The organism is Dyella halodurans, from assembly GCF_026283925.1.
GTDB classification, from domain to species: domain Bacteria; phylum Pseudomonadota; class Gammaproteobacteria; order Xanthomonadales; family Rhodanobacteraceae; genus Dyella; species Dyella halodurans.
The window spans coordinates 56,870-172,212 of record NZ_JAPDPF010000001.1 but is presented as its reverse complement, the minus strand read 5'-3'; the positions used below and the strand labels follow the sequence as shown (position 1 = coordinate 172,212).

Below are 115,343 nucleotides of genomic sequence, written 5' to 3'. Positions count from 1 at the left end.
TGACCCGTGGCCACGGCACCGACCTTGTCCTTCATGCCGAGCAGGTCTGCGGCGTTCACCGTGGCGGCCTGGATCGACTGCATCGGCGTCATGCCCCACTTGGTCATGGTGGCGAACTGCTTGCCATTCCAGCCGTGCGGGTAGACGCCGGCATCGGTGCCGAAGGCAAGCTTTTCGCCCGCGCCCACCGCGCGCTGGAAGTTCTCGCGCTGGGTGCGACCAACCAGGCGCTCCTTGTCGATGGTGCTCGCCGGGAAGCCCTTCTTGGTGTATTCGCTCAGGATGTAGTCGTCGTTGTAGACGTCGAAATCGAGATAGGTGCCGTGCTGCTTGGCCAGCTTGAGGCCTTCGTCGTCGATCATGCTGCTGTGCTCGACCGAGTCCACGCCCGCGCGGATGGCCATCTTGATCGCTTCCGCACCATGGGCATGCGCCGCCACCTTCTTGCCCCAGCGATGCGCCTCGTCGACGATCGCGTTCATTTCTTCCTGCGAATACTGCGGTGCACCGACCGATGTCTCGGCGCTGAGCACGCCCGCGCTGGCCATGAACTTGATCACGTCGGCGCCGTTCTTGACGTTCTCGCGGATGCGATGACGGATGGCGTCCACCCCGTCGGCGACGCCGTCGACACTGTGGAATTCGATCCACGGCGAGAAGCCGGTGGTGTCGTCGGCATGGCCGCCCGTCGCGCCCAGCGGCGGGCCGGACACCAGCATGCGCGGGCCGGGGATATCGCCACGATTGATCGCGTTGCGCAGGGCGACATCGACATAGTCGCTGGCGCCGAGATTGCGCACCGTGGTGAAGCCGGCGTCCAGGGTACGCTTGGCATAGATCGGCGAGAGGATGGCGGAGTCGATCGCGCTGCGCTTGAGGATGGCCTCGTAATAGTCGCCCTTGATCTCGCCCGGATCACCGGTCAGGTGCACATGGCAATCGATCAGGCCAGGCAACAGCGTGGCGCTGCCCAGGTCGATCACCTTGGCCCCGGCCGGCACCTGGCCGTCGTAGCGCACCTCGGTGATCTGCTCGCCGTCGATGACCACCAGCGGATTGTCGCGCACCGTGCCGCTTTGCACGTCCACCAAGTGGGCGGCGCGGACGACCACGCGGGCGGGGGCCGCCGGCGCGTCATCGGCCCGGGCCACGCCGGTGGCTGCAAGGATCAGGCTGATGGCGGCGAAAAGAGGTAGCAGGCGCATGAGACAACATCTCCGTGGGCAAGAGGCAAGGTCGCTGTACGGGCGGACAGCCAGACGATGCGCGTTGCGCCACGATCATGCGATATCCCCCGCCGCCACCTTACCGTGGATCGGGTGCCCGTGCCCCCCGTCGTTGGTCATGCATGGGTCCGCCCCCGCCAGGCCGCTCCCCAGGCGCTGGCGCGCCTGGATCGCCCGCCCCTCTTGCCCAGCCCTCAATGAAAACGGCCGCTCGATGGATTGAGCGGCCGTGTCCGAGGCGAGTCCGGTCAGGCTGGCTGGAAATCAGCGGCCATCGCGGACATCGTGAATGGCGTGCTCCACGGCGTGAGCTGCCTCATCCACGTGCATGAGGGCACGATGCTTCATCTCGCGGCTCTCCGGATCGTCTTCCTCGCGGTCGATGTCGCTGTGGACCTTGGCGAGCAGTTCGCCAGCCTTGTGCAAACGTCCCGGGCCATCCATCGGCATGTCGACCGCCGGGTGATCGCGCAGATCCTTGCCGTCGTCGTACGAAGCGCGCTTGATTTCGCCGATGGCGTGGTCGATCTCGTCGATCGCCACATCCTCCTGGCCACTGACCGCGGCGTCGCCCGGGCGGTGCTCGAGCATCCAGCGAGCCGCGCGGAGATCGGACAACGCGTGCAGATAAGCGGGGTGACGCCCCGGCATATCGGCATACGCCGACAAGGGCAACAACATGCCCAAACCAGCAGTCAGAATCATGCGCTTGAACAGCAATTTCATGCGACCCTCCCAGTGTGTGAATGCGCCGGCATTATTAGAGTCGCCACTGAGAAAAGACCATAGCCCCGAGCAGGGCCGCAGCTCGGGATGGATAGCTGATATTCAGCGTGGATGGGTGCCTGGCTTCGTCGAGACGAGCGTCCCGAACGGGAGCACGGATTCACTGCCGCCTGGCGTTGTTTTTCATGAGGAAGAACGTCAGCGCCGCCACGACAAAGGCAAGCGCGATACCCAGGGTGGCGATATCGCCGCTGCCATCCCAGGCCACGACTTCGCGCAGAAACAGCACCGCCAACACGGCGATGACCACGCTGACCAGGTTGCCCTTCAAGTCCTCGAGGTTGTTGACCTCCAGCCATTTCGGCAACGGCAGCTTGTCGTCGACGAACAGCGAGTAGAGGCCGATGCTGATGATGTAGATGGCGATGGCAATCAGAAAGACATCCACCGCCTCGACGATGCTCACCGCAAAGAGCTTCACCGACTTGGCCGAGAGGGTGCCATTGCGGGCGGCATCGACGACGCCCACCGACAAGACCATCGCCTCATAGAAAATCAGTGCCACGAAGCCAACAAAGGTCCCGATGATGGGAACGAGCATGATGTAGCGGCTTGAAGCCAGGATACGGCGCAGCATGGGTGCAACCTCACTCAGGCAAACTCAACGGGGCAAGCTGAAGACAAAACACCTCGGTTTCGTCCGGACCGCTCGACGTCGGTTCCCGGCGCCAGGCGAATGACCTCGCTTGAGCCGTGAAGCGCCTGTGAAGGCCAATGAACTTGCCGACGCCGCTTGGCGTCCGGCGCGTTCGCTTCGGCTGCGGAACTGGACATCGACGAGGGCACAAGCCGTACCATGGCCTCGCTCGCCGGCTGACCATGACTCCTCGGCGACTGCCCAGCCACAACGCAGCCATGCATCAAGTGGATGGTGGCAAGTAGACTCATCGGGTGCAGACGTTTCACCAGTCACCAGCACGACAATCGACTCCCGGAGGTCCGTTCATGTCCACTGCTCACGATGATCAAGGCATCGTTCGCCTTCGATCCGAACACGATGTGCCGCAAACCATGGAGAAGTTGGAGCAGCTGCTCCAGGCACATGGTGTGATGATATTTGCGCGCATCGATTTCAGTGGGGACGCGGTACGCGCCGGGCTTGAGCTGCGCCCAGAGCAGATGCTGATCTTCGGCAATCCAAAGGCCGGAACGCCATTGATGCAAGCCGAACCCGTCGTCGGGCTGGACCTTCCCCTGAAGGCACTCGTGTGGGAGGACGAGCACGGCACCACCTGGATCGGATACAACACGCCCAACTACATCACGCAGCGCCATGGACTGCCGGCCGCCATCGGCGGAAATCTCGCAGGCGCCATCGGCCTGCTGGAACAGGCTGCCCATTGACCCGTTGCAGAGGACCGGCCTTGCGCAACTAGGGGGTTTGCTGCTCCGCGTTGATGCGTGCCATGTAAGCGGTGAGCACGTTGACGTCGTCATCGGTGATCGGCGCGCCATAGGCGCTGCGCATCTTGTTGATGACGCCTTTCCACGCCGCTTCCGACATCAGCGGCTGCTTCAGGACCATGTCGGCGGAGTGGCAAATCAGACACTTCCCGGCAACATCGACGCCTGGACCTGGCGGAAATTCGGCTAATCCAGCCGGCAATTGCACGGATACCGAATGGATTGCCATAGGTGCCGTGCGCTCCTGCGCGCTGGCCATATCCATACCCAGTGCCAGCAGGACCAGCGCGAGACAAAGCATGCGGACGTGATTCATGGCCATGTCCTCACCCCACCGTCAGCTTGATCGACTCGACGACGTTGCGCATGAAGCCGCCTGCATTCCAGTTCGGCGTCATGGGCTGCTCAACCCCGTTGCTATTGATCGCCTTGACCATCAGCACGTCCTCGCCCTTCGTGCGCGGCGTGTACTGCGCGTTCCAGCGGCGGAAGCTGTACTTGCCGAAGTCCTGCTCCAACTTCGCCTCTTGCCAGTGTGCGCCGCCATCGCCAGACCACAGGACCTTGGCGACGCCGGTGTCGCCGCCAAACGCGATGCCGCGCAGCGAAACCGCATGGCCAGCAAGAACGCGAGACCCGTCGCGGAGGTTGGTGAAGAAGGATCGCGGCAGCATGCGATTGATCGGCACACTCTTGAACCCGCTCTGGCCAGGTGCGACATCCGCATGTGGCGTGTCGGGAATCAGATAGGCCTTGGCCATCCAATAGTTGTCATCGGTCTTGTCGAGCACCTCGATGTCATTGAGCATCTTGACCCAGTAAGTGGCATACCAACCCGGCACGACCAGCCGCGTCGGAAAGCCATTCAACAAGGGCAGCTGTTCGCCATCCATGCCATAGGCGATGAGCACCTCGCCATCGCGCGCATGCTCGATATCCAGCGACTTCATGAAGTCCGGCGTCGCGGGGATCAAGCCGCTATCCAGGCCGTTGAAGCGCACTTGTACGGCGCCAGCATTGACACCCGCTCGATCCAGCACATCCTTGAGCCGTACACCGGTCCATCGCGCGCAGCCCATCGCACCGTTGTCCCACTGGCCGCCCGGCACGCGCGGATTGAAATGCCCTCGCGAATTGCCGGAGCACTGATTCACCGCCGCCAGCTCGACCGGCTCGAACTCGGTCATGAGCTGATGCAGGCTCAGCGACAGGTTCTTGCCGACCTGCCCATGGACGTTCAAACGAAACGCCGCCGCATCCACATCCGTAGGGATGGAGGCCAGGTGCCAACGTACATAAAAGCGATTGTTCGGCGTGAAGACGCCGTGGTCGAACACGTCGAACGGCGTCTCCAATAACGGAGGCCGTCCGCGCAGCAGGATCATCTGGCCCTTCTGCGGGAACTCGTTGGTGAGGTCACGATCGCCGTTGGCAAACGGCAAGCGGATGGACGTGGCCGAACCGGCCAACGCCGTGCCCGTGCCAAGTAGCCCCACGGATCCGAACAGCCCCGCCGTCTGCAGGAAGCGGCGACGCGATGACGACATGGGACCCAGCTCGTTGCTCATGTCGGTGCCCTCGTAGTGCCATCCGTATGCTGCGCGCAACGCAGTGCCGCAGGGTGCTCAGCCAACCGATGCTTCGATTGTAGCGCCGGGATCACCAGACCGGGAAACCATTCCCTTCCTTGGGCGGCACCGACGCGGCTGGGTCATTCGCGGCCGCGGTGTGCGGGTCTTCGCATTGGTGCTGGCGATGCCCCCCCGAGAACCTTCGGACACCCGTGCGCTCAGGGCTTAGGCGATCTCGCGCGCTCGGCAACCTGCTTGCAGCTCGCGTAATAGGCCTTGAGCTCATTCCTTACCGGATCAAGTTCGAAGGTGAAGCCATAACGGACGGCGCCATTCCGGTCACTGATCCAGGCCCCCATGGAAGTCGCCGTCAACAGACGCGCCAGCCCTCCCATGGGGAACGGGCGATCGATCACCAGCGATTGGTTGCCGTCATCCACGCTGGCACGTTGTTCCGGCAACATCTCCAGGTCGTCGACCTGAAAGTAGGCTCCGGCGCCCCGCGCTGCGAGTTGCCTGGCGCGATCCAGACCTACTTTGAAGGAGGAGCTAAGCGTGAGTCCATCGGGTCGGCACTGGAAGGTGATCTTATGCTCGCCGTCGCGAGCGATTTGGCTGAGCTCGAGATACGAGCCTCCTGCGGACGGGAGATATTTCGAGGTCGGCGGCAGGCGCCCGTTATTGGCAAGTCCCGAGGCAAGCATGTGCTCCGGAGCGAACCACATGATTCTATCGTTCGACGTCATTGGCGCCTGCATCAACGCGTCCTGGTCGATGCCCATCTCCTTCAAATACGAAGCCACTTCGCCCGGTACCTGCGGTGGCGTTCCCGCCTCGCCACTTTTCGTACTTGCCGTGTTGAACGTGTTCAGCCCGATGCGGTCGTTACCTGTCACCGCCCATCGATAGAGCCCGCCAAAGTACGCATAGGTGCAAGCGCCGACGCACAAGGAGTCCCTGGGCCCCGCGCCGGAGCGCAACTTCTTTCTCGGCGCCCCAAGATGCGTCACCATCGAGCCGGATCGAAACAACCGTCCCAGGGCCAGCCCGGCATTCAAATCACCACCCGGCGAATTCAGATAGATATCGGAGCCTGGGGGGATCTTGCGCGACTTCATCATGCCTTCAAAACGGCGCGGCGCGTCAGCGTCGATGCTGCCGTAGAGATACACCTGAGGAACGCGGGTAAGCGCGAGCGTCATCCGATCATCGTTGACTTGGATGGACAGCGGCTCGGTGCCCTGTCCTGATGCGACATCCGCAGGTGAACGAGCAGCGACGCCCTGGCCCTGGGCCGCAAAGATCGGACCGATGCAGGCGACCAGCAGCAAGAGACACGAGCCATGCCTACCTGCAAGACGAAATGAACTTTTGTGACTGAAACGGTGCTGCACTGCTATTCCCGTAGTTAAGCCCTTCAAGTGTGCGTTGTTTCGGGAGAACAGCAAGTGAACTCTTCGTCATGCTTGATGAGACTGGTCCAAGCGCGGTCGCAAGCAGGTCTGCGATGCCCGTCGCGAGTAAGCCCCCTGGTCGGCAGCGTGTCGGCTGGCGCGCGCAGAGTGCGCGCGCCAGCTTCGACGCGGGCTTAGCGGTCGCGTACCACTTCCGCTGGGGCCGCATCTCCCGACTTCTGCGCCAACGGCAAGGCATCGTTGACCAGATGCACCAGAAAGCGGCCGGATTGTTCCTGCATCATCATATGGGCCGAGTCGGCGAACGAGACCAATCGCTTCGACGGCGCCTGGATATGCTCGAACCATTGCTCGGCCAGTTCGTGTGCCGTGGTGTAGTCGTGCTGCCCCACGTACACGATCACCGGGCACTCGAAATGCGTCGTGTGATCGAAGTCGACGGCGAGCAGCGATGGCAGCAGGTGGTCCAGCGAAAACAGGCTGCCCTTGCCGATGGCGTCGAGGTCTTGCTGGCTGTAGTCGGGCGAGAGCTTCTCCACATCGTCTTCGAACTGATAGTCCTTGCGGCCATAGGCGAGGCCACCGTAGTACATCTCCCATTTGCTGCGCATGCCGACGCGGTCCAGCGTCAACTTGGTGCCGGGATAGGGTGCGAGCGCCTGCAGTTCGCGCACGGCCTCCTCGTTGCCCTGCGCTTTCGCCTGCTGCAGGGCGAAGGCGTAACCCACTTCTTCATTGCGGCGCCCGTTCACCACCTGCCCTACCGAGATATAGGCGTAGAACCAGTCCGGGTGCTGCTGCGCCAGATGCACGCCCAGCACCGAACCCCAGGAATGTCCGAGCAGGAAGATCTTTTCCTTGCCATAGTGCTGACGCAGATACTGGACCAGCTCTGCCGCATCATTGACCTGGCCCTCCACAGTCATGCCGGGCGCCATCGCCTCTTCGCTATTGGCGCGGTAGGTCTTGCCGGCGCCGCGCTGGTCCCACTGCACCACGGTGAAGTAATCCTCCCAGGGCGTCTGGAAGGTATATGCCTCCGGCATGGCCGTAGAGGCCGGGCCTCCATGCAGGAACAACAGGATCGGGTTGCGCCGGTCCTTGCCGCGAATCGTCACCCATTGATCGATGCCACCGATGTGCAGCTTGATCCTTTCGTCGATGCCTTGCGGCGAGACGATCTTGCGATTGCTGTCGAGAATCCGGGTGACCTCGTCACGCGACATCATCAACGTCTTGGCCTGGACCGGCGCTGCCGCATCATGGGCAACTTCGGCAGCGATCGCCTCGGACGATGCGTCGACCGCCGCGGTGCCGGCAACCAAGGTCAGTGCGAAAAAAACGGCATTGCGAAACTTTGCCAAGGTAACTCTCCCCATTTGAATTTGTCTCGAGCCACTGAAGTCATCAAGCGCGACGACCGCAGGGCGTGGCCGGCGCCTGTGTCCACTCCGGAATTCGGCGCCCTTACCCCACGTCACAGCAAGCCGCGTGCCAGCGCATCAGCCTCGGCGGAATCGCGTCATTTCAACCGCTTACCGGTGCCCGACCGTTCGGCATCGGCGTCCGCGGACAATGCCACGGACGTCCGGGCATGGGCGCCAGCGAGCACGGTTCAGTGCTGGAACGCCGCGGCGATGCGTCGGCCCAGTTCGGCAAACAACGCATCACGTTCGGCGTCGGTGGCGCGCGACCCGCTGAGCAAGGCGGCGACGATCACGGTGTGGCCGTTGGGCCAGGTCATTATGCCCATATCGTTATAGGCCCCGACTTCGCCATCCAGCGTTCCGGACGTGCCGGTCTTGTCCGCGAAACGAACATCCTTGGGCAAGCCCGCCCGGAGACGGTTGGGAATGGTCTGGGCATACATCAGGCGCAACAAGTGTTGCGTCGAGGCCGGCGACAACAACTCGTTGCGCCAAAGCTTGCGCAGGAAGGTGACGGCGGCGTCAGGCGTGCTGCGGTTGCGGGGATCGGCCATGAAAGCCTGGAATCCACGCTGGTGCCGCGCGTGCTCGGCTTGTGCCGACTCGTTGGTGGGCACCGTCTCTCCCGGCGCAAGGGCGCGGAACATACGGCCCACTCCGGCCTCGTCCAGGTCCACGCGCATGCCGTCGACGCCATGCGCATGCAGGAACGCAGTGACAACCTGCGGGCCGCCAACCACCCGGATCAAGGCGTCCACGGCCGTGTTGTCGCTTTCGCTGACCGCTGCGGTGAGCAGCTGGTCGACCGTAAACGTCATTTCCTCGCCCTGGAACTTCGCGCCGATCGAAGGCACGGCGGAACCGGGCAAGACGTCGGCGCGCTTGATGGTGACTTGCTGCCCCAGCGACAGCTCGCCGCGCTCGATGCGGGACAGCACCGCGGCGGCGACCGGGGCTTTGAACATGCTCATCATCGGAAACGCATGGTCTGCGTTGACCCGCCATGCGTTGCCACTCTGCAGATCCAGCACGGCAATCCCGAGCAGTCCGGGACGGGCCCGTTCCGCCAACGATTCCAGTGTGTGCTGGAGGTCGGCTTGGGCCGCGGCCGGTGAAGCCGTCTCAGCAGCTGCGGCAGATGGCGGCGAGCAGGCAAGCGCAAGATTGAACAGCAGTGCGGCGACGGCCGGTGTACGAACTCTCGTCATTTTCATCGAATACGTCCTTGCAGTCCTGGATGATCAGCAGAGCAGTTTGCACATCGAAATGGCAAGCTTATGGCTCGTATCTGGCTGTAAGGGTGGCGCGGGCGTCCACCAACAGCAACACTGATATAGCTACCAGGCCAATACCGGCAGCAGCCAGACACCGGTACGATGTGCTTACCACCTTTGGCTGGCGCCCCCATGCTCATCGTCCACCACTTGAACAACTCCCGCTCCCAGCGCGTACTATGGCTGCTGGAGGAACTCGGGGTGCCGTACGAGATCCGACGCTACCAGCGCGACAAGAAGACCATGCTTGCGCCGCCCGAACTGCGCGCGATCCATCCACTCGGCAAGTCGCCGGTCGTCGAGGATGACGGCCTGGTCATCGCCGAATCCGGCGCGATCATCGAGTATCTGATCGAGCGCTACGGTGACGGCCATCTCGCTCCCGCAACCGGCACACCCGAACGGCTGCGCTACAGCTACTGGCTGCATTACGCGGAAGGGTCGGCGATGCCGCCGCTATTGCTGAAGCTGGTGGCGTCACGCATCGCTCGCGCGCCCATGCCCTTCTTCGCCAAGCCGATTGCGCGCAAGATCGCCAGCTCACTGCAAGCCGGCTTCGTCGATCCACAGTTGAAACTGCATCTTTCGTATATCAATGAATCGCTAGCCAGAACGGGCTGGTTCGTGGGCGATGCATTCAGCGCGGCCGACATCCAGATGAGTTTTCCACTGGAAGCGGCCAGCGCACGCGATCGCGACCAGGCAAGCTATCCGCATATCGCAGCCTTTCTCGAACGCATTCATCAGCGGCCCGCCTATCAGCGCGCGCTCGAACGCGGCGGCCCCTATGCCTTGCTGAGCTGAAAGCCCATCGCCGTCCACCGGCCCGCCAACGCCATCGGCCATGGGGCCTTCGGGGCAAGAGCAATGCGACATCCCCACTGCTTCCAGCATGGCCGTGCGCCATCTTCGCGTCGATCAATGGCGGATCGAATCCGCCAGGTAGAGCGCAAGCCATGGCATCAGGACGAACAGGAGTATTCCTATTTTATAAACGGCGAGGCCTGCGTAATGAATAGCGTCAAAGGTCTCGTCAGAAAGCTTGAACCAACGGCCATGCATCCTGTACATCCAGCCCCGGGCAAAGACGAACGTGCCTGCCCAGAGCAGCAGAACTGCGTAATTCAGGCCTATTGACCAGAGCAGCATGTCCTTGATCAACGTTGTGCTCATTGCGCCTCTCCAACACGTCCAGCCACCCGATCGAAGGATACCTGCCAGGGGCCCAGTCGGCGCCGACATCCAGGCCATGCTAGATATATCCCGTCGTCGGCTCAATCGTGCTTAGCTTGTCGTTGACGCATGCAACGCCGGGGACATTTTCGACGAGTACACGCAGCGCATCGTGCATGACCTCATTTGTGACGACGCCGTTGAGATCAACCACGCCCTGTTGCACCGTGATCTGAATGGCAGAACGGGTGATCCATGGATGCCTGAGCATCTCCTGATCGATCTGTTGCCGGATATCGGCATCCGGCACATCGGTTACGGCCTGATCCCTGGGAAGCGTACTCAGGAAGGCGCGCATCAGGTCTGCACGGCTAAGCATGCCGATCAGCCGTCCCTGGCGCATCACGGGCAGACGCTTGAGATGGTGCTTCTCCACCAGAGCCACGGCATCGGCCAGCGGCGCCGACTCTTCGGTGGTCAGGACCCTGGTCGTCATCAGATCCCCGACCCGTCGGCTGTGCGTCTCCACATATTCCCGCGCCAGACGTCGAGGGCCTAGAATGATTTCCAGCCACCGCGGCCGCCGCCGCTCAGTGCCAAGCTCCGCCCGGCGCAGCAGGTCGCCCTCGGTCACGATGCCCACCAGGGCCCCCTGGCCATCAACGACTGGAAGCCCGCTCACCCTGGCCCCCAGCATGATGCGCATGGCTAATGACACTGGGTCCGTGACAAGGGCGGTCCGCACTTCGTAGGTCATCGCATCGCTCACTTTCATGACACCCGCCTCCGTTGGTCGGTTCGGGGATGGCCGCCCGCTTAGCGTGGCTTGCATGCCCTCGGTGGACGAGCGATGCATGCTTTGGCCGCCGCGGATTCCGCTGCTCACTTGACCATATTCAATCGTCGGCCTGAGGGCAGCCATCACAGCTCGAGGGTATGGATGACCTGCGCGGCATCCCTTGGATCGCGCTTTCGGTCGAACCCCAGGTAGCTGGCCAGATCGCGCATGGCTTCGTTGCATGCGGCATCCATCGAGAACATCTGATGGAAGCCGTTGCGGCGTGCCACATCGATCAGGTGACGCATCAACAGGACGCCCAGGCCACGGTGCCGCCAGTCGTCAGCGACTGTCACGGCGCATTCGCAGTGCTGGTTGTCACCCGACGCGCTGTAACGACTCACCCCCACTTCACGCAGCACGCCGTTGTCGTGCACCAGCGCCACAAATGCCATGTCCGTCCGATAATCCACGTTGACCCATTGATCGAGCAGCGCGGGACTGACGTCGCGCATTTCGCCCAAAAAGCGGAAGCGTTTGGATTCCGCCGACAGGCGTTCGATAAATTCGCTCTCGAGGGCTCGGTCTTCCGGTCGAATCGGCCTGATCAGGACGTGACTACCATCGTTCAGCGTTTCGATCCAATGCTCGCCTGCCAGTCGCGGGACATCCGCTCCTTCGGCGGGGTGCCTGGTGAAGGGCGTACTCATGAGGTGACCTCCGGTAGTCACGCTTTAGCGTGCGTTGGGCAGGGGCCAGCGAAGGCGTTCGCCTTCCTTGTACGCCGTGCCCAGCGGCCCGACTTGACCGGGGTCAATAAATAACGAGGTTGGGCCTCAAGCCACTTCGGTGCCGTGAGGCAGGCGGCCAAGCCCTTGACCACAGAGGTCGGCCAGCAGGTCCGGCCGCAGGATGCGGATCGTTTTGCGGTTCACGGCCAGGATGCCTGCGTCCTCCATCCGGCCGAACAGGCGGCTGACCGTTTCCACCACCAGGCCGAGATAGTTGGCGATGTCATAACGTGACATTGGCAAGGTCAAGGTGCTCGTATCACGCGACAATCGACCATAGCGATCGGCGAGACTGTGAAGAAAGATGGCCAGCCGCTCCTGGGCTTGCTGCTTGCCCATCATGATCAGGTGGCGCTGTTCGGCAACCACTTCGCGACTGATCACCCGCATCAGCTGTCGATACAACGATGGCACCTCCTGCACCACTTGCTGGAGCTGCACGTAGGGCAATTCACAGATACTGGTTTGCTCCAACGCTTCAGCGCCACAGAGATGGTGATCGTTGGTGAGGGCATCGACGCCCACGATCTCTCCTGGCAGATGAAATCCCAGTACCTGCACGTCGCCAGCGGGACTTTCCACGAAGGTCTTGAGCGATCCGGAACGCACCACGTAAAGCGCATGGAAGGCGTCTCCCTGGCGGAACAAGGCACCGCCACGAGCAAGCTTGCGCTTGTCACGCACGGCCGCATCCAGCCGTTCCAGGTCAGCGCTGTCGATACCGGCGGGCAGACACAGTTCATGCAGGGCGCATGAGCCGCAACTGCGTCGCAACTGATTCAGATCGAGAACGACAGCACCGCATTCCATCAGGGTCACCGTACTGCGCCGTGGGTGGTAGCCCATCTGCTGGTGGGCTGCGCAAACAATAGCACCATGCCACGCGCCGCCCGACATCGCCAGGCAGGTCTCGCCGCCTACCAGGCCACTCCGTGCGCGAGACCCCATGATGATCCGTTTGGACGGCTGCCGGCTGGCCGCATCAGCTGCCGTTTTGATTCTGTTTGACCACGGTCAATTGTGCCGTCCGGTCAAAAACGCAAGATAAAACTGCCTTGCAGATCGAGAACGCGGCCGTGCTGGATATCATTCTCAACGTCGATGGCGCCAACGACGATTCCTCCCTGTTGCGGGGCGCCCTGGAACTGGCCAGGCGCGAGCATGCCTTTCTGACGGGCTTGCAGATCGTGGCAGTCAACCCGTCCCTCATCGGCGTGGCCGACGCCAGCATGCTGCTCGACGCTGAAGAGCAGGACGCGCTCGGGCGCCGCACATGGTGGCTCGACCTGTGCTCGAAAGCGGGCACGGTCGGTGACTGGGAGGTCATTTGCGGACCCTATATTGCCTCCCTGGCCAAACGTGCTCAATTGGCCGATTTTGTCATCGGCCGATGGTCCACCCGTGCCCACACCGTCATTGGCGGGGCTGGGGAACTGGCGCGCGTATTGTTCGCCGACCGGGCCCCCATGCTGTTGGTGCCGGACACCTGGCAGGAGACACTGCAAGCACAGCGCGTGATGATTGCGTGGAACGGCAGCGGGGAAGCGGCTCGCGCCATCAAGGCCGCGCTGCCCTTGTTGATGCATGCGGCCGAAGTACATGTGCTCGACGGTGCGCTGGACGGGCTTCCGGGCATTAGTCCGCCATGCCCACCTCTTCGTGCGTGGTTGGCGCGTCATGGCGTACACGCGCACTGGCATGCGTTCAAGGGCCGGCACGACGCCGGCCGAAACCTGCAAGCCGAAGCGACGGCGCGGCAGGCCGATCTTCTGGTGATGGGCGCGTGGGGTCGATCACGGATGAGCGAGCTGTTGCTGGGAGGCGCTACTCGCTGGCTTCTGGAGCATACGCGCCAGCCACTATTCCTGGCGCATTGAATGCAGGGGGCAATGGGCCACCTGCCGGTGGCATGCACCGAGCCAGGCATGGGTTTCCCTGGGCCGGTGCAGAGGATCGCTATAGCGACTGCAGATATGCCGCGACCTCATTCATTTCTTCCGGCGTGAGATCTTTGATGATGCCGTGCATGACGGGGGAGTTGCGCAGATTGCCCTGGATCACCTTGAGCTGGCGCACGATGTACGGTGCATGCTGCCCTGCCAGGCGCGGAAAGATGCCGTTACCCTGCGCCCGGTCGCCGTGACAGTTGGCGCAAGGCACGACGCGATCGGCGACGCCTTGAGTGAACAATTTCCGCCCCGCCGCCATCAGTGCGGGATCCGTGCTGACCCCAGGCGGAGGAGGCTGCCTGGCAAAGTAGCGCGCCAACGCTGCCGCGGTGGCGTCGTCGATCAAGGTGGTCATGCCAAGCATGTAGTCGTGTGCCTCCTGTTCGCCACGTCCACCGCTCTTGAAGGCCTGGATCTGTGCGACGAGGTAGGCCTGCTGCTGACCGGCCAGCTTGGGGAAAGTGGGCGAAATACTGTTACCGCCGGGGCCATGGCAACTCGAACAAACCTGGCTCGCCAACTTGATGGCCACATCATCGCTGGCGATGGTCGATTGCGCGCCAGCCGCTGTGGCAACCACGCATAGCAGCAAGGCGCTTATCCACCTGCAACGGCTTTTGACGCGGGTCATGAGGTGTCCTCGGCTGCGCTTCGCGGTTGATGTGCCATGCATGTCAGTACACCAGCCACACATTCACGAACAACGTATTGTTGTCGCCTGCCGGGCGACCCGAACCATCGTAGTTGCTGCGTGCCCCGTTGAACTTGGTGTAGCCGTAGTACTGCAGCATCAGGCGCAGGTTCTGCAACGGCAGGTAGTCCAATTCGACGATATAGCCGTCAGTATCTGGACTGCCGTTGGCGCTCCCTCCCACCGAGCCCGGCCCATACAAGCCCGGGTCGGTCGTGCCATGTGTTCGAAACAGGGCCAGCGTTGCGCCGTACTTTCGCTCGAAGTAGTAGGTGGCCTTGAATTTGTCGGTGGTCAGCGTGTCGTCGGCGTTCGCCGGCGTGGGGCCGACACCTATGGGCGATCCGGCCAGGGTGGCGGGGTAGCTGGCGCGATAGTCCTGCTTCTCGCGGATCCGCGTGAACTGGAACGTATAGGTGTGCGGGTCGCTGATGTGCTGGAACTGTGCGTCGACAGCGATATCGGTGTAGCTGTCGGTCGGGGTGAACGGCATCGTGTTGTCGGGATACAGCCGGAACTTTGCGCCATAAGTGCCAACCATCAACGAGTTGGATCCCCATTCGCGGTTATAGGCCACGCGCCAGTACGGATTCACGCCACTTAGGCGATGCACGCCACCCGCAGTGTGGATGTCCTGTCCCGCGCGTAGTGGGGAGAAGAAGCCGTCAGCGGTCTGGTAACCGGTCAGCTCCACGTACACGCTGCGATTCCAGTAGACATAACCACCGGTACCGGCAACCTGCTGAGCCAGCGCACCATCAAGCAGGGTGGCTGCCGCTGCGGCAATGCCATTGGGCGGAACGGTAAAGGGAAACCCAAACGCTGGCGTGCTGTTCCACACATCCTGCACGGTGGGATTGTTGTGGATGGTGAAGCCGTAGAGCCAGCGCATATCGGTCTGGTCCGTATTCTCCGAGCGGCCGACGACACGCAGATCCGTGTTGTCGATACCGCTATGGCCTACCGTGCCACCCGCGCTGTCAGTGGCGAGGTTGTTGTACGTCCATTGGATCCAGCCACCGATGTTGTCGGTGATCTTGCCCGCCGCGAATACGCTGGCGGCGGAGAGCACCGGCTGATTGGTCTTGGGTACGATCTTCTGGCCTTGGTCGTCCCTGTTGTTTTTCACGCTGGTGACGCCGAACTGCGCCATCGTGGCCAAGGGGAGATCCTGCCGCTTGCCGATCGTGTAGCCGCTGAGCTTGAACATGCGGCCATAGGGCGTCAGCTCGGGAAAGCTCACGTGGCAGGCAACGCACGCCTGCCCGGTCTGCCTTGCATAAGCGGGCAAGGCGTGTGCGGCGCCGATGAAGCCGAGCCAGGCCAACAAGCCGAGACCAGCGATCCATCCGCCGCGAGACACCGAAGCCAAGCCATGACGCATTTAGATGCTTCCCCATCTACCCCTATTGGCAGACAGGTTGTGCCCACGAGCACCACTGAATCTTGACCGAGATCAACTTGAGGTTAAGTAGGAAAAATCCGATGGCAGGGCAAGCCCAGAGAAGGAGGGCATGAGGCGCAGGCTCTCGAATGACTGGACTGGCGTCGCACTCCAAGTCTCGCGGCAGTCTTCAGTCCGTGCCTCGCATAGCCAACGACGGTCACCTGGTCTACTTCATATCTTCCGGCGTCCCAACCGCGCCCCTTCTCAAGCATTAAAAAAGGCCATGAAAATCATGGCCTTTTTGACAAACGCGACAATGTGCCTAGGTGGCAAGCATTAAAACGGAATATCGTCGTCGTCGAAGCTGTTGTTCTGCACCGGCGGCGCGGACTGCTGGCGCTGCTGCTGGCCGCCGTAGTTGTCGCCACCACCGCGCGACTGGCCACCACCGTAGCCGCCACCGCCACCAGCAGCCTGGCGCTGCTGGCCACCGCCGCCGCCCTGCGGGCGCTCGCGATAACCGCCGCCACCGCCACCACCCGCGCCGGCACCTTCGGAGCCGCCGCCGAGCATCTGCATTTCCGCGGCGATGATGTCGGTGCTGAAGCGCTCAACGCCGTCCTTGTCGGTGTACTTGTCGGTGCGCAGCGAACCCTCGATATACACCTGGCGACCCTTCTTCAGGTACTCGCCGGCGATCTCCGCCAGGCGGCCGAACAGCTTGACGCGGTGCCACTCGGTGCGCTCCTGCTTTTCGCCGCTCTGCTTGTCGGTCCAGTTCTCGGAAGTAGCGATGCGGATGCTGGTAATCGCCGTGCCGTTGCCGGTGTAGCGGGTTTCCGGGTCGGCGCCGAGATTGCCGACGATGATGACCTTGTTGATGCCACGTGCCATGGGTTTCGTTTCCTCTTGAAGCCGGCGCTGCGTTCTGGGGCAGTCAGCACCGGGATGGTTGAACTGGTGGCTATCATAACCGTGCCACCCGCCGAGTACAGGGATTGACCTGGGCCCCGTGCTCGTGAGTCTGTCGGTTCAGTGCCCTACCCTATTGTCCGGGCCGGACGAAAAACGTCGCGGAATCAGACCACTGGCGACTCTCAAGGATTGCGACTGACGGATCAGCGGATGGCCGCTCAGACCCCGCTGATAAAGCGGTAGCCCACGCCGGGTTCGGTCTTCAGCCAGCGCGGGGTGGCCGGATCGTCGCCCAGCTTCTGGCGCAGCTTGCCGACCACGATGCGCAGGTAGTGGCTGTCGTGGGTATGGGTGGCGCCCCAGATATCGCGCAACAGTTGCTGCTGGGTCACCACGCGGCCGGCATGGCGCACCAGGGTGGTGAGTACGGCGTACTCCTTGCGGGTAAGCGCGAGCAAGGTCCCATCCAGCATGACTTCACGGCGCGCCAGATCGATCACCAGCTGACCATCGTCATAGCGCTGCGGCGCCTCCGGCTCGCCCGGACGGGCGCGCAACAGGGCGCGCAGCCGCGCCATCAGTTCCTGGATGCCGAACGGCTTGGTGACGTAGTCGTTGGCGCCCGCGTCGAGCGCCTTCACCTTTTCGTTTTCCGTATCGCGCACCGACAACATCAGGACCGGCACGTGACTCCATTGCCGCAGCTCGGCAAGCACATCGTGCCCTTCGCGATCCGGCAAGCCGATATCCAGGATGACCAGGTCGGGAGAGCGTGTTGCCGCAAGCGCCAGGCCTTCAGCGCCATTGGCCGCCAACAGCACCTCGTAGCCTTCGGCACGCAGGCCGATATCGAGGAACTTGCGGATCTGCGCCTCGTCATCGATCACCAGCACGCAGGGAATGGCAGCAGTCATGGGGGCTGGGATTATCCGGGTTGTTCGGGCGGCGGCGGCAAGGGCAAGGTGATGCGAATGGTGGTGCCTGTGCCCTCGCCGGGCAAGGCCTCTACGCTGCCGCCATGGGCGCCGATCATGCCGCGGCAGATGGCGAGGCCAAGTCCCGTGCCCTGTTTCGCCCGATCGCCACGCGACACCGAATAGAACATGTCGAAGATGAGCGCCCGTTCGTCCTCGGGAATACCTGGCCCGCGGTCGATGACATCAATTTGCAACTGCTCGCCTTTCGAGCGCGCCACCACCCGCACCGGCTCACCCGGCGGCGAAAAGCGTGCCGCGTTTTCCAGGATATTGAACAGGGCCTGCTCGATCAGCGCCGGGTGCACATAGAGCAAGAGCGTGCCCGGTGGCAGTTCGGTCACCAGCTTCAGGTCCGGGAACAGCTTGCGCAGCCGCGTGGTGGACGCAGCCACGATTTCGGCCACATCAGTCCAGTCGCGATTGAGCTTGAGCGTGCCGTGGCCCAGCTTGGTCATGTCGAGCAGATTCTGGATATAGCGGTCCAGCCGCTGCCCTTCGCCGAGGATGGCCTCGAGCAGCTCGTGGCGTTCGCCCGGCGGCAGCTGGTCTCCGTAACTGGCGAGTGTGCCGGCGGAGCCGATCATCGACGCGAGCGGTGAGCGCAGGTCGTGCGATACCGAAGACAGCAGCGCATTGCGCAAGCGCTCGGTCTCGCCTTGTACGCGCGCCCCTTCCAGCTCCTCGGCAAGCCGCGCGCGCTGCAGCGCCTGGCCGATGTCCTGCACCATCGCCAGCGCGAGGCTGCGCTGATCAGGCGAGGGCTCACCCAGCTCAGGCGGGAAGCGCAAGGCGGCCACGCCCAGCCGGTTGTCCTCGTTGCCAAGCGGCAACACCCAGCAAGGCGCCGCATTGAGCGTGTCGGTATAGCGACCCGCCTGCTCGGCGTGTTGCTCGCTCCAGCCGGACGCGGCCAGATCCTGTGTAAGCAGCGGGAAGTCGCGCGGCGACGATGCCACCACGCGAAGCACCTGGCCGGCATCGCGCGCCAGGATGGCGGTGTCGCAACGAAGGGCATGCGCCAGGGCGGCCGCCCCCACGGCGCGGATGCCCGCAGCATCGGTACTGGTGGACAGCCGCTGGCCCAACGCCAGCAGGGCACGCGCATGCGCATGCGCCGCGCGCATCGACTCCACCTGGCTGGCCAGCTGCGTTGCCAGCCGGCTGCAAACCAGCGCCGCCACCAGGAACAAGCAGACCGCCAGCACATCGTCGAAGTTGGCAATGGCCAGGGTGTAGCGCGGCGGCGCAAAGAAGAAGTTGTAACCAAGGAAACATAAGATTGCCGTGTATACGGCCACCGCCATGCGCGTGCGCACCGCCACCACCAGCACGGCGGTGAGGAAGATCAGCGAGAGGTTGGCAACGGAAAGATATCGGTCCGCAACGAACGACAACGCAAACGCAACCAGGGTGGCCAGCGTGGCGTAAATGTACTCATCCCGACGCCCGCGTCCGCCCGGCATGCGCAAGCGCAGGCGCGATTTCGCGCGCTCAGTCGGCGTGGCGATGATGGTGAGCTCGAGATGCGCGCCGCGACGCAATAGCAGCTGGGTCAGTGATCGCCCAAGCATGCGCGCCAGCAACCGCTCGCGCGTGCGGCCGAGAATGATCTGGCCAATGCCCTCGCGATCGGCATGGGCAATCAATTCGTCGGCGATCGCGTGACCGCGCAGGACCACGGTGTCGCCACCGAGACGGCGGGCCAGGCGCATGGCAGCATCCAGCCGCTCCCGTCGCGCCTTGTCGAGCGTGGCGCCGGTGTCGACAAAAGCGACGCTCCACGGCGCACCGCGCCGCTCGGCAATCCGCCGCGCGATCCGCACCAGGTACTCGCTTTGCGAATGGCCGTCGATGGCGGCGAGCACGCGGCGACGTACCGGCATGGCACCACCCCGCGCCAGCATGTGCTCGCGCAGATCGCTGTCGACATGGCCGGCCACCGTGTCCACCGCCAGCTCGCGCAGCGCGACCAGGTTGGTCGGCGAGAAGAACGCATCGAGCGCCGCGGCCGCTGTTTCCGGCACATAGACCTTGCCCTGCTTGAGCCGCTGGATCAGCTCGCGCGGAGGCAGGTCGACCAGCACGATATCGCGTGCCTGATCGAGGAAGGCATCCGGCACCGTTTCGCGCACGGTGACATTGGTAATGCGCCGCACCTGGTCGTTGAGGCTTTCCAGATGCTGCACATTCAGCGCGGTGTAGACCTCGATACCGGCATCCAGCAGCTCGGCGATGTCCTGCCAGCGACGCTCATGACGCCCGCCGGGCAAGTTGCTATGCGCCAGCTCGTCGACCAGGATCACTTCGGGGCGCCGCTGCAAGGCGGCGTCGAGGTCGAACTCGGTGAAGTCGCGCCCGCGATACGTCACCGGCCGCCGTGGCAGCTGCTCCAGTCCTTCGAGCAGTGCCGAGGTTTCCGGACGGCCGTGGGTTTCGACCAAACCGATCACCACATCCACGCCTTGCCGCTTCAGCTCGCGTGCGGCCGAGAGCATGGCAAACGTCTTGCCGACGCCCGGGGCCGCGCCCAGGAAGATCTTCAGGCGACGGCTGCGCTCTTCCTGGACGGAATCAAGCAAGGCGTCGGCGCGTGCTTCGCGGGAAGGTTCGGACATGCTGTCCCAGTATCTCAGTGATCGGCGGCTACGTTATGACTCAATGGCCATCCAGGGCCAGATTGAGCTTCAACACATTCACCCGAGGCTCGCCGAGCATACCGAACTGGCGGCCGCTGGTGGCCATGGTCACCAGCGCCTGCACCTGCGCATCGCTCAACCCGCGCGCCCTGGCCACCCGCGCCACCTGATAGGCCGCGGCCGCTGGCGAGATCTCCGGATCGAGACCGCTGCCCGAGGCGGTGACCAGGTCCACTGGCACCGGCGCGGTGTTGCCCGGATCGGCGGCGCGCAGCGCATCGATCCGTTGTTTCACCGCATCGGTAAGCGCGGGGTTGGTCGGGCCCAAGTTGGAACCGTTGGACGCCGTGCCGTTGTTGGCCTGTGGCGTGGTTGCCGACGGGCGCCCCCAGAAGTACTTCGGTTCGGTGAAGGACTGGCCGATCAGCGTGGAGCCGATCGGCCTGCCGTCTTTCACGATCAGGCTGCCGTTCGCCTGCGACGGGAACAGCACCTGGGCCAGTCCGGTAACCACCAGCGGATAGGCGATGCCGGTGATCACCGTCATCAGCAGCAACATCCCCACCGCATTGCGCAAGAGCCTGCTCATATCATGACCTCAGTAGTGAAGGATCGCGTCGATCAAGCCGACGACCTGGTAATTCTTCTTGCCCGCGTCGTAGGCATTCACGTCGTACGAGTGCTCGTAGCGCAATTCCGGGCGGATCTCCAGATCCTGGGAGACCCAATGCGTGAGGCCCAACGTATGACTGCTGTAGCGCGTCGCGAAGCCCGTGCGCTGCCCCTTCTCGTCGTCGTAGTACTCGTTGCGGAACGACATCATGTTGCTCGAGTTCAACTCGAAGTTGAGGTAGTTGACGATGCCGAATGCGCCAGCCGTACCTGCCAGCGGGGAAGACCCTGCCACACCCGGCGTGCCGTACGGTCCAAAGCCCGGAATATTGCGGCCGTACATGCGATAGGCCTCGGTCTGCATATGCACGCTGTTGTTGAAGCGGTGACCCCAGGTCATCACGTACATTTGCACGTTGTTGTAGTTGTAGTCCGACTTGTTCCAATTGTTCACGCAGGGGTAAAGCATGTCGTTGTTGTCCGCCGACACCCAGCGCACACAGGTCTGCAGCGAGGGACGTGCCGAACCGTTCCACGGCGCCGTGTCGTTGGAAGCGTTGATGCCGATCTGAAACGTCCACTGGCTGTTGAGCTTGGTCGTGGTCATTACGCCGGTCTGGGTATACGGATCGACCGTGTACAGGATCGAATGCGTGACCAGGTAGTTCTGGGGTGCGAACTGTGCCTCGATATCCGGCAGCGACAACCAGCGACCGATGCGAACGACCATACCCTCGGCCACCCAGGGGATGTAGATGTCACCATAGAACAGCATCGGATCGACGCCGTAGGTATTGCCCTGCAGCGCGCTGTTCGCCCTGGGATTGTTCAGAAGCTGGTTGCTGAACACGCCCTTCGTGATGGTGTAGTGGTAGTCGTAGCCGTACAGCGTGGAAATGTTGAAGCCCCAGTCGACGTGGTCGGTCTGGACCGTGTCTTCCACGCGAGTGATGTTGAGCACCAGCTGGTCGAACTCCACGCGATTCGGACGCGTCGCGTACGAGAGCGGAAAGTTAGTGAAGCTGGACGAGCTCACGTTGGCGGATGGATTGATCCAACCGTTGATTTCGATCTTGTTGCGTTCCATCCAGTTGCCCAGCTTGGTGCAGGAGAGCGCCTTCTGCAGCGGATACTGACCGTATGCGTTGGGCACGCCGATCGGCGCAGCCACGCCACCGAGCTGCCATTCCGAGCTGGGAAACGGCGGCGAATTGAGCGGTGCGTCCATGGCGCGACGCGCGGGCGCGGGCGCATTGGGGTCGGCCGGCTGGGCGTCCTCGCGGTAAGCCGACGCCAGGCGCGAGAAGAAACCGCTTGAACAATCGGCGCTACCCGCTACCGGCGCCGAGGGCGCCACATGGTCGACGTCGGCAATGGCAGCAGCGGGTGAAACGTCAGTCGTGGACGCAAGCACTTGGCCAGCGGGCGCAAGCGCAAGCAGAACCGCAAACGAAAGCGTTGTCTTCGACAGCATTTTCTTCGAAACCATAGGTGTTCCTGACATTCGGCCCGGGGAAGGACCGTCCTTTTCTTGTGGGGTTGTGTGGTGCCGTGGAGCGTCGATGCCTTCCGGCATCGACTTCAAATGCCGGCGTAGCCGCCGAGCACGTAATCGTCCTGAGCGCTGCTGGGCGCCTGGTCATCATTCTTCCGCTCTACCTTGACCGTCCGCGCCGAAGTCGACGGCAACGCGATCACCACATCACAGGTGGAATCATCGGTGGACAGGCGCAGCTCCATGTCCGGGTGCGTGTCGTCGGGCAGCGAAACAGAAAGCTTAAGTGTCTGCATGATCTAAACCTCTCGCTTCAGGCCAGTCCGCACAGGACCAGCAGCATGTCGATCAGCTTGATGCCGATGAACGGCACCGCGATACCGCCGAGACCGTAGACGAGCAGGTTGCGGCGGAGCAAAGCGCCCGCACCCAGTGCCCGGTACTTTACGCCCTTCAGCGCCAGCGGAATCAGGAAGATGATGATCAGCGCGTTGAAGATCACGGCCGACAGAATCGCACTCTGCGGCGTGGCCAGCTTCATCACATTGAGCGCATTCAATGCCGGATAAGTGGTGGCAAACGCCGCCGGAATGATGGCGAAGTATTTGGCGATGTCGTTGGAGATGGAGAAGGTGGTGAGCGAGCCGCGCGTGATCAGCATCTGCTTGCCGATCTCCACGACTTCGATCAACTTGGTCGGGTTGGAATCCAGGTCGACCATGTTGCCGGCTTCCTTGGCCGCCTGCGTGCCGGTATTCATGGCCACGGCAACGTCGGCCTGGGCCAGCGCTGGCGCGTCATTGGTGCCGTCACCGCACATCGCTACCAGTCGATTCTCGGCCTGAATCTTGCGGATCAGCTTGAGCTTCGCCTCCGGCGTGGCTTCGGCAAGGAAATCGTCAACACCAGCTTCGGCAGCAATCGCAGCAGCGGTGAGCGGGTTGTCGCCGGTAATCATCACCGTCTTGATACCCATCCGGCGCATCTCGGCAAAACGCTCGCGGATGCCGCCCTTCACGATGTCCTTCAGCTCGATCACACCCAGCGCCGTGGAGCCTTCGGTCACGATCAGCGGCGTGGCGCCACGACGAGCGATATCTTCGGCCATATGCTTGACCAGCGGCGGCAGATGGCTGCCGTTCGCTTCCAGGTAGCGCTCCACGGCGTCGAGCGCACCCTTGCGGATAACGCGCTCGCCGATGTTCACGCCACTCATGCGCGTCTGTGCGGTGAACGGCACGAACTCCGCATGACCCTCTTCCAGCTGGCGTTCGCGCAAACCGAAACGCTCCTTGGCGAGCACCACGATGCTGCGGCCTTCCGGCGTTTCGTCGGCCAGTGACGCGAGTTGGGCAGCATCGGCGAGGATGCTCTCCTCCACGCCCGGGGCGGGCAGGAAGGCGACCGCCTGGCGATTGCCCAGGGTGATGGTGCCGGTCTTGTCGAGCAGCAGCACATCGACGTCGCCCGCTGCTTCGACCGCACGACCGGAGGTGGCAATGACGTTGGCGCGAATCATGCGATCCATGCCGGCAATGCCGATCGCCGACAGCAGCGCACCGATGGTGGTGGGAATCAAACAGACCAGCAGCGCCACCAGCACGGTGATGGTGATCGGCCTACCCGAACCCGCCGCCTGCGCGCTGTAGATCGAATACGGCAGCAGCGTGGCGCAGGCCAGCAGGAAGATCAGGGTGAACTTCGCCAGCAGGATGGTCAGCGCGATTTCATTCGGCGTCTTGCGCCGCGAGGCGCCTTCCACCATGGCGATCATGCGATCGAGGAAGCTTTCGCCCGGGTTCGCCGTGATGCGCACCACCAGCCAGTCCGAAAGCACGCGCGTGCCGCCGGTGACCGCACTGCGGTCGCCACCCGATTCGCGGATGACCGGCGCGGATTCACCGGTGATCGCACTCTCGTCCACGCTCGCCGCACCGACCACCACCTCGCCATCACCCGGCATTTGTTCGCCGGCTTCCACCAGCACAAGATGACCGATGCGCAGCTCGGATGACGGCGTGAACGTCACCGATGCTTCACGATGGGGGCTACTCAAGCGCTTCGCTATGACGTCCTTGCGCGAACTGCGCAGCGCCGCCGCCTGTGCCTTGCCACGACCTTCGGCGAGGGCTTCGGCGAAGTTTGCGAACAGCAGGGTGAACCACAACCAGATGGTGACCCAGAAGATGAAGCTGGTGGGCGCCTCGCCGTGTCCGGTCAGCGCCTGCACCCACAACAAGGTGGTCAGCACGCTGCACACGAACACCACGAACATCACCGGATTGCGGAACTGCAACCGCGGCGACAGTTTGCGGAACGAGTCCGCCACGGCCTTGAGGATCAGTGCGCGATCGAACGTCCGCACTGTGTGAACGTGAGTATGTGTCGTCGTCATGGATCAGTGTCCCGTGGTCTTCAGCGGACCGACATCAGGAATTCGGCAATCGGTCCCAGCGCGAGCGCCGGTAGGAAAGTCAGCGCGCCAACTACGATCACCACGCAGGCAAGCAAGGTGACGAACAGCGGCGTATGGGTGGGCAAGGTGCCGGCCGAGGCTGGCACGTGGCGCTTGGCCGCCAGCGAACCGGCCATGGCCAACATCGCGATCGCCAACAGGAAGCGCGACAGATACATGCACACGCTCAACAGCACGTTCCAGAACGGCGTGTTGGCCGAGAGACCGCCAAACGCACTGCCGTTGTTGTTGGAGGCCGAGGAGACGGCGTAAAGCATCTGGCTGAAGCCGTGCGCACCAGGATTGGACACCCCAGCCACGCCCGCCGGCGTCATCACCGCGATGGCTGTGCAGATCACCACCAGCGCACACGGCACCAGTACGGCGAGGCTGGCCATCTTCATCTCGTGCGCCTCGATCTTCTTGCCGAGGTATTCCGGCGTGCGGCCCACCATCAGTCCGGCAATGAACACCGCCACGACCGCAAAGGCGAGCATGCCGTAGAGACCTGAGCCGACGCCACCGAACACGACTTCGCCGAGCTGGATCAGCCACATCGGCACCAGGCCACCGAGCGGCGTCATCGAGTCGTGCATGGCGTTCACCGCGCCGCACGAAGCCGCCGTGGTGATGGTGGCGAACAGGCCGCTGGCGGCGATGCCAAAGCGCGTTTCCTTGCCTTCCATGTTGCCTCCGGCTTGCAGCGCAGAGGCGTGCTGATCCACCGCCAGGCCATGCAAGGCCGGGTTGCCCGCCTGTTCTGCGCCAATGGCACAGTAGGCCAACGGTATGAAGATCAGCAGCATGGTGGCGAGGATCGCCCAGCCCTGCCGCCGGTCGCCCACCATGCTGCCGAAGGTGTAACAGAGACCGCCGGGGATCAGGAAGATCGCCAGCATCTCCAGGAAATTGCTGAACGGCGTCGGGTTCTCGTACGGATGTGCCGAATTCGTGTTGAAGAAGCCGCCGCCATTGGTGCCCAGCTGCTTGATCGCGATCTGCGAAGCGGCCGGGCCCATCGGCAAGGTCTGCGTCGTCACTTTCGATTCGTGGGTGACGTCGTGGCCGGCCGCATCCTTCAACGGATTGCCAGCGGCATCCTTGACGGTCTCGGTCATGCTGGTGACCTGTGCCACCGGCACGTCGACGTAGGCCGAAAAGTTCTGCACCACGCCCTGCGATACCAGCAGCAAGGACATCAGCAGCGAAAACGGCACCAGCACGTAGAGCGTGCTGCGCGTCATGTCCACCCAGAAGTTGCCGACGCTGTCGGCGCTCCGGCGGGTGAAACCGCGCACGACCGCCAGCAGCACGGCGATACCGGTCGCTGCGGAAAGAAAGTTCTGCACCGCCAGGCCGAGCATCTGGGTCAGGTAGCTCATGGTGTTTTCGCCACCGTAGCCCTGCCAGTTGGTGTTCGTGATGAAGCTGATGGCCGTATTGATTGCCGAATCGGGCGTCACCGCCGCGAAGTGCTGCGGGTTCAGCGGCAGCCATTGTTGCGCACGCTGCAACGCGTACACGGCCAGCATGCCGACCATATTGAACAGCAACATGGCGATCGCATAACGCCGCCAGCCCATCTGCTCGTCGGCGCGCACGCCGGCAATCCGGTAGAGCAGTCGCTCCACCCCACCGCCGAATCGCGTGACACGATTGGGCGTCTCGGCAAACGCCAGCGCCATATAGCTGCCTACCGGCTTGATCAGCACCAACAGCACGGCCAGGTAGAGCACGACCTGGAAGAAATCGAAGGTAGTCATTCAAACCACTCCGGCTTGAGCAGGGCTACGCACAAATAGCCCGTCAGGGCCACCGCGATGACGGCGGCCACGATATAGATGACGTTCATGGGAGATCTCCCGCAGAGGAAGCGTGAGCCAGGGAAACCGTCGCCGCGCTGGCGACGGGCGGCAATCAGGGGCGTCGACCCAAGCGGTCGCAGATCAGCAGAAAGCCGAGTGCTGCCGCAAACAGCACGAACGAAAACAGCAGATAGATGGCGTCCATGGGTACCGACTCACCGTATTAATCAACGGTGCGAATTGTCGGAACTGGCGCATAAGAAAGGGGTAGCGAATGACCCCGGGGGCGTATAGAACGCGTAAAAATTTGCCGCTCAGGCCGTGGTGGTCATCACCGTATCGTCGACCACGACCAGGTGCTGGATCGGGAGCCCGGCGTGGTCCCAGGCATCCAGGCCACCCAGCAAGGGGCGCACGCGGGTGTAGCCGTGCGCCATCAGCGCCTTCGCCACCATCGCGGCGGAAGCCTCGTTCGGGCAGCTGCAATAAATCACCAGTTCGCTATCGACGGGCACGGCCTGGACAATGCGGTCGACGCTGTTGACGTCGGCCAGCAACGCGCCCGGAATCACCCGCGTATCCACCAGCCGCGCAGCGGTTGAGCGCACATCGACCACCGCCGGTGTCAGGCCTGCCGTAATCGCGTCATTGAGTTCTTCCACCGTGATGCGCGCCATGCGCAATGTCCGCAACAAGCGGTGGCGCTGCCACCATTTGACGGTGATGTAGAGCGCCAACAGGCAGCCCAGCAACATCAAGGCGATGCTGCCGGCATTGGCCATGGCTTGAAGCACGTCGTCGATCTGGCTGGCGAATACATAGCCCAGGCTGACCGCCACGCCGACCCAAAGCAGCGAGCCCAGTCCATCGAACAGCGTAAACGCCGCCGGCCGCAGGCCCATCGCCCCCACCAGCGGCGGCGCCACCGTGGAAAGACCGGGCACGAACTTGGCGAGCAGCAACATGCCGCCACGCCAGCGCTGGAAGCGCAGCTCCGACTGCTTCACACAGGAATCGGGCGACAAGGAGATGCGGCACAGCGTACGCATCACGCCGCCACCGTAATAACGGCCCGCCGCATACCAGGCAAAGTCAGCCAGCAGACAGGCCAGCACGGCCACACCCAAGACCCCGGCCAACGGCAGCTTGTCGGCGGCAGCCAGGGCACCGGCGACGATCATGGTCGGCACGGCAGGCAGTGGCGCGCCTGCCTGCTCGATGAGCACGTTGATGAAAACCAGCAACAAGCCGTATTGCGCGATCAGCTCGACAATGTGATGAGCCATGGGCGGGAAACCTCGCCCGGCCAAAGACCCGGCCGGTATGGGCGCTGCAGTTTCCCGATCATTGGGGCGACCGGGTCCAAACGCAATCCATTTTGCGCTCACACCCGAGGCGACGTCAGGCCCCCGCCGACGCCTGCAGCGCCCCTGCCACGCGGGCGTCCACCTTGGCCATGCGACGTCCGCCGATCAGCACCAGCGGCAGCCATATCAGGGTCATCGTGGCCGCGCAGATGAACACCCCACCGGCACCGACTTGCCCAAGCGCCACCCCGCCGACCGCGCCGCCGACAAAGGCACCCAGGAACTGACTGGTGGAATAGGCGCCCATGGCCGCCCCGCGCAAATGGGCGGGTGCCAGTTGGGAGACCAGGCTCGGCAGGGCCGCCTCCAACAGGTTGAAGGCCGAGAAGAACACGGCTGCCGCCACGCCCAGCGCGAAGAGATGGTCCCCGGACCAGGCAAACCCCAGCAAGCCCAGGCCAATGGCCACCACGCATACCGCCACGATGCGCAGGCTCTGCGCCACGTCGCGCATACGGTGCAGGCAGGCGCCCATCACCAGGGCGGCGATCACCATCACCGGCAGGTAAAGCTCCCAATGACGGCTCACCGGCAGGTGCAGGCGGTCCGCCAACAGCAGGGGCAAGCCGACGAAGCTGGCCGTGAGCAGCATGTGCAGGAAAAACACCGATCCGTTGAGGACCAGCATGCGGCCATCACGCAACATTGACAGCACGCTGCCAAATGCCGCGGCGGCCGGCGCCTGCTGCCGCTCCGGCGTCGGGACGATCAACCACAGCAGGACCAGGGCGGCCAGCGCCAGCATGGACGTGGCGGCAAACAGCCCGGCAAGGCCAGCAACCGCCTCCAGTGGCGGCCCCAGGATCAATGCCAGCAGGAAGGCCACGCCGATCGAGACGCCGATGATGCCCATCACCTTGCTGCGGTTCTCCTGACGCGTCAGGTCCGCGGCCAGCGCCGTACCCGCCCCGGCCACCGCCCCCATGCCCTGCAAGGCCCGCCCGATGACGATACCGACCAGGCTATGTGAAGACGCCGCCAACAGACCTCCCGCCGTGAACACCAGCAATCCGATGGTAATCGCGGGCTTGCGCCCGATCCGATCGGACAGCAGGCCCAGCGGGATCTGCAGCAGCACCTGGCCCAGGCCGTAAACCCCCAGGGCCAGTCCGATCAGCCACGGGGTGGCGTCCGGCATCTGTTTCGCATAAAGCGAAAACACCGGCATGATCAGGAACAGGCCAAACAAGCGCAGGCTGATCACGCAGGCGAGGGTCAGCGCGCTGCGCCGCTCAAGAGGGGAGAGTTTGCTCACCGAAGGGGATCTTGTAAGGACGGGCCATCCCGTCATTATACGTTTCGACCCATCCGTCAAACTGTGGTCGCGTGTCGCGGCGCATTCTTGCGCCGCCATATCCTTATAATCGGCGGATACAAGCCTTGACCTACTCATGACAACGACTTCCACCGACACCCGCCGCTCCGCCGATTATGCCGCCGTACGAGCGCTCGCTGCCGGTGATATGCAGCGCGTCGACACCTTGATCCGGGCCCGCCTGTCCTCTGGCGTGGTGCTGATCAACCAGATCGCGGATCACATTATTGCGAGTGGCGGCAAGCGCTTGCGACCGATGCTGCACGTCCTGGCGGCTGGCGCGGCCGGCTACCACGGCGATCAGCACATCAAGCTGGCGGCGGTGATCGAGTTCATCCACACCTCCACCCTGCTGCACGACGACGTGGTGGACGAGTCGGACCTGCGCCGTGGCCGCAAGACCGCCAATGCGCTGTGGGGTAACGCGGCCAGCGTGCTGGTCGGCGACTTCCTGTACTCGCGCTCGTTCCAGCTGATGGTCGAGCTGGACAATATGCGCATCATGCGCATCCTGGCCGACACCACCAACACCATCGCCGAGGGCGAGGTGCTGCAGCTGCTCAACATCGGCAATGCCGACGTCGATGAGGCCTCCTACCTGGCCGTGATCGAACGCAAGACGGCCGTGCTGTTCGCCGCCGCCACCGAACTCGGCGGCTTGCTGGGCGGCCTGCCCGAGCGTCAGATCAGTGCGCTCCGGCGCTATGGCATGGAGCTGGGCTATGCCTTCCAGATTGCCGACGACCTGCTCGACTACGTTTCGGATGCCGGCACCATGGGCAAGAACGTCGGCGACGACCTGGCCGAGGGCAAGCCCACCCTGCCGCTGATCTACGCCTTGCAGAGCGCCGATGCCGAGCAGACGCTGTCGCTGCGCCATGCCATCGAGCACGGCGGCCTCGATTCGCTCGATCGGATCATTGGCGCCATTCGCGATTCCGGCGCCCTGGAGCGCACGCACGAGCGCGCCGTGGCACATGCCAACGCGGCCCGACATGCGCTGAGCGAGCTGCCCGAATCGCCCTGGCGCGACGCGTTGGCTGCACTGGCCGACTACTCGGTACAGCGCGACTACTGATCCCGTCGACGCCGTCGCGTGCACCTCGAGCGAGGTGCACGCGAGCGGTCAAGGCTCACGGCGTACCGGTAAACGCACCGTGCAGCCAGTCCTGCATCATGCGATAGCTGCGTTGAGCCGCCCGTTCGTCGTAGGCACAGCCGGGCTTGTGCTGATCGGTTTCCGTAAAGCAATGCACCGCGTTGCCCAGCACCACGAACTGCCAGTCGGCCTTGCTGCCGCGCATCTCGTCCATGAACTTGTCCGCATCGGGCATGGTGCCCTTGTCGTCGGCGCCGTTCATCACCAGCACGCGCGCCTTGATCTGCTTCGCCAGGGCCGGGTCATCGGTTTGCAAGCCACCGTGGAACGACACCACCGCAGCAATATCGGCGCCGCTGCGCGCCAGGTCGAGCACGGCCGAGCCACCGAAACAGAAGCCGATCGCCGCCAGCTTCGAAAGATCGATGGGCGCGTCCTTGGCCTGCGTCTTCAGCTGGTCCAGCGCGAGGTTGACGCGCTTGCGCATCAAGGCGCGATCGCCGTACAGCACCTTCACTGCCGCCATCGCCTGATCGTCGTTGGTCGGTCGGACCTGCTCGCCGTACATGTCGGTCACCAGGATCACGTAGTCCTTGCCGGCGATGCCCTCGGCCTTCTTCACCGCCAGATCGTTCACGCCATACCAGTTAGGCACCATTACCAGGCCCGGACGCTTGGCGGACACGGCGTCGTCGTAGACGAGCACGCTATGAAAATGCGTACCGTCCTGCGTCCATTCCACCGGCTTGTGCACCATCTTGGCCTGGGCGGCGAAGGCAAAGCCGGACAACAACAGCGCACAACAAAGTCGGGCAATACGCATGACGATCACTCCTCGTTGCAGGGTTCAAGAATGCTCTGATTCAAAGGCCAGCCGCGTGTTCCGCCAACCGACGTTTGATGGGGGACAGCCGATCGAGCAGGCGCACACCCAGGCCGCGCGCAGCCACCAGGGGCGGCGACTGCCAACTGTAGATACGCGCCAGCGCGTCGAAGCCCAGCGCATCGAGGGTGTCGGCGCTGCACCTACGCCGCGCATAACCGCGCAGTACATGGCTGGCGGCGAAGTCACGGCCATCGTCGCGCGCAGCCAACAGGGTGTCGCGCAATTCGGCCACATCGCGCAGCCCCAGATTCACCCCCTGCCCGGCCAGCGGGTGCACCGCATGCGCCGCATCGCCCAACAGAACGAAGCGTTCGGCCTGGTAACTCTTCGCCAACTGCAACTTGAGCGGGAATGCGGCGCGTGGCGTGCTGCCCATCACGCGCCCCAGACGGAAGTCGCTGGCGACGCCGAGTTCATCAAGAAAGGCCTGATCGTCCAGCGCCATCACGCGCTGCGCCTCGGCCTCAGGCAGCGACCACACGATGGAGCTGCGCCCATCCGCCAACGGCAGTAGCGCCAGCGGACCTGTGACCAGGAAACGCTGCCACGCGGTGCCTTCGTGAGCGCGCTCGGTGGTGACGTGGGCCACCACGCCGCGCTGGGCATAGTCGCGCCCCTGCGTCTCGATGCCGGCCAGTGTGCGCAGCGGCGAACCGGCGCCGTCAGCGGCGACCAGCAAGCGCGCGGACAAGGCCTCGCCAGAGCCGAGTTCCAATTGAACGCGGTCCTCCAGCACGTCGAAGCGATCCACCTGCGCAGGGCACAGCCGGCGCACGCCGGCATGCTCCAGCGCCTGCCACAACTGCCACTGCACCAGGCTGTTCTCGACGATGTAGCCGAGCAGATCGCGCCCTTCAGCGGCCGCGTCGAAATGGATCGCGGCGCCTGTCGCCGCATCCCATACATGCATATGCGCATAGGGGCTCGCGCGCGCGTCGCGGATGGACGGCCATACGTCGAGTTCGTCGAGCAGCGCCACCGACGAAGGCGCCAGGCCAACCACGCGCAAATCCACTTCGCCCTGGACCGACCATGGCGAAGGGGCGCGGGCTTCGAGCAAGGCCGTAGCAAAGCCGGCACGCGCCAGTGCCAGCGCGGCAGCAGCACCCACCATGCCGCCGCCCACGACCGCCACATCCAAGGCGGGTCCACGCCGGCGTGCAGACTCACCTCGCGTCAGGCTGGGGCCGCTCATGGCAGTCGCTCCAGTACCGCACGGGGCGGATCGCTGCGAAACCCCATGCCGCGCCGGGCCAGCAATCGCTGCACCGGCGGCAGGCGATCGAACGCCAGCATGGCCATGGAGCGCAACGGCCCCAACCAAGGTTGCGGCAGACAAGCCAGTTGCACCAGGCCATGGCTCATCGCCATGGTGCCTTCGCGATCAGCCGCGCGGCGGGCAGCATAGCGCTCCAACAGGTCCTGAGTCCCGGGATCGGCAACGCCGGCCACCATTTCCGCCAGGGTCAGCGCATCGCGCAGGCCCAGATTGAAGCCTTGCGCGCCAATCGGATGAATGGTCTGGGCTGCATTGCCTACCAGCACCGCCCTTGGCGCGACCAGGGCGCTGGCTGCCACGCGCTGGATGGGATAAGCATGTCGTTTGCCCGGCCGACTCAGGCGGCCCAGCCGCCAGCCAAAGCGCTGCTGGGCCAGGGCGACAAAGCCCTCATCGTCAAGCGCGGCAACGGCATCAGCCTCGGTCCGTGGAACGGTAAGCACCAGGCCGCAACGGCGTTCCGTCAGCGGCAGCAGTGCGATCGGGCCGTGGTCCGCGAAACGCTCGTACGCGCGGTTGGCGTGGTCGCGCTCCGGCGTGATCGTGCAGACGAACAGCGTCTGCTGGTAGTCGTGTCGTTCCGCGCCGATGCCGACCTGATCGCGCACGAACGAGGTCGTGCCGTCCGCGCCGACCAGCAGCGGTGTATCGATGTCCAGCAAGCCTTCGGCCGTGCGGATACGCGCCCGCCACCCCTGGGCCAGCGGCTCCAACGCCTCCAGCCGGGCCGGCGCCAGCCGCCGCAGGCGTCGGCACTCGTCCAGACGCCGCAGCAAGGCCGCGCCGAGTTCGCGTGCGGGCAAGGTCCAGCCCAAGGCGTCGACCGCATGTTTCGCGGCATCCAGCTGGACACTGCCGAATTCGCCGGCGCGCGTGACGTGGATGTGATGAATCGGGGTCGCCTGGGCCGTTGCATGCGGCCATACGCCGATCGCGGCGAGGCCGTTGACGGTCGCCCGGGCCAATGCAAGATTGCGTTCGTCGTAGCTGGGCTGTTCGCCGACGCGTGGCGCGGCGGCCTCGACCATGACGGCGTCGATACCGGCTGCATCGAGCGCAATGGCCAGGCTGGCGCCGACCAGGCCCCCACCAATGATAAGGACCGGCTGCTGAGCGGAAGTCACAGGGGCGACGTGATCAGTTGAGGTAATCATGGCGGGGGATGATACGCGCTGAGGCGCCCGGACCCCATGACAGCCCCCATCCAGGAGGCGTCCGGCTATCCCTAATTGCGATAGACTTGCCGTCTGCATTTGGCGCATCAGACGGAGCAATTCATGGCTATGACGCAAACCCAGCGGCTAGGCATCTTCCTGGCACTCGCCCTGGTGATGACCGCCACCCGCGTTCACCTTTCGCTGTTCAACCATGATGTGCGCGATGCTTCGTGGGCGGTGTTCTTCCTGGCCGGGTTCTGGCTGCGCGGCTCGTTTCGTTGGGCCTTTCCGCTGCTCATGGCCGGGGCTGTCCTCATCGATTACCTGGTGATCAACGGGCAAGGCATCGACTTCTGGAGCCACTACTGCGTATCGGTGGCCTACTGGTTCCTGATTCCGGCCTACCTGTCCTTGTGGATGGGCGGCAGCTGGCTGGCGCGCCACCAGCGCGGCCTGAGCCTGTCGACCCTGGGTCTGGCCGCGGTGGCGCTGCTGGTCAGCCAGCTGGTCTGCTACGTGCTCTCCAACGGCAGCTTCTACTGGCTCAGCAACAGCGTGCCGCAGCCGCGCAGCTTCAGCGCCTGGTTCGCGAACCTGGGCGACTGGTACCTGCCGTTCCTCGGCACCACCGCGTTTTACGTAGGCATCGGCGCCCTGCTGCACGTGCTGGTCACCCAGCTTGCCCGCACGCTCGGTCATACCGCGGCGTCGCGTGACCTGCACCACTGACGAGGCAGTGTCCATTCGTGGGTAATCGCCTCTCAAAGATCTACACCCGCACGGGTGACGATGGCAGCACCGGCCTGGGCGATGGTTCCCGCGTCGCCAAGGACTCGCTGCGCGTATCCGCCTATGGCACGGTCGACGAACTCAACAGCACCATCGGCATGGTGCTGGCTTCCGCCGGCGTGGACGAGGCCATCCGCGAAGCGCTGACCCAGGTCCAGCATGAGTTGTTCGACCTCGGCGGCGAGCTGTGCATTCCCGGCATGGCGATGATCGAGGACAAGGACATCGAGCGGCTGGAGCAGGTGCTGGACGGTTTCAATGACCCGCTGCCGCCGCTCAAGGACTTCATCCTGCCCGGCGGCGGCATGGCCGCCTCCTGCTGCCATCTGGCACGCACCGTGTGCCGCCGTGCCGAGCGTGAGGTGATTGCGCTGGCCCGTGCCGAAGACGTGCGACCGCAAGCCCAGCGCTACCTCAACCGCCTGTCCGACCTGCTGTTCGTGATCTCCCGTGTACTGGCCCGAGCCAGCGGCCACGGCGAGGTGCTATGGCAGCACGAGCGTCGTCGCAAGGCATAGGGCCGATGCTCCGGCTCTATACGCACGCAAGCTGCCTGCAGCACGACCCCGGCCCGGATCACGCTGAATCGCCTGCGCGCCTGCGCGCCGTACTGCAAGCGCTCGACCATGATCGGTTCGCTGCCCTCGACCGCATCGAGGCACCGCGCGCCACGCGCGAACAGCTGCTGCGCGTGCATACCGCCGAGCACATCGATCGCATCCTGGGCATCGTGCCCGCAAGCGGCACCGTCCGGCTCGACGAAGACACCCTGATGTCCCACGGTTCAGCCGAAGCCGCGCTGCGGGCGGCCGGCGCCGCGGTGGCGGCGGTAGACGCCGTGCTCAGCGGCGGTGGGCAGGCCTTCTGCGCAGTAAGGCCGCCAGGCCATCACGCGCCGCCGGACCGTGCCATGGGCTTCTGCCTGTTCAACAATATCGCCGTGGCGGCGAGCCACGCCATGGCGGCTCATGGCCTCAAGCGGGTCGCCATCGCCGACTTTGACGTCCATCACGGCAATGGCACGCAAGATATTTTCGCCACGGAATCGCGGGTGCTGTTCATTTCCAGCCACCAGATGCCCTTGTACCCCGACAGCGGGCGCGAGGATGAACGCGGCGTCGGCAATATCGTCAATGCGCCGTTGTCGCCAGGCGATGGTTCCTACGAGTTCCGCGAGCTGTGGGAAGGCGCCCTGATCCCCCGGCTGCACGCATTCAAGCCACAGCTGGTGCTGGTATCGGCAGGCTTCGACGCCCATCGCAACGACCCCTTGGCCGATCTGCGCCTTGGCAGCGAAGACTATGCCTGGATCACCAGCCGGCTAGTCGACGTGGCGCACGCCCATGCCGAAGGACGATTGGTGTCCAGCCTGGAAGGTGGTTACAACCTGTTGGCCCTCGCCGCGAGCGTTGCTGCACACGTCGGCGAGTTGCTGGACGCCTAGCGCAGCTTATGTAGTCAAGCAGTGCCAGCGGCTGGACGGCTGGCAACGGTGCGGGATAGCACTGACCGTGCAAGGACAGGCGATGGACGGTTCCAGGGTCGTATCGGCTCGCCCGAAGGCGTCAGCCTTGCTCGGTTTGGCCGGCTGTTACCTGACCCTTCGCATCACGGGCTGCCAATGCAACTGCCGTCCAAGGGGTCTTTCTGATAGTTTTACGAGCCTCCCAGCCGACAGACTGCCATCGTGACGCCCAAGCTGACTTCGCGCCACCTGCCCCCGCGCCGCCTGTTGGCGGTCGCTGCTGCCATTGCCCTGTTCGGTGGCCCGGTTGAAGCTCAGTCCCAACCCCAGTCCGAGTCGCCTGCGCAGGCCGCACCGGCGGCGCCGCCGCTCAACATGACCCCTCGCGGCGTTGCCAACTGCCCGCTGGGCGCCTTCCACTGTTCGCCGCGCCCCATCAGTTACGTCTTGTGTCGCCCTAACGCGATGCTCGATTTCTACGACCCGACGCTGAGCAAGGACAGCTCGGTGCGCGCGACATCCAATACCTATGTGTACGCCGAACGCGTGGACAGCTCCAACCAATCCATCTACCACCTGGAAGGACGGGTGAAGATGGATCGCGCCGATCAGCAGATTCAGGCGGACGTGGCGGACTACAACCAGGACACCAGCGACTACGATGCGCGCGGCAACGTGCGCTACCAGGAAGCCGGCCAACTGATGTCGTCCGACCACATGCGCGGCAACCAGGACGCCAGCACCGGCATCGCCGACAACGTGACCTATCAGATGCTGATCAATCGCGGTCACGGTGTCGCCGAACAGGGCCAGATGCTGGACGACCAGCGCACGCGCTACTTCCAGGCGACCTATAGCACCTGCGATGTCGGCAGCCACGTGTGGGAACTGCGCGCCAAAGACATCCGCATGGACAAGGAGACCGGCGAGGGCATTGCCCGCAGCGCGACCATGTATGTCGGCAACGTGCCGATCTTTTACATGCCTTACTTCAGTTTCCCGATCAACGACGAGCGCAAGACCGGCTTCCTCGATCCCAGCATCGGCAACTCCAGCCGCTCGGGCTTCATGATCAGTGCGCCGTACTACCTGAATCTGGCGCCGAACTACGACGCGACTTTGGATCCGCGTATCTACACCGATCGCGGCGTGTTGCTGGGTGGTGAGTTCCGCTACTACGTCCCTGGCAGCACCGGCCAGATGAATATCGAGTTCCTGCCCAATGACCAGGGCACCACGGATCCCGATAGCATCATCAACACCAAGAACACCGATCGCTACCTATTCAAGCTCAACGACTATACGCATCTGTTTGGACCGTGGTCGTTCAGTACCAGCATCAATCGAGCCTCCGACCGCAATTATCTGCGCGACTTCGGCAACGACCTGTTCACCGCTTCCATCGGCACGCTAACGTCCAGCGCCTACCTAAGCGGCGCGGGAAGCTGGGGTGGCGGTATTTCGTGGTTCGCCCAGATCGGCGCGGACGACTACCAGAACATCGACCCCTCGCTGCCCGACAGCTCGGTGCAGTACAAGCGCTGGCCACGCGCGGCCTTCAATCTGAGCGTGCCGATCGAACGCTGGCTTGAGTTCGGCGCCCAGACCGAAGCGGTCGCGTTTCGCAAGGATCAGGCGGTGGAAGGCAATCGTCTCGATCTATACCCCTATCTCGCGGCGGACTTCCGCGGCGCCGCCTGGTTCGTGCGCCCCAAGATTGCCTATCGCTACACCGATTACGACCTCATCGGCAATTACAACGAGTTCGGCTATACCGGATACAGCGCCCCCGGGCCGCTCCCGGTAGGTACGCCGTCGCCGTTCACACAAAGCTCGCCCAGCCGTTCACTGCCAATCATCAGCCTGGACAGCGGCCTGATCTTTGACCGCAGCACGTCGCTGTTTGGCACCAGCTATACCCAGACGCTGGAACCGCGCATTTATTACCTGTACGTGCCGTATCGCAACCAGGACAACCTGCCGCTGTTCGATACGAACCTGATGTCGTTCGACACCTGGCAGCTGTTCTCACCTAACCAGTATTCCGGCGCGGACCGCCAGATGAACGCCAATAACCTGACCGGCGCCATCACCTCGCGTTTGCTCGACGACAATGGTATCGAGCGGCTGTCGGCCAGCTTCGGCCAGATCCGCTATTTCACCTCGCAGCGAGTGCAGCTGCCAAACAGCCCGAACACCACCACCCCGCCCACCAACTGGTCAGGCTCCGACTACGTCGCCGAGGTGGACACCCAGCTCGACGACCAATGGCGAGTCACCTCGTCGTACCAGTGGAACCCGAACACCCGTCTCACCGATCTCGGTGCGATCGGGGTCCAGCGACGCCTGTTCACCGACGGCATCATCAATTTCTCCTACCGCTATCGCCGTACCCCCGGTAGCGTCCAACCGCTGCTGGAACAATACGACGCATCCATTGTCTATCCCGTCTCCGATCGCTGGCGCCTGCTCGGCCACTGGACGTATTCGGTGCTGGACAAGGCCACGGTGGAGGCGCTCGCGGGTGTGGAATATGACAGCTGCTGCGTTGCCCTGCGCCTGATCGCGCGACATTACGTGAATTCCTACAACTACCTGACGCCGGCGGCAGGCGCCTCCACCAACACCTCGATCATGTTCGAAGTCGAATTCAAGGGCATGGGGAGCTCCATGGGCAAGTCGGAAAACCTGCTGCGCAGTGGTATTCTTGGATATCAATAACTTCCCTGTCGCCTCGGGCGATTGAAGGCTCCGGACTAATGAAGCAACCTTTCGCGTTGTTCCTGCTCGCGATCGCTACGGCGACCGCCTTGCCCACCCATGCCCAGTTGCTGCCCCAGGCGGCCACCGGCAAGCAGCCGCTCGACCGTATCGTGGCGGTGGTGGATGAAGGCGTCATCCTGCAGAGCGAGCTGAACGAGGCCGTGCACTCCGTGCAGCAGCAGTACGCCAGCAATCCCGGCCAGCTGCCGCCCATGGACGTGCTCCAGCGACAGGTACTCGATCGCCTGATCCTGATGAAGCTGCAGGTGCAGCGTGCCGATGACCAGGGCATCCGTGTCTCCGATGCCGATGTGGATCAGGCCGTCAATGCGGTTGCCCAGCAGAACCGGATGACGGCGGAACAGCTGCGCGCCGCAGTTGAGCAGGACGGCTCCAGCTTCGCCGCGTTCCGTCATCAGCTGTCCGACCAGTTGGTGGCCCAGCGCCTGCACGACAGCGTCGTGCGCGACCAGGTGACCGTCACCGATAGCGAAATCAACAACATGCTGGCCAGCCCGTCCTACAAGGCCGGTGAAATCCATCTGGCGCATATCCAGGTCAGCCTGCCCGCGGGGGCCAGCGCCGCCGACATCAAGGCTGCCCAGGAGAAATCCGAGCAGGCCATCAATGCGATCAAGGGCGGCATGGACTTCCATGCGGCGGCGATCCGCTATTCCGATGCCCAGGATGCGCTTGAGGGCGGCGATCTCGGCTGGCGCCGTATGGATGAGGTTCCGCCGGCCTTCGCCGACGCCGTGGCCAACATGAAGGCCGGCGATGTCACGCCCGCCCTGCGCGGCCCCACCGGTTTCCACATCCTCAAGCTGATCGAGCAGCGCGCTCCGAGCCGGCAGATGGTGGATGAGTTCCACGCCCGCCAGATCCTGATCAAGCCCAGCGAGCTGCTGACGCCGGAGCAGGCCCATCAGAAGGCGATGGACCTGTACAACCAGATCGTCAACAAGCATGAGGACTTCGCCAAGCTGGCGAAGGAAAACTCCAAGGACGACACCACCGCTAATAATGGTGGCGATATGGGTTGGTTCGCGCAGGGGGACTGGGGCTCGATCATTGCCCAGCACCTGGGCGAGATGAAGGACAACCAGGTTGCGCAGCCGTTCCAGAGTGAGGCCGGCTGGCACATCCTGCAGCGCCTGGGCACCCGCCAGGCCGACCGCACGGATGAGATCTCGCGCAACCAGGCCCGCCAGGCCATCGGCAACCGCAAGGCCGAACAGGTCTATGAGGACTACCTGCGCGAGATGCGTTCCAACGCCTACGTGAACATCCTGGTGCCCGAGCTGCGCGAGCCTGGCGAGCAGCAGGGTGCGGCCAAGTCCCCTTGAGACGGCGTTGAGCAACGCGACCCTACCCCGGCTTGCCATCACTGCGGGTGAGCCGGCGGGGATCGGCCCAGAGCTGTTGATCCGATTGGCCGCCACTCCGCTGGCGGCCAATTTCGTTGCGATTGCCGATCGCCATCTGTTGCAGCGCGCCGCTGACCGCTGCGGCCTGCCGGTCGAGCTGATCGACGACGACTCAAAGCCGGTCCGCACGCGGCGTCCCGGCGAACTGCGCATCCATCATTTACCGCTGGATGCGCAGGAAGTGCCGGGTCAGCCGGATCCATGCAATGCCCGGCATGTGCTGGCCACGCTCGCCGAGGCCGCGGACGGCTGCATGGAAGGACGCTATGCGGCCGTGGTCACCGCCCCGCTGCAAAAATCGTCCATCAACGAAGCGGGCATTCGCTTCAGCGGGCATACCGAATTTTTTGCCGAGCGTGCCCACGCCGAGGTGGTCATGATGCTGGCCAGTCCGGAGCTGCGAGTCGCGCTGGCCACGACCCACCTGCCCTTGTCGGCGGTACCGGCTGCGGTGACACGCGCGACGCTGGAACGCGTCCTGCGCATCGTGCATCGTGAATTGCAGGCTAAGTTTGGTTTTGCCGAACCACGCATTGGCGTGCTCGGCCTCAACCCCCATGCCGGTGAAGGTGGTCATCTCGGGCGGGAGGAGATCGATACCATCGTCCCCCTGCTGGACACGCTGCGCGCCGAAGGCATGCAACTCGTCGGGCCACTACCCGCCGATACCGCCTTCGTGCCTGCCCAGCGTGAGCGCTACGATGCGGTGTTGGCGATGTACCACGACCAGGCCCTGCCGGTGCTCAAGAGCGAGGCCTTTGACCGCACGGTCAATCTCACCCTGGGCCTGCCCTTCATCCGCACCTCGGTGGACCATGGCACCGCACTCGATCTCGCCGGGACGGGTCGAGGCGATCCGTCCAGCCTGATTGCCGCGGCGCGGATGGCGCTGGATCTCATACAACGCGCTCGAGGGGCGAGAGGCGACCAGTGAGGGCGCGGTAACCCAGCGCCACTGACTTTGCTCCCTCACTACTCGCCCCAGCCCCTGCTCCTACCAGGTCACATCATGAACGCCCGCCCCAAGAAAAGTTTTGGCCAGCACTTCCTCCACGAGAAGCGCTATATCGAGCGCATCGTCAGCGCCATCTCGCCGCGCGCGGAGGACTTTGTGGTGGAGATCGGCCCGGGCGAAGGCGCACTGACGCTGCCGCTGCTGGCCGCCGCGGGCAAGCTCACCGCCATCGAGCTGGACACGGACCTGATCCCCGACCTCAAGGCACGCGCAGCCAGCGTCGGCGAGTTGAACATCATTCATTCCGACGTGCTCAAGGTGGACTTCACCGCCCTCGCCCATCGGCGAGGTGTGGAGCGCCTGCGCGTGGCGGGCAACCTGCCGTATTACATCTCCAGTCCGATCCTGTTCCACTGCGTCGAGCACGCCCGTGCCATCCAGGACATGCACTTCATGCTGCAGAAGGAAGTGGTCGACCGCATGGCGGCCGAGCCTGGCAGCAAGGTGTATGGGCGGCTCTCCGTGATGTTGCAGCTGGCTTGCCGGGTGGAACCGCTGTTCACGGTACCGCCGGGTGCATTTCGCCCGCCGCCGAAAGTCGATTCAGCCGTCGTGCGACTGGTGCCGCTCGCGCCCGAACAGTTGCCGGATGCCGATCCCGAGCGGCTCTATACCATCGTCAAGGCAGCCTTCGCCCAGCGCCGCAAGACGCTCAGCAACGCGCTCAAGCACGTCATGGACAGCAGCGCCATCATCGCCGCGGATGTGGACCCCAAGGCGCGCGCCGAAACCCTCTCACCGCTTGACTACGTGCGTCTGGCCAAGGTTGCGATCGGTTGAGGTTGGGGTTTGCGAAAGCGCGACAACCAAACATAAGGCCCCAGCTGTCACGGCAACGCGAAGCCAAAACCTGCCACCTGGCCCATCGCCGCGGCCGGCGGCGATTCAGCCCAGCGCAGGCAAGCTTTCCCCATCCGTGGCGACAACCCGTACAATCTCGGCATGAACGAAAGATCTTCCTACACGATCGACGTGCAGGTCGAACCCCGCTTTGTCCCCGATCAATCCCGTCCCGGCGACAACCGCTACGTCTTCGCCTACACGATCACTCTCCACAACGCTGGCGATGTCCCCGCACGTCTGCTGACGCGCCACTGGGTCATCACGGATGCCAATGGCAAGGTCGAAGAGGTTACCGGCGAAGGTGTGGTCGGCGAGCAACCGTGGATTCGACCCGGCGACGAATATGAATACACCTCGGGTGCCGTGCTGGAAACAGCGGTCGGGGTGATGCAGGGCAGCTATGAAATGCTGGCTGACGACGGTACGCGCTTCGAGACGCCGATTCCGCCGTTCACCCTGTCGATTCCGCGAACGCTGCACTGATGGCTACGTACGCCATTGGGGACGTGCAGGGCTGCCACCCCGAACTTCAACGCCTGCTCGACAAGATCCGCTTCGACCCCGCGAGTGATCGCCTGTGGTTCTGCGGCGACCTGGTCAATCGTGGCGGGCAGTCGCTGGAAACCCTGCGCCTGATCCACGGCCTGCGCGAGCAGTCGATCGTCACCCTGGGCAATCACGACCTGAGCCTGTTGGCGATCGCCCAGCGGCGCCCCGAGGCGCAGTCCAAGGTCAACCCGGAGCTGCGCGAAGTCCTGTTCGCCGAAGACGCGCCAGTACTGCTGGAGTGGCTGCGCTCGCAGAAACTGCTGCACCATGACGAACAGCTCAACTGGACCATGGTGCACGCGGGACTGGCGCCGTCGTGGACGCTGCGCCAGGCGCAACGATCCGCGCAGGAGATCGAACGCGAACTGGGAAGTCCCCGCCATCCGCGACTCCTCAAGAACCTGTTCGGCAATCGTCCGGCCGCGTGGAATAGCCGACTGCAGGGCATCGAGCGCATGCGCGCCTCGATCAATACGCTGACCCGCATGCGCTATTGCGACGTGCAGGGGCGCATCGATTTCGAAAGCAAGGGCATTCCCGGTACGCAGAAGCCGGGCATGTATCCCTGGTTCGAGGTGCCGGGCATGCGTCGGCGGGAGACGCGCTTCGTATGCGGCCATTGGTCGGCCCTGGGTCGCTTCGCTGGCCTGGGCGTCTATGCGATCGATACCGGTTGCGTCTGGGGTGGCCAGCTCACCGCGCTGCGCCTGGACGAAGAAGAACCGCGCTACATCGCCGTCGATGCAGAGCCGTACCGCAAGCGGCCACCCGGCGGTGGCGACTGATAGCCGCTCGGGCGCTGCCTACCAGCGCCTGATCCAGCCCAGTGACGTCCACAAAAAGAAACCCCGCCGAGGCGGGGTTTCTTTATTGCTCAGGTCAGTTGACCGTGGCAATGCTTGTATTTCTTGCCCGAACCGCACGGACAGGGATCGTTGCGGCCGATCTTGGGACCGTCGTGCGGCGCGGCCGCCGCGGGCTGCGCCACCATGCTGCCGGCCGCCAATGCTTCCGGATCGGCGCCCAGCGCGCCCACCGGCGCACCACCGCCACTGGCCAGCATGTGGCGCTGCAGGCGTTCGGCCATGCGCTGCTGCTCGGCTTCCATCGCGGCGACTTCTTCTTCGCTGCGCACGCGCACGCGCGCCAGCATCTGCACGACTTCCGTCTTGATGCGATCGAGCATGCTGGAGAACAGTTCGAACGATTCGCGCTTGAACTCCTGCTTCGGCTGCTTCTGCGCATAGCCGCGCAGGTAGATGCCCTGGCGCAGATAGTCCATGCTCGCCAGGTGTTCCTTCCAGGCGTTGTCCACCACGCTGAGCATGATGTGCTTTTCGAGCTGGCGCATCGTTTCGGGGCCGATCTGCTGTTCCTTGTTCTTGAACAGCTGCTCGATCGCCTCGCGCACGTGCTCGAGGATCATCTTGTCGTCGACCTCGTGCTGCTGGTCGATCCAATGCTTCAGGTCGGCCGAAAGCCCGAACTCGCTCTCCAGCTCGCGATCGAGGCCGGCGATATCCCACTGCTCGTCGATGCTGTCGGCCGGGATATGGCGGCGAACCATCTCGATCGCCACGTCGTCGCGGATGTCGGCGATGGTCTCGGAGACATCATCGACTTCCAGCAGCTCATCGCGCTGGCGATAGATCACCTTGCGCTGGTCGTTGGCAACGTCATCGAACTCAAGCAGATGTTTGCGGATGTCGAAGTTGTGCTGCTCGACCTTGCGCTGCGCCTTTTCGATCTGGCGACTGACCATGCGGTCTTCCAGCGCATCGTCTTCCTTCATGCCGAACATGCGCATCCAGCGACCGACCCAGTCGCCCGCAAAGATCCGCAGCAGGTTGTCCTGCAGCGACAGATAGAAACGCGACGAGCCCGGATCGCCCTGGCGGCCCGAACGGCCACGCAGCTGGTTGTCGATACGACGCGACTCGTGGCGCTCGGTGCCTACGATGTGCAGGCCACCGGCAGCCAGCACCTGTTCGTGGCGCTTCTTCCAGTCGGCCTTGACCTGGTCGCGCTGCGCCTGGCTGGCATCTTCGGGCAGCGCTGACAGCGCCGCTTCCAGGCTGCCGCCCAGCACGATGTCGGTACCGCGACCTGCCATGTTGGTGGCAATCGTGACCGAGCCCGGCGCACCGGCCTGGGCCACGATATGCGCCTCGCGCTCATGCTGCTTGGCGTTGAGCACTTCGTGCGGAATCTTGGCCTGGCGCAGCAGCTCGGACAGCAGCTCGGACACTTCGATCGAGGTGGTGCCCACCAGCACGGGCTGGCCGCGCTTGTGGCAATCCTTGATGTCCTCGATCACCGCCTTGTACTTGACCTCCTGGCCCAGGAAGACCATGTCGGCGTTGTCCTGGCGGATCATCGGCTTGTGGGTGGGGATGACCACCACTTCCAGGCCGTAGATCTGCTGGAATTCGTACGCTTCCGTATCGGCCGTACCGGTCATGCCGGACAGCTTCTTGTACATGCGGAACAGGTTCTGGAACGTCACCGTGGCCAGCGTCTGGTTCTCGCGCTGGATCGGCACGCCTTCCTTCGCCTCCACCGCCTGGTGCAGGCCATCCGACCAGCGGCGGCCCGGCAAGGTGCGGCCAGTGAACTCGTCGACGATCACCACTTCACCGTCACGCACGATGTAATCCACATCGCGGTGATAGATCGCGTTGGCGCGCAGCGCCGCGTTGAGGTGGTGCACGACCGCCAGGTTCTTGGAGTCGTACAGGCCACTTTCCGGATCAATCACGCCCGCTTCGCGCAGCAGCTCGTCCGCATGCGACATGCCCTCTTCGGACAAGTGCACCTGCTTCTGCTTTTCGTCGACGAAATAATCGCCGTCGGTGTCTTCCTTTTCCTGGCGGATCATCTTGGGGACGATCTTGTTCACCGCGATATACAGCTGCGGCGAATCCTCGGCCGGGCCGGAAATGATCAGCGGCGTACGCGCCTCGTCGATCAGGATGGAGTCGACCTCGTCGACGATGGCGTAATGCAGGCCGCGCTGGTAGCGCTGGTCCTTGCTCAAGGCCATGTTGTCGCGCAGATAGTCGAAACCGAATTCGTTGTTGGTGCCGTAGGTAATGTCGGAGCTATACGCCTGGTGCTTGTCGGCGTGATCCATGCCCGGCCACACCACGCCCGTGGTAAGGCCGAGGAAGCTGTACAGCTTGCCCATCTGCGCCGAGTCGCGGCGAGCCAGGTAGTCGTTGACGGTCACCACGTGGACGCCCTTGCCTTCCAGGGCATTGAGGTACACCGGCAAGGTCGCCACGAGGGTCTTGCCCTCGCCCGTGCGCATTTCGGCGATGCGACCCGAATGCAGCACCATGCCGCCGATCAGCTGCACGTCGTAGTGGCGCATGCCGAGCACGCGCTTGGCACCCTCGCGCACGACGGCAAACGCCTCGGGCAGCAGCTTGTCCAGCGCTTCGCCGCCGGCAATACGCTGCTTGAACTCCTCGGTCTTGGCGCGCAGAGCGTCGTCGCTCAGCTTCTCGAACTCGGGTTCCAACGCATTGATGCGGGCTACATTCTTGGAGAGCTGGCGCAGCACGCGTTCATTGCGGCTACCGAAAAGGCTCGTCAGGGCACGATTGAACATCGATCTTCCGGATCAGGATTCATAAGCCGCCCGCCCGGCAAATCCGGGCAGGACGAAAGGAATGATGATACTAGGGTCGGCTGGGTATCCCAAACGCTGAGCTCCGCCTGCTGCCGGAGCCTTGGAACAACCCGCCCGGCGTGGCCATCGGCCGCGCCGAACCCCCCCGTTCATCGTCCCCGTCAAGGAGTGGCGGCGCGCAAGGGGGCTTTCAAGGGCGGCCGCAGGCCACCCGGATCATCACTCAGCGATGGTTCTTCACGAAGGCCAGCGGATTGACCACGCGGCCCTTGTACCAGACCTCGAAATGCACGTGCGAGCCGGTGGAACGACCGGTGGAGCCGGCCTCGGAGACCACGTCGCCCACGTGCACACGCTGGCCAGGACTCACGTCCAGCTTGCTGTTGTGGGCATAGCGCGTCATGTAGCCGTTGCCGTGATCGATCTCGATCACGTCGCCATAGCCGGTACGCTCGCCCGCAAAGGTCACCATGCCCTCGGCTACGGCATGCACCGGGGTCCCCTTGGGCGCGGAGATGTCGAGACCCGTGTGGTAGGCCGCGTGTCCGCTGAACGGATCGGGGCGGCCACCGAAATAGGAAGAGATATAGCCCTCAACCGGCATGCCGGTAGGCTTCAGATTGGATTCGATCTTGGCGTCGAGCAGCAGGCTTTGCAGCGCTGATAGCTGCGCCTGCTGGCTGTCGAACTGGCCGGCCAGTTGGTCGATGCTGGCATTCAGTGTCGGCGGCAAGGCATATGCGCTGTCCGCCGAGTCTTCCACACCACCCACGGCGGGCTGCTCGTCGAAGTTGAACTCGCCATCGTCGAGCTTGCCGACCTGGGTCAGGCGCTCGCCGAGCGCGTTGAGCCGGGTGGACTGGGCCTGCAACTGGCCCAATTTTACCGCCAGCGCGTCGATATCTCGCTGGGCATCCTTGCGCACGCCGGTCAGCTGAAGATTCTGCTGCTGCACCTGCTGGCGCAGCTGGCGAATCTCGGCCAGCGCCCGGTCGTGCGGACTGGCGACGGCCATGGCCACGGCACCACCCAGTCCAGCGCAACCGAGCACGGCTGCGGCGGCGAGCCCAAACAGGCGAAAACGCAGCCGCTTGTCAGCAAGATTCCAGGTTTTCGGCACCTTTTTGGTGCGTGACACAAGTATGATTTGCATGTCTCTACTACTTTGAAGATGTCGGCATCCATGCAGCGCGACGTCCCAACTCCATCCCGCCGCACCGGCTCTGGCCTGAAACCCGTCATCGAGTTTGGCCCCGTTGCCTCACTGGCCCGCAAAGCCCGTGAGTTGGATGCGTTGGATCGCGCACTGCGCCAGACGTTACCGTCACCACTCCGCGACCAGGTTCGTTTTGCCAACCTGCACGACGGCCGTCTCGTTTTTCTGGCTCCTACCCCGGCCCTGGCCGCGAGGCTGCGCCTGCTCCAGACGCAAATCCTCTCGACCGCACGCGCCATCGGCACGTACGCCAGTGCAGTCACCGTGAAAGTGGCCCCCCAACCACCGACAGAAATCGTGCCGGATCGGTCCAAACCGCTTTCGCCCGCCGCCGCCTCTCACCTGAGAGCCGCCGCGGCCTCAACCACAGACCCGGAATTACGGGATCTGTTCCTCGAGTTGGCGTCCATCGCCGAAGTTTCTGATTCCCGATCCGACGGAACCGCTTGATCGCACAGCGTGTGCCGGGTTCCGCCCTACAGCATTTCCGTACTTCCCTGACGCCGATCCGGAAACCGGCGCTACAGGGTTTATAACACGCCCCCACGGACCTGACCGACTGGAATGTCATCAGAACGTGAACAGCAGCATATGGAAGGCGAAGGGTATATCACAAAACGAACGGCCGCGTCCTCAGGACGCGGCCGTTCAGTTTGTTCAGCTTGGGCGAAAAGCGGGCGGCAAAGAGCCTGTTCACGCTCTCCGCGTAGCCCGCGTTGAGCGCGTGCGCTCGCCAGGGATCGGTGCGTGACGAAGCGCCTGCACGCGGGGAGGCGCCATGGATGGCGCCGGCCCTGAGGAGCGAGGACTGGTGGTCAGGTCGAGCCGCGTGCCGGTTCCTGGCGGGCGCACGCGCTCAACCCTCCGGGCCAGGTCTGTTTGTGCGCAGCCCGGCCTCATCACCCAGTCGTGCACGGACGTACACTCCTTCGCTCTTGCTTGGTCTGCGCGCAAACAGCTCCCGGCGCAGGCCACGTGGAGAGCGTGAACAGGCTCTTAAATCGCCTGGGCGGGGTGCGCGTAGGAGATCGGCGAGGTGGCCGGATCGTCAGCGAAGCTGACTTCTTCCCATGCCGTGGCGTCGGCCATCAGCGTACGCAGCAGCTTGTTGTTGAGCTCGTGGCCCGACTTGTGCGCGTAGTAGGCGCCGATCAGGCTGTGGCCGAGCAGGTACAGGTCGCCAATGGCGTCGAGGATCTTGTGCTTGACGAATTCGTCCTCGTAGCGGAGGCCGTCTTCATTGAGCACGCGGTAATCGTCGAGCACGACCGCGTTGTCCATCGAACCGCCCAGCGCGAGGTTGTGCTCGCGCAGCATTTCGATGTCACGCATGAAACCGAAGGTACGCGCGCGGCTCACTTCCTTCACGAAGGAGGTGGTGGAGAAATCGATCTCTGCCTTGGACGTGCGCTTGCTGATGATCGGGTGGTTGAATTCGATCGAGAAACCGACCTTGAAGCCTTCGAACGGCTCAAAGCTGGCCCACTTGTCGCCTTCCTGTACCTTGATCGGCTTCTTGATGCGGATGAAGCGCTTAGCCACGTTCTGTTCTTCGATGCCGGCAGACTGCAGCAGGAACACGAACGGACCCGCGCTGCCATCCATGATCGGCACTTCGGGCGCGGAAAGATCGACATACGCGTTGTCGATACCCAGACCGGCCATGGCCGAGAGCAGATGCTCCACGGTGGAAACGCGCACGTCGCCGTTCACCAGGGTGGTGGAGAGGCGCGTGTCGCCCACCTTGTCGGGGCGCGCCGGCAGTTCAACCGGCGGATTCAGATCGGTACGACGAAACACGATACCCGTGTTCGGAGCAGCCGGGCGTAGCGTCATGTAGACCTTGTCGCCGGTATGCAGACCGACGCCAGTGGCACGAATGATGTTCTTGAGCGTACGCTGCTTGATCATTTTTTTGGTACCTGTAAGGGGCAGCAGCCAAATTAGGGGAGCGATGCTAACACAGTCTTAACCTGTGAAAAGCCAATCCACGCCACAAACCCTGACATCCCTTTCATGTTCCTTTCATTAACGAAAGTTACCCAAAAGCCGGAGAATCAGGGAATTTCCTAACATCTTCAATGACTTGAATCTAGACGCAGCGCCCCGCGACCGGGACGGGATTCCGGTTGCGGGACGCTGGACCTACCCGGGATCACCCAGGCCGGTCATGCGTCATCCCTGAGGCACGGTCTATGAAGCCCTACGTACTCAAGAACGATCACCGAGCAGCGTCAGCCAAGCCACCCGTATTCCACGGGGAAGGCCCTCGCGGGTCCGATCCGCCAAAACGGAAGACGCGCGATTCGTTACTGACAAGTGAAGTCGGCGATTTGTTCAATTTTTCTTCAAATTATTTGCCCTGTCAGCTTGTCAGTCCGCCTGGCGGCGGAGAAAGGCCGGGATATCGAGGTAGTCGAAACTCGGATCGGCGCTCTTGGCGGACGCCGAGGTATCGACGCGGCTGCTGGTGACCGACTCCGGCTGGGCGTAATCCACCACTTCGTTGCCGGTACCGGTACGCAGCACCACCGGACGCGGACGTTGGCGCATCTCGACCTGCTGGGTGGCCACCGGACGCATCGGCTGGCGGGCAGCGGCACGGTTGAGGCCAGTGGCCACCACGGTGACGCGGACATCGTCCTGCATTTCGGGATCAAGCGAGGTGCCCATGACCACGGTGGCGTCTTCGCTGGCGAAATCGTGGATGATGCGGCCGATTTCGTCGAATTCGCGCATGGTCAGGTTCGGACCGGCCGTCACGTTGACCAGGATGCCGCATGCGCCGTTCAGGTTGACGTCTTCCAGCAACGGGTTGTTGATGGCCGCTTCGGCTGCCGCCTGGGCGCGATCATCGCCACGGGCCGTGCCCGAGCCCATCATCGCCATGCCCATTTCGGACATCACGGTGCGCACGTCGGCAAAGTCGACGTTGATCAGGCCCGGCGCGGTGATCAGGTCCGCGATGCCCTGCACGGCGCCCTGCAGCACGTCGTTGGCGGCCTTGAACGCATTCAGCAGGGTGACTTCGCGGCCGAGCACGGACAACAGCTTCTCGTTCGGCACGGTGATCAGCGAATCGACGTGCTGAGACAGGTCCTCGATGCCCTTCATCGCCACCTGCATGCGGCGACGGCCCTCGAACGGGAACGGCTTGGTCACCACCGCCACGGTGAGGATGCCCTTTTCCTTGGCCAACTGGGCCACCACGGGGGCTGCGCCAGTACCGGTGCCGCCGCCCATGCCGGCGGTGATGAACACCATGTCGGCACCCTCGAGCATTTCCTCGATGCGTTCGCGATCTTCCAACGCGGCCTGACGGCCCACTTCCGGGTTGGCGCCAGCACCCAGACCCTTGGTTACATTGGCGCCGAGCTGCAGGTGCGTACGAGAGCCACAGCTCTTCATCGCCTGCGAGTCGGTGTTGGCGACGACGAATTCGACGCCGTCAATGTTTGCATTGAGCATGTGAGCCACGGCATTACCGCCGCCGCCGCCCACGCCGATGACCTTGATCACTGCATTTGGTGCGAGTTTTTCGATCAGTTCAAACATTTCCCGTCCTCCATAGAGCTTCGTTGTCGTTGTAACCGCGGGCGTCGACCTTCCTGTCGCCCCGAGGTGGCGGACGAACATCCATTCGTCCATGGCTGGGCCTCATGCCCCGCCGAAATCAGAAATTCTTGGTAATCCAGCCGCGCAACTTGTCCACCAAGCCACCCACGCTGCCGCCGGCCGGGCCACTCACGCGCATGCCGCCGGAGCGCGCGCCATGCAGCAGCAGGCCGACGCCGGTCGAATGCAGCGGATTGGCGATCACCTCGCCCAGGCCACTGACGTGCTGCGGCACGCCGACGCGCACCATCTTGTGGAAGATCTCCTCGGCCAGCTCCAGCGCGCCCTCCATGCGGGAGGCGCCGCCGGTCAGCACCACGCCGGCTGCCACCAGGCTGTCGTAGCCGGAGCGGCGCAGCTCGTCCTGCACCATCTCGAAGATTTCCTCGTAGCGCGCCTGCACCGATTGCGCCAGCGACTGGCGCGCCAGTCGACGCGGCGGCCGATCGCCCACGCTGGGCACCTGGATGGTTTCTTCCGCGTGCGCCAGCTGGGCCAGCGCGCAGGCGTACTTGATCTTGATTTCCTCGGCATGCGCGGTCGGCGTGTGCACGCCGTAGGCGATGTCGTTGGTGACCTGGTCGCCGCCCACCGGCAGCGACTTGGTGTAGCGAATCGCGCCCTGCGTATAGATCGCGATGTCGGTGGTGCCGGCGCCGATATCGACCAGGCAGACGCCCAGCTCGCGCTCGTCATCGGTCAGCACCGACTTCGAGCTGGCCACGGCCGAAGGCACCAGCTCGTCCACGGTCAGACCGCAACGCTGGATGCACTTGCTGATGTTCTGCACCGCGGCGGCGGCGCCGGTAACCAGGTGCACGCTGGCCTCGAGGCGCACGCCACTCATGCCGACCGGCGAGCGGATGCCGTCCTGGCCGTCGATGCGGTACTCCTGCGATTCCTTGTAAAGCACCTTGCGGTCGGCCGGAATCGCCACGGCGCTGGCGGCTTCCAGCACCTGGTCCAGATCGCCCGGCGTCACTTCGCGGTCACGGATGGCCGCGGTGCCATGCGAGTTCTTGGTCTCCAGGTGGCTGCCGGAAATCGAGGCGAACACCGAGCGGATATCGCAACCGGCCATCAGCTCGGCCTCTTCGACCGCGCGCTGGATCGAATGCACGGTGGATTCGATGTCGACCACCGAACCGCGCTTCATGCCGCGCGAGACGTGCGTGCCGATGCCGATCACTTCGATCGGTTCGCCCGGCTCGTACTCGCCGACGATGGCAACCACCTTGGAGGTGCCGATATCGAGGCCGACCACCAGCTGTTTATCGTTCTTGGTCTTCATGTGCGGGGCGTGCCTCCAGCGTTCACGGCATTCGCCTGCGGCGGCCATCGAACAGCAAATCCATTGGTGTAACGAAGATCGGCATAGGCAAAACCCTCGGTGTGGCCAGCCATCAGCTGCGGATAGACATCGAGGAAACGGCGCAGGCGGCGACCGGCCTGGTCGCGATCGCCCAGGACGATCTGCGCGCCGTTACTCGTGGTGAGACTCCAGCTGCCACGCTCGGTAAGCGCGACGCCGGTGATTTTCAAATGCGTATTGGTGAACGCCTTCTGCGTTTCCGCATAGAAGCTCACCACTTCGGCCAGGCGCGCATCGGGGCCGCGCAGGTCCGGCAGGTCGGTGTTGGCGGCCACGTCGGGCACATCGAACACCAGGCCCTGGCGGCTTATCAGCTGCTTCTCGTTCCAGCGCGCGAACGGCTGGCGCTCGTAGATGCGCAGGATCAAGGTGTCAGGCCAGCGCTTGCGCGCTTCCACCGACTCCACCCACGGCAACCCAGCCACCGCCTTCTGCACGCCATCGAGGTCGAGGGCGAAGAACCCCTTGCCCAGCCGCGGCATCACGGCCTGGCGCAGTTCATCCTGCGTCACGTGCTTGAACTCGGCCTGCACCGTCAACTGAGTCACCGGCCAACGATTGGCCGCAAACCATCCGCGCAGCACGCCGACGATCGGCAGCGCCACGAGCGCGATGGCCAGACACCAGGCAACGAGGCGGATGGTTCCCCTCACACGCCCTCCCGGAAGCTCGTTTCCAGCACGCGCCAGCACAAGGTCTGGTAGTCGATGCCCGCCACGGCCGCGGCCTTGGGCACCAGCGAATGCGAGGTCATGCCCGGCGCGGTATTCACTTCCAGCAGCCAGTTGCGGCCCTGCTTGTCGCGCATTACGTCGACGCGGCCCCAGCCCGAGCAGGCCAGCGCATCGAACGCGCGCAACGCGAGCTCCTGCATCTCACGCTCGGCCTCACCTTGCAGGCCCGGCACGAGGTACTGGGTGTCCTCGGCGATGTACTTGGCGTTGTAGTCGTAGTACTCGCCCTTGGGCACGATGTTGATCGTGGCCAGCACCTGGCGGTCGAGAATGCCGACGGTGTATTCGCCGCCCTCGATCAGGGTTTCCATCAGAAGGTCGCCGGGGTACTTGTGCGCAAGCTCCACCGCTGCGTCCAGATCCTTCTCGTCGAATACGCGCGTGACGCCGACGCTGGAACCTTCCCAGGCCGGCTTCACGATCAGCGGGAAGCCGATCTCGCGTGCGGCGGCATGCACGTCGGCACCGCGCGGCAGCGCCTTGAAGCGCGGCGTCGGCAGGCCCAAGGCCTGCCACACCAGCTTCGCGCGGATCTTGTCCAGCGACAGCGCCGAGCCCAGCACGCCCGAGCCGGTGAATGGGACGCGCAGCGACTGCAGCGCGCCCTGCAGCTCGCCGTTCTCGCCACCGCCACCGTGCAGGATGTTGAACACGCGGGCGAAGTGCCCTGCGCGCACGGCATCGAGCAGCGCCGGGATGCCGTCGATGGCGTGCGCATCGACGCCACGTGCCTGCAACGCAGCCAGCACGTTGCGGCCGGAGTCGAGCGACACCTCGCGCTCGGCCGAGCTGCCACCCATCACCACGGCGACGCGGCCAAACTGTGCGGGATCGGTAATCGTCTTGCTCATGGTTTGCTCGTCTTCAGTTGACCGGCCTGGGCCAGTTCCACCGCTGCTGCGCCGATATCGCCGGCGCCAAGCAGCAGCAACAGATCGCCGTCGCGCAGCAGCGCGGGCAGCGTGGTCTTCAGTTCACGCGGATGGTCGATCAGCACCGGATCGACCTTGCCGCGCGCACGCACGGCGCGCGCCAGCGCACGGCCGTCCGCGCCGGCAATGGGCGCTTCGCCGGCCGGATAGACATCGGTCAGCACCAGCACGTCGGCCTCAGCCAGCACGTTGGCGAAGTCGTCCAGCAGGTCGCGCGTGCGGCTGTAGCGATGCGGCTGGAAGCCGACCACCAGGCGGCGATCCGGCCAGCCGCCACGGGCCGCCTCGAATACGGCAGCCAGCTCGCGCGGGTGATGGCCGTAGTCATCGACCAGCAAGACCTTGCCCTGGTCGAGCGCGATCTCGCCCCGGCGATGGAAGCGACGTCCCACGCCCTGGAAGTTCTCCAGCGCGTGGGCAATCGCCTCGGCTTCCACGCCCAGCTGCCAGCCAATGGTGGCGGCGGCCAGCGCGTTCAGCACGTTGTGACGGCCCGGCAGGTTGAGTTTGATACGCAGCGCTTCGTTGCGGCCCGGCAGCCACAGGTCGAAATGCATTTCGAAGCCATGCTGCGACAGGTTGCTGGCGCGCACGTCGGCGTCGTGGGTGTCGATGCCGTAACTCATCACGCGGCGCGTGGTGGACTTGGCCAGCTCGGCGACTTCCGGATCGTCGACGCACAGCACCGCCAGGCCGTAGAACGGCAGGCGGTGCAGGAAGTCGCTGAAGGCCTTCTTCACCAGGGCGAAGTCGCCGTTGTAGTTTTCCAGGTGGTCCGCGTCGATATTGGTGACCGCGGCGATCACCGGCGACAGCATCAGGAACGATCCGTCGGACTCGTCCGCCTCGGCCACGATGTACTGGCCGGTGCCCAGGCGCGCGTTGGCGCCGGCGGCGTTGAGCTGGCCGCCGATGACGAAGGTCGGATCGTAATTCGCTTCGGCCAACACGCTCGCCACCAGGCTGGTGGTGGTGGTCTTGCCATGCGTGCCGGCAATCGCGATGCCGCGACGGAAACGCATCAGCTCGCCCAGCATCTCCGCACGCGGCACCACCGGGATGCGCGCGGCGCGCGCAGCAACCAGCTCGGGGTTGTCGGCGCTGATCGCGCTCGAGGTAACCACCACGTCGGAGTCACCGAGGTTTTCCGCGGCATGGCCAACGTGCACGACGATACCCAGCTGCGCCAGTCGCTGCGCCGTCGGCGAATTCGCGCGGTCCGAGCCGGACACGGCATAGCCGAGGTTGTGCAGCACTTCGGCGATACCGCTCATGCCTACGCCACCGATACCGATGAAATGCACGCGGCGGAAGGTGGTCATCAGGTCTTCGTGGGCGAGCAGGCGACGCGGCGTCATGCGCTCACCTCCATGCAGGCGCGCGCGATCACCGCGGCCGCATCGGGCTTGGCCAGCGTGCGCGCGGCCTCGGCCATCGCCACCAGCTGATCACGATTTCCCAGCAACGCCTCGAGGCGCTGCGCCAGTTGCTGTACGTCCAGATCTCGCTCCTGCATCAATTCGGCCGCACCCGTGGCGACCAGCGCCTCGGCATTGCGGGTCTGGTGGTCGTCCACCGCATAAGGGAACGGCACCAGCACGGCGCCAAGCCCTGCAGCCGTCAGCTCGGCCAGCGTCAGGGCGCCCGCACGGCATACGGCAAGGTCGGCCCAGGCATAGGTGCCGGCCATGTCTTCGATAAACGGCACGATTTGCGCGTCGACGCCGGCCTTGGCATAGGCCGCGCGTGCTTCGTCGATGCCGCGGTTGCCGCACTGGTGCAGCACTTTGGGTCGCTGCCCTGGCGCGAGCAGGGACAGTGCCTGCGGCAGCGCCAGATTCAAGGCACGCGCGCCCAGGCTGCCGCCCAGCACCAGCAGGCGCGACCGACCACTGCGAGCAGCCATCCGCTCACGCGGCGCCGGCAAGCCGGCGATCGCGCGGCGCACCGGGTTGCCCACCCACTCGGCGCCGGGCAAGGCGTCGCTGAAGCCGGCCAGCACGCGCTGGGCAAATCCGGCGAGCTTGCGATTGGTGAAGCCGGCCACGCGATTCTGCTCATGCACCAGCAGCGGACGGCGGGTGAGCCGCGCGGCAACACCGCCCGGCCCGGCCACATAGCCGCCCATCGACAACACGCTGCGCGGCTTGACCCGGCGCAGCACGGCTAGCGATGCCATCAGCGCACGCGCGAGCATCAACGGCGCCAGCAGGCGGGTCTTGACGCCCTTGCCGCGCAGCCCGCCCACCGGCACGGTGATCAGCTCGATGCCATGGACCGGCACCACTTTCGTTTCCATGCCGCCTTCCGCGCCCAGCCACACCACCGGCACGCCTTGGGCCTGCAGCGCCTCGGCCACGGCCAGGCCGGGGAAAATATGTCCGCCGGTGCCGCCGGCCATGATCAGCACGGGAGCCTGCGCACTCATGCGGTCACCGCCTCGCGCGCAGGCACGGCAGCTGCAGTATTCGCATCGGGCACGGCGTTGGCCGGCAGTCGCGCCGCCATCTGGCGCGCGTCGATGGCGCGATTGATTTCGTAGGTGGTGCGCAGCAGTACGCCGGCCATCGCGCAGGTCAGCACGATGGAGGAGCCGCCGTAGCTGATCAACGGCAAGGTCAGACCCTTGGTCGGCAACGCACCGAGATTCACGCCAATCGACACCATGGTCTGCGCGCCCAGCATCAGGGAGATGCCGAAGGCGACGTAACCGGCGAAGCGCTGCCCCATCTCCATGCCCTTGAGGCCCATGTACAGGCCGCGCCCCACGGCCAGCGCGAACAGGCCCATGACCAGCAGGATGCCGGCGAGGCCGAGTTCCTCGGAGATCACCGCGAAGATGAAGTCGGTATGCGCTTCGGGCAGATAGGACAGCTTGAGCACGCTCGACCCCAGCCCCACGCCGGTCCACTCACCGCGTCCGATCGCCATCAGCGACTGGGTGAGCTGGAAGCCGTCGTTGAACGGATCCGCCCACGGATCGATGAACGAGGTCAGTCGGCGCATGCGATAGGGTTCGAACTTCGCCACGAACCACAGCAAGGCCACCACCGGCAGGCCCATGCCACCGAGATACACCGGCTTCGCACCGCCGAGCCAGATCATGCCGATGGTCACCGCGATCATCAGCGTCGCCGAACCGAAGTCCGGTTGCAGCAACAGCAGCACCACGAACATTCCCGCGACCACGATCGGCTTGAACAAACCCCAGAACGAGGTCTCGACGCTTTCCCGATGGCGCACCAGGTAGCTGGCCGTATACACGACCAGGATCAACTTGACCGCTTCCACCGGCTGGAAGGTGGTGACAATGAGATGCAGCCATCGACGCGCGCCGTTGATGCGTGCGCCGATGCCGGGCACGAACACCAGCAGGAGCAAAAGCACCGCAGCGCCGAGCAGCAGGTAGGCATTCTTTTCCAACAGCTTCAGCTCGGTGCGCATGGCCATCACGGCGAAGACGACGCCGAGGCCCAGGAACAACAGGTGCTTCTTCAAGAAATAGAACGCACCGATGTGCTGGCTGTCGGCCACTGCGATCGAGCTGGAGGTCACCATCACCACGCCAACGCTCGCCAGACCGACGAGCGCGATCACCAGCGGCATGTCGAAGCTGCCGCGGGGTCCCTGTCGTCGTTTGGCCTGGGTGGTGTCGAAGAGCATCGTCAGCGCACCTTCAACGTGGCGAGACCAATGAGCACCAGCACGACGCTGATGATCCAGAAGCGCACGATGACGCGCGGCTCCGGCCAGCCTTTCAGCTCGAAGTGGTGATGGATCGGCGCCATGCGGAATACCCGCTTGCCGGTCATCTTGAAGCTGGCCACCTGGATCATCACCGAGGCGGTTTCCATCACGAACACGCCACCCATGATCAGCAGCACGATCTCCTGGCGCACGATCACCGCGATGGCGGCGAGCGCCGCGCCGATGGCGAGGGCGCCAACGTCACCCATGAAGACCTGGGCCGGATAGGTGTTGAACCACAGGAAACCCAGGCCAGCGCCGGACAGCGCGCCACAGAAGATCGCCAGTTCGCCCGCACCGGGAATCGAAGGAATGCCGAGGTATTCCGAGAACACCTTGTTGCCGGCCAGGTAGGCAAAGACACCGAGTGCACCCGACACCAGCACCGTCGGCATGATGGCCAGGCCATCCAGGCCATCGGTGAGATTCACCGCATTGGAGAAGCCCACGATCATGAAATAGGCGACGACCACGAACATCACGCCCAGCGGCAGTGCCACCTGCTTGAACAGCGGCACGTACAACGCCGTCTCCGCCACCGGCAGCACGCCGGTCGCCTGCGGGGCGGTGTAGTAGAGGAACAACGCGGCAGCGAGGCCGAACACGGACTGCCAGAAATACTTCCAGCGCGAGGCCAGGCCGCGGCTGTCCTTCAGCACCAGCTTCTTGTAGTCGTCGTAGAAGCCGATCACGCCGAAGCTGAGCAACACGGCCAGCACCAGCCACACGTAGCGATTGTGCAGGTCGGTCCACAACAAGGTGGAAATGCTCACCGCCAGCAGGATCATCACGCCGCCCATGGTCGGCGTGCCGGCCTTGGACAAATGCGTCTGCGGGCCATCCTTGCGCACTACCTGGCCGGCCTTGAGTTCGGCCAGCTTGCGGATCAGGAACGGGCCAAACAGCAGCGACATCGACAGCGCGGTGAGCGCGGCCATGATCGTGCGGAACGTGATGTACTGAAACAGGTGCAGGGCGGTGAAGTCCCGTGCCATCCAGCCTGCGAGTTCAAGCAGCATCGGATGCGCCCTCCCCTTTACCCTTGTCGTTGCGAAGTGCGACGACCACCTGATCCATCCCGGCCGAGCGCGAGCCCTTGACCAGGCAGGTGACGCCGCCGTGTACCTGTTGCTTCAGCGCGGCGGCCAGCGCCGCCTTGTCCGCGAAGTGTTCGCCGCCCTCGCCAAATGCCTTGACCGCCGCAGCGCTCAAGGGACCCACGGCGAACAGCCGGTCGATGCCGTGCTTGCGCGCGTGCTCACCGATACCGGCATGCAGCGCCGCGGCGTTCTCGCCAAGCTCGGCCATATCGCCCAGCACCAGCCAGCGTTCGCCGTCCGCCAGGGCCAGCGTATCGATGGCGGCACCGACCGAACCGGGATTGGCGTTGTAGCTGTCGTCGATCAAGGTCCAGTTGCCGGGCATGTGCTCGAGTTGCAACCGGCCGGCGACACCTGGCACCTGTTCGAGACCAGCGACGATGGCGTGCAGCGGCACCTCGAGCGCGAGCGCAATCGACGCGGCGGCGAGTGCGTTGGCAATGTTGTGGCGACCTGCCAGCGGCAGCATCACTTCGGCGTCGCCCAGCGGCGTGCTCAGCACGAAGCGTGAACCGTCCACGCGTTGCTCGAGGATGTCCGCGCCGACGTCGGCCTTGTGGTCCAGCCCGAAACGCAACTGGCGGCGCGTGCCTGCCAGCCCTGCGAAGAAGCTGGCGAACGCATCGTCCGCATTGATGATCGCCACGCCGTCGACCGGCAAGGCCTGGTACAGCGCGCCCTTGGTCTCGGCGACGCCTTCCACGCTACCCATCCGCTCAAGATGCGCGGGCGCAATGGTGTTGACGAGGCCGATATCGGGCCGTGCGATGGCAGCGAGATAGGCGATATCGCCCGGCTTGCCTGCACCCATTTCGAGCACCGCGAACTGGGTGTCCTGCGGCATGGACAGCAGGGTCAGTGGCAAACCCAGTTCGTTGTTGTAATTGCCGGCATTGACGTGGATGCGACCGTGACGCGACAGGATCGACGCCGTGAGCGTCTTCACCGTGGTCTTGCCGTTGGAACCGGTGATGCCGATGACGCGCACATTGCTCTGCGCCCGCACTGCGCTCGCCAAGTCACCCAGCGCCAGCTCGGTATCGTCCACCAAGACCTGCGGCAGGGCCGATTCCACCTTGCGCGTGACCAGCGCTGCCACGGCACCGCGCGCCATGGCCTCGTCGAGGTAGTCATGACCGTCGACCCGCTCGCCCTTGATCGCCACGAACAGGTCGCCCTGCTTCAGCTTGCGGGTGTCGATGGCGACGCCGGTCACGTCCATATCGGCGCTGTTCAAGCGGCCGCGGGTCCACAGGGCGATGGCGCTCAGGCGCATCATGCGCGTGCCTCCAGTACGTGGCGAGCCACGGCAAGATCGTCAAACGGTCGCTTGCCGGCAGCGCCCTCCTGGTAGGTCTCATGCCCCTTGCCGGCGATCAGCACCACGTCGCCGGCGGCGGCAAGGGCAAGGGCGCGGTCGATGGCCACCGCGCGATCGCGCTCGACCGTCGCCGTCGCCGGCTGACGGAGCCCGGCAACGATCTGCGCCACGATGACGTCGCCGTCTTCGCCACGCGGGTTGTCGTCGGTAATGATGATCTGGTCGGCCAGGCGCTCCGCAATCGCGCCCATCTCCGGCCGCTTGCCGGCATCACGCTCGCCGCCGCAGCCGAACACGCAGATCAGGCGACCTTCGCAATGCGCTCGCAGCGCGGTGAGCGCCTGCTCCAGCGCGTCCGGCGTGTGGGCGTAATCCACCACGACCAGCGGCAGGCCCTCGACGCCGCCGAGGCGGTTCATGCGGCCGTTGATCGGCTGCAAGGCCTCGATGGCCGCGACGATAGGCTCGAACGCTTCACCCAGCGCACCCAGGCACGCGACCACCGTCAACAGATTGGCGACGTTGAAGCGGCCAAGCAGACGGCTGCGCACAGCATGGGTGCCCCACGGCGTCTGCAGCTCGAAGGAGAGGCCTTCAGCTGACGTGCTGACATCGACGGCACGAAGATCCGCTGCCGCATCGCCTTCGGCGCTCAGGCGCAGCGCGCGCACGTCCGCCGGCAGGCGGTCGGCAAGCTGACGACCAAAGGCATCATCAATATTGATGGCGGCAGCGTGCAGCGACGGCCAGGCGAACAGCTTGGCCTTGGCTTCACCATAGGCTTCCATGCTGCCGTGGTAGTCGAGATGGTCGCGGGTGAGGTTGGTGAAGGCGGCCATCTCGAACGCCACGGCCGCCACGCGGCCTTGCTCCAGCGCGTGCGAGGACACTTCCATCGCCACGTGGGTGGCGCCCTCGTCGCGGAACGACGCCAGCAGCCCCTGCACGCTGATTGCATCAGGCGTCGTGCGCTCACCTTCGCTGATGCGGCCATGCAAGCCGGCGCCCAGGGTGCCGATGGTGGCCGCGCGATGGCCCAGATGCTCCAGCGCCTGGGCCAGCAACTGCACGGTGGAGGTCTTGCCGTTGGTGCCAGTCACGCCGATCACGCGCAGCGACTCGGACGGACGCCCGAAGAAGCGCGCAGCGATCTCGCCCACCTTGCCATGCAAGCCGTCCACCCACAGTACCGGCACATCCATCGGCGGCGCCTGGTCAGCCGGCGCTTCGGCCAATACGACACGCGCGCCGCGGGCGACGGCACCCTCGGCAAAGCTGATGCCATGCCCGCGCGTGCCACGCAGCGCAAAGAACGCATCGCCAGGACGCACCTGACGCGAGTCCAGCGCCAGGCCCGAAACGACGATATCGCCGACACCCGGGGTGTCGGCGATGCCCTTGAGCAACTGGTCGAGGCGCGCGCTCATGGCGTCTCCCCTTCGACCGGCGAATCGTCGACGGTCTCCACCACGGGGGGCTTGCTCCCGGTCAGGCCGTTCTGTCCTTGCAACGGTCCGCCGACATACCACCGACCGATGTTGTCCGGGGGCACGTCCATCAGGCGCAGCGCGCCATCCATGACCTTGGCGAAGACCGGGCCGGATACCAGCGCGCCGTAGTAGCTGCCCTTCTTCGGGTTGTCGATCACCACCACCGCCGCCATGCGCGGATCGGATGCGGGCACGATGCCGGCGAAGGCCGCGCTGTAGTTGTTCTTCGAATAGCCACCGGCACTGGCCTTGTGCGCAGTGCCGGTCTTGCCGGCCACGCCGTAGTTGGCGATCCAGGTATACGGTGCCGCGGTGCCGCCGGGCTGGGTCACCGAGACCATCATCTGCACCAGTTCTTTGGCGATCTTCGGATCGATGATCTGCTTGGCCTCGTTGTCCGAGCCCTTCACGAAGGTGGGCAGATGCATGACGCCGTCGTCGGCGATGGTGGCGTAGCCGTTCGCCAGCTGCAGCGGCGTCACGTTGAGACCGTAGCCGTAGGCCAGGATGGCCTTTTCCAGCATGCCCCAGCTCTTGCCCGGCTTCAGGTAGCCCGAGGCCTCGCCCGGAAAGCCGCTGTTGGTGCTGTTGCCAAAACCAAAGCCACGATAGGTCTCGTACAACAGGCCGGTATCCAGCGTCATCGCCACCTTCGCCGCGCCGATATTGCTGGATTTGGCGAGGATGCCGGTGGGTGACAGCATGCCGTTGGCATGGGTGTCGCGGATGTCATGCGAGATATAGAAGAAGTGCCCGTTGCCGGTGTCCACCAGCGGGCCGGTGGGCGTGTACTTGCCGCTGGACAGCGCGGCCGCCATCACGAACGGCTTGATGGTGGAGCCCGGCTCGACCACGTCGGTCATCGCGCGGTTGCGGCGGCTGGACGGATTGCTGCCGCGCAGGGCATTGGGGTTATAGGTCGGCCAGTTCACCATGGCCAGCACTTCGCCATTGCGCACGTCGATGATCACCATGGAGCCGGAGTCGGAATCCGACTGCTCGATGGTGTTCTTGAGCTCGTTGTAGGCGAGGAACTGGATGCGCCGATCGATGCTGAGCGTGATGTCGCGGCCCGGCTGCGGCGCGCGCACCAGCTCGACATCCTCCACCACATGGCCCATGCGATCGCGGATGACGCGCTTGGCGCCCTTCTTGCCGGCCAGCCAGTCGTCGAAGGCCAGCTCCAGGCCTTCCTGGCCGTGGTCGTCGATATTGGTGAAGCCGAGCACGTGCGCGGTCACCGGACCCGAAGGATAGAAGCGGCGGAATTCGCGCTGGCCATTGACGCCCGGCACACCCAGGTCCAGCACCACCTGCGCGGCATCCGGCGACATCTGCCGCTTCAGATAGACGAACTCCTTCTCCGAGCGCTGCGCCAGGTATTCCTTCAGCGCGCCAGCATCCATGCCGATGGCGGCGGCCAGTTTCGGCAGGCGATCCTCGTTGTCCAGCAGCTCGGCCGGATTCGCCCAGATGGAAACCACCGGCGTCGACACAGCCAGCGGCTCGCCATTGCGATCGAAGATGGTGCCGCGCGAAACCGCGATCGGCACCTCGCGCAGGAAGCGCGCATCGCCCTGGTTCTGATAGAACTCCTTGCGCACCACCTGCAGATCGAAGGCGCGCGCCACCAGGCCCAGCGAGGCCAGGCCCAGCACCACCGCCACCACCACCATGCGACGGCGCGTGCTCGGGGCCGCGTTGCGGCGGCGAGTGGGATGGGCGCTCGTACGCGGGCGCGGCTTCATCGGCGCACCAGCTGGATGTCTTGCGGCTTGGGATTGACCATGCCGAGCTTCTGCCGCGACTCGTCATCGACGCGACGCGGCTCGGCCCAGGTGGCCTGCTCCAGCTCCAGCTTGCCGTATTCGATATTGAGGTCGTCGCGCTGGTCCTGCAGACGGGTCAGTTCGACAAACAGCACGCGGCTCTCATGGCGCGTCCACACCACGGCAATGGCGCTGGACAGCACCGCCGCGATGAGGATCAGCATGAAGATGCCGCCGAGGACCTTCATCCGAGTTTCTCCGCCACGCGCAGCACCGCCGAACGGGAGCGCGGATTGACGGACAACTCGGCATCGGAAGGAAACTGCGCCTTGCCCACCGCAGCCAGGCGGGCGGGTGCCGCCGCCACCGGCGGGCCACGGCGGCTGCCTTGCACGCGGCCGGAGTGGTCGCGGATGAACAGCTTGACCGCGCGATCCTCCAGCGAGTGGAAGCTGATCACCGACAGGCGGCCGCCCACCTTGAGCAGCGACAAGGCCGCGTCGAGGCCTGTCGCCAGCGCGTCCAGCTCGCCATTCACGTGGATGCGCAGGGCCTGAAAGCTGCGCGTGGCCGGATGCTTGCCCGGTTCGCGGCGACCCACCACGCGCTCGATCAGCGCGGCCAGCTGGCCGGTGCGGGTGATCGGGTTTTCAGCACGGTCCTCGACGATGGCCCGCGCAATCTTGCGACTGAAGCGCTCCTCGCCAAACACCCACAACACGTCGGCGATCTCGCGATCGCCGGCATGGGCGAGGAAATCCGCGGCGCTTTCGCCCTGAGTGGTGTCCATGCGCATGTCCAGCGGCGCATCGGCCATGAAGCTGAAGCCGCGTGCGGCTTCGTCCAGCTGCGGTGAGGACACGCCCAGGTCGAGCAGGATGCCGTCCAGGCCGCCGGCGGTTTCGTCCCACTCGGCCATGCTGGAGAAATTGGCGTGACGGATCGATACGCGCGGATCGGCGGCAAACTCGGCCTGCGCCGTGGCGATGGCCTGGGGGTCGCGATCCATCAGCAGCAGGCGACCATCGGGACCGAGACGCGACAGCACGGCCCGGGCGTGACCGCCCCGTCCGAAGGTGCCATCGAGATAACGCCCGCCTTCCCACACGGCGAGTCCCTCCACTGCTTCACCCAGCATCACCGGGATGTGCCGCAACTGCTCGGCCATGCCGCACTCCCGCTCCCGTCCCGTAAATTCCGCCGCGCCGCCACCGTTGCCGGTTACAGGCGCAGCTCCGCCATCTCGTTGGTGATCTCGTCTTCGCCGATGGTCTGGCGGATCTTGGCCAGGTGGGCCTGTTCGCTCCAAAGCTCGAACTTGTTGCCCATGCCCAGCAGAACCGCTTTCTTCTCGATGCCCGTGGTTGCGCGCTGGCTGGTCGGCAGCAGGATGCGTGCCGCGCCATCCGGCTCGACCACGCTCGCGGCGCCCACCAGCTTCATCTGCATGTCGCGATGGGCGGCTTTGACCTTGGGCAGGGCGTTCACCTGGTCGCGCACCTGCTCCCACTCGGCGTACGGGAACAGCCACAGGCAGCCCGATTCGAAGGGGTTGTAGGTGATCACCAGACGATTGGCGCAGGCGTCGGCCACCAACTCGCGATACGCGGTCGGAATGGCCAGCCGGCCCTTGTCGTCAACAGTGATGGCAGTTTCGCCCTGGAACACGGCCAATAGACTCCACGAATTCCCACGATTTCACACAGGAACCCACGATAGTCTCGCCCCCTGAGACTGTCAAGGGAATTTCGCTTGTGAATCAATGAGAAAGGCGATGATCTGGCAGTAATTCCAGCCCTTTCTGAGGAAACACCCAAAGGTGCTTGAATGGGTAGGATTTTTTCAAAACGCCAGTCCATCTTTCCGCAGGCCCGACGGCCCTCCGGAAGGCTCCGGCATGAATCACCCGTTCATGCCCGCCACGCAGTCGTCATCGCCACGTCAGGATCGACATGGCGATGACGGCCGGTGGTGAATCGAGGCGGAGTCGGCCTGTAAGCCGGGTTCTGTACGTCTTGCGACGCGACAGTCATTCCTCTCGGCCAGACGTCGCCGTCTGGCTCCAGCAACCTACCCGGGAACAACGCGGGCCGCGTTATCGTTCCCCTATTCGGTCTTGCTCCAGGTGGGGTTTACCGTGCCATGCGGCGTTAGCCCCGCACGCGGTGCGCTCTTACCGCACCCTTTCACCCTTACCACGCACATCCGGAGATGCCGTTCGGCGGTCTGCTCTCTGTTGCACTGGCCGTCAGCTCGCGCTGCCCAGGCGTTACCTGGCACCTTGCCCTGTGGAGCCCGGACTTTCCTCGATGCGCTTGCGCGCGACGCGACTGTCCGGCCGACTCCGCGCGGCATTGTAGTGCAAGACGCGGCTCAAGACGCCTGAGAAGTGCACGCACCGCAGCTCTGCCTGTAGGAGCGCACCCAGTGCGCGAAGAGCCAACGGAGTGGTGATGCCGTGATCGCGCACAAGGTGCGCTCCTACAACAACAAAGGCCGACCGCCCTTAACCCTCGTAGAGCAGTTTGCGCGGGGCACCAGTAATGGCCGCCGCAAGCTTCGCTGCCTTGGCGGGCGGCAACTCCTCGCGCAACAAGGCGAACACCCGACGCCCCTCCGCTTCGCGCGCATCGGTTTCCTCGCCGCGACCGGCTACCAGGATCACGTGCTCGCCGCGCTGCTGATCCGGGTCACTCACCACCCGCGTCGCCAGCTCGCCCAGCGGTTCGCCAAGCACCGTCTCAAACAGCTTGGTCAGCTCGCGCGCCAGCACGCCCTCGCGCGCCGCGCCGAAGACGTCGCGCATATCGGCAAGGCTCTCCGCCACCCGATGCGACGACTCATAGAAGATGAGCGTGCGTGGATCGCCCGCAAGTTCCTGCAAGCGGGCGCGCCGCGCGGCGGACTTGGGCGGCAGGAAACCTTCGAAGACGAAGCGGTCGCTGGGCAGACCTGCCACGGAAAGTCCTGCGATCGCCGCGCACGGACCCGGCACCGGGGCACAGCGGATCCCGGCCGCACGCGCAGCCCGCACCAGCCGGAAGCCGGGGTCGCTGATCAAGGGCGTCCCCGCATCCGAGATCAGGGCGACCGATTCACCGCCCTGCAAGCGCCGCACGATCGCATCGACGACGTCACGTTCATTGTGCTCATGCAGGGCTACCAGCGGCGTGCCGATGTTGTAGTGGGTAAGCAGCGGGCGACTGTGCCGCGTGTCCTCGGCAGCAATCACCGCGACCGAGCGCAAGGTTTCGATGGCGCGTGCGGAAAAGTCGTCGCGATGGCCAATCGGTGTGGCAACGACCCATAGCAGGCCCGGCTGAATCTGTGACATCTTGCCCTTTCCTCCGCCGCGAGGCGGCAATCCAATGGGCTATCATCGCCCATCCGCCGACTATGTCGTCAAAAAGATCGAAAGGGATTTGGCCATGCGCTTGTACCGCGCCGCAGGCATTGTCCTGCTGATTTCACTCGCACTCAGCGCCTGCGTTCCGCCAACGGCGACCCGCTCCCCCGCCGAAATCGCCGCCAGCCAGCAGGCCGATGCGCTCGCCCAGCAAGGCAAGTTCGAGGACGCCGCACAGGCGTACCTGGCCCTGGCGAAAACCTCCGCCACCCCCGATCACTATCGCCTGCTTGCAGCCGAAGCGTATCGTCAGGAAGGCCAGCTCGACCGCGCAGCACCGTTCGCCAACGATATTCGACGCCAGCGCCTGACCGGTGACGAGCCCTCGCGGCTCGACCTGCTGCAGGCCGAGCTGGCGCTGAAGCAGCACGATGCGAACCGCGCCCTGCAGCTCACCACGCAACCGAACATCAGCGTGCCACCGGCGCTGCAGCTTCGCCTGCTCGAGCTGCGCGCGCAGGCCATGCAGGAGACCGGCGATTACTGGGGTGCCGCGCGCTCGCGCATGGAGATGGACAGCCAGCTCAGCGGCCTGGACCAGACACAGAATCGCAAGCAGTTGGTCGCCTTGCTGGTCAAACTCGGCGCCGACCCGCTGAAACAGCGCGCCAGCGCCATGCAGCAAGGCGATCGCATGCTGCCGTGGGTGAACGAGGCGCTGACCCAGCTCGGCGTCGCCGTGGCGCGCCAGCAACCCGCGCTGGAACAGGAAGTCGGTACCATGACGCCGGGTGAAGGCGCCAATGTGCGCGAGGGCTACAAGATGCCTGCGCGCGTCGCCTTGCTGTTGCCGGCGAACGGCAATCTTGCCGCGGCGAGCTCGGCCATTCGCGAGGGCTTTTTCGCTGCCTACGCGGATGCTTCGCGAAATCACGCGCCCCGACCGCTGGTGCGCGTATACGACAGCGGCGGCACGGCCGCCAGCGCCATCAAGGCTTATCAACAGGCCGTCACCGACGGGGCACAACTGGTGATCGGGCCGCTGACGCGTGGCGAGGTTTCCGCCCTGTTCGGCCTGTCGGACCTGCCGGTCGCCCTGCTCGCGCTGAATCACCCGGACGACAAGAGCCTGCCCGCCAATGGCGTGAGCGAATTTGGCCTGCTCCCTGAAACCGAAGGTGCCCAGGCCGCCGACCACATGGCCGAGCGCGGCACCCTCACTGCCTACGTCATCGTCAGCAGCGACGACTTTGCGCAGCGCGCCGCCACCGCCTTCAAGGCCGAAATCGAGGCGCGCGGCGGCAAGGTGGCCGGCATGGGCAACCTGCCTGCCACGGGTGTCAACTTCGCCCCGACCATTACCGGGCTGGGCATGCCCACCGATGGCAATGACCCCGGCAACCCTCCCAGTGAGGCGGGCGGTGCCAGCACGAGCGGTGTCTTCATCAGCATGCGCCCGCAGCAGGCGCGGCTGCTGCTGCCGCAGCTCAAGCTCGCCCGCGTGAACCTCCCGGTGTTTGGCACTTCACATATCTATGCCGGCGTAGACGATGCCGGCGCGAACCGCGACCTGGAAGGCGTCGAATTCTGCGACGCGCCGTGGCTGTTCGACGCACAACCCGGCCTGCCCAACCGCGGCGACATCGCCGCGCAGCTGCCGGCCGCGCGCGGCACCTCGGCACGATTGTTCGCCTTTGGCATGGATGCCTGGAGTCTGGCGCCCTACGTCGACTGGCTGCGCGCGCATCCCGGCAGCTATCTACCGGGCGCCAGTGGTCAGCTCACTGCCGACCAGTTCGGTCGCGTACGCCGGGTGCTGGTGTGGGCGAAGTTCCAGGACGGCCTGGCCCGTCCGCTCAATGGTAGCCTGCAGATGGACAGCGCACCGGCATTGTCGCCGCCCGTCGGCAACGATCAGCCCAGCCAGGGCTGATTGGAGCGGGGCTGATTGGAGCCGGGCTGATGCGGGCTGCGGGAGCGCGCTTCGAAGAACGTGCCGGCGCCGCCCTGCAGCGCGCCGGCCTCAAACTGCTGGCGCGCAACTACACCATCCGCCACGGCGAGCTCGACCTGGTCATGCTCGATGGCGACACGGTGGTCTTTGTCGAAGTACGTCACCGCCTGCATGCCGTGCACGGCAGCGCTGCAGCTTCGGTTACCGCCAGCAAGCAGCAAAAGCTGATACGTACCGCCGAACTGTGGCTTGCTGCCCACAGCAAGTACGCACAGCAAAGCTGTCGTTTCGATGTGGTGACCTACGACGGCCCCGAGGACCAGGCGCGGATGGACTGGTTGCGCGGCGCGTTCGAAGCGCACTAGCCCCGCCGTGATTCCCGCGCAGGCTGCATCCGGTGGGATACTGCGCGCATGAGCCTTCCCGACTCCTTGCTTGTCACCCTCCGTTCGCACTTTCCGGAGGCCTCGCTGGCCACCGGTGACGCCGAACGCCTCGCCTACGCCTACGACAATTCGCGCCGCAACGCGAAGCCGGATGCCGTGGTGTTCCCTACCGAGCACGCGCAGGTAGAAGCCCTGGTGCAAGCCTGCCGCGCCCATCAGGTATCGGTGATCGGCCGCGGCCGCGGCACCAATACCACTGGCGCCACAGTGCCGGTGGATGGCGGTGTGGTGGTGAGCTTCGAGCGCATGAACCGCATCCTGCGCATTGATCCTGACAATCGCTTCGCGGTGGTGGAACCTGGCGTTCTCAATGGTGACCTGCAGCAGGCACTGAAACCCCATGGGTTCTTCTGGCCGCCCGACCCCTCGTCGGCGCCATGGTGCAGCATCGGTGGCAACCTCGCCTGCAATTCGGCCGGCCCGCGCACGGTGAAATACGGCAGTCCGCGCGAGAACACACTGGGCTTGCGCGCCGTCGCGGGCACCGGCGACGGCTTCCGCTGCGGCACCTATACGAGCAAGGGCGCCACCGGCTACGACCTCACCCGCCTGCTGATCGGCTCGGAAGGCACGCTTGCGCTGATCACCGAAGCCACGCTCAAGCTCACGCCCAAACCCACCGGGCTGCGCACCATGCGCGCCACTTATCGCGACGTGGGCGCCGCTGCACGGGCGGTGGCGCGGATCATGGCGCAGCCGGTTACGCCGTGCGCGCTTGAATTCATCGACGACGTGGCGCTCAAGCTCGCCCGTGATTACGGCGGTGACGTGGTGCCGCTGGCCGGTGCCATGCTGATGGTCGAAGTGGATGGCGAGCCGGATACCTTGGCGGGCGCCATGGAAGCAGTAGCACGTGCCGCGCGCGGCGATGGGCTGGAAGAGCTACGCATTGCCGAGACAGTGGAGGAAACGCAGGCGCTGTGGTCCGCGCGCAAGGCGCTATCCCCTGCACAGCGCACGATCTCGCCGAACAAGATCAACGAGGACGTGGTGGTGCCGGTGAGCCGGCTGCCCGAACTCGTCGATGGCATCAAGCAACTATCGAAGAAGCACGACGTGCTGATCGTCAGCTTCGGTCATGCCGGCAATGGCAACCTGCACGTCAACCTGCTGCCGCGCGACGAGGCCGAGCGCGAGCGCGCGCATGCCTGCCTGGCGGAGGTGTTTGCACTGGTGATCGCGCTGGACGGCACGCTTTCAGGCGAGCACGGCATCGGCCTGGTCAAGCGCGAGTTCATGCCGTTGGCATTGCAACCGAGCACGCTGCAACTGATGCGCAACGTGAAGTCGGCGTTTGATCCGGATGGCATCCTGAATCCGGGAAAATTACTGCCCTGATGCCTCTCTGTAGGAGCGCACCCAGTGCGCGATGGCCGTTACGGCGTCACCGCTCCGTTGGCTTTTCGCGCACTGGGTGCGCTCCTACAAGGGGGCGGTTATACCGAACGCTTGGCAAAAATGAGGTGCAGTCCGAACAGCACGAAGACCGCGCCAGCCAGCCCATCGATCCAGCGCGACAGCCTCAGGTAGCCGCGGCGCATGGCCGGTAGTGCAAACACGCCGGCAACCAGCGTGAACCACAACAGGGTTTCGAGGATGACCATGGTCCACAGGCCCCAGCGGGCGCCGGTGCTCACACGGTCGCCGAGGAAGGCGGAGAACACGCTGCCGAAATAAATGACCACCTTGGGGTTGGAAAGGTTGGTGAACAGGCCGGCACGCAAGGTGGCCGAGTCGCCCTGCTGCAGCGCCGGCTTCTGTTCCGCGCTAGGCGGCGACGGTTTGCTCAGCGCCCCGCGCAGCATCTTGACGCCCATCCAGGCCAGGTAGAGGCCGCCAGCGATGGCAATCAGGCGCTCCAGCCACGCCAGCCGCTGCAGCAGCAACTGCAGGCCTGCGAGGGCCAACGCCGACCACACCATCACGCCCAGGGTGATGCCCACCACGCCAAACATGGCCTGGCGGCGGGTGCGACTGACGGCCGTCTGCGAGACGAAGAAAAAGTCGGGACCCGGGCTCAACAGGGCTACCAGATGCACGACCGCAATGGTCAGGAACAAACTCACGCTTCATCTCCTCAAGGGTCCGAACAGGCGTCGCGGCGCCGCAACTTGTCGCGCCAGCACCCATTCCTCTACGCTGGCGGCTATTTTGGCATGGCCATGGGTCGCCCAAGGCGCCATACAGGGGATCATCGGGATCGCCGCGACAGGCCGCCATCGCCATTGGCCTGCCCGGAAGAGCGTGTCCCGCCCTACCGTCCAACCGCTTCAACCCATACGAACTTGCTGATGAATCTTCGACTGCGCCTGATTGCGATGAACTTCCTGCAATTCTTCGTATGGGGGTCATGGCTGCTGACGATCGGCGCCTACTGGTTCCAGACCAAGCAGTGGTCCGGCGCGCAGTTCGGCGCGATCTTCTCGACCATGGGCATCGCCTCGTTGTTCATGCCGTCGCTGATGGGCGTGGTCGCGGACAAATGGATCAACGCGGAGAAGCTCTATGGCCTGATGCATATCGGCGGCGCCCTGGTACTGTTCTGCGTGCCGATGGTGCAGTCGCCGGGGCTGATGTTCTGGGTGATGTTGCTCAACATGATGTTCTACATGCCGACCATCTCGCTCTCCATCGCGGTGGCCTATAACGCGCTGAAAAGCGACGGCAAGGACATCGTCAAGGACTACCCGCCGATCCGCGTGTGGGGCACGGTGGGCTTCATCGCCGCGCTGTGGACGGTGAGCCTGCTGCGCCTGGAAACCTCGTCCGGCCAGTTCTATGTCGCCTCCGGCGCGGCCTTGCTGTTGGGCCTGTACGCGTTCACCCTGCCGCCCTGCCCGCCGCGCTTCCAGCGCAAGCCCAATCAGTCGCTGCTCGACACGCTAGGACTCACCTCGTTCTCGCTGTTCCGCGATCCACGCATGGCGGTGTTCTTTGTCTTCGCGATGCTGCTTGGCGCCTCGCTGCAGCTGACCAATGCCTACGGCGACACCTTCCTGCATGATTTCGCCCGCATGGACGCCTACAAGGACCTGGTGGCGGTACGCTACCCGGCCATCATCATGTCGATCTCGCAGATTTCCGAGACGCTGTTCATCCTGGCGATTCCGTTCTTCCTGAAGCGCTTCGGCATCAAGACCGTGATGCTGATCAGCATGTTCGCCTGGACCCTGCGCTTTGGCCTGTTCGCTTATGGCGACCCGGGCCCGGGCCTGTGGATGATCGTGCTGTCGTGCATCGTCTACGGCATGGCCTTTGATTTCTTCAATATCTCCGGCTCGCTGTTCGTCGAAGGTCAGAGCGACCCTTCGATCCGCGCCAGCGCGCAGGGCCTGTTCATGCTGATGACCAATGGCATCGGCGCGGTGCTGGGCAGCTCGCTGAGCGGCCTGATCATCGAGGCCTTCTTCACCCACCCCGACCAGAGCAAGGACTGGCACGGCATCTGGGTCACCTTTGCGCTGTATTCGCTGGTGGTCGCGCTGCTGTTCATGTTCCTGTTCAAGCACAAGCATGATCCGGCCGGCGCGCGGGTGTGGGCGGAGAAGGCTGCGAACTGAGGCGGCCCGGGTCGCGCAATGGGTGCGCTCCTACAACAGGAAAAGCAGCCTCCGGGTACAATGGGCGGATGCAGATTGGTCCTTACCGCATCGACCCGAACGTGGTGCTCGCGCCCATGGCCGGCGTCACCGACAAACCGTTTCGCCTGCTGTGCAAGCGGCTGGGCGCGGGTCTGGCCGTGTCGGAAATGACCGCATCCGATCCGCGCCTGTGGCAGACACGCAAGTCGTTGCGGCGCATGGACCATGCCGGCGAACCCGAGCCGGTGAGCGTGCAGATCGCCGGCTATGACCCGGTCATGCTGGCTGAGGCAGCACGCTACAACGCCGACAATGGTGCGCAGATCATCGACATCAACATGGGTTGCCCGGCCAAGAAGGTCTGCAACGTGTGGTCGGGATCGGCCCTGCTGCAGGACGAGCCGCTGGTGGCGCGCATCGTCAAGGCAGTCGTCGACGCGGTCGATGTGCCGGTGACGCTGAAGATCCGGACCGGCTGGGATCGCGCGAACAAGAACGCGCTGAGCATCGCGAAGATCGCCGAGGACGCAGGCATTGCCGCCTTGGCCGTGCATGGCCGCACGCGTGCCGACAAGTACGAGGGCGAGGCCGAGTACGACACCATCGCGGCCGTGAAAGCCGCCGTGCGCATCCCGGTGCTGGCGAACGGCGACGTCGTCACGCCGCAACAGGCGAAGCACGTGCTCGACGTCACCGGCGCCGATGCGGTGATGGTGGGCCGCGGTGCGCAAGGTCGGCCGTGGATCTTCCGCGAGATCTCGCACTACCTCGCCACCGGCCAAACGCTGCCCGAGCCGACGCCACATGAAGTCGGCGAGATCCTGATCCATCATCTCGAACAGCTGTATGCGTTCTATGGCGAACTGCAGGGCGTGCGCATCGCGCGCAAGCATCTGGGTTGGTACGCGAAGGATCGCCCCGAAAATGCCGCGTTCCGCCACGTGGTGAATCGCGCGGAAAGCGCCGCCGAACAGCTGCAACTGACGCGGGACTATTTCGCCGCGCTAGGCGCCGGGGAACGACTGGCGGCGTGAAACCTCGCGATCGCACGCAGCGATCGCAAACCCTTGCGCGCAGCCCTGATGCATCATCGGCGCTCTGCCGCATGCGCTCCTCTTCATGATTCAGTGCCGCCATCGACGTATCCAGCACCAGCGGTTCGTCCGTCTTGGTCGACTGCTCGTACTGGGCGCCGTCTTGCTGCTGAGCGGCTGCGAAGCCACCCTGTTCGCCGGGCTCAATGCCACCGATCAGCACAAGCACATCGAGCAGCAGCACAGCATCGTTTTCGATGCCGATCACCAGCTCGCGCTGGATATCTATGCGCCCGTGCACGCGGAGCACGCGCCGATCGTGGTGTTCTTCTACGGCGGCGACTGGATGCGTGGCGAGCGTGCCTGGTATCGCTTCGTGGGTACGGCGCTGTCGGCGCAGGGCGTGATCGTCGTGATCCCCGATTACCGCAAATATCCCCAGGTGCGCATGGACGGCTTCATGCAGGATGCCGCGCGAGCGGTGGCCTGGGCGCATCAGCATGCCAGCGAACTGGGCGGAACGCCGGACGACATCTTCGTCATGGGGCACTCGGCTGGTGGCCAGATCGCCGCCCTGGTGGCTACCGATCCGCAGTGGTTGGGCGCCTACGGTATCCACCCGTCGGACCTGGCCGGCTTTATCGGCCTGGCTGGCTGCTACGACTTCATGCCGATCGCGGCCAATGAAACGGATATGCTCGGTATGTTCGGCCGTACGATGGAGGAACAGAAGAGGGCCCAGCCGGTTTTGCATGTTGATGGGGCCGAGCCGCCCATGTTGCTACTGCAAGGCAGCAACGATCACGAGGTCGAGCCGTCCAACGCGATCTCGCTGACCCGGACGATGCAAGCCCACCACGAAGACGTGACGCTCAAGTTATATCCCGGCCTGGGACACGAAGCGGTCCTGTTTGCCTTGTCCCGCCCCTTGCGAAGCGACGCGCCTACGTTGGCTGACGTTCTTGCCTTCATCCGCTCGCACCCGGCAGCGCGGCAAAACGACCCCCAGGGATCGGCGGCGGCCTGCGCGGGGAGCGCCTGTGTCAGCGGTCACTGAGCAAGCTCAACGGCGACTTGACGTAGACAGCCAACGTTGTAGCGTTTCCGACTTGGTCGCGCTCCCACCAAAGGACTGCCATCGTGAACAGCATCGTCACTGGCGAATTTCCGTATATCCACGGTTTCTCCTCCGACGAGCAGTCGCGCCTGATGCGCCAGGCGCGGATGTTCGAGACCAAGCTGTTCAGCCGCATCGACTACAGCGAGACCTCGCGCCTGCTGGAAGTGGGTTGCGGCGTCGGTGCGCAGACCGAGATCCTGCTGCGACGCTTTCCCCATCTGCATGTCACGGGCGTGGACCGCTCCGCCGCCCAGCTCGCGGCGGCCGAACAGAACCTGGCGGCCACCGCGTGGTGCAGTGCGCGCTATACGCTGCAACTCGCCGATGCCACCGACCTGCCCTTCGCCGAACGCAGTTTCGACGGCGCCTACCTCTGCTGGGTACTGGAACACATGCCCAGCCCTGCCCGCGTGCTCAGCGAAGTGCGCCGCGTGCTGAGCCCGGGCTCGGTCATCTATGTAACCGAAGTGCTCAACTCATCGTTCTTTCTCGATCCGTACTCGCCCCATCTGCTGCGTTACTGGATGGCCTTCAACGACCACCAGTACGACAGTGGCGGCGATCCGTTCATCGGCGCCAAGCTGGGCAACCTGCTGCTGGCCGGCGGCTATCGCGATGTGCAGACCGAGGTCAAAAGCTTCCACCTGGATAACCGGCAACCCGGTAAGCGCAAGCAGATGATCGAGTTCTGGGAAGAGCTGCTGCTATCGGCCGCGGACCAACTGACCGATACCGGCAAGGTCGATGCGGCGACCGTCGAAGGCATGCGCCGGGAATTGCAGGCGGTACGCAACGACCCCAACGCGGTGTTCTTCTTTGGCTTTGTGCAGGCACAGGCGACGGTGTATTGAGCGAGGTGCAGGCGTTGTGGCACCTCCGCGCACCATACCGGACGTTGATTCGAACTCTGTTCTACAGCTCTGTTGAATCGCGATCGTCGGAGTCGAGCGGCCCATGGAATCGCGGCATGACGCCGACCGCTTGAACAGTCGGGCGTGTCAGCATCAGTTGATGCAGTTTTTGGGCAAAGATCGGGAGACGGCGACATCAGGGCGCTACCAGACGACATCTCCATCGACGGCGTAAAGACGACACTGGTGGTGGAGCTGACCACACTTTGCCAGCACATAGGCTACTGGGTCCTCGCCCAGGGATGCGGCATCCCACCCGCCATCAGGGGATATGGCGAAAGCACGCGGCCTTGGCATGGACAGAAATTTCCTGTAGCCGGCCCTTCCCTCCGTACTCAGGTATGGCACCGCTTCTTCATCATCAAGCTTGCCGAAGTGGGTGGGCAGCGGTGCCGGTGTAGGTCGTGTCCAAACGACGTCATTGTCGACTACGTAGAGGCGGCAGCCACTACTGGTCTGACCGCACAGTTTCAATGCCTGCGCGATCGGATCAAATCCTCCTTGCGCAGAACCAGCCCCCCGTGTGCCAATGGCCAGGGCTCGCGGTAACGGCCGCTCCAGGAACTTTCGATAGTAGGCAACCCCTTGGGGCCCTTTCGCATTCAAGTAAGGCAATGCTTGAGCATCATCCAGGGCGGCATAGTGGGTCGGCGGCGGCGCAGACGTGGGTAGGTACTCGGCATGCACCAACGTGTTTGGTAGTCCAACCCTCCCAAGAAACGCATCGACCCTGGGCACCCAAATGGGAAGCGCTGCGCCTGAGCCCAGCATGTTGTGCGAATCGTTTCCGAACGAACCATAGGCCACGAGTTCCGCGGGTCCGCCGGCCGCCACATAGTGCTCATACATCGAGCGCGAGACCGGCGGGGGAAACAGCGAGTCGTTGTCGCCAAAAAACCAGATTGATGGCGTGGACGTACGCCCGCCCAAGGTGCCGGCTGCCTGGATCAATGCTTCATCTTGATGGTGACAGTCGGACGCCCTCATCCCGCCCGCAAAGCTGACCAATCCCTTGACGCCAGGCTCTTTCAGCGTGCCAACCGCGAGTGCGTTCCAGCCACCAAAACTCTGACCAGCTACCACGATGCGGGAACCGTCAATGAAAGGCTGATGTTTCAAATAGTCGATCACGGCCTGGATATCACGCGCAGCGTCGAGACCCGTGGCGACATCGTCGCAGCCATGGGCGCTGAGATGCCCCTCCGAGCCGGCGTATCCTCGCATCATCGGCATGGCGACCGCGTACCCGCGGGAGAGGAAATAGTAGGCCGCAAACGTAAGGTGGTACCGAGGCTGCCGCTCGGGCGGCTCGTTTCCAGTTGCGCCATGATTCATGACGGCAAGCGGAAAGGGGCCTTCACCGCTGGGTGTATACAAGGTCACCTGCAACGATATGGGATCTGCCGCGGCGCCAAAAACGTGGATGACCCGTTCATGGAGCAACGCCGCATCAGGTGCTTTCGAGCTATCCGAGGCGTCGTCGGCGTTTGCCCCTCGATCAATCATTCCGAGGAGCAAGAAGACGGCAACGAGCCCCATCCATTTTTTTGTAAGCCTCGTGCTAATCGTCGTCACTCGACCTGAATCCAAGACCGATCTGACCATCACGTTCCCTCGGGTGTACGTGATGCAGGCTACTTGATCGCGGAAGCACGTTCATGCGAAAGCAGCGCAGGAGAATGTCCCCGGGTGAGGACGCCGACGCCCGGACGGCACCGTGCGCCATCATCAATTCGCTGGGACACCATAAGTGACTGCTCATGCCAGCGCGTTCACGCGTGGCTGCTATAGCGCAGGCGACACTCCTGTCCCGTCAGTCCCACCGTTCATCCCTGTCGGGCCGTCTCTCATCACTCTGCGCTTGTCGCGCTTTGTGGCCCGTGCAAAGTGATCACTTCCATCAACGAGGGGTCAACCATGCATCGCCGCGATTTGCTGAAGGCCGCCCTGACCTTGCCGCTATTAACCTGGCTGGCGTCGCCGGCCTTCGCTACCACCAAAGCAGCGCCAGCGTCCGTCCCCCGGCTACGCTCGCGCATACGCCCCGGCGATCCGGCCTGGCCGTCGGCGGCGCAATGGGAGCAATTGAAGCAAGCGGTGGGAGGGCGCCTGCAGCGCCTGCGTTCACCGTTTGATGGCTGCCTGACCAACGACGACGGCTGCCGCGAAGCACTGGCGCAGATCAAGAACCCGTTTTTCATCGGTGACGAACCCGCCCTCACGCAAACCAGCGGCTGGGTCGATGCCTGGACCTCCCGTCCCAGCGCCTATGCCGTGGCGGCACAGAACACATCGGATGTCATCGCGGCGGTGAATTTCGCCCGCGAGCATCACCTGCGCCTGGTCGTGAAAGGTGGTGGCCACAGTTACCAGGGCACCTCAGCCTCGCCCGATTCGCTGCTGATCTGGACGCGGCATATGAACGCCGTGACCTTGCACGATGCGTTCGTGGCACAGGGCGGCGAAGGCATCCAGGCCCCGCTGCCGGCAGTGACCGTGCAAGCCGGTGCCCTGTGGATCGACGCTTATGACGCGGTCACTACCCAGGGCGGGCGCTACGTGCAAGGCGGCGGCTGCACCACGGTAGGTGTGGCAGGCCTGGTGCAGAGCGGCGGCTTTGGCAGTTTTTCCAAGAACTTCGGCACGGCGTCGGGCGGACTGCTCGAAGCCGAGGTTGTCACGGCTGACGGCAAGGCGCTGGTCGTCAACGCGCACCAGCATGCCGACCTGTTCTGGGGCATCAAGGGCGGCGGTGGCGGCAGCCTGGGCGTGGTGACCCGCTTGACCCTGCGCACCCACGATCTGCCGGACAGCTTCGGCGGAGTATCCGGCGCCATCCAGGCCGATTCCGACGAGGCCTACCGCGTCCTGATCGCGCAGGTCATCGGCTTCTATCGCGAGGCGCTGTTCAATCCGCACTGGGGTGAGCAGCTGGTGTTTCGCGGCGACAATACGCTGCGCCTGTCCATGGTGTTCCAGGGCCTGGACAAGGCTGCCGCGGAACAGGTCTGGGCGCCCTTGCTGGCCTGGGTGCGTGCGCGCAGGGCCTATCGCTTCACCTCCGAGATCCAGGTGCTGGCCTTGCCGGCCCGGCATTCCTGGGATGCGGAGTTCTTCCGCCAGCATGCGCCCGGCCTGATGGTCGCCGACAGTCGCCCCGGCGCCCCAAGGAATCACATGTTCTGGGCCGGCGACCAGGGCCAGGTGGCGCAATTCATCCACGGCTACCGTTCGGCCTGGTTGCCGCAGTCGCTGCTCGGCGTCGACCAGCAGACGACGCTGGTCGACGCCCTGTTCGCGGCCAGCCGCCACTGGGGCTTGTCGCTGCACTTCAACAAGGGCCTGGCCGGCGCGCCGGCTGACGCGGTGGCCCTGGCGCGCGATACGGCGATGAATCCGCAAGCCCTTGATGCGTTTGCCCTGGCGATCATCGCCAGCGAAGGCGATCCCGCCTTTCCCGGCATGCCCGAGGCCGAGCCCGATCTGGCCCATGCGCGCGACGAGGCGGGACGCATCGGCCAAGCCATGGCCGCGCTGCTCAAAGCCGCCCCTGGCGCCGGCTCCTATGTATCCGAGAGTGACTACTTCGAGCACGATTGGCAGGCGTCCTTCTGGGGCACGAACTATCCCAGGCTGGCCTCGGTGAAACGCAAGTACGACCCCGAGGGGCTGTTTTTCGTGCACCACGGCGTCGGCAGCGAAAGTTGGAGCGAGGATGGCTTCACCCGATTGCGCTCGCAGGGGTAAATCAGCCGGGTCGTCACTCCGCCACACCTGGGGCGGCGATATTGCCGCCCTGGCCATTCCCACCCGCCATGGGATCCCACTGCGCTATGCTCCGCCGGTTCTGGCCGGTCGGCAGACGCCTTCAGATAGCCGTTCGAAGCGTTTGCAGCGAGCCTTAAAGCCGTCCAAATGGCTGAATCGGCATGAAATCGTCATGTCCGGCAGACATGCTGAGGCTGCAAAACGGGGGTTCCCCGTGTATCATGCGCCACCCCTTTCATCTTTCTATCCGTAAGGAAGGATATATCCCGCGATGAGCAACTTCCTCTTCACTTCCGAGTCGGTTTCCGAAGGCCACCCGGACAAAGTCGCCGACCAGATCTCCGATGCCGTCCTCGATGCGATCATCGCGCAGGATCCGCGTGCGCGCGTGGCTTGCGAAACGATGGTGAAGACGGGCGTCGCAATCGTCGCCGGCGAGATCACCACCAGCGCCTGGATCGACCTGGAAGCGCTGACCCGCAAGGTCATCGTCGACATCGGCTATGACTCCTCCGACGTCGGCTTCGACGGCGAGACCTGCGGCGTGCTGAACCTGATCGGCAAGCAGTCGCCGGACATCAACCAGGGCGTGGACCGCAAGAAGCCGGAAGAACAGGGCGCTGGCGACCAGGGCCTGATGTTCGGCTACGCGACCAACGAAACCAAGGACTACATGCCGGCGGCGATCTACTACTCGCACCGCCTGGTCGAGCAGCAGGCCAAGGTCCGCAAGAAGAAGAACTCGCCGCTGCCGTGGCTGCGCCCGGACGCGAAGAGCCAGGTCACCCTGCGCTATGAAGACGGCGTCGCGACTGCCATCGACGCCGTGGTGCTGTCGACCCAGCACGACCCGAGCGTGAAGCAGAAGGACCTGATCGAGGCCGTGCGCGAGCACATCCTCAAGCCCGTGCTGCCGGCCAAGCTGCTGCACAAGGGCACCAAGTTCCACATCAACCCGACCGGCAAGTTCGTGATCGGCGGCCCGGTGGGCGACTGCGGCCTGACCGGTCGTAAGATCATCGTCGACACCTACGGCGGCTGGGCTCGTCATGGTGGTGGTGCGTTCTCGGGCAAGGATCCGTCCAAGGTCGATCGTTCGGCAGCCTACGCCGCTCGCTACGTGGCCAAGAACATCGTGGCCGCCGGCATTGCCGACCGTTGCGAAGTGCAGGTCAGCTACGCCATCGGCGTGGCCGAGCCGACCTCGATTTCGGTGACCACCTTCGGCACCGGCAAGATCGCCGACGAGAAGATCGAAAAGCTGATCCGCAAGCACTTCGACCTGCGCCCGTACGGCATCATCAAGATGCTCGACCTGGTGCACCCGATGTACCAGCAGACCGCCAGCTACGGTCACTTCGGCCGCACCCCGTACGAAGTGAAGGGTCCGGACGGCAAGACCTACACCGCGTTCTCGTGGGAAAAGACCGACAAGGCCGAAGCGCTGCGCGCCGATGCCAAGCTGAAGTAAGCCTCTCGCCATGCTTCAAACAGAAACGGGCCGCTCACGCGGCCCGTTTTCTTTTGGCGATACGTTGTGTCCGGATAATCCGCCCGCTCCACGCAGCAGGGTGAATCCGCCGATAGAAAGCGCCCGTACCACCGCGGTGGCATGCGATATCTGGGCGCCGCACTGCGACGCAAGCCATCGGGTTCTGAGTCTTGTGACCACCGCCCGGCGTGCCCCAGGCGGCATGCAGCGAGGCAAGCTATCGCCGTGCCTAGGTCTCGGTCTTCGCCGGTTTCTTGGCCGCGGTCTCGGCATTCGCCTGAGCCTGCTGCGAATGAGCCGAGGACGCCTTCTTGGCCGGGGTACGCTTGGCCGCTGCGGGGCAGGTCGCGCCCTTGCGCTTGATACAGCTGTTACTTGCCACGGCGCTGGCCTTGCTTACCTTGCCGCGACGATGATGCCGCTCCGGCACGGGCGCGGGCTCGGCTTCAGCCGTGCCAATGGGCGACAGCGCCGTCAGGATCTTCTGCGCCGTGCCGGTTCCGGTCGCGCCACCGGCCCGGGCCACCAGGTAGTCGGGGGTCGCGCGATCCTCGAAGCCGTCATCCAACAAGCGCGCCATCAGATTGTCGCGGGCGGCGGCGGTACGACCGCCCAGCACCACGCTGAAGAGACGATGGCCATCGCGGACGGCCGTCGAGGCGAGATTGAAGCCGGACGCATTGGTGAAGCCGGTCTTCAGCCCATCCATGCCCGGATAACGTTCCATCAGGTTGTTATGACCACGCACCAGCCTGCCGCGAAACATGAATTCCGTCGTGGCGAAGTAGTGGGTGTACTGCGGGAAGTCGTGATACAGCGCCATGGCCAGCTTGGACATGTCGCGCGCCGTGGTGGAATCGTCCGGATCAGGCAGGCCCGACGCATTCTCGAAGTGCGTGCCGGTCATGCCGAGCTTGAGGGCCTGGGCATTCATCATTTCGACGAAGTGGCCTTCGGAGCCGCCCAGGCCTTCGGCCACCACCGTGGCGGCGTCATTGGCCGACTTGGTGATCATGCCGAGGATGCAGTCGCCGACCGAAATGGTCTGGCCGTGGCGCAGATCGAGCTTGGTCGGTGGCCGACCCGCCGCCCACGCCGACACCGGCAGCTCCTGGTCGAGCTTGATCTGACCGCTCTCCAGCTGCTGGAAGGTCAGGTAAAGCGTCATCATCTTCGCCAAGGACGCAGGGCGATTCGGTTCATCAGGATTCACCGCGGTCAGCACCTGACCATCCGATTCACTGACGACAATGGCCGCATAACCCGCGTGGGCGACGCCCGTGATGGCGGCGAGCGCCAGCAGCGCCGCTGCAGTCAGGCTCTGACGGCAAGCAGACAACCATCTCGGTGTTTTGATCTTGATGGCCACCCTGACCCCTCGCGCCGCCATCGGCACCTAGATAATGGTTAAATTTGACAACATAATGCCATGTTATTCAAGGGTTATTTCCCCTGACATGGTCTTTGGAGGATCGCAGCGCTTCGACGCGGGCTCGATGAGGAGTCCCGCAAAGCCGTTTCGCAGCGAGGAGTTCGGCAGATACGACCGAAGCTTAAGTCGGTAAAACTACTGCATTGCGCCCCGCAGACGCCATAAATTCGCCGTTAAAACCCAGCGGGCGATCGAACGTGGTGGCGCATCACCTAGAATAGGCGGATGTCCCTAATCCAACTTCAGCGCGTCGATTTCAGCATCGGCGGCCCCCTCCTGCTCGAACATGTTGATCTCTCGATCGAACGCAACGAGCGCGTCTGCATTGTCGGCCGTAACGGCGAAGGCAAATCCACCCTGATGAAGCTGATCGCCGGCGAGCTCAAGCCGGACGATGGCGAGCTTCGCGTACAGAACGGCATCGTGGTTGCCCGCATGGCGCAGGAGGTGCCGCAGGGCACCGAAGGCACCGTGTTCGACGTCGTGTCCGAAGGACTCGGCGATCTCGGCCATCTGCTGGCGCGCTACCACCACCTGCTGCACGAAGGCGATTTCGATGCTCTGGGCGAAGTGCAGACCCAGATCGAGGCGCAGCATGGCTGGGACCTCGATCGGCGCGTTACCGAAGTGTTGACCAAGCTCGAGCTGCCAGCCGACACCGATTTCGCCGCACTCTCCGGCGGCATGAAGCGCCGCGTGCTGCTGGCGCAGGCGCTGGTGCGCAAGCCGGACGTATTGCTGCTGGACGAACCGACCAACCATCTCGATATCGAAGCCATCGGCTGGCTGGAAGCCTTTCTCAAGCAGTTCGACGGCAGCCTCATCTTCGTCACCCATGACCGCAGCTTCCTGCGCGCGCTGGCGACGCGCATCGTCGAGATCGACCGCGGCCAGCTCACCGATTGGCCTGGCGACTACGACAACTACCTGCGCCGCCGCGAAGAGCGTTTGCATGCCGAAGCACAGGCGAACGCACTGTTCGACAAGAAACTGGCCCAGGAAGAAGTGTGGATCCGCCAGGGCATCAAGGCCCGCCGCACGCGCAACGAAGGCCGCGTGCGTGCTTTGAAGGCGCTGCGTGTCGAGCGCGCCGAACGGCGCAACCTGAGCGGCAACGTCAAGATGACCGCGGCCAACGCGCAGGCCTCGGGCAAGAAGGTGATCGATCTCGAACACGTGCACCAGGCCTATGACGGCCGCGTGCTAATCGACAACCTGACCACCACCGTGATGCGCGGCGACCGCATCGGCATCATCGGTCCGAACGGCGCCGGCAAGAGCACGCTGCTGAAGATCATGCTCGGCGAGCTGAAGCCCCAGCGCGGCCACGCCACGCTCGGCACCGGCATCCAGATCGCCTACTTCGACCAGCACCGCCTGCAGCTCAACGACAAGTTGAATGCGCTGGACAACGTGGCCGAAGGCCGCGACTTCATCGAATTGAACGGCAGCCGCAAGCACATCATCGGCTACCTGCAGGACTTCCTGTTCTCGCCCGAGCGCGCGCGCGCGCCGATCACGCGTTTGTCCGGCGGCGAGCGCAATCGCCTGCTGCTGGCCAAGCTGTTCGCCCAGCCGTCCAACCTGCTGGTGATGGACGAACCGACCAACGATCTCGACGTGGAGACGCTGGAACTGCTGGAAGAACTGCTCACCGACTACCAGGGCACCTTGCTGCTGGTATCGCACGACCGCGCCTTCCTCGATAACGTGGTGTCGAGCACCCTGGTGCTCGAAGGCCATGGTCAGATCGGCGAATACGTGGGCGGCTACAGCGACTGGCTATGGCAGCGCCCGGCAGCCGCGCAAGCCGTGGCGGCGGCCGCCGCCAAACCGGGCCTGGTTCGCCAGGATCCGGCCCCTGCCGCAACATCGGCGAAGCGCAAGCTTAGTTTCAAGGAGCAGCGCGAACTGGAGCAGTTGCCGCTGCGCATCGAGCAGTTGGAAACCGACATCGCCACACGCAGCGAGGCGATGAACGATCCCTCATTCTTCCAGCAGGATAGCGCCACCATCGTCAAGGCAAACGAAGCGCTGGCTGCCGCGCAAGCCGAGCTCGACGGCGCCTATGCACGCTGGTCGGAATTGGACAGCTGATTCAAGGATGACCACGACAGCGGCGCCAGTTCGCCGCCGCTGTCGCCTAGACCATGGTCCAGGAACCGATCCGCACGCAACCGCTTTCAGGCGCGGTGAAGAACCCGGGAACGGCTGATCCCAAGATAGGCCGCAGGCATGTACGGCATCTTCTTCACGCCACTGAACCAGCGCAACTTCAGATAAGCCGGCAGCCCTCGCAACACCGTCCAAGCACTGACTGGCTGCTGGTCATTGCTGGCCACCTGCAGGCTCTCGCGCTCCACCGGTGCGGCCTGCCTATCGTCAGGCGCCTGCATCCAGCTCACCCGCGAGCGCATGCTGCCACTGCGCTGGCGTTGTGCTCGGATCGCGTCCTCGTAGGGAAAGGTCACATCCCTCCCCTGGGTGCGAAAGAGTTGCTCCTGCCACACGAACAGCGACTGCAATGAAGGGGCGTGACTGAAATGCGGCACGATGCGTAGCGGCCGCAGCAGCGAGGCCAGGGTCAGGTCCGCCGCGGTGAACTGCCCGCCTACCAGGAAGTCGTCACGCTCGAGCCTACGTACCAAGGGAATCAGCAGGGCCTCGAGTTGTTCGTAGATGCGGTCCTGCCGATTGTGATGAAAGCGAAAGCGCAAGGTCAGCATCATGCCGACGACGGGTGAGGCCAATGCGCGCCAACCGCGCCGTGCGAACAGGCCGCCGAAAAAGTTGGGCAGAAATAATTCGGCCAGGGTCTGCGGACACTCCATGATGACCTGGGTATAGCCCAGACGGCGCGCATACAGACCCAGGGTCGAGTCGAGCCGCAACATCCATTGCCACACGCGTTCGCGCTCGGACGGATCGGCAGGAAACAATGGTCGCTCGGGATAGGTCTCTTCCAGATAACGGATGATCGGCGATGAATCGCTGATCGCTACGCCAGTCCCCGTGTCATGGATCAGCGGCACGGTTTGCGCGCAGTCGAAGCCGCGCATTTCCTTCTTGGTGAAGGCCGCGATATCGATGCCGCGCCAGGGAAGACGCTTGAAATCCAGGGCCCAGCGCACCTTTTCGACGTAATGCGACCAGTGCAGCTTGTACAAATCGATCATGGCGTGCCTCGTCCTTGGGGTCATCCCTCGATGGGGATGATCCAGGGCAACGACAAGGCCCGCTGCAGCATGTCACCGACGCATTGGCATGACATCCAAGACCTCGCGATGCCGAAGGACGACCGCGACACGGGTGTGCGACAAATCTGCTCGTTGCAGCCGCCGGCGGTCTCGCCGGCGGTCTGGCTGGACCGCCATTAACCCGTGTTCTGCAAGCCTTGCGACACGCCATTGACGCACGCCACCAGCGCACCGAGCAGCGCCTCATCCGCTTCGCCGCCAGCACGCCAGCGGCGCAGCAGGTCCAGTTGCAACAGGCTCATCGGATCGATGTAGGGATTGCGCAGGCCGATCGAGACGGCCAGGCGCGGCTCGTTCTGCAAAAGCTGGTCGGTTCGCTTGAGCCGGGTCAGCCAGCGCTGCGTGCGTTCGAACTCGTCGCGGATCAAGCCGAAGAACGGCTCATGCAACGGACCCGCCAGTCGCGAGAACGCCTCGGCGATATCCAGGTCGCACTTGGCCAACACCATGGCCACGTCGTCGAGCATATTGGCGAAGAACGGCCAGTCGCGGGCCATCTCGGCCATCTCCTGTTCGCCGAACAGCGCAACGCCCTGCTCCAGCGCGGTACCGAGACCGTACCAGCCTGGCAGGATCGAGCGGCACTGCGTCCACGCGAACACCCACGGAATCGCGCGCAGATCCTGCACGCCGCGCATGCTGCGACGGCGCGCAGGGCGCGACCCCAGGGTCATGCGCTCGATCACGTCGATGGGGGTGGCGGCGCGGAAATAGTCCACGAAGCCCTCACGATCGACGAAGGCGCGGTAGTGCTCGCGGCTGCATGTGGCCAGCTGGCTCATGCGCGCACGCCATTCGTCCTCGCGTGGCTCCTCGGTGCGGGGTCGCAGCGACGCGCGCAGCACGGCACTCACGGTCTGCTCGAGATTGCGCAGCGCCAAGGCGCGGATGCCGTATTTGCGATGAATCACCTCGCCTTGCTCGGTGATGCGCAACACGCCCGCCACCGAGCCGCGCGGTGACGACATCAAGGCCGGGGCGATGCGCGAACCGCCACGGCTGGCGGAGCCGCCGCGACCATGGAAGAACGACAATCGGATACCGGCTGCCGACGCCACTTCGAGCAACTCCACCTGGGCGCGCTGCAGACCCCAGCGCGAAGCCAGCGTGCCGCCATCCTTGCCACTGTCGGAGTAGCCCAGCATCACCCACTGGCGATCGCCGCGCGAGGCAAGATGTGCGCGATACACCGGATCATCGAGCAGGGCACGCAACGTGGCGGGTGCGTTGGTGAGGTCGTCCACGGTTTCAAACAACGGCGCGATATCCAGCGGCACCTTGCCGTCCTGGATCAGTCCGCCGTAGCGAGCCAGCGCCAGTACGGCGAGCACGTCGGCGGCCGAACGCGCCATGCTGATGATGTACAGGCCCAGGGCGTGAATGCCATAGCGTCGACGCGCATCGCCCAAGGTGGCGAAGACATCGTACAAGGCGACCGCGGTCGGCTCATGGCTGGTATCGAGCTTGGTTTCGCCGCCGGCAATGGGGCGCAGGCGAAGCACGCGCGCCGCCGTATCACGCTGCGCCCACTCGCTGTCGCCGAGTAGGCTGGCCAGCGCGTCATCGTGCACGCGCGAATCCTGCCGCACGTCCAGCCTGGCCAGATGGAAGCCAAAGGTACGCACGCGCCAGATCAGTCGCTGCACGGCATAGGCACCGGCGTGCAGGCCACGGTGGTCGACCAGGCTCAGGGCGATCAGGTGCAGGTCGTCGAGCAATTCGCGGACCGAGGTATAGCCTTCCGGATGGTCGTCATCATGCGTTGCCTCCAGACGCGCGCCGATCACCGTCAGCAGGGCGCGATACGGCATGTCCGCGTGACGCGGGCGAACCTTGGCCGCCGCCTCGGGAAAGCGCACACGATAGTCCGCCAGGCGCAGCGCCAGCGCGTCATCGACCGCGACGCGCCCTTCGGTCTGGCTGAGCAAGCGACCCAGTCCGGCGATGTCCTCGATGTAATGCTCCAGCACATGCGCGCGCTGCGTGGCCAGGCTGGCGGCGATGGTGGCGGCGCCCACGTTCGGATTGCCATCCATATCACCACCCACCCAGGTGGCGAAACTCAGCAGGCGCGGCAGCGGCACCGCTACGCCATAAACAGCTTGCAGCGCGTCGGCGAGTGACTCGTACAGAGCCGGCACGATGCGATAGACCGGGTTGGCCAGATAGAAGCCGACGTGGTGATGTTCGTCCTGCACGGTAGGGCTCACCGGCGAGGCTTCGGCCGTCTGCCAGCCGGCGTTGAGCGCCATGAAGATGCGATCTTCGTCCTCCTTGCGCTCTTGGGGCGTGCGCGTAGGATCGAAATTGTCGACCAGCGCGCGCACGATGGATTGTTCTTTCTCGAGCAGGGAACGGCGCACCGCCTCGGTAGGATGCGCGGTGAAAACTGGTTCCACTTGCAACCGTTCCAGCCACTCAAGCAGCTCGCCTGCCTCTACGCCTTGCGCCTTCAACTGCGTCAGTGCATCAAGCAAGGACTCGGGCTGAGGGGCACCGCCGGCCCGCTGATAATCGCGCCGGCGACGGATGCGATGCACGCGCTCGGCAATGTTTACCGCCTGGAAATAGGTGGCGAAGGCCCGCGCCAGCGCCTCGGCGCGCGGCGTTTCGAGGCCGCTCAGCAAGTCTGCCAACAAGGCCAGCGGCGCTCCTTCGTGGCGACGCGCAATGGCCGCCATGCGAATGCGTTCCACGTCGTCGAGGAAAGCCGGCGAGACCTGCTCGGCTAACATGTTGCCGACCAGGGTGCCAAGGCGGCGGACGTCTTCGCGCAACGGGGATTCGTGCGGGGCGAACTCAGGACTGCGGTACTGGTTCATCGATGCCTGGAGAGAATTGGATGTCTGGACGTCCAAGACTACCCTAAGCCCCACCCATTTGTGCAGCGCCGCAAAACGATCCTTCCACTCGAGCGAAATCCGGGCACTGGGCACCCCCTGCTCGTCGGCCCCTATCAGCGTCGTGGTTGCATTGGCATGCCAGGCGACGGCATCTGCAGCCCTGCCAGCAGGTCGCGGTGCGGGCTGATCGAAAGCTGCGGCGGACGGGCGCTTCCACCGGGCCTGCCGTGGCATGGAGCTGGCAAGACATGACCCCGGCCAGGTGCGGTCGCCGCGATGGTCGCCTTCTGCGCAGGCACCGCCATGGGGAGCGCAGCGAACGGAAACCGACGAGACCTGACTGCCGAGACCGCCGATCCAGGCCTTCGCCAGGATCCTTGGCGCAATAACTTGCGATTTTAGTGTTCCCACCTCCGGGCTCGAGGTCATCCGCCATGGGCGGCGCCGCAGCCGGGCATCGCCGCCAGGGGGCAGAACCCATTCCTCTCTGACGTTATACTCAGCAGTCCCGTCGAGGGGCGCTGCGACCGTTGGCATCGCGAACGCGGAGATCTCCGCTACAGCCCGCACTTTCCCGTGCGGGCATTCGCCTTCCCCGGCCAGGCTCGACGGATTCAACTTGTAACGGCGCCCGGTTAACGATGCGACTCCCCAGGTCGCAACATCCGGAGCTACGCCATGAACGCAGTCACCAAAGATTCCGCCCACCAGGACTACAAGGTCCGCGACATCTCGCTCGCCGAGCTCGGCCGCCGCCGTATCCGCATGGCCGAAGAGGAAATGCCGGGCCTGATGCAGATCCGCGCCCGCTACTCAAAGGACAAGCCGCTGAAGGGCGTGCGCCTGTCGGGTTCGCTGCACGTCACCAAGGAAACCGCCGTGCTGGCCGAGACCCTGCGCGAGCTGGGCGCCTCGGTGCGCTGGGCCTCCTGCAACATCTTCTCGACCCAGGACGACGTCGCCGCTGCGATGGCCGCTGGCGGCCTGCCGGTGTTCGCCTGGAAGGGCGAGTCGCTGGAGGAGTACTGGGAATGCACGCTGGACATGCTGTCCCATCCGGGCGAGCTCGGCCCGCAGCTGATCGTCGATGACGGCGGCGACGCCACCTTGTTCATCCACAAGGGCGTGGAGCTGGAAGACGGCGACAACTGGGTCAACACGCCCAGCGGCAACCACGAAGAGCAGGTCATCAAGGACCTGGTCAAGCGCGTGCACAAAGAGCGTCCGGGCTGGTTCAAGAAAGTCGCCGCCGAGTGGAAGGGCGTGTCCGAGGAAACCACCACCGGCGTGCACCGCCTCTATCAGCTGGCCGAAGCCGGCAAGCTGCTGGTGCCGGCGATCAACGTCAACGACTCGGTGACCAAGTCCAAGTTCGACAACCTGTACGGCTGCCGCGAGTCGCTGGCCGACGGCATCAAGCGCGCCACCGACCTGATGGTCGCCGGCAAGGTCGCCGTGGTTTGCGGTTACGGTGACGTGGGCAAGGGTTGCGCGCACTCGCTCAAGGGCTTCGGCGCCCGCGTGATCGTGACCGAGATCGACCCGATCAACGCCCTGCAGGCGGCGATGGAAGGCTTCCAGGTCACCACCATCGAAGAGACCCTGGGCCTTGGCGACATCTATGTCACCACCACCGGCAACAAGGACATCATCACGCTGGAGCACATGGCGGCGATGAAGAACAACGCCCTGGTGTGCAACATCGGCCACTTCGACAACGAGATCCAGATGGATCGCCTGAACGCCGCCAAGGGCGTGTCGCGCGAGAACATCAAGCCGCAGGTGGATCGCTACACGTTCGAGAAGTCTGGCCACAGCATCTACATGCTGGCCGAAGGTCGCCTGGTGAACCTGGGCTGCGCCCACGGCCACCCGAGCTTCGTGATGTCCAACAGCTTCTCCAACCAGACCCTGGCCCAGCTCGACCTGTGGGCGAACAAGGACTTCTACGAGAAGAAGGTCTACCGCCTGTCCAAGAAGCTGGACGAGGAAGTGGCTCGCCTGCACCTGGAGCAGATCGGCGTGAAGCTGACCCGCCTCACCCCGGAACAGGCCGCCTATATCGGCGTGCCGGTGGATGGCCCGTACAAGCCGGACCATTACCGCTACTAAGCGGTGGCACGGTCTGTGTGACCCATCGAAAGGCCGCCCACGGGCGGCCTTTCTTTTGCGCAAGGCTGCACCGGCATCCCTGCCCTCCGGCTGGGTTATTTCACGGATGCAAACCCGTACATGGAAGGATGCCCCGCCATCAGCCAGTGCGCGTAATTGCCTTTCAAGGCGATGCTGATCCTGTCCGCCACCTGTTGTGGCGCGTCAGGCGAAGCCAGTTCCACCGCCTCCAGTATCTCCGCGCTGAAGCGGCCGTGCGTAAAGCGCAAATAGAACGGCAACAGCACCGTATTCATCCGCGCGCCGATGCGGAACACGCCGCCATGAATCCGGCCAGGGCGCCCGAGCACCGTGACGTCGACGGTCTCCATGGGAAATCGGTGCATGGTGTAGGGGGCCGCATCGGCAAACAGCACGACCACGCCATCCCGCCGCAAGGCCTGGATCACGCGCAGGCCGAGATTGTTGCGCTGGCCATCGTCGCGCGTATAAAGCGGCTCCAGCCTGGGCATGACCATCTCCTTGCCGGCAAACACGCCGGTCACCGCCGACAAGGTCTCCAGCCCCAGCGCCTTGCGCACCTCGTCGAGTACATACACATAGGCGCATTGCGATACGTAATGGAACGGCGAAAGAATCACCGGCCGCGCGGGATCGTCGCCCCGGAGCGCAACGATCTGGCGCGCCAGCGTCCGGGCGACCTCCCGCAGGTCGGGCCACGCCTCGTCGGGGCGCGCTACCCGGCCGTCATGGAATCGCCGGTCGAGCAGGGTCTCCAGGGTTTTACCGGTCATCGCGCGCCACTTGTCGGCCGCATCGAGCAACCACAGCTCACGCCCCATCTCGTAACGGGTGATGCCGTTCCATCGCTCGCGCGCGTTGAACAGGCTTTTGACACACCAGGTGAGCGTGGCGAGCCGCTCGATCGAACGCGCCGAAAGGCTGATCAGCCATGCCTGCCGCAGCCGGGCCAGGCTTTTCCACAAGGACATGAGCCACTTCATCGGGGACGCACCAATCAGACCGCGGTCTCTGAAACCGGTACTTCCGGTGTGGCGGCATGCACCGGCGACGAAGGCGACAGCGCGCCATCGACCAGGCGGTAGCGCCGTTCGAACGCCTGGGCCAGCGAGAGGTCATGCGTGATCACCACCACGGTGCGATCCAGCTGCCGCAGCAACTCGGCGACTCCGGACACCGAGCCGGCGTCCAGGTTTGCAGTCGGCTCGTCCAGCAGCAGCACTTCCTTCGGCTGGTACAGCGCACGCGCCAGCAGCAGGCGCTGCCGTTGACCTGCCGAAATATTGGCCACGGTGTCGCTGATCAGCGTGCGCGTGCGCATCGGCATACGCATCACGTCAGACCACAGGCCGACCTGCTCGAGCACGCGACGGATGCGTTCATCATCCGCATCGGCCGTAAACAGCGACACATTGTCGGCAATCGAGCCACGCAAGATGACGTCGCCCTGGCGCAGATGCACGACGTGGCGGCGGATCTCGTCCACCGTCAGGTTCGGCCAGCGGATGCCGTTCAGCAGGAGCTCGCCGTCCTGCAGCGGTTCGGCCGCCGCCAGCAGCTTGAACAAGGTGGACTTGCCGCTGCCGGATGGCCCCGTCACCACGATCTTGTCGCCGCGCCGGATCTCCAGGCTCGCGTCGGCAAGCACCATGCCGTCGGATATGCCGTAGCGGAACGAGACATGGCGCATGGCAATCGACTCGAACGACGCCACCTCGACGGCCTTCTGTCGGTCGGCCATCGGCGTATAGCGCTCTTGCTCGCTGCTCATGATGTCGTCCACCCGCGCCGCGGGAGCATCCAGCATCAAGTGGGCAAACCCCGCATTGACCGAGCGAGCGAGACGTGCGGACGCCAGCGACCGGTAGATCATGAACGCGTAGAACACGCCGACCGAGAGGCTGCCGCGAAGCAGCAGGCTCGCGGCAAGCCAGGTCATCACCAGCAGCTCGCCGTAACTGATCAGCTGCAGCGCAACGTCGCGCTTCGCCACCAGACGCGATTCCTGCAGCGCAACCGCCGCATAGGATTTGAACTTGCCCATGAAGGCCGCCGTGCGGCGGGTTTCGCCGCATGACAGCTTGATCAGGGCGGCCGCACGGATGGTTTCGAGCAAGGTCTCGTCGCAGCGCGTAGATTCCTCCAAGACCCGCAGGCGGGTATCGCGCATGCGAGCGAACAAGGCCAGCGCAACCAGCGCTGGCAAGAGAATGCCCAGCAGCGCAAGCGTCGCCAGCAGCGGGCTTTGCATCATCATCAAGGCCAGCGCGAGCAAACCAACGGCCAGATCGATCCCCAACGAGATCCGGACGCGCACCGCATGGGCGCTGATGTCGTCCTGCGCCTTGATCCTGGCGAACAGATCGCCCGCGTTGCGTTTTTCGAAATAGGACAGCGGATTGCGCAACAAATGGCTCAACAAGCCTTCGGTCGCATTCACGCGCACCCATTGGCAGGCCAGTTCGGTCAGATAGTCCTGGGCGAACTGAGCGAACGTGCCGATGGCAAAAATGCCTGCGAATGTCCACACGAGCGTATGGATGAGGCTGAGGTTGTCCGTGCCGACCACCTCATCCAGCATCAGCCAGCCCAGATAAGGCATGGCCAGGATCGCGAACTGTGCCGCCAGTGCGACGAACATCACCTTGGCGATGGAACTGCGCAACTGTGGATTCCACGCGCGCACCCGTTCCAGCGCTGCCGGCATCCGCGAGCGGGCGCGAATCCGTTGCAGCTGCGGCGTCGGCGCGCATTCGAGAAGGTAGCCCGACATGGTGGCGAGCAGGGTGTCCAGCGCCACCCGGCGGCGCCCCGTGGCCGGATCGATCACCTGCACATAGCCCCGACCCAGTTTCTCGAACACGACGAAATGGGCGCCGCCAACGTGCAGGATCGAACCGGGCTTGATTTGCGCCAGATCGTTGCGCTCGAACCGGTAAGCCTCCACGGAAAGGCCGAACTCCAGGGCCACGTCGTACAGGTCCGTCATGGACAGGCCGTGCGAGGAAATCGGCCGGAACGCCGAGATCTCGCGCACGTCGGTGGCGCGCCCCAGTTCGGTCAAGACCATGGCCAGGCAGGCATAGCCGCACTCGGCCACTTCATTCTGATAGATGACGCGCATGTTCAACCCCTGAGCCTGCGCAACAGCGGTGCCAGCACCCATCCGGCGATGGTCGTGCGCTCCACCACGATGCTTGCCCGGCCCCGCATGCCGGGAAGGATTTGCGGCGGCGGTCCGGCGTGCGGCAAGCGCTTGTCCGGCAGCATCGCCCAAGCCAGGTAGTCGCCGGCGTCATGGGTTGTGCCGGCGGTCCGCCCCGACGGGTCGCTTCCGCGCTGCGCCGTCGCGGAAACTGACACGATGCGCGCCTCGTAAGTGCCAAAACGGGTGTAGGGCATCGCATCAAGCTTGATGCGTACGGTCTGCCCCACACTCACAAAACCACGCTGGCGCGACGGTACCTGCAACACCGCCACCAGGTGACGCTGCGAATCGGTATCGATCACCATGACGACCTCGGCGGGATCGAGCCGCCGACCCTGCAACAGACCCGACGCGACCACCACACCGGTGCGCGGCGCCACGATCGTCCTGCCGGCGTCTGGCCGCCCATCTGCATTCGCACCGTCGGGCGGAATGACATCGGACGTAAGATTGAACAACGGCATGCCGGAAGCAACACGCTCCCCCGGCTGCACGAAGACCGCCGCGACCAGGCCGTCATAACCGCGCAGCTTGAACTCGGAAAGCGAGACGATTTCGCAGGGCGCATCCCGTTTTAGTTCCACCTCATGCACGCACGCAAACACGATGGCGCCAAGCAAGGTCGCCGAACCAAGATAGGTCAACCAGCGCCATGACACGTCCTTAAAGGTGGGAAGCCTGCTGATATCCAAATCCAAAACTCCAGCCCGAAACGCCGGCGGCCACGCCTGGGTCGGCGCTGCCGCCCGCCATGCGCCGCCCCGATCCCATCGGCGCTACTGATACTGAAAACCCCGCGCATCCGAGTGCGCGGGGTTTGCAACTTCTACATGCTCGTAGCCGACGGGACGCACGGCCTTCGAAAGGGAATGATCCCTGCGCGATGTCACCGTCCAAGCACGGCTTTCACGGCAGCCTCAATCCGTCATCGGGCCATGGCTCGATCGCCCTGGCTCCGCACCGGCCGTCGGTGGCCGCTCTACCGTTTACGGAAAGACCGGGTTGATCGGGTTGGTGGTGACCTTGTCGCAACCGCCGGCAACGTCGGCTTTCTTCAGAGCTTCGCGATCGATCTTCTGCATGGAACTATTCCTTCAGTGGGTGGGAGATACTCAAGTACAACTTCGATATCGAACAGGTAGCGATCCGACCGTTCCGCTGGTCGTCCACGCCGTCATTCCATGACGTGCCAATGCCCGTCCGTTTCATCCTCGTCTCGGGCGAGCTCACGCTCGCCATCATCACGCGCGCCGTCAATCCGCTTCCGGCTCGGTGCTTAGGGTGCACCCTTCCGTCGTCGCGACGATGGCCACGCTCGCCCAAAAACTCGGATTCTTGCCGATGCCTGATAGCCAGGACATCGCATGAAGTAGTCACGCCGGCCATTGACCCAGGCGTGACCGCTTCAGCATTCGACTCTTGCTGGTGCCCGTACTCCGTAGTGATCGAGTGATCGCTACACATTGGCCACACGAATTCGCCACGCAGTTCGAACGTTTAAGCAGCCGCGGAATCCTATGCGCAGCAAGGGGGCGTGGGTATCAGAAAAGTCTCAATCATTTCGTCGATGGCAAACCGTCGGAGCGAGCCTGCCAGCTCTTTATCAGCGGCAACCAAGACGCTAACGCACCCTAAACAGGACGACGGGTAGCGAGCGGCAACACGCGAGGTCGTCGCTTCAGTAACGGCGCGGGACCGGCATGCCATGCCGGTCTACCGAAAAGCGATCGGTGATCACCATGAGATGACCGCCATGGAGATCCATGCATCCATGGCCCATGGAGCCGACCTACTCGACGCGGCTCGCCGGTCCGCACCCCAGCGCGCCGAGCACGCCATGCAGCGCCGGTACGTGCATGAGCCACGGCGCCGACAACGTCAACACCCCGGCCAGCAGGATGAACAGAGCCGCGCAGCGCCGCGGCGCTGGCTGCTGCAACCAGCGCCCGACCCGCGCGCCCGACCAGGTCAACGGAAGCATCACGGGCAGGGTTCCCAGCCCGAAGACCGCCATGGTCAACGCACCATCGCGCGCACTGGCCTGCAACCACGCCGCGGCCAGCATCGTCGTACTCAGGCCGCACGGCAGCCATCCCCACAGCACCCCAGCCGCCACCCGGCGCCCAACGGTATTCGCCGGCAGCAAGCGCTGTTGCAACGGCCGCAGCAACCGCCACAGCCGCGTCCCTGGACGCGCAAGCACACCGAGCCGGCCGCGCCGGTCGAGCAGGCGCAAGGCTGCCACCACCAGCACGACACCGACCGCCATCCGCATGGCAAGGGCCAGCGCCTGCCACTCGAACAAGCGCAGCAGGCCATCCCCGACCCCTCCGGCGAGCGCGCCCGCCAGGACGTAGCCAGCCACTCTTCCCAGGTTCAATTGCAGTGCGCCGCGCCACCCCGCCCGTGGCGACCATACGGAAAAGCCGGTCGCAATGCCGCCGCACATGGCGGCGCAATGCACGCCGCCGAGCAGGCCCGTAAGCAGTACCGCCGAGAGGGCCAGACCATTAACCGGCATCGTCGCCTCTCGTGGCGCCGTCGCGCACGTCCGGCGATGGAAGACGCGGCGAAACGTCGTCGTGCAGGATATCCAGCGCCGGCGTGTCCATGTCGTCGAACTGGCCCTTGCGCACTGCCCACACAAAAGCGCCAATGGCGGCAGCCAACAAGACCAGGCTGAGCGGAATGAGCACCAGCAGGATGATCACGCGGTCGCCTCCGGCACCGTGATGCGCGTCAGCCGCAAGGCGTTGCATGTAACGATCAGCGACGATACCGCCATGCCCAGCGCCGCCACTGCGGGAGTCACTTCCCCGGCCATGGCCAAGGGCAGGGCGAGCAGGTTGTAGCCGACGGCCCAGGCAAAATTCTGCCGAATGATGCGCTGGGTACGCCGGGCGAGTTTCACGGCGGCGGGAAGCCGCAGCAACGATGGCGCCGTCAGCACCATATCGGCTGCTCGCTGCGCCAACGCAGCCCCTTCGCCCATGGCCAGCGAAACGTCCGCACCAGCGAGCACCGGCGCATCGTTCAAGCCGTCGCCGACCATGGCCACGATGCGCCCCTGCGCCTGCAGTCGCCTGACCAGGGCGAGCTTGTCTTCCGATGTCTGGCGCGCGTGCGCCTCGCCAATGTCGAGCTGTCGCATCAGGCGTTGCACCGAGTCCAAGGCGTCACCGCTGGCCAAATAGACGGCCAGGCCCAACTGACGCAGATGGTCGACTGCGGTGCGTGCATCCGGCCTCAGGCGTTCCTGCAAACGGAAGCGCGCCACGACTCGCGAGCCGCTGCTCAGCCAGAGGCAGCCGTCGTCCTCGCGCTTCGCCGCGAAGGGCGCATGGCCCAACTTCCACTCCACCCCATCGACCTTGCCGATCAGCCCCTGCCCGCGGACGGCCCGGACTTCGCTGGCCTGCAGCCCCATGCGCTGCTCGACGAAGGCTGCGGCGATCGGGTGGCCGCTGTCACGCTCCAGTGCCGCGGCAATCGCCTTGGCCTTGGCCGGCGTCATTCCTTCGAACACCTGCACGTCGTCCAGGGTTGGCTGCATCCGGGTCAGGGTGCCGGTCTTGTCGAATACCACATCGGTGGCCCTGGCCAGACTGTCCAGACCATCGGCACGAATCGACAGCACCCCCAGGCGCGCCAGGGCGCCATGCGTCGCGGCCAAGGCCGCGGGCACCGCAAGCGACAGAGCGCAGGGGCAACTGATGACCAACAGGGACAAGGTGACTTCGAAAGCGCGCGTGGGGTCGTAGATGCGCCATCCCACGTAGACCAGCACCGCGACCACCAGCAACGAGGCCACGAACCAGCTGCCGATGCGATCGGCCATGCGCGCCAGCAGCGGCCGATGGGCCTGGGCCTGTTCGACCAGGCGCGTCAACTGCGACAGGCGCGTGGCGCTGCCGACCTGGGTGATCTCGATCCGCGCAGGTGTTTCCCGGCACACCGTGCCGGCGAAGATCGAAGCCCCCCGCTCCCTGCTCACCGGCCGGGACTCACCGGTCAGCAGGGCCTCCTCAAACACGGCGACGGCATCCAGCAGCCGCCCATCGGCCGGTACCACCTCACCGACGGCCATGCACGCGATGTCACCCACTTGCAGCGCCGTCAGCGCTACCGATTCGCGCACGCCGTCGGCACGCTCGCGCACGGCCAGCGTCGGCCTGGAACGCGCCAGAGCATCCACCTGCTGACTGGCCACGCGCCGCGCCCGTTGTTCCAGCATGCGCGCGCCGAGCAGCAAAAATACAAACATGGCCGCGGCGTCGTACCAGACCTGCGCACCGCCCCGCATCGTTTCAACCACGCTGGCCAGGTAAGCCAACAGGGTGGAACTGGCGATCAAGCTGTCCATGCCAAGGTGACGCTGGCGCAACTCCCGCCAACACCCCGAGAGGAATGGCCAGCCGGAATAGAACACCACCGGCGTACACACCAGTAACGTGACCCAGCGAAAAAAATCCCGCGTGGATACCGCCATGTGGTGGTAGAAGTCGAAATACAGCGCCTCGGACAGCATCATCGTTTGCATCGCGCCGAGTCCGGCGATACCAAGACGCAACAACCAGCGCCGCCGCTCGGCCACGCGCTCGCGCTCGCGCGCCGCACCACCAGCCAGATAAGGGCGATAGCCCAGCAGGGTCAGGCGCTGGAGCACGTGCGACAAACACACTCGCGCCGGGTCCCAGCCCACCCGGATGCGACCCGTGATCGCATTGGCGCTGATATCAAGAACACCCGCTTCGCGCCGCAGGGCGCGATCGATCAGCCAGGCGCAGGCCGCGCAGCGCATGCCATCCGTCAGCAGGGTGATCTCAAGTCCACCGTCGACCGGGAACGCGTGCTCGCTGAGCAGATCTTCGCCATCCCAAGCGCTGAGATCGGGCGCGTCGACTGCCACGCGGGCGGGCGTTGCACTTCGCAGGCGGTAGTAGTCGCCCAGGTCGGACTGGCGAATCCATTGCGCAGCCGCCGCACATCCATCGCAGCAGAAGCCCTGTTTGCTGCCATCCAGGTCGAGCCACGTCGCCTGCACTGACAGGGCTTCCCCGCAGTGATAGCAAGCCTGGACGCCAGGTGACCTGGCAGTGTCTACGGCCCAATCCACGTTTAAGGCATCAGGTGAATGAATCGCGCTTGCGACGGCCATTGTCCATGCAGCAGCCAGCCCCCGTCGTCGGATCCCAGCCGTACCGCCCAGTCGTCACTTCCCTCCAGCGAGCCAACGCCACGCCAGCCCAGCTCGCTTGGCGCAAGCTGGTAGGTGCGACTTCCGTCCGCGGAATGCGGCGACGTCAGGGTCAACGTCAGCTTTCCGCCGCGTGGAAAATCCCCATCCATGGGCAGGGCCTCGATCATGTCGCCCTTGGTCCGCAGCACCAGCCCGCGGGTCGACACTTCGGTCAGGCTGTGCGCGGAGACGAGCATCCTGCCTACTTGCGTCGTCCTGTCCACGGTCTCCCTGTCCTCACGGCCCGGATGAACGGCGGCGAACAACAGACTGAAGCCGATCACGACCGAAGCCAGCGGCAGGCCCACCAGCATCCATATCATCGGTTCGCGCCAGAGGCTGCGTTTCTGGTTCATGGCAGTGGCCCAAAGAAGCTGCTGTTGACGGTCGTGGTGGCATCCACATCGACGCCGCGGACCTGGAATTGCATGGCGTGGCGACCGGATACCTCGGCCGAGGCGCTGACCGTAACGGGCACCGAAACCACTTCGCCGCTTTGCGCCAGCACCGTCTTCGGGCCGCCGCGCAGGCTGACGCCAGGCATGTCGGCGGCACTCACATCGATCATGAAGCGGTGCGCCTGCTGATCCTTGTTGACCAGCTTGAGCGTGTAGCTGTTCTCGATGCTGCCACCGCTGCCTTGGCTGTACATGGCATTGCGATCACGCAGCACCTCGGCAATCAGCACACTGCGATGGGTCACGCCGTACATCCAGCCACCGGCCAGGGCCAGCAACAGACAGCCATAGACCACGATGCGCGGCCGCAGCACCCGCGCCGGCTTGCTGTCGATGTGATTCTGCGTGGTGTAGCGAATCAGCCCGGTCGGGTAGCCGACCTTTTTCATCACATCGTCGCAGGCATCGATACAGGCACCGCAGGCAATGCACTCGTACTGCAGGCCATTGCGGATATCGATGCCGGTGGGGCACACCTGCACACAGATCGTGCAGTCGATGCAGTCGCCAAGCAGCTCGGCGGTAAATTTCGGCAGCGGTTCGGCCGTGGCACCGGCGGCCCCCGCCAGAGCGATGGTGCCGCCGGCCTGTGCACGGTTGTCCGCCGCCGAGGGATGCCGGCTGGCGCGAAACACATAGTCGTAGGCCGTGGCCTTGTCGAGCAGACCGCGGGCACGCGCCAGCACGCTCTGCAAGCCACGCTTGCGCGAACCGCGTGGTTCGCCACGCATGGGATCGTAGGCGATGATCAAGGTGTTTCGATCGAACATCGCGCTCTGGAAGCGCGCGTAGGGGCACATGTACTTGCATACCTGCTGACGCAGAAAGCCGGCGTTGCCCCAGGTGGCGAAGCCGTAGAACAGAATCCAGAATGTTTCCCAGCCGCCCCAGGCCCACGGGGTGCGCTGCGCCAGGCCGACGATCGGGCTGAAGAATCCGACGAAGGTAAAGCCGGTCCACAGCGAGAACAGCGCCCACAGCCCGTGCCGAGCGCCCTTGCGCAGGATCTTTTCGCGATTCCACGGCCCCGCATCCAGCTTCATTTGCTTGTTACGGTCGCCTTCGCACCAACGCTCGATCCAGATCGAGACTTCGGTCCAGACGGTTTGCGGACAGGCATAGCCGCAGAACAGTCGACCGGCCAGGGCGGTGAAGAAGAACAGCGCAAGCGCCGCAATGATCAGCAGCATCGACAGGAACAGAAAGTCCTGCGGCAGGAACATCAGGCCGAAGATATGAAACTTGCGCGCCGGGAGATCGAGCAGGACTGCCTGCTGCCCGTTCCAGCGCAGCCATGGAAACAGATAGAACATGCCGAGCAGCCACAGCACGGCCGCCACGCGCAGGCGATTGAATCGCCCCGATACCTCGCGCGAGTAGACCTTGCGTTCGCTGACGTAATACGAATCGCTGTCGTCGATGACGCGCAGCGGAATGCGACCACTCATGATGCCCTGCCCGAACGTAAACCGCCCCGGACCAGCCGTGCCGGACGCAACAGGATCCAGGTAAACAGGCTGGACGATGCGGTCGCCAGCCAGATCAGGAAGAAGCCCAGCGTATAGCCAAGTTCGCGGCTGAGCTTCAACGACGGAAAAGTCATGTCCTGTAGCGCTTCGGGGTCGACGTAGGCAAAGAACACCATGGTCACCACGCCGGCCACGAAGAAGCTTGGCCACAGGATGGCGCCGACACGCCGCACCGAAGCACGTACCGACGCCTGGTCTGGCGGTTTGAGCGATCGCCGCTTCATCATCATTCCGCGACCACGGCCCCGGTGGGCGGCGGATCCCGGTGCGGCGACAACGTCCACACATAGGCGCCGACCAAGCGCGTACGGGTATCGCCAAGCACCGGCTTCCATGCAGGCATGGCGCCCTGGCGACCTTCGCTCAGCGTCTTGTGCAGCGACGCCATGCTGCTGCCGTACAGCCAGTAGCTGTCGGTGAGGTCGGGCGCGCCCACCACCTGGTTGCCCTTGCCTTGCGCGCCATGGCAGGCCACGCAGATCGTGGCGAACATCTTTTCGCCGCGTTCCACCGCATCCTTCGGCTGATCGGGCCTGGACAGCGACAGCACGTAGGCAATCGTGTCATCCACCGCGTTGGGGCCGCCCTGTGCCTTCAAGGTGTCGGCCCAAGCAGGCATGACCGCCTGGCGCCCGTTCTGGATCGTATCGAGTATGCGATTGGGCGTACCGCCCCAATGCCAGATATCGTCGGTCAGATCAGGAAATCCAACCGCGCCGTGCCCGCTCGAGCCATGACAAGCCGCGCATCGATTGATGAAGATGGTGCGACCAATCGACACCGCGGACGGGTCCTGGGCCAGCACGTCGATCGGCTTGCCTGCATAGAGCTTGAGCGTGTCATCCAGCCTGGCCTCCTCGGCGGCGTTGTCCAGCGCCCATTCGGACTTGGAACTCCAGTGACCGACGCCTTTCAGCTCGCCCACGCCGAACCAGACCAGATAAGCCACGGCAAAAACGATGGTGATGATGAACAGGTTGATCCACCAGCGCGGCAGCGGCTTGTTGAATTCGGTGAGATTGCCATCCCAGACATGCCCGGTTTCGTCCGGCTTGGGATCACTCGATCGACGCTTGGCCGTGCCCATGAGGAGCCACGCGCAACCACCCAGGTTCAACACCGTCAGGATCACTACGTACCACGTCCAGGCGGGCGTCATGTTGTTTGCTCCTTATCGTCTTCCAGAGGCATCTGCGCAGCTGCATCGAGCACGGACTTGTGGCCCGGACGCCAAAGCCAGATGCAGCCCCCCACGAACAGCGACAGCAATGCCGCGGTAATCAGGCCAGGCAACATGTCACTCAGCCCCCTCTGCCACTTGCATATCCGCCTGCGAGACATGAGTGCCCAGCCCCTGCAGATAGGCGACGACCGCATCAAGTTCGGTCTTGCCGGCGACCGCCGCCGGCGCGCCGGCGATGTCGGCGTCCGTGTAGGGGTCGCCAATGCGCTTGAGCGCACGCATATGCTGCGCAATTTCCGCGCCGTCGAGCTTCGCCTGGGCCAGCCACGGATACGCCGGCATGTTCGACTCCGGCACCACGTCGCGCGGATCGTTCAGATGCGCGCGGTGCCAATCGTCGGAATAGCCGCGCAGGCCGACGCGCGCAAGGTCCGGCCCGGTGCGCTTGCTGCCCCACTGGAACGGATGGTCGTAGACCGACTCGCCGGCCAGCGAGTAATGCCCGTAGCGCTCGGTCTCGAAGCGGAGCGTGCGAATCATCTGCGAGTGGCAGCCGTAGCAACCCTCACGCACATAGATGTCGCGCCCCGCCAGTTCCAGCGCGGGATAGGGCTTGATGCCCGGCAGCGGCTTGATCGCCTCGGCCTGGAACATCAACGGCACGATTTCCGCCAGGCCGCCGAAGGACACCGCCACGGCGATCAAGATCATCATCAGGCCGATGTTCTTTTCGATTTTTGCGTGTGTATGACTCATGTCTGTTCCCTCAGGCACGGGCGTCCGAAAGATCGGGCGGAAGCACCACTTGCGGCACCGTGCTTGCTGCCGCCAGCCGGAAGGTCTTGAACACGTTCCAGGCCATCACCAACATGCCCGAGAGCACGATCAGTCCACCGCAGAGACGGAACAGGTAATACGGCTTGGTAGCGTTGAGCGCTTCCACGAACGAGTAGACCAGGGTGCCGTTCTCGGGATCGGTAGCGCGCCACATCAGGCCCTGCGTCACGCCGGCAATCCACATCGTGGCGATGTAGACGACTACGCCAATCGTGTGCAGCCAGAAGTGGGTGTCGATCAACCTGGTCGAGTACATCTTCGAGAGATTGAGCAGCCGCGGCAGCATCGCGTAGATCGAGCCGATCGAAATCATCGCCACCCAGCCGAGTGCGCCCGAGTGCACGTGGCCGATACCCCAGTCGGTGTAGTGACTGAGCGAGTTGACCGTCTTGATCGACATCATCGGCCCCTCGAACGTGCTCATCATGTAGAACGAGAGCGAGACGATGAGGAACTTCAGGATCGGATCGGTGCGCAGCTTGTACCAGACCCCCGACAAGGTGAGGATGCCGTTGATCGCGCCGCCCCAGGACGGCGCCAGCAACACCAGCGAGAACACCATGCCCAGCGACTGCACCCAGTCGGGCAGCGCGGTGTATTGCAGGTGATGCGGGCCGGCCCACATGTACACCGCGATCAGCGCCCAGAAGTGCACGATCGACAGCCGGTAGGAATAGATCGGACGATCCGCCTGCTTGGGCACGAAGTAATACATCATGCCGAGGAAGGCCGTGGTCAGGAAAAAGCCTACGGCGTTGTGGCCGTACCACCACTGCACCATCGCATCGACCGCGCCGGAGTACACCGAGTAGGACTTCCACAGGCCGGCCGGGATGGCGAGGTTGTTGACGATGTGCAGCAAGGCGATGGTGATGATGTACGCGCCAAAGAACCAGTTGGCGACGTAGATATGCTTCACCTTGCGCTTGGCGATGGTGCCGAAGAACAGTACCGCATAGGCGACCCAGACGATCGTGATGAGCACGTCGATGGGCCATTCGAGCTCGGCGTATTCCTTGCCCTGGGTGAGACCCAACGGCAAGGTGATGGCCGCGGCCACGATCACCAATTGCCAGCCCCAGAACACGAATGACGCCAGCTTGTCCGATAGCAGGCGCACGTGGCAGGTGCGCTGCACCACGTACAAGCTGCTGGCGAACAACGCCGAGCCGCCGAACGCGAAGATCACGGCATTGGTATGCAATGGCCTGAGACGGCCGTAGCTGAGCCACGGCACGCCGAACGTGAGGTCGGGCCAGTACAGCTGGCTCGCGACGATGACGCCGACCAGCATGCCCACGATCCCCCACACCACGGTCATCACGGCGAACTGCCGCACGACCTTGTCGTTATATGTCCCCTCGACGCCCACCATGAGGCCCACTCCTAGGCATGTCTGAATCCTGTGAAGTCTGGTTGGCGCCCCCTGGTCCACGCATGATCTAGATCAAGTGAAGGGGGGTAGGTACGGGGCGCGATTTGTCGCAGGTGTTCTCCCCCCGACCTCGACCCCATTGGGATATCTCTGTATCGCGAAAAAGAGATATATAATCTCGGCACCGCCACTTCAGGACCCGTCGCGATGCCGCCGATCAGCTTTGAGTTCTTTCCGCCCAAGACCGACGAGCAGCGTGCACAGCTGGACAAGGCGGCGATCGCGCTCAAGGCGTTGTCGCCGGAATATGTGTCGGTGACCTTTGGTGCTGGCGGTTCGACGCTCAACTACACCGGCGAAACGGTGAACCGCTTGCATAGCGAGCATGGCCTGAACGTGGCCCCGCACCTGTCTTGCGTAGGTGGCACCCGGGCCGAGCTGGCCGAGTTGCTGGATAGCTATCGCGCCGCGGGTTACCGCCGCATCGTGGCGCTGCGCGGCGACCTGCCCTCGGGCATGGCGTCGCCGGGCGACTTCCGTTACGCCTCCGAACTGGTTCAGTTCATCCGCGAACATTCGGGTGACCACTTCCACATCGAGGTGGCCGCCTATCCGGAAACCCACCCGCAGGCCGATGATGCGTTGGCAGACCTGCGCCACTTCAAGGCCAAGATCGATGCCGGGGCCGATGGTGCGATCACCCAGTATTTCTTCAATGCGGATGCGTACTTCCGTTTCGTCGACGACGTGCGCCGCCTTGGCGTGGACGTGCCGATCGTGCCGGGCATCATGCCGATCTCCAATTTCACCCAGCTCAAGCGCTTCTCCGACATGTGTGGCGCGGAAATCCCGCGCTGGATCGCCAAACGCATGCAGGCCCATGGCGACGATGCCGTATCGGTGCGGGAGCTTGGCGCCGACGTGGTGGCCCAGCTTTGTCGTCGCTTGCTGGAGGGCGGCGCGCCCGGACTGCACTTCTACACCTTGAACCGGGCCCAGGCGACGCGGGCGATTCTGGATCGACTGCACGGTTAACCCACTCGGACGAGGGTATGCTCGTTCGATGGTGTCCACGCGTATCCGCCTGTTGCTCCTGCTGTTTCTGCTACCGATGGGTGCGGCGGCACAGGAAGGCATTCACCGCTGCGTGGGCGCGGACGGCAACCCCTTGTTCACGGATCAGCCCTGTGCGGCGCTGCAGGCGACGCCGATGGCCGATGCGGCGGCCGCCGGGGCGACCACCCATGCGAACCCGCCACAGGAACCGGCCATACCGCCACCGCTGCTTTGTGCCGCGAGCGTGCCCGAGCTGCGCCAGAGCGTCATTGACGCCTTCAGCCGGCACGACCCGAACCGCCTGGCCGGGCTGATGCTTTGGAGTGGTTACGGGCGCGGGGCCGTGGTCGCCGATATCCGATCCCTGAGCGAACTGATGCAGCACACGCTGCTGGATGTCGGCGAAGCCTCTGAGGATGCGGCGCCGGCCCCGGCCCAGTCCAGCGACATGGGCAGCCTGGAGCGTTCGCTGGATCCGGCCGACGCCGCAACGCCTGCCGCCGCGCCTTCGCCACCGCCTGCCGATCGGCAACTGGTGGTACGCACGGCGGCCAACGATGGCAGCGGCGTGCCCCACGATACGCACTTCGTCGTGGTGCGGCGTTCCGGTTGCCTGTGGTTGCGCAGCCCCGGCTGAGCTCCGCGGACCGCCGCCTTGGCCGGGCTCCCGCCCATCGCTGGAACGCCGCCAGGAGCCCGCCTGGACCAGGCATGAAACCGCCTTGGCGCGTCGCGCGTTATCATGTTGCGATTTTCCGCGGAGAACCGACATGGCGCAGCAGTACCCCGACTGGATCTGGCAGAACGGCGTGATCAAGCCCTGGCAGGAGGCGACCACCCACGTCATGGCGCACGCGCTGCATTACGGGTCCTCGGTATTCGAAGGCATCCGCAGCTATGCCACGCCTGATGGCGCAGCCATTTTCCGTCTCACCGACCATCTCAACCGCCTGTACCAGTCGGCCAAGATCTACGACATGGCCCTGCCCTACTCGGCAGTCGAGCTGGCGGCTGCCTGCCGCGAGGTCGTGCGCAAGAACGGCCTCAGCGCGGCCTATTTGCGCCCGGTGGCCTATCGCGGCCTGGGTGGTTTTGGTCTCTCGGCCGAAACGCCGATCGACGTTGCCGTGGCCGCCTGGCCGATGGGTCCTTACCTCGGTCCCGAGGCGCTGGAAAATGGCATCGACGCCTGTGTATCGAGCTGGCAGCGCTTTGCCCCGAACACCATTCCCGCGGGCGCCAAGGCTGGTGGCAATTACCTTTCCGGCCAGCTGATCGCACGCGAAGCCCGTCGCCTGGGCTTTGGCGAGGGCATCGCCCTGGCCTCCAGCGGCCTGCTCAGCGAGGGTGCCGGCGAAAACCTGTTCCTGGTGTTCGATGGCGTGCTGCACACCACGCCGGCCAGCGCGTCGATTCTTGCCGGCATCACGCGCGACACGCTCAAGACCCTGGCGCGCGAAGATGGCATTGAAGTCGTCGAACGCGATATCCCGCGCGAATACCTCTACCTCGCCGACGAACTGCTGATGTGCGGTACCGCCGCCGAGATCACGCCGATTCGTTCGGTGGACGGCAAGCAGATCGGCAGCGGCAAGGCCGGCCGTGTCACCCGTCGTTTGCAGGAGCTGTTCTTCGGCCTGTTCACTGGCAAGACCAACGACCAGTGGGGCTGGCTGGAAGCGCTCTGAGGACTTGGGGCGAGGCAGACTCGCCCCTTTCCGTCCGGAGGCTCAGGCCAACTCAGCCGAACACGATGCTCGCGATGGCGCCGTTGCTGTCGGTGCGTGGACGCATCGACACGTCCCAGCCGTAGAGTTCGCAGAGGCGGCGCACGATCGCCAGGCCCAGTCCCGCACCGCTGCCGCCCGCACCTTCACCACGCACGCCGCGCTGGAACAAGCGCTCGGCGTCCTCCGGCTTGATGCCGGGGCCGGTATCGATCACTTCGATGCGATTGGCGCTTACTTCAACGGTCACCATGCCTTCCATGGTGTATTTGATCGCGTTGCCAATCAGATTGGTCAGCGCCACCGAGAGCACCGAAGCCGGCGCGTTGATGCTCACCGACTGCTTGACCGTCAGCTCGACGCCCAGCGGCTTGTCACGCATCTGCGGGCGCTGGCTCTCGATCACGTCGGCCGCGACCTTTGCCACGTCAGTGGTTTCACCGCGAGTTGGCCCACGCCGTTCCGCACGCGACAGCAGCAACAAGGCCTCGATCAGCTCGGTAGCCTGGCGCGAGGCACGCTCGATGCGCTTCAGGCGCTCGCGCAACTTATCGGTGAGATCGGGCGAACCCTGCAGCAATTCGGTAGTGCTGGCGATGACCGCCAGCGGCGTGCGCAGCTCGTGACTCACATCGGAATTGAATTCGCGATCACGCTCGACCATGGCGGTAAGCCGTTGCGCGTACTCGTCCAGCGCCAGCGCCAGCTCGCCCACTTCGTCGTCTGCAAAATGCGGTGCCAGCAGCTCGGCCTTGCCGTTCTTGCGAAAGTCGCGCAGGCGTCGCGCCAGGTCGCTGACTGGCTTCAGGACTTTGCGCGAGAGCCACAGACCGAGCGCAAGCGATAGCAGACCAAACAGGAAAACCGCGCCAATGACGCTGACCAGCAGCTGCTGCTTGCCCAGCTCCTCGCGCGAAACGTCGTAGCGGATAAAGCTGATGATGCCGTTTTCGTGGTAGACCGCCAGCTTGTAGTGATGCCGCTGGCCCTCTTCATCGGTCTCAAAGATGTCATGCACGCCGTTCGGCAGGTTTTGCCATGAAAGCGGTGCCTTGTAGAGCGTGCGATCGCTGAGCACGGTGCCGGTGAGCAGGCGCGAGCCGCTCGGCGTGCCGGGGTGTTCGTGGGCCTGCTGATTGGCCCAACGCGCATCGTCGAGCAGGCTGGCGTTGACCAGCTGATCTTCCACGCGACCGCGGATATTCAGCGCCGCGATCGCGAACAACGCGCTGAGGCCAAAGCCGAACAGCGCGAACGAGACGACCAGGCGAAACCTGAGCTTACGCCTGGACCGCATCCGGCTCGACCATCCGATATCCGATACCGTGCCGCGTGTGGATCAGCGGCTTTTCAAACGGTTTGTCGATGGCTGCGCGGAGACCGTGGATGTGCACGCGCAGCGAATCGCTGTCGGGCAGCTCCTCGCCCCACACGCGCTGCTCCAGATCCTGGCGGGTCACCACCGACGGGCTCGCCTCCATCAGCGCCTGCAGCAGTTTCAGGCCGATGGGGTTGAGCTGGATCGACTTGCCCTCGCGGGTCACCGTGAGCGTGTCGAGGTTGTAGGTAAGGTCACCCACCTTCAGGACGCGACTTTGCGGGCCCTTGCCGCGACGCGCCAGCACTTCCAGGCGCGCGGACAGCTCCTGCAGGGCGAACGGCTTGGTCATGTAGTCGTCGGCACCGGACTCGAAGCCGGTCAGCTTCTGCTCCAGCGCGTCGCGCGCGGTCAGCATCAGGATGGGCGTCTGCTTGTGCGCCTCGTGGCGCAGCTTGCGCGCCACGTCGAGGCCATCCATGCCTGGCAGGGTGAGATCGAGCACGATCACGTCGAAGTCGTGCACCACGGCCAAATGGAGTCCGGTAACGCCGTCGCCGGCGAAATCGACCACATGGCCACGATCTTCCAGGTAATCGCCGATATTGGTCGCGATATCGCTGTTGTCTTCAATCACCAGTACGCGCATGCGTCCTCCATACGCAGCCGGCATAGGGACCGGCCGAGGTGGCAAGCTTAACAAGCTTGAATGCGGGAAAGGGGGGTCGGAAGGGCGCCAAGCTGAATAAAACCGGCCGGGCGTAAAGAAAAAGGCCCAGGCGGGTCGACTTGTCGTCGTTCGCCTGGGCCCAAGCTACTGCCCCGATACCGTAATCTGCTGTCACCCGACCTTGCGGTTGAAGTGTCAAGCAAATTGCAGTGAAACCTTTATAGGGGCCCTGCGGTTACACGTTGGTTAACCGACTCTCACTTCAGCGTTAACCCTTGCTGCCCTTCAGGGTCTGCACCTGCTTCATGTCTTGCATGTACCGCTGCGCAGCCCCGTTGTCTTCCTGCACCTGGCGATTGGTGCGGCAGACCGTCTTGGGAATATTGGAGCCCATCGGTTTGACCTGCTCGCAAATCTCCCGGTCAGCATCCTTCTTGGTCAGGATGGCATTGACTTCGGACTGGTTGTTATAGAGCTGGACTTTGGACGCCTGGTCCATCGCGTCGACCGTGCCGAACTTGTCGTATAGCGACTGCATGTTGGTCAGGTCGCGATCGACCATTTCATGCTCGGTCTTGTCGACAAACTCAAAACGACCTCCTGGCCCCATCTGCTGGCGAACGTGATCCGCAACAGCAGCGAACTCATCCTTGGTATTCGCCTTGACATCAGGCTTGGCCTCCTTGGCTTGCACGGACGCCACTTGCAGCAAAATCACCGCAGCCGCCATCAATGGCGACCAGAATTTCACCTTCATGCTTTCCTCCCGAGCCCTACCGCACCCCCCCTTGGGGTACGCTTCGCAGGACCGGCCGATGGTATGACGCGTAGGGGCCCTGGTCAAAACTTCGCCAGGGATTCACTTTCACGGTGTCAGCGAACGCCAGTTTCCGAGCGAACGAACGGGCAGCTTCGGCCAGGGCGCCCGAGGGAGCCCGAGCGGCGGTCAGTGCGAAGGCTGCGGATTCATGGTGTGCAACATGTCGTCCTTCATCTTGATGGTGTCGCGCCTTTCACGCTCTATGTCGCTGTATTTACGACAGGTGGTCTTGGGAATGAGCGTGCCCGTCGGTGGCGCCTGCTCACAGACTTCGCGATCGCCATCGCGACGGGTCAGGATCGCATTGACTGCGGACTGATCGTTGTAAAGCTGAATCTTCGAAGGCATGTCCATCGCATCGACGCTGCCGAACTTATCGAATAGCGCCTGCATTTGCCCGAGATTCTGCTCGACCGTACTGCGCTCGCCTGGATCGACGAATTCGAACCGGCCACCGGGCCCCATCTGTTCGCGAACATTATTCGCCACGGTGGCGAACTGATCCTTCGTATCCGCCTTGACGCTGGGCGGTGGGGGCGCCTGCTTGGCTTGAACACATGCCATGGGAGCCATGGCTAGCGTGACAATCACGAGGAACGATGAGGGCTTGAGCTTCATGCCTACCTCCCTGGTCCTGCCGCATCCCAGCGCGGGACACGCCCTGCAGGAGCGGGAAATCCTATGCCCGTCCCGCCCTCAGGTCAAAACCCGGCTAGCGGCGCCGGGCGGACGTCACGACAGCCTGGGGCGCCGCTTCCGTTTCGAGCAGGCCAATGATGGCGGCAGCCACATTCACGCCGGTGGCGGCCTCGATGCCTTCCAGGCCTGGCGAGGCGTTCACTTCCAGAATGAGCGGGCCACGCTTGGAGCGCAGCATGTCGACACCAGCAACCCCCAGGCCCAGGGCCGAGGCGGCCTTCACGGCGATCCGGCGTTCTTCGGGGCTCAGCGTGGCCGGGCTGGCCGTGCCGCCGCGGTGCAGGTTGGCGCGAAACTCGCCGGGGCTGGCATCGCGCTGCATGGCGGCCACGACCTTCTTGCCCACCACGAAGCAACGCAGATCGCTGCCCTTGGCCTCGGCAATGAATTCCTGCACGAGAAAGTTGGCGTAAAGGCCACGAAAAGCCTCGATCACGCTTTGCGAGGCGCTGCGTTTTTCCGCCAGTACGACGCCGGTGCCCTGGCTGCCTTCGTTGAGCTTGATCACGTGCGGCGGCTCGCCAAGCATGGCCAGCACGTCGGCGGTGTCGTCCGGGTTGTCACCGAACACGGTGGCGGGCATGTCCAGGCCCTGGGCGGCGAGAATCTGCAGGCAGCGCAGCTTGTCGCGCGCGCGCAGCACCGCATCGGAGGAATTGGGCGAGTACACGCCCATCATTTCCAGCTGGCGCAATACGGCGGTGCCATAGAACGTGCTGGTGACGCCGATGCGCGGAATCACAGCGTCGATACCCTTGAGCGCCTTGCCCTTGTAGCGAATCGACATGTTGCCAGGCGCAATGCGCACGTAGCAGCGCAGCGGATCGAGTACACGCACGACATGGCCACGATCCCGCGCCACTTCGATCAGGCGCTGGGTCGAATAGAGGCGGGTGTTGCGGGAGAGAATGGCGATCTTCATGAAACACCCGTGGCCACGCCCCAGATCGGTCGTGGCTGTGTATAGGAAAGGGCAGGGTCGACCGCGAAGCGGCCGTGCAATGCCGTGCGGCCCAGCAGCATGGGAAACAGCATATGCCGCCGATCAGTCAAATTGATGTCGACCGCAAAGCGCTGCCCCGCGACCATGACGTCGGTGCGAATGAACCAACGCAAGGTGCGCCGCCCACCGGTGTCCGTCACGGCACGGCGATCCAGTGCCAGCGTTTCGCAAGCCACGCCGACCCGGTGACGGCCACCGACATTCACTGCAAAACGCAGCCAGGTTTCACCATCGCGCTCGAAGCTTTCCAGCGCGTCCACGTGTAGTGAACTACTGCGCGCGCCGGTATCCAGCTTGGCCTTGAGCAGGGGGATGCCGAGTTCCGGCAACGCCAGACGCTCCCGCCAGCCGAGGGTGATCACATCCGCCATTATCAGCGCACGCCGCAGGGTTACGTGAAAGAAAGCTCGGTGGGGTCGAGAGCATTTTGGAGCGGGTGAAGGGAATCGAACCCTCGTCAGTAGCTTGGGAAGCTACAGCTCTACCATTGAGCTACACCCGCGGGGTTCGGCGATGGTAACCCGGGACTGCGTGAATTTGGAACCGCCGGCGAGAGCCGAACGCGGCATGAACCGCACATGGCGGCCCGCTGAATCGGTTATGGCGATGTAGCCAGCAAGTCCTTGCCGACACCTCATCAACCGTCAACATAATGTGTTCGTCAGCGTCCGCTGGTTCTTGCGCGTTTTGGGGACGATGAAATCTGCTCGCGCGACCGGGTCGCGCCCTACCCTTCGGAGAACTCGATGCGCGTGTTTCCTGCTTCCCTGACCTCGCCGCGGGGCTGGCGATGGCTGGCGGCGGCTTTGCTGATCGGCGTCGGCGGCCTCGCCCTGGCCCAGGCACAAACACCTGACGGCGACAGCGCGGGCGACCCGCCTTCGCGCGTGGCGCGCCTGTCCTACCGAACCGGCGATGTCGGCTTGTTGCCGGCCGGCACCAAGGACTGGGGCGACGCCAGCCTCAACCGCCCACTGACCACCGGCGACCGCCTTTCCACCGGGCAAAACGCCCGCGCCGAGCTGGAGCTGGGTGGCGGCACCTTGCGCATCGCGGACGATTCGGACTTCGGCTTTCTCACGCTCAATGATCAGCTGACCCAGGTGGAACTCACCCAGGGCACCTTGAATCTCTCCGTGCGGGGCCTGGCCGAGGGCCAGAGTTACGAGATCGACACACCCACCGTCGCCCTTGTGGTGGATCAGCCCGGCAACTTCCGCGTCGACATCGGCGACGACGGCAAATCCACGCGCATCATCGACTTCGACGGCCGCGCCGTGGTGTATGGCGAAGGCAACACGCAACGCAATGTCGCCAGCGGACGCAGCTACGAGTTCGCCGACTCCTCGCTCAACAACGTGGTCATCAGCGATATCGACGGCGGCGACGACTTCGACGCCTGGAGCAATAGTCGCGATCAGCGCAACGCGCAGGAGCAGTCGCAGTCGGACCGCTATGTCTCCGACGAAGTCGTCGGCGCCCAGGACCTGAACCAGTACGGCAACTGGCAGGCCGACCCCGACTACGGCCAGGTCTGGTACCCGTCCAATGTGGCGGTGGGTTGGGCACCGTATCGCGATGGCCACTGGGCCTATATCGCGCCCTGGGGCTGGACCTGGGTGGACGATTCGCCGTGGGGCTTTGCGCCATACCACTACGGCCGCTGGGCCTATGTGCGCGGCAACTGGGGCTGGGTCCCCGGCCCCGTGCGGGAGCGGCCGGTCTATGCACCGGCGCTGGTCGCCTTTGTCGGCGGCGCATCCATCGGCATCAGCAGCGCCCCCGTGGGCTGGTTCCCGCTGGGTCCGCATGAGGTCTACAACCCGTGGTATCACGCCAGCCGCGGCTATTACACCAACGTCAACGTCACCAATATCTACGAGCGCAATGGCCGTAGCGTGGTGATGGAGAACATCAACAATCACTACAACTACTTCCGCGATGGCCGGCCGGTGCCGAATGAGCGTTTCTTGAACCGCGAGGCGCCGCATGCTTTTACCGCCATGTCCGGCCAGGATTTCGCCGCCGCCCGCAACGCACAGCACCACATGATGGCCGTGGACCCGCAACGCTTTGCCGGCGCCCAGGTGATGCCGCGCGGCGCCGGCGTGCGCCCCGAGCAGGCCAGCTTCGCGCCGGCACGCAGCGGGTCAGGCCGAACCTTGCCGGCAGGTGGTTTCGATCGTGAGGTGGTGGCTCGCAATGCACCGGCCGCGAGCTTTGGCGCTCGCGCTGCCAACGCCGCCCCGGCGGGTGGGCAGCACGCTTTCCAGGGCCCGACCAATGTTCGACTGCTGAATGGGCAGGCCCAGGGCAACCGGCCGGCAGGTGGGTTTGCGCCGAATCGTTCCGCCGACATGTCGTCAGCGGGGCCGGCCGGGCAGCCCGGCATGCGCCAGCCGGCCATGCAGGACAACGAGCGTGCAGCCATGCGCCCGGGTGAAATGCCGTCCGCTCGATTCGCCCATTCAAGGGAAGATATGCCCACGATCGAACGCGCCACACCAGGCAATCAGCCACGCCCGGGCGTGAGTTATATCCCCAGCGCCGAGTCCGATCGCGCGCGAGCCCAGCCCTCGGCGGGCGTCCTGCCCAACGTGCCACGCGTCGAGCGCGCCCCTGCGGGCCCCGACAACGAGCCACGCTACCAGCGGGAAAGCGCCGTCCAGCGACCGGAATTCCAGCAACCGCGCAACGTTGCGCCGCCACCGAGCGTCGAACCACAGCAGCGGGCTGCCCAGCCCCAGCAGCGGGGCTACGAAACACCGCAGCGTGCCTACGAGCCACCGCGAGGCAACCAGGCTCCGCAGCCGCAGCCACGCCCGGCCCAGAATGCTGGCCAGCCGCATGAGCAGCCGCACAGCCAGCCCCACCACGACGACCGCCGCAAGGACGATCAACACAATTGACGCCGGTTTCATGCGTCTCTCCAGGGGCCCGGCGAATGCCGGGCCTCTTTGTGGCGTGTCGGTAGCCGCTACAATACGGGGATGCATATCACGCTCAATGGCAGTCCACGCGACTGCGCCCCCGCCACGACGGTCGCCCAGTTGCTGCAGGAAGCCGGTTACGGTACCCGTCGAGTCGCCGTGGAAGTGAATCACGAGATCGTTCCGCGCAGCCTGCATATCAGCCACGCGCTGGCCGAAGGCGACCAGGTCGAAATCGTTCACGCCATCGGTGGCGGCTGATCCCGCGCTAGTCCCCCTGGCGGCGCCACCGTGGCGTTGCCCGCAGACCAAGACATCACGAT

At 64.3% G+C, this 115,343-nt stretch carries 101 protein-coding genes, 1 tRNA gene, 1 other RNA gene and 1 riboswitch (2 of these 104 running past the window's edge); of the genes, 31 read left to right on the top strand and 72 right to left on the bottom strand.

The features are described from left to right. The 3 genes from OUZ49_RS00765 to OUZ49_RS00755 form a co-directional block, all read right to left on the bottom strand. Positions 1 to 1,205: the 5' portion of a Xaa-Pro dipeptidase gene (locus tag OUZ49_RS00765; RefSeq protein ID WP_266147987.1), read on the bottom strand. 115 nt of this gene lie to the left of the window's left edge; only the first 1,205 of its 1,320 coding nucleotides appear in the window; the start codon lies at positions 1,203 to 1,205; the stop codon falls past the left edge of the window. Between the two features lie 285 nt (positions 1,206 to 1,490). Beyond that, positions 1,491 to 1,952 (bottom strand): hypothetical protein, encoded by a 462-nt coding sequence (locus OUZ49_RS00760; protein ID WP_266147986.1) that lies wholly within the window; start codon positions 1,950 to 1,952, stop codon positions 1,491 to 1,493. Positions 1,953 to 2,112: 160 nt separating this feature from the next. After that, positions 2,113 to 2,589 (bottom strand): YqhA family protein, encoded by a 477-nt coding sequence (locus OUZ49_RS00755; protein ID WP_266147985.1) that lies wholly within the window; start codon positions 2,587 to 2,589, stop codon positions 2,113 to 2,115. 368 nt (positions 2,590 to 2,957) lie between these two features. Between OUZ49_RS00755 and OUZ49_RS00750 the strand changes: the two genes are divergently transcribed. Continuing rightward, on the top strand, positions 2,958 to 3,356 hold the full coding sequence (locus tag OUZ49_RS00750) for a DUF302 domain-containing protein (protein ID WP_266147984.1): 399 nt from the start codon (positions 2,958 to 2,960) through the stop codon (positions 3,354 to 3,356). 28 nt (positions 3,357 to 3,384) lie between these two features. Here OUZ49_RS00750 and OUZ49_RS00745 read toward each other — a convergent pair whose 3' ends face one another. The 5 genes from OUZ49_RS00745 to bla all read right to left on the bottom strand — a co-directional run bounded on the left by OUZ49_RS00745 (position 3,385) and on the right by bla (position 9,043). Next, entirely contained in the window at positions 3,385 to 3,732 is a 348-nt protein-coding gene (locus OUZ49_RS00745) for a hypothetical protein (protein WP_266147983.1), read from the bottom strand. Positions 3,733 to 3,742: 10 nt separating this feature from the next. Further along, entirely contained in the window at positions 3,743 to 4,984 is a 1,242-nt protein-coding gene (locus OUZ49_RS00740; protein WP_266147982.1) for a molybdopterin-dependent oxidoreductase, read from the bottom strand. A gap of 221 nt (positions 4,985 to 5,205) precedes the next feature. Beyond that, entirely contained in the window at positions 5,206 to 6,318 is a 1,113-nt protein-coding gene (locus OUZ49_RS00735) for a hypothetical protein (protein WP_266147980.1), read from the bottom strand. A 257-nt stretch (positions 6,319 to 6,575) separates the two neighbouring features. After that, positions 6,576 to 7,766: an alpha/beta fold hydrolase gene (locus OUZ49_RS00730; protein ID WP_266147979.1), complete on the bottom strand. Its 1,191-nt coding sequence runs from the start codon at positions 7,764 to 7,766 to the stop codon at positions 6,576 to 6,578. Positions 7,767 to 8,017: 251 nt separating this feature from the next. Next, positions 8,018 to 9,043: a class A beta-lactamase gene (bla, locus tag OUZ49_RS00725; RefSeq protein WP_266147977.1), complete on the bottom strand. Its 1,026-nt coding sequence runs from the start codon at positions 9,041 to 9,043 to the stop codon at positions 8,018 to 8,020. Between the two features lie 192 nt (positions 9,044 to 9,235). Between bla and OUZ49_RS00720 the strand changes: the two genes are divergently transcribed. Further along, a complete protein-coding gene (locus tag OUZ49_RS00720) occupies positions 9,236 to 9,907 on the top strand; it encodes a glutathione S-transferase family protein (RefSeq protein WP_266147976.1) in 672 nt (223 codons plus the stop codon). A 114-nt stretch (positions 9,908 to 10,021) separates the two neighbouring features. On the opposite strand, the gene OUZ49_RS00715 is transcribed toward OUZ49_RS00720, so the two are convergent. The 4 genes from OUZ49_RS00715 to OUZ49_RS00700 form a co-directional block, all read right to left on the bottom strand. Further along, positions 10,022 to 10,276 carry a DUF6868 family protein gene (locus tag OUZ49_RS00715; RefSeq protein WP_266147975.1) on the bottom strand — a complete coding sequence of 85 codons (255 nt, stop codon included), beginning with the start codon at positions 10,274 to 10,276 and terminating at the stop codon, positions 10,022 to 10,024. 79 nt (positions 10,277 to 10,355) lie between these two features. Next, complete coding sequence (locus OUZ49_RS00710) at positions 10,356 to 11,051, bottom strand: CBS domain-containing protein (protein ID WP_266147974.1); 696 nt, start codon at positions 11,049 to 11,051, stop codon at positions 10,356 to 10,358. 146 nt (positions 11,052 to 11,197) lie between these two features. Further along, a complete protein-coding gene (locus tag OUZ49_RS00705; protein WP_266147973.1) occupies positions 11,198 to 11,764 on the bottom strand; it encodes a GNAT family N-acetyltransferase in 567 nt (188 codons plus the stop codon). A 126-nt stretch (positions 11,765 to 11,890) separates the two neighbouring features. Continuing rightward, complete coding sequence (locus OUZ49_RS00700) at positions 11,891 to 12,793, bottom strand: cyclic nucleotide-binding domain-containing protein (protein WP_266147971.1); 903 nt, start codon at positions 12,791 to 12,793, stop codon at positions 11,891 to 11,893. Positions 12,794 to 12,900: 107 nt separating this feature from the next. On the opposite strand from OUZ49_RS00700, the gene OUZ49_RS00695 reads away from it, so the two are divergent. Beyond that, positions 12,901 to 13,722, top strand: coding sequence for a universal stress protein (locus OUZ49_RS00695; protein WP_266147970.1), 822 nt, complete (start codon positions 12,901 to 12,903; stop codon positions 13,720 to 13,722). 79 nt (positions 13,723 to 13,801) lie between these two features. Here OUZ49_RS00695 and OUZ49_RS00690 read toward each other — a convergent pair whose 3' ends face one another. The 13 genes from OUZ49_RS00690 to OUZ49_RS00630 form a co-directional block, all read right to left on the bottom strand. Continuing rightward, a complete protein-coding gene (locus OUZ49_RS00690; RefSeq protein WP_266147969.1) occupies positions 13,802 to 14,425 on the bottom strand; it encodes a c-type cytochrome in 624 nt (207 codons plus the stop codon). 43 nt (positions 14,426 to 14,468) lie between these two features. Beyond that, entirely contained in the window at positions 14,469 to 15,869 is a 1,401-nt protein-coding gene (locus OUZ49_RS00685; RefSeq protein WP_266147968.1) for a hypothetical protein, read from the bottom strand. Positions 15,870 to 16,208: 339 nt separating this feature from the next. After that, on the bottom strand, positions 16,209 to 16,766 hold the full coding sequence (gene ssb, locus OUZ49_RS00680) for a single-stranded DNA-binding protein (RefSeq protein WP_266147967.1): 558 nt from the start codon (positions 16,764 to 16,766) through the stop codon (positions 16,209 to 16,211). Between the two features lie 239 nt (positions 16,767 to 17,005). Next, positions 17,006 to 17,713: a response regulator gene (locus tag OUZ49_RS00675; RefSeq protein ID WP_266148614.1), complete on the bottom strand. Its 708-nt coding sequence runs from the start codon at positions 17,711 to 17,713 to the stop codon at positions 17,006 to 17,008. Further along, the gene (locus OUZ49_RS00670) at positions 17,713 to 20,379 is read right to left on the bottom strand and encodes a sensor histidine kinase (RefSeq protein ID WP_266147965.1); all 2,667 of its coding nucleotides are present in this window, start codon (positions 20,377 to 20,379) and stop codon (positions 17,713 to 17,715) included. Before OUZ49_RS00670 ends, OUZ49_RS00675 begins: the two co-directional genes overlap by 1 nt. Positions 20,380 to 20,419: 40 nt before the next feature. Next, complete coding sequence (kdpC, locus tag OUZ49_RS00665; RefSeq protein WP_266147964.1) at positions 20,420 to 20,989, bottom strand: potassium-transporting ATPase subunit KdpC; 570 nt, start codon at positions 20,987 to 20,989, stop codon at positions 20,420 to 20,422. Between the two features lie 9 nt (positions 20,990 to 20,998). Next, positions 20,999 to 22,501, bottom strand: a complete 1,503-nt coding sequence (locus OUZ49_RS00660; RefSeq protein ID WP_266147963.1) for an outer membrane beta-barrel protein — start codon at positions 22,499 to 22,501, stop codon at positions 20,999 to 21,001. 92 nt (positions 22,502 to 22,593) lie between these two features. Then, positions 22,594 to 22,803, bottom strand: coding sequence for a hypothetical protein (locus OUZ49_RS00655; protein ID WP_266147961.1), 210 nt, complete (start codon positions 22,801 to 22,803; stop codon positions 22,594 to 22,596). Positions 22,804 to 22,820: 17 nt separating this feature from the next. Next, positions 22,821 to 24,902 carry a potassium-transporting ATPase subunit KdpB gene (gene kdpB / locus OUZ49_RS00650; RefSeq protein ID WP_266147960.1) on the bottom strand — a complete coding sequence of 694 codons (2,082 nt, stop codon included), beginning with the start codon at positions 24,900 to 24,902 and terminating at the stop codon, positions 22,821 to 22,823. Positions 24,903 to 24,922: 20 nt separating this feature from the next. Then, positions 24,923 to 26,725, bottom strand: a complete 1,803-nt coding sequence (gene kdpA, locus OUZ49_RS00645; protein ID WP_266147959.1) for a potassium-transporting ATPase subunit KdpA — start codon at positions 26,723 to 26,725, stop codon at positions 24,923 to 24,925. Then, a complete protein-coding gene (gene kdpF / locus OUZ49_RS00640) occupies positions 26,722 to 26,814 on the bottom strand; it encodes a K(+)-transporting ATPase subunit F (RefSeq protein ID WP_243047848.1) in 93 nt (30 codons plus the stop codon). The genes kdpA and kdpF overlap by 4 nt, the downstream gene beginning before the upstream one ends. 267 nt (positions 26,815 to 27,081) lie before the next feature. Continuing rightward, entirely contained in the window at positions 27,082 to 28,053 is a 972-nt protein-coding gene (locus OUZ49_RS00635) for a DedA family protein/thiosulfate sulfurtransferase GlpE (RefSeq protein WP_266147957.1), read from the bottom strand. A 115-nt stretch (positions 28,054 to 28,168) separates the two neighbouring features. Next, a complete protein-coding gene (locus OUZ49_RS00630; protein WP_266147956.1) occupies positions 28,169 to 29,389 on the bottom strand; it encodes an MFS transporter in 1,221 nt (406 codons plus the stop codon). Between the two features lie 136 nt (positions 29,390 to 29,525). Between OUZ49_RS00630 and OUZ49_RS00625 the strand changes: the two genes are divergently transcribed. Continuing rightward, positions 29,526 to 30,527, top strand: a complete 1,002-nt coding sequence (locus tag OUZ49_RS00625; RefSeq protein ID WP_266147955.1) for a polyprenyl synthetase family protein — start codon at positions 29,526 to 29,528, stop codon at positions 30,525 to 30,527. A gap of 55 nt (positions 30,528 to 30,582) precedes the next feature. Here OUZ49_RS00625 and OUZ49_RS00620 read toward each other — a convergent pair whose 3' ends face one another. Genes OUZ49_RS00620 through ubiH form a run of 3 tightly spaced genes read right to left on the bottom strand, consistent with a single transcriptional unit; the run spans position 30,583 to position 33,867 of the window. Continuing rightward, complete coding sequence (locus OUZ49_RS00620) at positions 30,583 to 31,371, bottom strand: dienelactone hydrolase family protein (RefSeq protein ID WP_266147954.1); 789 nt, start codon at positions 31,369 to 31,371, stop codon at positions 30,583 to 30,585. A 40-nt stretch (positions 31,372 to 31,411) separates the two neighbouring features. Beyond that, positions 31,412 to 32,629 (bottom strand): UbiH/UbiF/VisC/COQ6 family ubiquinone biosynthesis hydroxylase, encoded by a 1,218-nt coding sequence (locus tag OUZ49_RS00615; RefSeq protein WP_266147953.1) that lies wholly within the window; start codon positions 32,627 to 32,629, stop codon positions 31,412 to 31,414. Further along, positions 32,626 to 33,867: a 2-octaprenyl-6-methoxyphenyl hydroxylase gene (ubiH, locus tag OUZ49_RS00610; RefSeq protein WP_266147952.1), complete on the bottom strand. Its 1,242-nt coding sequence runs from the start codon at positions 33,865 to 33,867 to the stop codon at positions 32,626 to 32,628. Before ubiH ends, OUZ49_RS00615 begins: the two co-directional genes overlap by 4 nt. 123 nt (positions 33,868 to 33,990) lie before the next feature. Here ubiH and OUZ49_RS00605 point away from each other — a divergent pair, with 123 nt between their 5' ends. The 9 genes from OUZ49_RS00605 (at position 33,991) to OUZ49_RS00565 (ending at position 43,506) form a co-directional block, all read left to right on the top strand. Continuing rightward, positions 33,991 to 34,599, top strand: coding sequence for a hypothetical protein (locus tag OUZ49_RS00605; RefSeq protein ID WP_266147950.1), 609 nt, complete (start codon positions 33,991 to 33,993; stop codon positions 34,597 to 34,599). Positions 34,600 to 34,616: 17 nt separating this feature from the next. Continuing rightward, positions 34,617 to 35,177: a cob(I)yrinic acid a,c-diamide adenosyltransferase gene (locus OUZ49_RS00600; protein WP_266147948.1), complete on the top strand. Its 561-nt coding sequence runs from the start codon at positions 34,617 to 34,619 to the stop codon at positions 35,175 to 35,177. A gap of 5 nt (positions 35,178 to 35,182) precedes the next feature. Next, positions 35,183 to 36,103 (top strand): histone deacetylase family protein, encoded by a 921-nt coding sequence (locus tag OUZ49_RS00595; RefSeq protein WP_266147947.1) that lies wholly within the window; start codon positions 35,183 to 35,185, stop codon positions 36,101 to 36,103. Positions 36,104 to 36,346: 243 nt separating this feature from the next. Further along, the gene (locus OUZ49_RS00590; protein WP_266147946.1) at positions 36,347 to 38,845 is read left to right on the top strand and encodes an LPS-assembly protein LptD; all 2,499 of its coding nucleotides are present in this window, start codon (positions 36,347 to 36,349) and stop codon (positions 38,843 to 38,845) included. Positions 38,846 to 38,883: 38 nt separating this feature from the next. Then, positions 38,884 to 40,233, top strand: a complete 1,350-nt coding sequence (locus OUZ49_RS00585) for a peptidylprolyl isomerase (RefSeq protein WP_266147945.1) — start codon at positions 38,884 to 38,886, stop codon at positions 40,231 to 40,233. Between the two features lie 7 nt (positions 40,234 to 40,240). Then, a complete protein-coding gene (gene pdxA / locus OUZ49_RS00580; protein ID WP_266147944.1) occupies positions 40,241 to 41,248 on the top strand; it encodes a 4-hydroxythreonine-4-phosphate dehydrogenase PdxA in 1,008 nt (335 codons plus the stop codon). 75 nt (positions 41,249 to 41,323) lie between these two features. Then, a complete protein-coding gene (gene rsmA, locus OUZ49_RS00575) occupies positions 41,324 to 42,109 on the top strand; it encodes a 16S rRNA (adenine(1518)-N(6)/adenine(1519)-N(6))-dimethyltransferase RsmA (RefSeq protein WP_266147943.1) in 786 nt (261 codons plus the stop codon). A 162-nt stretch (positions 42,110 to 42,271) separates the two neighbouring features. After that, complete coding sequence (gene apaG, locus OUZ49_RS00570) at positions 42,272 to 42,655, top strand: Co2+/Mg2+ efflux protein ApaG (RefSeq protein WP_266147942.1); 384 nt, start codon at positions 42,272 to 42,274, stop codon at positions 42,653 to 42,655. Beyond that, complete coding sequence (locus OUZ49_RS00565) at positions 42,655 to 43,506, top strand: symmetrical bis(5'-nucleosyl)-tetraphosphatase (protein ID WP_266147940.1); 852 nt, start codon at positions 42,655 to 42,657, stop codon at positions 43,504 to 43,506. Before apaG ends, OUZ49_RS00565 begins: the two co-directional genes overlap by 1 nt. Positions 43,507 to 43,595: 89 nt before the next feature. On the opposite strand, the gene secA is transcribed toward OUZ49_RS00565, so the two are convergent. Together secA and OUZ49_RS00555 are read right to left on the bottom strand one after the other, a co-directional pair. After that, positions 43,596 to 46,334 carry a preprotein translocase subunit SecA gene (secA, locus tag OUZ49_RS00560; protein WP_266147938.1) on the bottom strand — a complete coding sequence of 913 codons (2,739 nt, stop codon included), beginning with the start codon at positions 46,332 to 46,334 and terminating at the stop codon, positions 43,596 to 43,598. Between the two features lie 244 nt (positions 46,335 to 46,578). Beyond that, positions 46,579 to 47,508 (bottom strand): M23 family metallopeptidase, encoded by a 930-nt coding sequence (locus OUZ49_RS00555; protein ID WP_266147936.1) that lies wholly within the window; start codon positions 47,506 to 47,508, stop codon positions 46,579 to 46,581. 30 nt (positions 47,509 to 47,538) lie between these two features. Between OUZ49_RS00555 and OUZ49_RS00550 the strand changes: the two genes are divergently transcribed. Further along, positions 47,539 to 48,021, top strand: coding sequence for a DciA family protein (locus OUZ49_RS00550; RefSeq protein ID WP_266147935.1), 483 nt, complete (start codon positions 47,539 to 47,541; stop codon positions 48,019 to 48,021). 546 nt (positions 48,022 to 48,567) lie between these two features. On the opposite strand, the gene lpxC is transcribed toward OUZ49_RS00550, so the two are convergent. The 17 genes from lpxC to rsmI all read right to left on the bottom strand — a co-directional run bounded on the left by lpxC (position 48,568) and on the right by rsmI (position 66,985). Continuing rightward, positions 48,568 to 49,482 carry a UDP-3-O-acyl-N-acetylglucosamine deacetylase gene (lpxC, locus tag OUZ49_RS00545; protein WP_266147934.1) on the bottom strand — a complete coding sequence of 305 codons (915 nt, stop codon included), beginning with the start codon at positions 49,480 to 49,482 and terminating at the stop codon, positions 48,568 to 48,570. A 462-nt stretch (positions 49,483 to 49,944) separates the two neighbouring features. Then, positions 49,945 to 51,126, bottom strand: coding sequence for a cell division protein FtsZ (gene ftsZ, locus OUZ49_RS00540; protein ID WP_266147933.1), 1,182 nt, complete (start codon positions 51,124 to 51,126; stop codon positions 49,945 to 49,947). 118 nt (positions 51,127 to 51,244) lie between these two features. Further along, a complete protein-coding gene (ftsA, locus tag OUZ49_RS00535; RefSeq protein WP_266147932.1) occupies positions 51,245 to 52,477 on the bottom strand; it encodes a cell division protein FtsA in 1,233 nt (410 codons plus the stop codon). Continuing rightward, the gene (locus OUZ49_RS00530; RefSeq protein WP_266147931.1) at positions 52,474 to 53,211 is read right to left on the bottom strand and encodes a cell division protein FtsQ/DivIB; all 738 of its coding nucleotides are present in this window, start codon (positions 53,209 to 53,211) and stop codon (positions 52,474 to 52,476) included. The genes ftsA and OUZ49_RS00530 overlap by 4 nt, the downstream gene beginning before the upstream one ends. Next, the gene (locus OUZ49_RS00525; protein WP_266147930.1) at positions 53,208 to 54,143 is read right to left on the bottom strand and encodes a D-alanine--D-alanine ligase; all 936 of its coding nucleotides are present in this window, start codon (positions 54,141 to 54,143) and stop codon (positions 53,208 to 53,210) included. Before OUZ49_RS00525 ends, OUZ49_RS00530 begins: the two co-directional genes overlap by 4 nt. Beyond that, positions 54,140 to 55,582 (bottom strand): UDP-N-acetylmuramate--L-alanine ligase, encoded by a 1,443-nt coding sequence (gene murC, locus OUZ49_RS00520; RefSeq protein WP_266147928.1) that lies wholly within the window; start codon positions 55,580 to 55,582, stop codon positions 54,140 to 54,142. The genes OUZ49_RS00525 and murC overlap by 4 nt, the downstream gene beginning before the upstream one ends. Further along, the gene (murG, locus tag OUZ49_RS00515) at positions 55,579 to 56,652 is read right to left on the bottom strand and encodes an undecaprenyldiphospho-muramoylpentapeptide beta-N-acetylglucosaminyltransferase (protein ID WP_266147927.1); all 1,074 of its coding nucleotides are present in this window, start codon (positions 56,650 to 56,652) and stop codon (positions 55,579 to 55,581) included. The genes murC and murG overlap by 4 nt, the downstream gene beginning before the upstream one ends. Next, positions 56,649 to 57,887, bottom strand: coding sequence for a putative lipid II flippase FtsW (gene ftsW / locus OUZ49_RS00510; protein ID WP_266147925.1), 1,239 nt, complete (start codon positions 57,885 to 57,887; stop codon positions 56,649 to 56,651). The genes murG and ftsW overlap by 4 nt, the downstream gene beginning before the upstream one ends. Positions 57,888 to 57,889: 2 nt before the next feature. After that, entirely contained in the window at positions 57,890 to 58,990 is a 1,101-nt protein-coding gene (gene mraY / locus OUZ49_RS00505; RefSeq protein ID WP_266147924.1) for a phospho-N-acetylmuramoyl-pentapeptide-transferase, read from the bottom strand. Continuing rightward, complete coding sequence (locus OUZ49_RS00500) at positions 58,980 to 60,350, bottom strand: UDP-N-acetylmuramoyl-tripeptide--D-alanyl-D-alanine ligase (RefSeq protein ID WP_266147922.1); 1,371 nt, start codon at positions 60,348 to 60,350, stop codon at positions 58,980 to 58,982. The genes mraY and OUZ49_RS00500 overlap by 11 nt, the downstream gene beginning before the upstream one ends. After that, positions 60,347 to 61,819 carry a UDP-N-acetylmuramoyl-L-alanyl-D-glutamate--2,6-diaminopimelate ligase gene (locus tag OUZ49_RS00495; RefSeq protein ID WP_266147921.1) on the bottom strand — a complete coding sequence of 491 codons (1,473 nt, stop codon included), beginning with the start codon at positions 61,817 to 61,819 and terminating at the stop codon, positions 60,347 to 60,349. The genes OUZ49_RS00500 and OUZ49_RS00495 overlap by 4 nt, the downstream gene beginning before the upstream one ends. Next, a complete protein-coding gene (locus OUZ49_RS00490) occupies positions 61,816 to 63,630 on the bottom strand; it encodes a peptidoglycan D,D-transpeptidase FtsI family protein (RefSeq protein WP_266147920.1) in 1,815 nt (604 codons plus the stop codon). The genes OUZ49_RS00495 and OUZ49_RS00490 overlap by 4 nt, the downstream gene beginning before the upstream one ends. Then, positions 63,627 to 63,899 carry a cell division protein FtsL gene (gene ftsL, locus OUZ49_RS00485; protein WP_266147919.1) on the bottom strand — a complete coding sequence of 91 codons (273 nt, stop codon included), beginning with the start codon at positions 63,897 to 63,899 and terminating at the stop codon, positions 63,627 to 63,629. The genes OUZ49_RS00490 and ftsL overlap by 4 nt, the downstream gene beginning before the upstream one ends. After that, positions 63,896 to 64,819 (bottom strand): 16S rRNA (cytosine(1402)-N(4))-methyltransferase RsmH, encoded by a 924-nt coding sequence (gene rsmH / locus OUZ49_RS00480; protein ID WP_266147918.1) that lies wholly within the window; start codon positions 64,817 to 64,819, stop codon positions 63,896 to 63,898. The genes ftsL and rsmH overlap by 4 nt, the downstream gene beginning before the upstream one ends. Before the next feature lie 53 nt (positions 64,820 to 64,872). Then, a complete protein-coding gene (mraZ, locus tag OUZ49_RS00475; RefSeq protein ID WP_266147916.1) occupies positions 64,873 to 65,319 on the bottom strand; it encodes a division/cell wall cluster transcriptional repressor MraZ in 447 nt (148 codons plus the stop codon). A 311-nt stretch (positions 65,320 to 65,630) separates the two neighbouring features. After that, positions 65,631 to 65,997, bottom strand: an RNA gene (rnpB, locus tag OUZ49_RS00470) — RNase P RNA component class A. A gap of 160 nt (positions 65,998 to 66,157) precedes the next feature. Then, complete coding sequence (gene rsmI / locus OUZ49_RS00465; protein ID WP_266147914.1) at positions 66,158 to 66,985, bottom strand: 16S rRNA (cytidine(1402)-2'-O)-methyltransferase; 828 nt, start codon at positions 66,983 to 66,985, stop codon at positions 66,158 to 66,160. 94 nt (positions 66,986 to 67,079) lie between these two features. Here rsmI and OUZ49_RS00460 point away from each other — a divergent pair, with 94 nt between their 5' ends. The 3 genes from OUZ49_RS00460 to OUZ49_RS00450 are packed head-to-tail and all read left to right on the top strand — an operon-like array spanning position 67,080 to position 70,735. Continuing rightward, entirely contained in the window at positions 67,080 to 68,930 is a 1,851-nt protein-coding gene (locus tag OUZ49_RS00460; protein ID WP_266147912.1) for a penicillin-binding protein activator, read from the top strand. Between the two features lie 29 nt (positions 68,931 to 68,959). Next, positions 68,960 to 69,316, top strand: a complete 357-nt coding sequence (locus OUZ49_RS00455) for a YraN family protein (RefSeq protein ID WP_266147911.1) — start codon at positions 68,960 to 68,962, stop codon at positions 69,314 to 69,316. A 48-nt stretch (positions 69,317 to 69,364) separates the two neighbouring features. Further along, on the top strand, positions 69,365 to 70,735 hold the full coding sequence (locus tag OUZ49_RS00450; protein ID WP_266147910.1) for an FAD-binding oxidoreductase: 1,371 nt from the start codon (positions 69,365 to 69,367) through the stop codon (positions 70,733 to 70,735). 98 nt (positions 70,736 to 70,833) lie between these two features. Here OUZ49_RS00450 and rhtC read toward each other — a convergent pair whose 3' ends face one another. Beyond that, entirely contained in the window at positions 70,834 to 71,463 is a 630-nt protein-coding gene (gene rhtC / locus OUZ49_RS00445) for a threonine export protein RhtC (protein WP_266147909.1), read from the bottom strand. Between the two features lie 225 nt (positions 71,464 to 71,688). Between rhtC and OUZ49_RS00440 the strand changes: the two genes are divergently transcribed. The 4 genes from OUZ49_RS00440 (at position 71,689) to OUZ49_RS00425 (ending at position 75,983) form a co-directional block, all read left to right on the top strand. Next, a complete protein-coding gene (locus OUZ49_RS00440) occupies positions 71,689 to 72,957 on the top strand; it encodes a nucleoside permease (RefSeq protein WP_266147908.1) in 1,269 nt (422 codons plus the stop codon). A gap of 68 nt (positions 72,958 to 73,025) precedes the next feature. Further along, positions 73,026 to 74,012: a tRNA dihydrouridine synthase DusB gene (dusB, locus tag OUZ49_RS00435; RefSeq protein WP_266147907.1), complete on the top strand. Its 987-nt coding sequence runs from the start codon at positions 73,026 to 73,028 to the stop codon at positions 74,010 to 74,012. 85 nt (positions 74,013 to 74,097) lie between these two features. Then, positions 74,098 to 75,069: an alpha/beta hydrolase gene (locus OUZ49_RS00430; RefSeq protein WP_266147906.1), complete on the top strand. Its 972-nt coding sequence runs from the start codon at positions 74,098 to 74,100 to the stop codon at positions 75,067 to 75,069. Between the two features lie 92 nt (positions 75,070 to 75,161). Continuing rightward, positions 75,162 to 75,983, top strand: a complete 822-nt coding sequence (locus OUZ49_RS00425; RefSeq protein WP_266148613.1) for a class I SAM-dependent methyltransferase — start codon at positions 75,162 to 75,164, stop codon at positions 75,981 to 75,983. Between the two features lie 204 nt (positions 75,984 to 76,187). Here the strand turns inward: OUZ49_RS00425 and OUZ49_RS00420 are convergent, their stop codons facing one another. After that, positions 76,188 to 77,618 (bottom strand): alpha/beta hydrolase family protein, encoded by a 1,431-nt coding sequence (locus OUZ49_RS00420; RefSeq protein WP_266147905.1) that lies wholly within the window; start codon positions 77,616 to 77,618, stop codon positions 76,188 to 76,190. Between the two features lie 342 nt (positions 77,619 to 77,960). Between OUZ49_RS00420 and OUZ49_RS00415 the strand changes: the two genes are divergently transcribed. Both OUZ49_RS00415 and metK read left to right on the top strand, forming a co-directional pair. Beyond that, positions 77,961 to 79,790 (top strand): FAD-binding oxidoreductase, encoded by a 1,830-nt coding sequence (locus OUZ49_RS00415; protein WP_266147904.1) that lies wholly within the window; start codon positions 77,961 to 77,963, stop codon positions 79,788 to 79,790. Positions 79,791 to 80,082: 292 nt separating this feature from the next. Next, entirely contained in the window at positions 80,083 to 81,282 is a 1,200-nt protein-coding gene (gene metK / locus OUZ49_RS00410) for a methionine adenosyltransferase (RefSeq protein WP_121882559.1), read from the top strand. Positions 81,283 to 81,532: 250 nt separating this feature from the next. Here metK and OUZ49_RS00405 read toward each other — a convergent pair whose 3' ends face one another. Further along, a complete protein-coding gene (locus OUZ49_RS00405) occupies positions 81,533 to 82,642 on the bottom strand; it encodes a D-alanyl-D-alanine carboxypeptidase family protein (RefSeq protein WP_266147903.1) in 1,110 nt (369 codons plus the stop codon). A gap of 318 nt (positions 82,643 to 82,960) precedes the next feature. Here OUZ49_RS00405 and OUZ49_RS00400 point away from each other — a divergent pair, with 318 nt between their 5' ends. Then, positions 82,961 to 84,832 carry an ATP-binding cassette domain-containing protein gene (locus tag OUZ49_RS00400; RefSeq protein ID WP_266147902.1) on the top strand — a complete coding sequence of 624 codons (1,872 nt, stop codon included), beginning with the start codon at positions 82,961 to 82,963 and terminating at the stop codon, positions 84,830 to 84,832. Positions 84,833 to 84,918: 86 nt separating this feature from the next. Here the strand turns inward: OUZ49_RS00400 and OUZ49_RS00395 are convergent, their stop codons facing one another. Together OUZ49_RS00395 and ppc are read right to left on the bottom strand one after the other, a co-directional pair. Beyond that, the gene (locus OUZ49_RS00395; protein ID WP_266147901.1) at positions 84,919 to 85,911 is read right to left on the bottom strand and encodes a glutathione S-transferase family protein; all 993 of its coding nucleotides are present in this window, start codon (positions 85,909 to 85,911) and stop codon (positions 84,919 to 84,921) included. A 197-nt stretch (positions 85,912 to 86,108) separates the two neighbouring features. Further along, complete coding sequence (ppc, locus tag OUZ49_RS00390; protein WP_266147900.1) at positions 86,109 to 88,814, bottom strand: phosphoenolpyruvate carboxylase; 2,706 nt, start codon at positions 88,812 to 88,814, stop codon at positions 86,109 to 86,111. Positions 88,815 to 89,342: 528 nt separating this feature from the next. Then, positions 89,343 to 89,475, top strand: a riboswitch (S-adenosyl-L-homocysteine riboswitch). A 38-nt stretch (positions 89,476 to 89,513) separates the two neighbouring features. Here ppc and ahcY point away from each other — a divergent pair. Next, positions 89,514 to 90,947 carry an adenosylhomocysteinase gene (ahcY, locus tag OUZ49_RS00385; RefSeq protein WP_266147898.1) on the top strand — a complete coding sequence of 478 codons (1,434 nt, stop codon included), beginning with the start codon at positions 89,514 to 89,516 and terminating at the stop codon, positions 90,945 to 90,947. A 95-nt stretch (positions 90,948 to 91,042) separates the two neighbouring features. On the opposite strand, the gene OUZ49_RS00380 is transcribed toward ahcY, so the two are convergent. The 13 genes from OUZ49_RS00380 to ccoN all read right to left on the bottom strand — a co-directional run bounded on the left by OUZ49_RS00380 (position 91,043) and on the right by ccoN (position 104,797). Continuing rightward, a complete protein-coding gene (locus tag OUZ49_RS00380) occupies positions 91,043 to 91,939 on the bottom strand; it encodes a lysophospholipid acyltransferase family protein (RefSeq protein ID WP_266147896.1) in 897 nt (298 codons plus the stop codon). Positions 91,940 to 91,965: 26 nt separating this feature from the next. Then, positions 91,966 to 94,092 carry a peptidase domain-containing ABC transporter gene (locus OUZ49_RS00375; RefSeq protein ID WP_266147895.1) on the bottom strand — a complete coding sequence of 709 codons (2,127 nt, stop codon included), beginning with the start codon at positions 94,090 to 94,092 and terminating at the stop codon, positions 91,966 to 91,968. A 2-nt stretch (positions 94,093 to 94,094) separates the two neighbouring features. Beyond that, the gene (locus tag OUZ49_RS00370; RefSeq protein WP_266147894.1) at positions 94,095 to 94,868 is read right to left on the bottom strand and encodes a beta-barrel domain-containing protein; all 774 of its coding nucleotides are present in this window, start codon (positions 94,866 to 94,868) and stop codon (positions 94,095 to 94,097) included. A 1,097-nt stretch (positions 94,869 to 95,965) separates the two neighbouring features. Next, positions 95,966 to 96,697, bottom strand: a complete 732-nt coding sequence (locus tag OUZ49_RS00365) for a sulfite exporter TauE/SafE family protein (protein WP_266147893.1) — start codon at positions 96,695 to 96,697, stop codon at positions 95,966 to 95,968. Continuing rightward, positions 96,687 to 96,887 carry a cbb3-type cytochrome oxidase assembly protein CcoS gene (gene ccoS / locus OUZ49_RS00360; protein ID WP_266147892.1) on the bottom strand — a complete coding sequence of 67 codons (201 nt, stop codon included), beginning with the start codon at positions 96,885 to 96,887 and terminating at the stop codon, positions 96,687 to 96,689. Before ccoS ends, OUZ49_RS00365 begins: the two co-directional genes overlap by 11 nt. After that, the gene (locus OUZ49_RS00355) at positions 96,884 to 99,292 is read right to left on the bottom strand and encodes a heavy metal translocating P-type ATPase (protein ID WP_266147891.1); all 2,409 of its coding nucleotides are present in this window, start codon (positions 99,290 to 99,292) and stop codon (positions 96,884 to 96,886) included. The genes ccoS and OUZ49_RS00355 overlap by 4 nt, the downstream gene beginning before the upstream one ends. A 2-nt stretch (positions 99,293 to 99,294) precedes the next feature. Further along, complete coding sequence (locus OUZ49_RS00350; protein WP_266147890.1) at positions 99,295 to 99,771, bottom strand: hypothetical protein; 477 nt, start codon at positions 99,769 to 99,771, stop codon at positions 99,295 to 99,297. Continuing rightward, on the bottom strand, positions 99,768 to 101,321 hold the full coding sequence (locus tag OUZ49_RS00345) for a 4Fe-4S dicluster domain-containing protein (RefSeq protein WP_266147889.1): 1,554 nt from the start codon (positions 101,319 to 101,321) through the stop codon (positions 99,768 to 99,770). The genes OUZ49_RS00350 and OUZ49_RS00345 overlap by 4 nt, the downstream gene beginning before the upstream one ends. Further along, positions 101,318 to 101,626, bottom strand: coding sequence for a hypothetical protein (locus tag OUZ49_RS00340; RefSeq protein WP_380005096.1), 309 nt, complete (start codon positions 101,624 to 101,626; stop codon positions 101,318 to 101,320). The genes OUZ49_RS00345 and OUZ49_RS00340 overlap by 4 nt, the downstream gene beginning before the upstream one ends. Positions 101,627 to 101,628: 2 nt before the next feature. Continuing rightward, positions 101,629 to 102,561 carry a cytochrome-c oxidase, cbb3-type subunit III gene (ccoP, locus tag OUZ49_RS00335; RefSeq protein WP_266147887.1) on the bottom strand — a complete coding sequence of 311 codons (933 nt, stop codon included), beginning with the start codon at positions 102,559 to 102,561 and terminating at the stop codon, positions 101,629 to 101,631. Beyond that, positions 102,558 to 102,698 (bottom strand): cbb3-type cytochrome oxidase subunit 3, encoded by a 141-nt coding sequence (locus tag OUZ49_RS00330; RefSeq protein WP_266147886.1) that lies wholly within the window; start codon positions 102,696 to 102,698, stop codon positions 102,558 to 102,560. Before OUZ49_RS00330 ends, ccoP begins: the two co-directional genes overlap by 4 nt. Before the next feature lies 1 nt (position 102,699). Continuing rightward, positions 102,700 to 103,341 carry a cytochrome-c oxidase, cbb3-type subunit II gene (gene ccoO / locus OUZ49_RS00325; RefSeq protein WP_266147885.1) on the bottom strand — a complete coding sequence of 214 codons (642 nt, stop codon included), beginning with the start codon at positions 103,339 to 103,341 and terminating at the stop codon, positions 102,700 to 102,702. 10 nt (positions 103,342 to 103,351) lie between these two features. Then, positions 103,352 to 104,797 (bottom strand): cytochrome-c oxidase, cbb3-type subunit I, encoded by a 1,446-nt coding sequence (gene ccoN, locus OUZ49_RS00320; protein ID WP_266147884.1) that lies wholly within the window; start codon positions 104,795 to 104,797, stop codon positions 103,352 to 103,354. 207 nt (positions 104,798 to 105,004) lie between these two features. Here ccoN and metF point away from each other — a divergent pair, with 207 nt between their 5' ends. The 3 genes from metF to OUZ49_RS00305 all read left to right on the top strand — a co-directional run bounded on the left by metF (position 105,005) and on the right by OUZ49_RS00305 (position 107,541). After that, entirely contained in the window at positions 105,005 to 105,832 is an 828-nt protein-coding gene (gene metF / locus OUZ49_RS00315) for a methylenetetrahydrofolate reductase [NAD(P)H] (protein ID WP_266147883.1), read from the top strand. Between the two features lie 28 nt (positions 105,833 to 105,860). Next, a complete protein-coding gene (locus tag OUZ49_RS00310; RefSeq protein WP_266147882.1) occupies positions 105,861 to 106,490 on the top strand; it encodes a DUF4124 domain-containing protein in 630 nt (209 codons plus the stop codon). 133 nt (positions 106,491 to 106,623) lie between these two features. After that, the gene (locus OUZ49_RS00305) at positions 106,624 to 107,541 is read left to right on the top strand and encodes a branched-chain amino acid transaminase (RefSeq protein ID WP_266147881.1); all 918 of its coding nucleotides are present in this window, start codon (positions 106,624 to 106,626) and stop codon (positions 107,539 to 107,541) included. A 52-nt stretch (positions 107,542 to 107,593) separates the two neighbouring features. Here the strand turns inward: OUZ49_RS00305 and OUZ49_RS00300 are convergent, their stop codons facing one another. From OUZ49_RS00300 to OUZ49_RS00270, 7 genes are all read right to left on the bottom strand, one after another. Then, a complete protein-coding gene (locus tag OUZ49_RS00300; RefSeq protein WP_266147879.1) occupies positions 107,594 to 108,877 on the bottom strand; it encodes a sensor histidine kinase in 1,284 nt (427 codons plus the stop codon). After that, complete coding sequence (locus OUZ49_RS00295) at positions 108,861 to 109,547, bottom strand: response regulator transcription factor (RefSeq protein ID WP_266147878.1); 687 nt, start codon at positions 109,545 to 109,547, stop codon at positions 108,861 to 108,863. Before OUZ49_RS00295 ends, OUZ49_RS00300 begins: the two co-directional genes overlap by 17 nt. 289 nt (positions 109,548 to 109,836) lie before the next feature. Further along, a complete protein-coding gene (locus tag OUZ49_RS00290) occupies positions 109,837 to 110,325 on the bottom strand; it encodes a hypothetical protein (RefSeq protein ID WP_266147877.1) in 489 nt (162 codons plus the stop codon). Positions 110,326 to 110,514: 189 nt separating this feature from the next. Next, positions 110,515 to 111,006, bottom strand: coding sequence for a hypothetical protein (locus tag OUZ49_RS00285; RefSeq protein WP_266147876.1), 492 nt, complete (start codon positions 111,004 to 111,006; stop codon positions 110,515 to 110,517). Between the two features lie 94 nt (positions 111,007 to 111,100). After that, a complete protein-coding gene (gene rimK, locus OUZ49_RS00280; RefSeq protein ID WP_266147875.1) occupies positions 111,101 to 112,009 on the bottom strand; it encodes a 30S ribosomal protein S6--L-glutamate ligase in 909 nt (302 codons plus the stop codon). Next, positions 112,006 to 112,461, bottom strand: coding sequence for an ATP-dependent zinc protease family protein (locus OUZ49_RS00275; protein ID WP_266147874.1), 456 nt, complete (start codon positions 112,459 to 112,461; stop codon positions 112,006 to 112,008). Before OUZ49_RS00275 ends, rimK begins: the two co-directional genes overlap by 4 nt. Before the next feature lie 57 nt (positions 112,462 to 112,518). Next, positions 112,519 to 112,592: transfer RNA gene (locus OUZ49_RS00270), tRNA-Gly, on the bottom strand. Positions 112,593 to 112,836: 244 nt separating this feature from the next. On the opposite strand from OUZ49_RS00270, the gene OUZ49_RS00265 reads away from it, so the two are divergent. From OUZ49_RS00265 to OUZ49_RS00255, 3 genes are all read left to right on the top strand, one after another. Then, complete coding sequence (locus tag OUZ49_RS00265; protein WP_266147873.1) at positions 112,837 to 114,999, top strand: DUF6600 domain-containing protein; 2,163 nt, start codon at positions 112,837 to 112,839, stop codon at positions 114,997 to 114,999. 81 nt (positions 115,000 to 115,080) lie between these two features. Beyond that, entirely contained in the window at positions 115,081 to 115,281 is a 201-nt protein-coding gene (thiS, locus tag OUZ49_RS00260) for a sulfur carrier protein ThiS (protein ID WP_266147872.1), read from the top strand. Positions 115,282 to 115,341: 60 nt separating this feature from the next. Then, positions 115,342 to 115,343: a 2-nt sliver of a thiazole synthase gene (locus OUZ49_RS00255; protein ID WP_266147871.1), read on the top strand. Its footprint extends 799 nt past the window's final position; just 2 of its 801 coding nucleotides fall inside the window; only part of the start codon is in view: it crosses the right edge, with 2 bases visible at positions 115,342 to 115,343; the stop codon falls past the right edge of the window.

Coding starts and splice junctions, on each gene's coding strand:
- OUZ49_RS00760 (WP_266147986.1), bottom strand. CDS start 1,952: ATGAAATTGCTGTTCAAGCGCATGATTCTGACTGCTGGTTTGGGCATG.
- OUZ49_RS00755 (WP_266147985.1), bottom strand. CDS start 2,589: ATGCTGCGCCGTATCCTGGCTTCAAGCCGCTACATCATGCTCGTTCCC.
- OUZ49_RS00750 (WP_266147984.1), top strand. CDS start 2,958: ATGTCCACTGCTCACGATGATCAAGGCATCGTTCGCCTTCGATCCGAA.
- OUZ49_RS00745 (WP_266147983.1), bottom strand. CDS start 3,732: ATGAATCACGTCCGCATGCTTTGTCTCGCGCTGGTCCTGCTGGCACTG.
- OUZ49_RS00740 (WP_266147982.1), bottom strand. CDS start 4,984: ATGAGCAACGAGCTGGGTCCCATGTCGTCATCGCGTCGCCGCTTCCTG.
- bla (WP_266147977.1), bottom strand. CDS start 9,043: ATGAAAATGACGAGAGTTCGTACACCGGCCGTCGCCGCACTGCTGTTC.
- OUZ49_RS00720 (WP_266147976.1), top strand. CDS start 9,236: ATGCTCATCGTCCACCACTTGAACAACTCCCGCTCCCAGCGCGTACTA.
- OUZ49_RS00715 (WP_266147975.1), bottom strand. CDS start 10,276: ATGAGCACAACGTTGATCAAGGACATGCTGCTCTGGTCAATAGGCCTG.
- OUZ49_RS00710 (WP_266147974.1), bottom strand. CDS start 11,051: ATGAAAGTGAGCGATGCGATGACCTACGAAGTGCGGACCGCCCTTGTC.
- OUZ49_RS00705 (WP_266147973.1), bottom strand. CDS start 11,764: ATGAGTACGCCCTTCACCAGGCACCCCGCCGAAGGAGCGGATGTCCCG.
- OUZ49_RS00700 (WP_266147971.1), bottom strand. CDS start 12,793: ATGGGGTCTCGCGCACGGAGTGGCCTGGTAGGCGGCGAGACCTGCCTG.
- OUZ49_RS00690 (WP_266147969.1), bottom strand. CDS start 14,425: ATGACCCGCGTCAAAAGCCGTTGCAGGTGGATAAGCGCCTTGCTGCTA.
- OUZ49_RS00685 (WP_266147968.1), bottom strand. CDS start 15,869: ATGCGTCATGGCTTGGCTTCGGTGTCTCGCGGCGGATGGATCGCTGGT.
- ssb (WP_266147967.1), bottom strand. CDS start 16,766: ATGGCACGTGGCATCAACAAGGTCATCATCGTCGGCAATCTCGGCGCC.
- OUZ49_RS00670 (WP_266147965.1), bottom strand. CDS start 20,379: ATGTCCGAACCTTCCCGCGAAGCACGCGCCGACGCCTTGCTTGATTCC.
- kdpC (WP_266147964.1), bottom strand. CDS start 20,989: ATGAGCAGGCTCTTGCGCAATGCGGTGGGGATGTTGCTGCTGATGACG.
- OUZ49_RS00660 (WP_266147963.1), bottom strand. CDS start 22,501: ATGGTTTCGAAGAAAATGCTGTCGAAGACAACGCTTTCGTTTGCGGTT.
- OUZ49_RS00655 (WP_266147961.1), bottom strand. CDS start 22,803: ATGCAGACACTTAAGCTTTCTGTTTCGCTGCCCGACGACACGCACCCG.
- kdpB (WP_266147960.1), bottom strand. CDS start 24,902: ATGACGACGACACATACTCACGTTCACACAGTGCGGACGTTCGATCGC.
- kdpA (WP_266147959.1), bottom strand. CDS start 26,725: ATGACTACCTTCGATTTCTTCCAGGTCGTGCTCTACCTGGCCGTGCTG.
- kdpF (WP_243047848.1), bottom strand. CDS start 26,814: ATGAACGTCATCTATATCGTGGCCGCCGTCATCGCGGTGGCCCTGACG.
- OUZ49_RS00635 (WP_266147957.1), bottom strand. CDS start 28,053: ATGGCTCATCACATTGTCGAGCTGATCGCGCAATACGGCTTGTTGCTG.
- OUZ49_RS00625 (WP_266147955.1), top strand. CDS start 29,526: ATGACAACGACTTCCACCGACACCCGCCGCTCCGCCGATTATGCCGCC.
- OUZ49_RS00620 (WP_266147954.1), bottom strand. CDS start 31,371: ATGCGTATTGCCCGACTTTGTTGTGCGCTGTTGTTGTCCGGCTTTGCC.
- OUZ49_RS00615 (WP_266147953.1), bottom strand. CDS start 32,629: ATGAGCGGCCCCAGCCTGACGCGAGGTGAGTCTGCACGCCGGCGTGGA.
- ubiH (WP_266147952.1), bottom strand. CDS start 33,867: ATGATTACCTCAACTGATCACGTCGCCCCTGTGACTTCCGCTCAGCAG.
- OUZ49_RS00605 (WP_266147950.1), top strand. CDS start 33,991: ATGGCTATGACGCAAACCCAGCGGCTAGGCATCTTCCTGGCACTCGCC.
- OUZ49_RS00595 (WP_266147947.1), top strand. CDS start 35,183: ATGCTCCGGCTCTATACGCACGCAAGCTGCCTGCAGCACGACCCCGGC.
- OUZ49_RS00585 (WP_266147945.1), top strand. CDS start 38,884: ATGAAGCAACCTTTCGCGTTGTTCCTGCTCGCGATCGCTACGGCGACC.
- rsmA (WP_266147943.1), top strand. CDS start 41,324: ATGAACGCCCGCCCCAAGAAAAGTTTTGGCCAGCACTTCCTCCACGAG.
- apaG (WP_266147942.1), top strand. CDS start 42,272: ATGAACGAAAGATCTTCCTACACGATCGACGTGCAGGTCGAACCCCGC.
- OUZ49_RS00565 (WP_266147940.1), top strand. CDS start 42,655: ATGGCTACGTACGCCATTGGGGACGTGCAGGGCTGCCACCCCGAACTT.
- secA (WP_266147938.1), bottom strand. CDS start 46,334: ATGTTCAATCGTGCCCTGACGAGCCTTTTCGGTAGCCGCAATGAACGC.
- OUZ49_RS00555 (WP_266147936.1), bottom strand. CDS start 47,508: ATGCAAATCATACTTGTGTCACGCACCAAAAAGGTGCCGAAAACCTGG.
- OUZ49_RS00550 (WP_266147935.1), top strand. CDS start 47,539: ATGCAGCGCGACGTCCCAACTCCATCCCGCCGCACCGGCTCTGGCCTG.
- lpxC (WP_266147934.1), bottom strand. CDS start 49,482: ATGATCAAGCAGCGTACGCTCAAGAACATCATTCGTGCCACTGGCGTC.
- ftsZ (WP_266147933.1), bottom strand. CDS start 51,126: ATGTTTGAACTGATCGAAAAACTCGCACCAAATGCAGTGATCAAGGTC.
- ftsA (WP_266147932.1), bottom strand. CDS start 52,477: ATGAAGACCAAGAACGATAAACAGCTGGTGGTCGGCCTCGATATCGGC.
- OUZ49_RS00525 (WP_266147930.1), bottom strand. CDS start 54,143: ATGAGCAAGACGATTACCGATCCCGCACAGTTTGGCCGCGTCGCCGTG.
- murC (WP_266147928.1), bottom strand. CDS start 55,582: ATGACGCCGCGTCGCCTGCTCGCCCACGAAGACCTGATGACCACCTTC.
- murG (WP_266147927.1), bottom strand. CDS start 56,652: ATGAGTGCGCAGGCTCCCGTGCTGATCATGGCCGGCGGCACCGGCGGA.
- ftsW (WP_266147925.1), bottom strand. CDS start 57,887: ATGCTCTTCGACACCACCCAGGCCAAACGACGACAGGGACCCCGCGGC.
- mraY (WP_266147924.1), bottom strand. CDS start 58,990: ATGCTGCTTGAACTCGCAGGCTGGATGGCACGGGACTTCACCGCCCTG.
- OUZ49_RS00500 (WP_266147922.1), bottom strand. CDS start 60,350: ATGATGCGCCTGAGCGCCATCGCCCTGTGGACCCGCGGCCGCTTGAAC.
- OUZ49_RS00495 (WP_266147921.1), bottom strand. CDS start 61,819: ATGAGCGCGCGCCTCGACCAGTTGCTCAAGGGCATCGCCGACACCCCG.
- OUZ49_RS00490 (WP_266147920.1), bottom strand. CDS start 63,630: ATGAAGCCGCGCCCGCGTACGAGCGCCCATCCCACTCGCCGCCGCAAC.
- ftsL (WP_266147919.1), bottom strand. CDS start 63,899: ATGAAGGTCCTCGGCGGCATCTTCATGCTGATCCTCATCGCGGCGGTG.
- rsmH (WP_266147918.1), bottom strand. CDS start 64,819: ATGGCCGAGCAGTTGCGGCACATCCCGGTGATGCTGGGTGAAGCAGTG.
- rsmI (WP_266147914.1), bottom strand. CDS start 66,985: ATGTCACAGATTCAGCCGGGCCTGCTATGGGTCGTTGCCACACCGATT.
- OUZ49_RS00460 (WP_266147912.1), top strand. CDS start 67,080: ATGCGCTTGTACCGCGCCGCAGGCATTGTCCTGCTGATTTCACTCGCA.
- OUZ49_RS00455 (WP_266147911.1), top strand. CDS start 68,960: ATGCGGGCTGCGGGAGCGCGCTTCGAAGAACGTGCCGGCGCCGCCCTG.
- OUZ49_RS00450 (WP_266147910.1), top strand. CDS start 69,365: ATGAGCCTTCCCGACTCCTTGCTTGTCACCCTCCGTTCGCACTTTCCG.
- OUZ49_RS00440 (WP_266147908.1), top strand. CDS start 71,689: ATGAATCTTCGACTGCGCCTGATTGCGATGAACTTCCTGCAATTCTTC.
- dusB (WP_266147907.1), top strand. CDS start 73,026: ATGCAGATTGGTCCTTACCGCATCGACCCGAACGTGGTGCTCGCGCCC.
- OUZ49_RS00430 (WP_266147906.1), top strand. CDS start 74,098: ATGATTCAGTGCCGCCATCGACGTATCCAGCACCAGCGGTTCGTCCGT.
- OUZ49_RS00415 (WP_266147904.1), top strand. CDS start 77,961: ATGCATCGCCGCGATTTGCTGAAGGCCGCCCTGACCTTGCCGCTATTA.
- metK (WP_121882559.1), top strand. CDS start 80,083: ATGAGCAACTTCCTCTTCACTTCCGAGTCGGTTTCCGAAGGCCACCCG.
- OUZ49_RS00400 (WP_266147902.1), top strand. CDS start 82,961: ATGTCCCTAATCCAACTTCAGCGCGTCGATTTCAGCATCGGCGGCCCC.
- OUZ49_RS00395 (WP_266147901.1), bottom strand. CDS start 85,911: ATGATCGATTTGTACAAGCTGCACTGGTCGCATTACGTCGAAAAGGTG.
- ppc (WP_266147900.1), bottom strand. CDS start 88,814: ATGAACCAGTACCGCAGTCCTGAGTTCGCCCCGCACGAATCCCCGTTG.
- ahcY (WP_266147898.1), top strand. CDS start 89,514: ATGAACGCAGTCACCAAAGATTCCGCCCACCAGGACTACAAGGTCCGC.
- OUZ49_RS00380 (WP_266147896.1), bottom strand. CDS start 91,939: ATGTCCTTGTGGAAAAGCCTGGCCCGGCTGCGGCAGGCATGGCTGATC.
- OUZ49_RS00375 (WP_266147895.1), bottom strand. CDS start 94,092: ATGCGCGTCATCTATCAGAATGAAGTGGCCGAGTGCGGCTATGCCTGC.
- OUZ49_RS00365 (WP_266147893.1), bottom strand. CDS start 96,697: ATGCCGGTTAATGGTCTGGCCCTCTCGGCGGTACTGCTTACGGGCCTG.
- OUZ49_RS00350 (WP_266147890.1), bottom strand. CDS start 99,771: ATGAACCAGAAACGCAGCCTCTGGCGCGAACCGATGATATGGATGCTG.
- OUZ49_RS00345 (WP_266147889.1), bottom strand. CDS start 101,321: ATGAGTGGTCGCATTCCGCTGCGCGTCATCGACGACAGCGATTCGTAT.
- OUZ49_RS00340 (WP_380005096.1), bottom strand. CDS start 101,626: ATGAAGCGGCGATCGCTCAAACCGCCAGACCAGGCGTCGGTACGTGCT.
- ccoP (WP_266147887.1), bottom strand. CDS start 102,561: ATGACGCCCGCCTGGACGTGGTACGTAGTGATCCTGACGGTGTTGAAC.
- OUZ49_RS00330 (WP_266147886.1), bottom strand. CDS start 102,698: ATGTTGCCTGGCCTGATTACCGCGGCATTGCTGTCGCTGTTCGTGGGG.
- ccoO (WP_266147885.1), bottom strand. CDS start 103,341: ATGAGTCATACACACGCAAAAATCGAAAAGAACATCGGCCTGATGATG.
- ccoN (WP_266147884.1), bottom strand. CDS start 104,797: ATGGTGGGCGTCGAGGGGACATATAACGACAAGGTCGTGCGGCAGTTC.
- metF (WP_266147883.1), top strand. CDS start 105,005: ATGCCGCCGATCAGCTTTGAGTTCTTTCCGCCCAAGACCGACGAGCAG.
- OUZ49_RS00310 (WP_266147882.1), top strand. CDS start 105,861: ATGGTGTCCACGCGTATCCGCCTGTTGCTCCTGCTGTTTCTGCTACCG.
- OUZ49_RS00305 (WP_266147881.1), top strand. CDS start 106,624: ATGGCGCAGCAGTACCCCGACTGGATCTGGCAGAACGGCGTGATCAAG.
- OUZ49_RS00300 (WP_266147879.1), bottom strand. CDS start 108,877: ATGCGGTCCAGGCGTAAGCTCAGGTTTCGCCTGGTCGTCTCGTTCGCG.
- OUZ49_RS00295 (WP_266147878.1), bottom strand. CDS start 109,547: ATGCGCGTACTGGTGATTGAAGACAACAGCGATATCGCGACCAATATC.
- OUZ49_RS00290 (WP_266147877.1), bottom strand. CDS start 110,325: ATGAAGGTGAAATTCTGGTCGCCATTGATGGCGGCTGCGGTGATTTTG.
- OUZ49_RS00285 (WP_266147876.1), bottom strand. CDS start 111,006: ATGAAGCTCAAGCCCTCATCGTTCCTCGTGATTGTCACGCTAGCCATG.
- rimK (WP_266147875.1), bottom strand. CDS start 112,009: ATGAAGATCGCCATTCTCTCCCGCAACACCCGCCTCTATTCGACCCAG.
- OUZ49_RS00275 (WP_266147874.1), bottom strand. CDS start 112,461: ATGGCGGATGTGATCACCCTCGGCTGGCGGGAGCGTCTGGCGTTGCCG.
- OUZ49_RS00265 (WP_266147873.1), top strand. CDS start 112,837: ATGCGCGTGTTTCCTGCTTCCCTGACCTCGCCGCGGGGCTGGCGATGG.
- thiS (WP_266147872.1), top strand. CDS start 115,081: ATGCATATCACGCTCAATGGCAGTCCACGCGACTGCGCCCCCGCCACG.